Genomic DNA, 115,343 nt, shown 5'->3' on the forward strand with positions numbered 1-115,343 from the left:
GCGAGCCGAGTCCGACTCGATCCACTGCATCTGACCGCCTCGCTCAGTGATCCGGAGTCTGAGGCTATCCTGCAAGGCGCGAGTCGTCGGACCCAGCACAACCAGCGCGCCGCCCCCGGCGCGGACGTGATTCAGCAGCGCGTGCGTCTCGCCGACGCGGAGGGGCACCACCGGGTTGAGCACCGCGTGGATGGTGCGGTGGTCGGTGTCGAAGCTCGGCACGAGTCGTCGCTGCGTCTCCCAGCCCAGCCGTCCCGCGAGGTCGTACAGGAGCTTCGCGCCGAGCGGCCCTGCGGACGTCGTCGTCAGCCGGGGATCGCCGCTGCGCGGCCCGGGCCGCGATGGGGCAAACAGGACGCTGAGCGTCGTGAGCGCCAGCGCCAACGGCAGCACGAGTCGCGGTTGCGTCCACCACGGTGATTTCCGTGTTGCCGGCGTGGTCACGCGGCCAGCTCCCGGCCGATCAGCGGCTGGGCCGCGGCGCGGAGTGCGGCGAAGTCCTCAGCGGTGCAGGACTGAAGGTCGTACACCACGCGGTCGTAGCGTGCCCGAAATCCTTGGAAGGCGCGCGCTGCGGGCACCCCGCGGCGCTTCATCTCGCGTGCGTAGTCTCCAGTCGTCTTCGAAGGGTGGAGCGTGATCTCGCCCCGTCGCGAGCTCGCCACCAGGAGGGCGGCGCAGAGCTGTTGCGCCGCCTCGAGATACGCGCCCGCCGCCGCCAGACGCTCCGCCTCGCGCGAGGGGTCTGTGCGGGTCGTCCCACGCACGGTGCCGGGAGCGCTCACGCGGAACTCGCGCTCCGCCCGGAGATTCACCACGGAGCGAATCACGACGAGCACGATCAGCAGGATCACGAGGCCAATCAGCAGCCAGGGACCAAGCTTCACGTTCGGCAGGACGTCGAGCACGCGGAGCAGCTGCGCGATGCCCCAGTCGGCGAATCGACTGAACAGCGACTGGGTGACGTTGCGCTGATACCCGAGCCCCTCGACGATCGCCGCGGTGCTGTCGCGAATCGCGTCCGCTGTCCACGGGGGCACGGTCGTCAGCGCGTGCCGGCAGACCCGAGCGAGGACGCCAGGTGCTCAACGTCGAAGCCCTCGCCACGGATGCGCGCATCGTAGTAGAGCAGCATCGTCAGGAGCGCGATGGTCGGGTACGCCACCACCGTGAACACGGTCTGGGTGAGCGTAGTCACCACGTAGCCACCAAACATTGCGGCGATCGCAGCGATGCCGATCATCAGCAGGATGTAGATGCCGTAGCCGAGCAGCAGCGTACGGAAGATGTGCCACTTCCGACCCTCCGAGAGGTTGGTGCAGCGGGCGAACGCCTTGCTGGAGTCGGTATTCTCGAGAATACAGACCGCCTCCGGCGCGAACCAGCGCGAACCGGCGTAGAAGAAGCCGACGAGGAGGAGCAAGGCACCGAGGAAGAGCAGGATGGCCTTCATGATTGAGACGGCGATCAAGGTGCCGACCTTCGGCCACACCGCACGCAACGCACGTTGAATGTCGGCACTTCCGCCGAGGTACACGTCCGAACCGACGCGAATGATGACGCCGGTCATCAGGCTGTAGGTGACGACGGTGATGAGCGACGCGAAGAGTGCCGCAGTGAGGCTCTCGTATCCCGCTTCGTTGGACCAGAAGAGCTGCACGATCAATCCAGGCGTACCGGCGAGGGCGCCGACGGAGACGTATGCCGCCGTGTCCTTGCGGTACAGCGTGAACGTGGCGTCGACCAGTTCGCCGACAGAGCGAGAGCGCAGGGCCTGTGTGGTCATCGGTGCCGTCGTGGTTGGGGGTGGGAGATTCGGACGGGACCAACCTACCGCGTGGTACGGGGAGCTGGCCAGCCCAGCGGCGTGACAATCTCGCTCTCGGCGTGCCGTGCGCCTCTTGCGCCGCACGGCTAAGTTCGAGGAATGTCAATGCGCGAAAAACTCGACCTCCTCGCCCAGCGCCGCGCCGAGTCCGAACTCGGCGGCGGCGCCGATCGCCTCAAGGCCCAGCACGCCAAGGGCAAGCTCTCCGCCCGCGAGCGCCTCGAGGTGCTCCTCGACGAAGGCAGCTTCGTCGAACTCGACCGCTTCGTCACGCACCGGAGCAGCGACTTCGGGCTGGATAAACAGAAGCCCTACGGCGACGGCGTGGTCACCGGCTACGGCAAGGTCCACGGCCGCCTCGTATACGTGTTCTCGCAGGACTTCACGGTCTTCGGCGGCTCGCTCTCCGAGGCCCACGCGGGCAAAATCTGCAAGGTGATGGACCTGGCGGTGCAGAACGGCGCACCGGTGATCGGCCTCAACGACTCCGGCGGTGCGCGCATCCAGGAAGGCGTGGTCTCGCTCGGCGGCTATGCGGACATCTTCCTGCGCAACACGATGGCCTCGGGCGTGGTGCCGCAGATCTCGGCCATCCTCGGCCCCTGCGCCGGCGGGGCGGTGTACTCGCCGGCCATCACGGACTTCGTGTGGATGGTGCGCAACACCTCCTATATGTTCGTGACCGGCCCGAACGTGGTGAAGACGGTCACGCACGAAGACGTGACGATGGAGCAGCTCGGTGGCGCCGACACGCACGGCGGCACCAGCGGCGTCTCGCACTTCACCAGCGGCACGGAGTTGGAGTGCCTCGAAGGCATCCGCACGCTGATGCGCTTCATCCCGAGCAACAACGTGGACGCGGCCCCGCGAGGTGTCGGCGCGGATCCGCGCGACCGCAAGGACGAGGCCCTGCTCGACATCGTCCCGGACTCGGCAAACAAGCCGTATGACATCCACGAAGTGCTGCGGCGCGTCATCGACGACGGCGAGTTCCTCGAGGTGCAGAAGGACTTCGCCGCAAACATCGTCGTCGGCTTCGCGCACTTGGGCGGGCACTCGGTGGGCATCGTCGCCAACCAGCCGGCGGTGCTGGCCGGCGTGCTCGACATCAACGCCTCGATGAAGGCGGCGCGCTTCATCCGCTTCTGCGACGCCTTCAACATCCCGATCGTGACCTTCGAGGACGTGCCGGGATTCCTGCCAGGCGTCGCGCAGGAACACGGTGGCATCATCAAGCACGGCGCCAAGCTGCTCTACGCCTACTGCGAGGCCACGGTGCCCAAGCTCACGGTGATCACGCGCAAAGCCTACGGCGGCGCCTACGACGTGATGAGCTCCAAGCACATCCGCAGCGATGTCAATCTCGCCTGGCCGACGGCCGAGATCGCGGTGATGGGCCCCAAGGGCGCGGTGGAGATCCTGTTCAAGAAGGAGATCGCCGAGTCCAAGGACCCGCAGGCGGCGATGGACGCGCGCGTGGCCGAGTACACGGAGAAGTTCGCGAATCCGTACGTGGCGGCGGCGCGCGGCTACGTGGACGACATCATCGACCCGCGCGACACGCGTCCGCGCTTGATCGACGCGCTGGATATGCTGCAGGGCAAGCGCCAGTCGATGCCGCGGAAGAAGCACGGGAACATTCCGCTGTGAGCGCGGCGAAGAAGAAGTCCGGTGCGGCGCCGCGCGAGCTGCGCAAGGTCCTGATCGCCAACCGCGGCGAGATCGCGGTCCGCATCATCCGCGCCTGCCGCGAACTGGGCATCCAGTCGGTGGCCGTGTACTCCGATGCCGATGCCGGCGCCCCGCACGTGCGCGCCGCGGACGAAGCGGTACACATCGGCCCGGCGCCGGCCAGCGAGAGCTACCTGCGCGGTGACCATTTAATTGATGTGGCCAAGCAGGTCGGCGCCGATGCGATTCATCCGGGTTACGGCTTCCTCTCCGAGCGCGAGTGGTTCGCCAAGGCGGTGGAGGACGCCGGGCTGATCTGGATTGGCCCCCCGGCCAGCGCCATCGCCGCGATGGGCTCCAAGACGGCGGCGCGCACGCTGGCGATCTCGGCTGGCACGCCGGTGGTGCCGGGCACGACCGAAGCGCTGAAGGATGCCGCTGAGGCAAAGAAGCTCGCCAAGGAGTTCGGCCTGCCGGTGCTGCTCAAGGCCGCGGCTGGCGGTGGCGGGAAGGGAATGCGCGTGGTCCGCGACCTCGCCAAGATCGAGAACGCGCTCGCTTCCGCGCAGCGCGAGGCCAAGAACGCCTTCGGCGACGACGCCGTCTACATCGAGAAGTACGTCGAGGGGCCGCGACACGTCGAGATTCAGGTCCTCGCCGACCAGCACGGCAACTGCATCTCGCTCGGCGAACGCGAGTGCAGCATTCAGCGCCGGCATCAGAAGATGATCGAAGAGGCGCCGTCGGTCGCGGTCTCGCCCGAACTCCGCAAGCAGATGGGCGATGCGGCGGTTGCCGCCGCGAAGGCTGCAGGCTACGTGAACGCCGGCACCTGTGAGTTTCTGCTGGATGCACACGGCAAGTTCTACTTCCTCGAGATGAACACGCGCATCCAGGTGGAGCATCCGGTGACGGAGCTCGTGATGGGAATCGACCTGGTGCAGTGGCAACTGCGGATCGCGCGCGGCGAGACGCTGCCGTTCACGGAGACGCCGCAGCCCAACGGCTGGGCCATCGAGTGCCGCATCACGTCAGAAGATCCAGCGAACGGGTTTCTGCCGAGCACCGGGCGGATCACGCATCTGCAGTTGCCGGGCGGACCGGGCGTGCGCTGGGACGGCGGCATCACCACGGGCTCCGTGGTGGGGCTCAACTACGACCCGATGCTGGCCAAGCTCATCGTGCACGCGCGGACGCGCGAGCTCGCGATCGCCCGGATGGAGCGCGCCCTGCGCGAGTTGGTGATTCACGGCGTTGAGACGTCCCGGGAGTTCCATCTGCGGATGATGGCGGATCCGGAGTATCGGGCGGGCAACGTGACGATTCAGTGGCTCGAGGCCAAGCTGCCGGAGATCCTCTCTCGCCGACCCTCGGCGGAGACGCTGCGCGTGGCGGCGATTGCCGGTGCGCTGTTCGCGCAGAAGGATCGTGGTGGGCGGCCGGGCACCGGCGTCGCCGCCGTGAAGGCGGCAGGGGCGGCGGGCGATGCCGCGTCCGCGTCGAACACGCCGGCAGATCCGTCCCGTGAGAGCTGGGCAGGGTTGGCCCGACGCGAAGCCCTGCGCGGCGCGTGAGTCAGACGACGCTCGACATCGCGAGCATCTCGGCCGGCGGCGACGGCGTCGCTCGCCACGACGGGCTCGTGGTGTTCACGCCCCGCACGGCGCCGGGCGACCGCGTGGTCGCGGACGTCACCGTGCAAGGCCGCGTGGGCCGCGGGCGATTGCTGCGCGTCGAACGCGAGGGGCCGTCGCGCGTGGCGCCGAGTTGCGCGCACTACGAGGCGCCTGATCGTTGCGGTGGCTGCCAGTGGCAGCACGTGGACCTCACGGTGCAGCGCGATGCCAAGCGCGCGATGCTTCGTGACGCCTTCCAGCGCATCGCCAAGCGCGAGATTCCCTTGCCGCGCATCCACGCGGCGGAGCCCTGGCGGTATCGTCGCTCGCTCACACTCGCGATGCGCCGGCACGCGGACGGCTCGTGGTATGCGGGTCTGCGCGCCTTCGACGATCCCGAGGCGGTGTTCGAACTTGAGGACTGCCTGATTACAGCCGAGCCGGTGCTGGCCGCGTGGCGCGAGGTGCTCGCCGCCGCGGAACACCTGCCCGACGAGCCGCGGCTGCGCGGCACAATCCGCGTGATCGAGGGGCGCGCGCACTTCGTGCTGGAGGGCGGCCGCGAGTGGCCCGCGATCTCGGAGTTCCTTGATGGCGTGCCGGGGCTCGCGGCTGTGTGGTGGCAGGCCGAGGGCAAGCGGCGGCGCCTCGTGGCTGACCGTCGTCCCGCCGGCGAGCCGGGTGCGAGCTTCGCGCAGGTGAACCCGGAAATGGCGGCCCTGTTGCGCCGCGCCGTGGTGGACCGTGTGATGACGCAACAGCCACGGCGCGTGGTGGATGCGTTCAGCGGGTCTGGCGATGTGGCTGCCGCGCTCGACGCGCAGGGCGTCCAGGTTGTCGCGATCGAGGCGGACGAGGAGGCGTCGGAGTACGCGGCAACGCGACTGACGGCCGCGGGCCGCGGGGCGGCCGCTGCCGGCGCGCCGGGCTCGCGCGCCATCGCCGCGCGCGTCGAGGACGTGCTCGGTGCGCACCTGCCCGCTGACGTCGTCATCCTGAATCCCCCGCGCAGTGGCGTGGACGCCAAGGTCACCGCGGCGCTGGTGAAGTCTCCTCCCAAGGCCATCATCTACGTGAGCTGCGACCCCGCCACCCTTGCGCGCGACGTCGGCCGCCTGCCTGGCTGGGCTGTCCAGGACATCGAGTGCTACGACCTCTTCCCGCAGACGGCGCACGTCGAGACGCTCTGCGAGCTACGCCCGGAGTTGCAAGGATGAAGTACATCGTCGAGATCGACGGCGAACGCCACGAGGTGGACCTCGCCGACGGCCAGGCCACCTACGCCGGCAGTGCCGCCGCTGCCGCGCTGCTGGAGGTGCAGGGGTCTCCGGTGCACGTCGTGAACGTGGGCGGCAAGCAGTACCAGGCCGTCGTGAAGCGCGAGGTCCCCAAGGGCCGCTACGTGCTGTGGATCGACGGATGGCGCTTCGAGCTGGATGCCCTGGACGAGCGGGCCCGCGCCATCCGGGACCTGAGCGCGGCCGCTGCCGGAGCCCAAGGGCCGGCCCCCGTCGTCGCCCCGATGCCCGGGCTCATCGTCCGGCTGCACGTGCAGGTGGGCGACCAAGTCGAAGCGGGACAACCAGTTGTGGTGATGGAGGCGATGAAGATGGAGAACGAGCTGCGGGCCCAGGCGGCCGGAAGGGTGAAGGCGATCCACGCGCAGTCGGGGAAGGCGGTAGAGAAGGGGATGGTGTTGGTGGAGCTGGACGGATGACGGATGACGGATGCGGTAAGCCGAGGCAGCGCCCCGTCATCCGTCATCCGTCCTCCGTCCTCCGTCCTCCGTCATCCGTCAAATGCCCCCAGTTGACCTAACCCCCACTCATATCTATCTTTAGCGTCTGTCCCAAAAACCCTTAGCTGGGTGCCGAGACCCGGGTTGCATCCCGCACCGGTGAGGCGTTGTACCTCTCTAGTTGGTCTTCACAATGCGTAGCACGTTCACGGCCACCCCCGCCGACATTGAATCCAAGTGGTTCATTGTCGATGCCGATGGGATGGTCCTCGGTCGCCTCGCGACCGAAATCGCGCGGATCATCCGCGGCAAGCACAAGCCGATCTTCACGCCCCATATGGACACGGGCGACAACGTCATCGTCATCAACGCCAGCAAGATCAAGGTGACGGGACGCAAGGCGGAGCAGAAGAACTACTTCCGCCACACCGGCTATATGGGTCACGAGCTCTACACCAAGTTCTCCACGATGCTTGCCAAGCATCCGGAGCGCGTGATCGAGAAGGCGGTGTACGGGATGCTCCCGAAGACGGCCCTCGGCCGCCAGAAGCTCCGCCTCAAGCTCCGCGTGTACGCGGATGCCAAGCACCCGCACGCTGCCCAGCAGCCCGAGACGCTCACCTTCCCGAAGGCTGAGGCCAAGTAACAATGGCGACCAATACGACGCACACCATCGGCCGCCGTAAGGAAGCCGTCTGCCGCGTGTACCTGACCCCGGGCACCGGCAAGTGGGACCTCAACGGCCGTACGCTCGGCGATTACTTCCCGCGCCCGGCCCTCGTGACGGCGATCCAGCAGCCGTTCACGGCCACGGATACGCTCGGCGCGTTCGACGTGCAGGCCAACCTCACCGGCGGCGGCCAGACCGGCCAGGCCGGTGCGCTGCGCCTCGCCATCTCGCGCGCGCTGGTCAAGATCGACGAGGAGCACCGCAGCAAGCTCCGCAGCCTCGGCCTCCTCACGCGCGATGCGCGTGCGGTCGAGCGTAAGAAGCCGGGCCGTCCGAAGGCGCGCAAGAAGTTCCAGTTCAGCAAGCGGTAAACGAGACTTGAGACGTGAGACGGGGGACGTGAGAGTCCCCCTCTCAAGTCTCCCGTCTCACGTCTCAAGTCCCACCTCGCAGTTCATCTCTCAGCCAAGCAGAGACATCCCAAGGTGCCAAGCCATCCCGGCGAGGTCTGGTGATGTCGATGAAGCGCGGCGACGCCCTAACCACAGAGCACAATGTCCAGCCCCAGCATTAACGATCTCCTCCAGGCCGGTGTCCACTTCGGCCACCAGACCCGCCGTTGGAACCCCAAGATGCGCCGCTTCATCTTCGCGGAGCGCAACGGGATCCACATCATCGACCTCCAGAAGACGGTCACGCAGCTCGAGAAGGCCAAGGAGCTGGCGCGTGAAGTCGTGATGCGTGGCGAGCAGGTCCTCTTCGTCTGCACCAAGCAGCAGTTGGCTGCCCTCGTCGCCGAACAGGCCGAGAAGTCCGGCTCGATGCACGTCACCGAGCGTTGGCTCGGCGGCCTCCTGACCAACTTCGCGACGGTCAAGAAGCAGCTCCGCAAGCTCAAGGAGCTCGAGGCGGGTTCGGCCGAGGGTGGTTCCTTCGAGAACTACACGAAGAAGGAAGCGCTGATGATGACCCGTCAGCGCGACAAGCTGGCCAAGAACCTCTCCGGCATTAAGTCGCTGGGGCGCCTGCCCGGCCTGATGTTCGTCATCGATGCCAAGAAGGAGCGCATCGCGGTGGACGAGGCCAACAAGCTCGGCATCCCGATCATCGCCATCTGCGATACCAACTCCGATCCGGACCTCATCACCGTGCCGATCGCCGGCAACGACGATGCCATCCGCTCGGTGGAGCTCATCTCCGGCGCCATCGCCGAGGCCATCTCGGCAGCGCGCCGCGAGGCGCCGGTGCGTTCTGAGGCCGAGGAGCCGGGCGAGGCGACCACGTGGTCGTCCGAGCGCGGTACCGAGCGTGAGCGCGGCGGCGACCGTGGCGATCGCGGCGGCCGTGGCGGCGAGAAGGGCGGTCGTCCGCGCCGTCGCCGTGCCAAGCCGGAAGCCATCGCGGCCCGCCTCAAGGGCGGTGCCGAAGGCGGCGAGGCGACCGAGGCCGGGGACAGCCCCGCCGAGTAAGCGGTGAATCCGCGGCTCGGCTTGGTCCGACCCCGCGTCCAGCAGTACCTTTCGGTCGCCGCCGGTCGAGTAGCAGCTCGCTCCCGGCGGCGACGTCACGCCTGAGTATCCCTACCTGAGAATTCCGATGTCTGCCACGCAGATCAGTGCCAAGGATGTTGCCGAGCTCCGCGCCCGTACCGGGGCGGGGATGATGGATTGCAAGAAGGCCCTCGAGGAGGCCAACGGCGATATGAACGCCGCCGTGGACATCCTCCGCAAGAAGGGCATCGCCAAGGCCGACAAGCGCGCCGACCGCGCCGCGTCCGAGGGCCAGATCGTGATCTGGACCAACGCGGACGCGTCCGTCGCCGCGATGATCGAAGTCAATTGCGAGACCGACTTCGTGGGCCGCAACGACGAGTTCGTCGCACTGTCCAAGAAGCTCGCCGAGCACGTGGGCCAGGATGCCGCGGTGGACGGCCTCGTGGCCGTGGGCGCCGAGGGCGCCTACCTCGCGACCCCCTGGTACGCCGACAAGGCGCAGACCGTGGGCGACATCGTCAAGGCCGCCTCGGCCAAGACGGGCGAGAAGGTCGAGCTGCGCCGCATCGCGCGCTTCGCGACTAGCGGCGTCGCGGGCAGCTACCTGCACTTCAACGGCAAGGCCGGCGTGATCGTCGAAGTCGCCGGGGGCAATGGCGAGCAGGCCCTCGAGCTCGGCAAGCACGTGGCTGAGCACGTCGCGGCTGGCGTGCCGGTCGTCGCGATTGCCGTGGATAAGGACGGCGTCAGCCAGGAGTTCCTCGCCAAGGAGCGCGAGATCTTCGTGGCGCAGGCCGTCGAGAGCGGCAAGCCCGAGGCCATCGCGCAGAAGATGGTCGAGGGGCGCATCCAGAAGCTGCTGAGCGAGGTCACCCTCGTCGGCCAGCCCTGGGTCCGCGATGACAAGCAGACGGTGGGCGACCTCGTGGCCGCGACGGCCAAGGCCGCCGGTGCGCCGCTGGCCGTGAAGCGCTTCGTGCGCTTCAAGATGGGCGAGGCTTAATCCCAGGATCCCGAATGGCGCTCAAGTATCCCCGAGTCCTGCTCAAGCTCTCCGGCGAGGCCCTCGCCGGAGACAAGGGCTTCGGCTTCGATTTTGACACCATTCGGGAGTTCGCCCGGCAGGTGAAGGCCATCACCGAAATGGGCGCGCAGGTGGGGATGGTGATCGGCGGCGGCAACATCGTCCGTGGGTCGCAGATCTCCAAGATGGGGATGGACCGCGTCTCGGCGGACTATATGGGGATGCTGGGCACGGTCATCAACGCGCTGGCCTTCCAGGACGTGCTCGAGCGCGAAGGCCTCGACACGCGCGTGATGACGGCGATCCGGATGGAAGAGATCGCCGAGCCGTACATCCGGCGCCGCGCCATCCGCCACCTCGAGAAGGGCCGGGCCGTAATCTTCGCGGCCGGCACGGGCAATCCGTACTTCTCCACGGACACGGCAGCGGTGCTCCGCGCCATCCAGATGAAGGCCGACGTCATCATCAAGGCCACCAGCGTGGACGGCGTGTATAACGCTGACCCCAAGAAGGATCCCAAGGCAGAGAAGTTCGATGCGATTTCCTATATGGACGTTGTGAGCAAGGAGCTCAAGGTGATGGACCACACGGCCATCACGCTCAGCAAGGAGAACAACCTCCCGCTCATCGTCCTCAACATCCACACGAAGGGTGTCGTCGCCGCCGCGTTGCGGGGCGAGCCCGTGGGGACCCTCGTCTCATGATCCAGAACATCCTGAAGGACTGCCGCGCGGCGATGGACAAGGGCGTCGATGCCGCCAAGCGCGAGTTCGCCTCGGTGCGCTCGGGCAAGGCCTCGCCGGCGATGCTCGACACGGTGAAGGTCGAGATGTACGGCCAGCTGATGGCGATGAACCAGTGCGCCAACGTCTCGGCGCCGGAGCCCCGCCTGCTGCTGGTGACGCCCTTCGACAAAGGCCAGGTGAAGGCGGTGGAGAAGGCGATCCGCGAGTCGAATCTCGGTCTCGACCCGGCGGTGCAGGGCCATCAGATCCGCGTGCCGCTGCCGGCGATGAACGAGCAGCGTCGCAAGGAACTGGCCAAGCAACTGCACAAGTACGCCGAGGACGGCCGCATCGCGGTGCGTCACGCGCGCACGGCGGCCCGCGACGCGCTCAAGAAGCTCAGCGGCGTGTCCGAGGACGACGTGAAGCACGCCGAGAAGGACCTGCAGAAGTTGCACGACGAGGAGATCGTGAAGATCGACGCGGCCCTGAAGGCGAAGGAAGCCGAGATTATGGAGGTCTGAGCCACCGGCTCAGGCCCTCTGCGCTATGACCGCTCCCGAGCTGCTCGCGAAGATCCGCCTGCACGGCGTGGTGCCGCGGCACGTGGCCATCATTATGGATGGCAACGGACGCTGGGCACGGGAGCGTATGCTGCCGCGCCCCGTCGGCCACCGCAACGGGATGAAGGCCGTGCGCGAAGTGGTCGAGGGCGCGATCGAAGTCGGCCTCGAGGCGCTGTCGCTGTTCGCCTTCTCGCAGGAGAACTGGCAGCGGCCGGAAGGCGAAGTCACGGCGCTGATGTCGCTGCTCGAGGAGTACATCCAGAAGGAAGCGGACGAACTGCACGCCCAGGGCGTGAAGGTGCAGATGCTCGGCGACCTCACGCGCCTCGCGCCGGCGGCCAAGGCCGCGGTGGACCGCGTCGTCGCGCAGACGGCGCACAACGGCAAGTTGACGCTCAACCTGTTCATCTCGTACGGCTCGCGGGCGGAGCTCGTGCGCGCCACCCAGATGATCGCCGAGGACGTCGCGGCCGGGCGGCTGGCGCCGTCGCAGGTGGACGAAGCCGCGATCGCCGAGCGGCTCTACACCAATGGCTGCCCCGATCCCGACCTGCTGATCCGGACCTCGGGCGAACGGCGCATCAGCAACTTCCTGCTCTGGCAGGTGGCGTACGCGGAGCTGTTCATCTCGCCCGTGCTCTGGCCGGACTGGTCACGCACCAACCTGTACGAAGCCATCCTCGACTTCCAGCAACGCGACCGCCGGTTCGGAAAGGTCGCCGTCTGAGGCCCGCGTGAGCGAGCTCGCCAAGCGCATTGCGTTCGCGGTGGTCGCCATCCCGGTGGTGGCCGCCAGCGTGTACTTCGGGGACGCGCCGCTGGCCGTCCTGCTGTCAATCGCCTCCGCCTTGGCCGCCTGGGAGTATGCGCGGCTCGCCGAGGCGGCTGGCGCGCGGCCGATGGGCAAGTGGACCATCGTCCTCGCGGCGCTGATCCCGCTGGCGCTGCACGCGCTGCGGCTTGGGTATCGGATCCCGGGCATCGCCTGGATCGCGATGCTGATTCCGCTGCTGCTGTCCATCGCGCTGTTCACGCGCGGCAGCGCCGGCAAGCCGATCGAGAGCGTCGCGACCACGCTCTTCGGCGTGTGGTACACCGGCGGGATGCTCGCCTTCGTATATGCGCTGCGCTACCACCGCTTTGCCATCACGGCCGTCGCGGGCTCGCTCCTGGTCGCGCTGCCGGTGCTGCTCACCTGGCTCAATGACAGCGGCGCGTTCTTCTTCGGCAAGAAGTTCGGCAAGGCGAAGCTGATGCCGAGCGTGAGCCCGGGGAAGACCTGGGCTGGTGCCTGGGGAGCCTTGGGCACGACGATCGTCTGCACATACCTGATCTCGCAGTTCGTGCTGCGGCCCTATGCGGGCCTGGCGTTGACGTTGCCGGGCGTGGTGCTCTTCGGCGCCGCGATCAGCGTGGCGGCGCAGGTGGGAGACCTCGTGGAGTCGATGCTCAAGCGCGAGGCCGGCGTGAAGGACAGCTCGACGCTGATTCCCGGCCACGGCGGTGTGCTCGACCGCACGGATTCGCTGCTGTTCACGGTGCCGATCGCCTACGTCTTGCTCGAGCAATTGCTCGTGGTGGCGCGATGACTCCCACGGCGCCCGTCGGCATCGCGCTGCTCGGGGCCACGGGCAGCATCGGCGAGACGACGCAGCGAGTGGTGGCGCGGCATCCGGAGCGGTTTCGCTTCGCGGCGATGACGGCCAATGGCAACGTCGACGCGCTGCAGCAGGCCGTCGCGCAGTGGTCGCCCGCCTATGCCGGCGTCGTGGACGCGAAGGCGCGCGAAGTGCCAGCCGGCTGGGGCCGCGGGCCCGAGTGCCTCGTCGAGGCGGCGCAACATCCCGAGGCCGCAATCGTGCTCAATGCCGTGGTCGGCGCCGCCGGGCTCGACGCCACGCTGGCGGCGCTAGGCGCGGGAAAGCGCGTCGCCCTGGCCAACAAGGAAACGCTGGTGATCGGCGGCGCGCTGGTGCAGAGTGCCGCCAAGGCGCACGGCGGCAGCGTCATCCCCGTGGACTCCGAGCACTCGGCGTTGTTGCAGTGCCTCGCGGGGCGCGTGGGAACCAGCGGTGACGGCTTGCTGCCGGTGCAGGGCATCCGGCGCTTCGTCATCACGGCCAGCGGCGGCCCCTTCCGCACCTGGGACGCCGCGCGCATCCGCGAGGCCAGCATCAGCGAGGCGCTGAACCATCCGACCTGGGCGATGGGCAAGAAGATCACGATCGACTCGGCGTCCCTGGCCAACAAGGCGCTCGAGGTCATCGAGGCGCACGTGCTCTTCGGTGTACCCTACGAGAAGATCGAAGTGGTCGTGCACCCGCAGAGCATCGTCCATTCGATGGTCGAGTTCGAGGACGGGAGCGTGCTGGCGCAGATGGGGGTTCCTTCGATGGAGCTGCCGGTGCTCTATGCGCTGAGCTACCCCGAACGGCTGGAGGATGCGGGGGTACCACGCTTCGACCCGGTGGCGCAGTCGCCGCTGACCTTCGAGCCCGTGCGGCACGAGGTGTTCCCGACGCTCGGGCTGGGCGTCGCGGCGGGCAAGCAGGGTGGGGCAGCACCGGCGGTGTTCAACGCGGCCAACGAGGCTGCGGTGGCGCGGGTGCTGGAAGGGTCGCTCAAGTTCGCACGTATTCCCGTGGCCATCGAGCGTGCCTTGGCGCAGCTCGCGGGTGCCGCGGGTGTCGATCGGGATTCCTTGCTGGCCGCGGATGCCGCGGCCCGGCGCATCGTGCAGGAGATGGCGTAATGCTCAGCTGGCTCGCACCGCTGTTGGTCCTTGGGCTCGTGATCTTCGTGCACGAGCTGGGGCACTTCCTCGCCGCCAAGTGGGCGGGCGTCTACGCGCCGCGCTTCTCGCTGGGCTGGGGGTCGCCCATCTGGAGCTTCCGTCGCGGCGAGACGGAGTACGCCATCAGCGCGCTGCCGATCGGCGGTTACGTGCGGATGGCCTCGCAGGAGGACGAGCACGCGTCGGCGCTCGAAGGTGGTGGCGAGCTCAACAAGGACGGCAGCGCCGTCGAGCGCAGCAAGCATTGGGATGAGCACTCGATGATCCCGCACGGGCCGCTGCCGATCCCCAAGGATCGTTGGTTCGAGTCAAAGCCCCTCTACAAGCGTCTGGTGATTCTCTTCGCTGGCGTGGCGATGAACGTCCTGCTCGCGATCGTCGTGAGCACCGGCGTGTTCGCCTACTACGGCCAGGGCTACCTGCCGGCCGTGGTGGATAGCGTGGTCGCCGAGCGACCGGCCGCGTTGGCGGGGATGCAGCGCGGCGACAGCATCAGCGCCATCGATGGCGTGGCGATCCAGCGTTGGGACGAGGTGCTGGCGAAGGTGAGCGCGTCGCCGGACCGTGCGCTGGCCTTCGAGGTCTGGCGCGACGGGGCCGCACGGACGCTGGTCATCACGCCGGAAGCCACCGAGGTCGCCGGTGCGGCACAGCCGGTGGGGCGGGTGGGCGTGGGGCCGCGTGGTGAGCCGGCCCGCGAGCGCGTCGGCCTGGCGACGGCGGTGGTGGCCGGGACCAACGCGACCTGGAGTATGGGCGGCGCCGTGCTCGACGTGCTCGGCGGCCTGTTCAAGGGTCGCGTGTCGGTCAGTCAGCTCGGCGGGCCGGTGGAGATCGCCCGGGCAAGCGTAAGTGCGGCACAGACCGGCACTGGGCTGGAGAACCTCTGGGCGCTGGTCGCCTTCCTGAGCGTGAACCTGGCCATCCTGAACCTGTTGCCGATCCCGCTGCTTGACGGCGGGCAGATCGTCCTGAACGTGGTCGAGGGCGCGGTGCGGCGGCCGCTGCCGGTGATGGTCAAGGAGTGGTACGCGCGGATTGGGCTGGCGGCGATTCTGCTGCTCTTCGTGACCGTGACGTTCAACGACCTCAAGCGGCTGGTTCTGGGGTGGTTCGGGGGGAGTTGAGGCCCCTTTACAGGCCGTGGGGAACGGCCTAAGTTTCTGTGCTACCACGGATTAGGCATTCACAGCACTGCGCAGCGCAGGCAAGGAATTCTGATGGCGTTCGTCAAGACGGCGGTAATCGAGAAGAACCGTCAGCACGAGTCCGACACGGGCTCAACCCAGGTGCAGGTCGCGGTCCTCACTGAGCGTATCAACTACCTCACGGAGCACTTCCGCGCCCACCACAAGGACCACCACGGCCGCCGTGGGCTCCTCAAGATGGTCGGCCAGCGCAAGCGCCTGCTCAAGTACCTGCAGCGCTCCAACATCGACGCGTACCGCAAGATCATCGCGGACCTCGGCCTGCGCTACTAGGCGCTTCACCCTCACGAGCGCGCGACCGCACTGATGCGGATCGCGCGCTTCGTGTGTCATCGCCCATCCCGGGCACGCAGAGAACACAAAATATGATGCAACGCATTGAGCGGACCTTCGCTGGCCGCCCCCTCATCATCGAGACCGGGCGTATGGCCAAGCAGGCCGCCGGGTCCGCACTCATCACCTACGGCGAGACCGTCCTCCTGGCGGCCGTCACCGTGAGCGACAAGAAGAGCCCGCTGCCCTTCTTCCCGCTCACCGTCGAGTACAAGGAAAAGATGTACGCCTCGGGCAAGATCCCGGGCGGCTTCATCAAGCGCGAAGGGCGGCCCCGCGACGAGGAGATCCTCTCCTGCCGCATCATCGACCGCTCCATCCGTCCGCTGTTCCCGGAAGGCTTCCAGAACGAAGTCCAGGTCGTGATCTACGTCCTCTCCGCGGACCAGGAGAACGACCACGACGTGCTCGGCCTCGTCGCCACGTCCTATGCGCTCGCCTCGAGCAAGATCCCGTGGGCCGGCCCGATCGCCGGCGTCCGCGTCGGCCGCATCGAGGGCAAGTGGGTGCTCAACCCGACCTTCCAGGCCCTGGAGTTCTCGGACATCGATATGATCGTCGCCGGCTCGGCCGACTCGATTATGATGGTCGAGGGCGGCGCGCTCGAGGTCTCTGAAGAGGAGATCGTCGAGGCGCTCAAGGTGGCCCAGAAGGGCATCGGCGAGCTCGTCGGGATGCAGGACGAGCTGCTCAAGAAGTCCGGCAAGGTCGAGAAGATGGAGTGGAAGGGGACCGAGATCCCCGACGACGTGCGCAAGACGGTCACGAAGGCCGCCGAGAAGCGAATCGAGGCCGCGATCAACCAGAAGGACAAGGCCACGCGCATCCAGGCGGTCGAGAAGGTGAAGGAAGAGGTGAAGGCGGAGATGGCCGAGGTCCTCGACCCGGCACACCACGGCCTCGTCGGGATGATCGTCGGCGACATCGAGTACAACGCGCTGCGCGACCAGGTGCTCAGCACCGGCCTGCGCGTCGACGGCCGCAAGCCGAACGTCGTGCGCGACATCTCGATCGATACTTCGCTGCTCCCGCGCGCCCACGGCTCGGCGCTGTTCACGCGCGGCCAGACGCAGGCGCTGGTCGTCGCGACGCTGGGCACGGCCAATGACGTGCAGCGGATGGACAACATCGACGACGCGAAGGAAACGACGAAGTCGTTTATGCTGCACTACAACTTCCCGCCGTTCTCCACGGGCGAGGCCAAGCCGATGCGCGGCACCGGCCGCCGTGAGATCGGGCACGGCGCGCTCGCCGAACGCGCCATCCAGGCGGTGCTGCCGGCCTTCGAGGAGTTCCCGTACACGATCCGCATCGTCTCCGAGATCCTGGAGTCGAACGGCAGCTCGTCGATGGCCTCCATCTGCGGCGGCTCGCTGGCCTGCTTCGACGCGGGCATCCCGCTCAAGGCGCCGGTGGCCGGCGTGGCGATGGGCCTGATCAAGGAAGGCAAGAAGTACGCCATCCTCACGGACATCCTCGGCACCGAGGACCACCTCGGCGATATGGACTTCAAGGTGGCGGGCACGGAAGCCGGCATCACGTCCATCCAGATGGACATCAAGATCCAGGGCCTGGACCTCAAGATCATGACCGAGGCGTTGGCGCAGGCCAAGGAAGGCCGCCTGCACATCCTCGGCGAGATGAACAAGGCACTGCCGTCGGCGCGTGCGGACCTGTCGCCGTGGGCCCCGCGCATCGTGACGGTGAACATCAACCCCGAGAAGATCGGCGACCTGATCGGTCCGAAGGGGAAGACGATCCGCGGCATCCAGGACGAGACGGGTGCGGAAGTCACCGTGGACGACTCGGGGCTGGTCACGATCGCCGCCGTCGGCGGCGAGGCGATGGAGCGCGCGCGGCAGATGGTCGCCGCGATCACCGCCGAGCCGGTGGTGGGCGAGACCTACGAGGGCACGGTGAAGTCGGTGACGGCCTTTGGCGCCTTCATCGAGATTATGCCGGGCACCGAGGCGTTGCTGCACGTGTCCGAGATGCGGCACCACCGCGTCGAGAAGCCGGAAGACATCGTCAAGAAGGGCGAGACGGTGACGGTGAAGCTGGTTGAGCGCGACGAGCGCGGCCGCCTGCGCCTCTCGATGAAGGCGCTGCTGCCGAAGCCGGAGGGTGCCGAGGAGGCGCCGGCGGGCGAGAGCTCGAACGGCAGCGGCGAGTCCGGTGGCGAGCGGCGTGAGCGCCGTCCGCGCAGCGGCGACCGTGGCGGGCGCGGAGGCCGCGGCCGCGAGTGAGTGAGCCGTCCGTCGTGACCGCCCCCCAGCGGGGCGTCCAGCGGACCGTCCTCCCGAATGGACTGACCGTACTCTCGGAGCATATGCCGGGAGTGCGGTCGGTTGCTTTGGGGGCCTGGGTGCGCGCGGCCGCGCTGCACGAGTCGCGCGAGCAGATGGGCATCTCGCATTTCCTCGAGCATATGGTGTTCAAGGGCAGCGAGCGGCGCAGCGCGAAGGACATCGCCCTGGCCCTCGAGTCTCTCGGCGGCTCGCTCGATGCCTACACGGCTCGCGAGCACACGTCCTTCCAGGCGCGCGTGCTCGACGAGCACCTGCCGCAGGCAGCGGACGTGCTCTTCGACCTGATGTTCCGGCCGGCGCTGCGGGAGAGCGACCTCGAGCTCGAGCGCGGCGTGATCCTTGAGGAACTGGCGATGGTCGAGGACACGCCGGACGACATCGTCTTCGAGGTGCACGGGGAGACGCTGTGGGGCGACCACCCGCACGGCTACTCGATCCTCGGGACCAACGAGACGGTCGAGGCGCTGACGATCGCGGACCTGCGCGCACTGCACCGCCGGGCCTACCGCCCCGAGCGGGTGGTGGTGGCGGCGGCCGGCAACGTGTCGCACGAGCAGCTGCTGGCGACGCTGACGGCGGCCGGCTGGGCTGACTTCAGGGGCGAGGGCCCGCTGGAGCCGATGCCCGTGGCCGAGGCCGTGCCCGCGCCGCCGACCGAGAAGCACGTGGCGCGCGACATCCAGCAGACGCATCTGGTGATGGGCAACGCGACGGTGCCGCACGGCGACAAGCGACGGCACCCGCTGCTCCTGGTCAACGCGCTCTTCGGTGGCGGGATGAGCTCACGCCTCTTCCAGCGCGTGCGCGAGGAGCTCGGGCTCGCCTACAGCGTGCACAGCTTCCAGAGCTTCCACGCCACGGCGGGGAGCCAGGGCATTTATCTTGGATGCGCGCCGGAGCGCGTGGACGAAGCCGTGTCCGTGGTCCGCAGCGAGCTGGCGCTGCTGCAGATGACCGGCCTCACCGCCGACGAGCTCGCGATGGGCAAGCAGCAGCTGAAGGGCCAGATCACGCTGTCGATGGAGAGCGTGCCGGCGCGGATGTACCGTGCGGCGGCGGTGGAGCTGTTCGACGAACCCTACCGGCCGTTGGATGAGGTGCTTGCGCGGGTGGATGCGATCAGCACTGGTGACGTCGCCGATGTTTGCGGTGCGTTCTATGGGGTGGAGCAGCAGACGGTAGTGCGGCTGGGTCCGACATAGGACGGATGACGAATGACGGATGCGCATAGATGGGCGCAGCATCCGTCATCCGTCATCCGTCCCCAATCCAACAATCAGAGTGAGTAGCTGACAATGAAGATCGGCGTCCCGAAGGAAATCAAAACCAACGAAAACCGCATCGCCCTCGTCCCGGCCGGCGCCGAGGCGCTGGTGGCGGCGGGGCACACGGTGTACATCGAGCAGGGCGCTGGCCTGGGCTCGGGCTTCGACGACGCGCAGTACACGGCGGTCGGCGCCAAGATCCTGCCGACGGCGGACGAGGTCTGGGCGACGGCGGAGATGATCATCAAGGTGAAGGAGCCGATCAAGGTCGAGTGGCCGCGGATGCGCAAGGGCCAGACGATCTTCACGTACTTCCACTTCGCCGCGGACGAAGAGCTGACCAAGGCGCATCTGGAGTCCGGCGCGACCTGCATCGCGTACGAGACGGTGGAGCTGCCGAGCCGCGAGCTGCCGCTGCTGACGCCGATGTCGGAGGTCGCGGGGCGGATGGCGGTGCAGGAAGGCGCCAAGTACCTCGAGAAGCTCTATGGCGGCCGCGGCGTGCTGCTGGGCGGCGTGCCGGGCGTGGCGCCGGCGAAGGTCGTGATCCTCGGTGGCGGCGTGGTGGGCGTCAACTCGGCCAAGATGGCGGCGGGAATGGGCGCCAAGGTGATCATCCTCGACACCTCGTTGCCGCGCCTGCGCTACCTGAACGACGTGATGCCGGCCAACGTCCAGACCATCTTCTCCAACCGGCAGAACATCCTCGAGGCCATCTCGACGGCTGACCTGGTGGTCGGCGGCGTGCTCCTGCCGGGGGCCAAGGCCCCGAAGCTGATCCGCCGCGAGGACCTCAAGCTGATGCAGCCGGGCGCGGTGATCGTGGACGTGGCGATCGACCAGGGCGGCTGCGTGGAGACGATCAAGGCGACCACGCACGAGAACCCGGTCTACACCGTGGACGGCATCATTCACTACGGTGTCGCGAATATGCCGGGCGGGGTGCCGCGCACCTCGACGCTGGCCCTGACCAACGCGACCCTCCCGTACGCCCTCAAGTTGGCCAACAAGGGCTGGAAGCAGGCGCTGGCCGAGGATCCGGCGCTCCTGAAGGGCCTCAACGCCGTGGACGGGAAGGTGACGTACCAGGGGGTGGCTGAGGCGTTTGGGATGGAGTACCACGAGGCGTCGAAGTTCATCAAGTGAACTTCGGACGGATGACGCATCCGCCTTCCGTCCAGTAGTGCTCTCGCCTAACTTCAAGCACGCCAAGCTGTTCCGCCCTCGCCCCGCTCCCCCGCAATGTTCAAGCTCCCGTTCTTCCAAAACGGTGGATTCCTGCCCGCAAATGCCATTGCGGTGGATCTCGGAACGGCGAACACGCTGATCTACGTGAAGGGCGAAGGCATCGTGCTCAACGAGCCGAGCGTCGTCGCGATCGATCGCGAGACGAAGAAGATCAAGGGCGTTGGCCTCGAAGCGAAGCGGATGCTCGGCCGCACGCCTGATGGCGTGGTTGCGGTGCGTCCGATGAAGGACGGCGTGATCGCCGACTTCGAAGTCACCGAGAAGATGCTGCGCTTCTTCCTCGAGCTGATCATCAAGAATCACGTCTTCAAGGTGAAGCCGCGCGTGATCGTCTGCGTGCCGAGCGGCATCACGGAAGTCGAGAAGCGTGCAGTGCGCGACTCCGCGCTCGGCGCCGGCGCCAAGGAAGTGTTTATGGTCGCCGAGCCGATGGCGGCGGCGATCGGCGTGGGGCTGCCGGTGGAGACGCCGACGGGCAATATGGTGATCGACATCGGCGGTGGGACGACCGAGATCGCGGTCATCGCGCTCTCGGGCATCGTCAGCGATACGTCGATCCGCACCGGCGGCGACGAGCTCGACGCGAGCATCGTGCAGTTTATGCGGAAGAGCTACAACCTGCTGATCGGTGAGCCGACGGCGGAGCAGATCAAGATCCAGATCGGCAGCGCCGCGCCGCTGGGCGAGGAGCGCGAGATGGAAGTGAAGGGGCGCGACCTCGTCTCCGGCATCCCGAAGACGGTGCGCGTGCACTCGCAGGAGATCCGCGAGGCGGTGCAGGAGCCGATCCAGCAGATCGTCAACGCGGTGCGCCGCGCGCTGGAGATCACGCCGCCCGAGCTCGCCAGCGACATCGTGGATCGCGGCATCGTGATGACCGGCGGCGGTGCGCTGATCCGCGGCCTCGACGTGCTGCTGACGCAGGAGACGGGACTGCCGATCCACGTGGACGAGGATCCCCTGACCTGCGTGGTGCGCGGGACGGGACGGATCCTCGACGACGAGGCGAAGTACTGGTCGGTGCTGAGCACCTGAGGCGAGGGCCCACGTGCCGCGCGCCGCACGGGGAGATTCGCGTGTCGATACCGCGGTTGCCATCGTCTGCGCGATGGTCGCGCTGGTGCTGTTGGTGCTGCCGGACGCGCCACGCGACCGCGTCGCCGCGGTCATCCGCGGGAACCTGACGGGCCCGCTTGCCGTGTTGCAGACCCGTGCGCTGGAGACCGGGCGCGCGCTGGCCGCGCAGGACTCGCTGCGGGTGCTCCACGACAGCGTCGCGATGCGCAGCCAGCGCCTGACGGCGGTGGAGGCGGAGAATGCGCGTCTGCGCGAGCTGCTCGGCCTTGGACGTGCCTTGCGCTGGGGCTTTGTGCCGGCCGAGGCCTTGGTTACCCGCGGCGGCGTGGACGAGCACACGCTGCTGCTGTCGGCCGGTGCCACGCAGGGCGTACAGCGCTTGAGCGCGGTGGTGAGCGCCGAGGGACTGGTGGGAATGGTGCAGGACGTGGACGCTCGCACAAGCGTGGCGATCGTGTGGCCGCACCCGGACTTCCGCGTCAGCGCCACGACCCCCGACGGTGGCGCGTTCGGCATCGTCACGACGCACGAAGGGCAGGGCGCGGACCGCTGGATGCTTGAGTTGCACGGCGTGCCGTATCGCGCGGTGCTGCGCTCGGGGACGCCGGTCGTGAGTTCTGGGCTGGGCGGCGTGTTTCCGCGCGGCATCTTGATTGGCACCGTGGTGCGCGCGATGGGCGGCGCGGGCAGCGGCTGGGCACGCAGCTATCTGGTGCGGCCGGCGGTGCGGCCGAGCGAGCTGCTCTCGGTGATGGTCCTCGCGCCGGAGCGCAGCGCCGAGGGTGTGGAGAGCGTGTGGCGACCGCGGGTCGAGGTGCTGGAGCGCCGAGTGCGGGCCGCCGCTGACAGCCTCGCCGCCGACTCGCTGCGCCGCGCGGCAGCGGCGTCCGGTAGCGCGGCGGTGACGGGCACGGCGGGGGACAGCCTGCGATGAACCTTTCGCGCGCGATCCTCATCACGCTGGTGCTGGCGGCACTGGTGGCGCTGCACTTCACGCTGCGGCCGCTGCTGGACTGGCGCGCCGGCGTGGACTTTCTCGTCATCGGCATACTGATGGTGGCGGTGCGGGTGCGTCCCGGCACCGCCGCGGTGGTCGGCTTGCTGCTGGGCGCGGTGGTGGACGCAATGACACCCGAGGCCTTGGGATCCGGTGCGCTGGCGATGACGCTGATGGCCTTCGGCGCATCGCGCTTGAAGGCGGCGTTCTTCGCTGACGACCTCGGTATCAACGCGGTGTTCGTGTTTCTTGGGAAGTTGAGCTTCGATGTCGTGGCGACGCTGGCCGAGGGCCGACTGCGCGGGATGACCCTGGTCTGGCAGTTGCTCGCGTGGACACCGCTCTCGGCATTGGCGACGGCGGCGGCGGGCGTGCTGGTGCTGGCCGTGGTACGCCCGGCGCTTGAGGCGCGGAGGACGCGATGAGCTTTCAGCCGAATGCCGTGCAGGAGCGCGGGCGTATCGCGTCGGCGCTGCTCTTCCTGACGTTCCTGTTCTTGGCGGGATCGTTCTTCCGGATGCAGGTGTTGCTCGGCGCGCGCTTCGTGCTGCAGGCGGAGACGAACCGCCTGCGCGAGGTGCCGCTGCCGGCGCCGCGCGGGATGATCCTCGACCGCACGGGGCAGGTGATTGCCGAAGACCTTCCGGGCTACTCGATCTCGTTGCTGGCGCGCACCGAGGATTCGCTGCGCGTGATGATGCGGCACATCGGCGAGGTGGTGCCGGTGTCGCCGGAGCAGATCGGCGCGGCGGTGCGGCGCTTCCGGCGCGTGCCGTCGCGCCCGACGGTCCTGTTTCCCGACGCGAGCTTCGAACTGGTGTCGATCCTCGAGGAACGCCGCGTCGAGTTCCCGGGCTTGATCATCCAGTCGGCCCCGCGCCGGCACTATCCCGACGGACCGGCGGTGTCGGCGATCGTCGGCTACACGGGTGAGATCAGCGAGCAGGAGCTCGAGCAGGAGGGCTTTCGCGACTACAAGCCGGGCCAGCAGGTGGGCAAGGACGGGCTGGAGCGGCAGTACGAAGACCGGCTGCGCGGCCGGGAAGGCGCGCGGTTCATCGAGGTGGATGCCCGCGGCCGAGTGGTGCGCGAGCAGGCGCGTCCGGACCTCGCGCCGGAGCGTCCGGCGGCGCTATACACGAACATCGACCTCGACCTGCAGCGCTTCGTGCACCGGTTGTTCGCCGACACGCTGATGGGCGGCGTGGTGGCGATGGAGCCGCGCTCGGGCGAGGTGCTGGCGCTGCATTCGGCGCCGACCTTCGATCCCAACCGGTTCATCGGTGGCATTCCACGTGACTACTGGGAGCAGTTGCAGGAAGACGAGCGCCGTCCGCTGTACAACAAGGCAATCAAGGGCGCATATCCGCCGGGCTCGATCTGGAAGCTGCACACGGCCATCATCGCGATGGAGGCCGGCCAGGTCCGCATCGACGAGAAGATGCAGGTGCCCTGCACGGGCAGCTTCCAGTTCGGCAATCGGGCGTTCCGCTGCTGGAAGCGAGACGGACACGGCGACGTGACGCTGGCGGAGGCGATCGAACATTCCTGCGACACGTACTTCTATCAGCTCGGGTTGCGGATCGGGCTGCAGAATCTCGTGGCCGGCGGTCTGCGGCTTGGATCTCGCGACCGTTCCGGCATCGACCTGCCGGCCGAGACGCGCTCGGTGTTCCCGACCGATCCGGCGCGCGAGTACTACGATCGGCTCTTCGGGCCGCGCGGCTGGACGACGGCGGTGACGCTGAACCTGTCCATCGGGCAGGGGGAGAACTCGCAGACGGTGGCGAATATGGCGCGCTTCTACACGGCGCTGGCCACGGACGGTGAGGCGGCCCGTCCGGAAGTGGTGCGCGGACAATCGGAGCGCACGCGGATGTTCAACATCACGCCGCAGCAGTTGCGTCAGCTCCAGGACGCGATGACGGCGGTGGTGGGGCGGGGCACTGCAATCGGCTCTCGTCTCGAGGGCATCGCGGTGGCCGGCAAGACGGGCACCGCGCAGAATGCGCAGGACCAGAGCCGCGACCACGCCTGGTTCGTCGGGTACGCGCCGGCCGAGGATCCGAAGATCGTCGTCGCGGTCCTGCTGGAGTTCGGCGGCAGCGGCGGGCGCGCGGCGCGCGTGGCGACGCGCATCATCGAGCACTACCTGAAGCAGGCCGTGGCGGCGCTGCCGGCCACCGAGGGGCCCTGATGCCCGCACGCCTTGTGCCGACGGAGTGGCCGCTTGTGGCGCTGGCGCTGCTGCTCACGGCGCTCGGCGTGGCGATGGTGTACTCCGCGGGGCAGACGGACGTGCCGAACTTCGTGCTGACACTCTGGCGCACGCAGGTCGTCTGGGCCGTGCTCGGTCTCCTTGGCGCGTACGCGGTCACCCGGCTCTCGGTGCGCGTGCTGGAGTGGGGCGCGGTGCCGGCATACGCCATCGCGGTGTTCCTGCTCCTGCTGCTGGTGTTCATCGGACAGGGCGCGGGGACCGCGGCGAGCACCAAGAGCTGGCTGGCCATCGGCGGCGTACGCCTCGGCCAGCCTTCCGAACTCGCCAAGATCGCCGTGGTGCTGATGCTCGCGCGCGTGCTGAGCAGCCAGCGCGAAGCCGCGACGTCGCTGTTCGGCCTGGCGAGGCCGGCGCTGATCGTCGGCGTCCCCTGGCTGTTGATTATGGCCCAGCCCGACCTCGGCACGGGCTTGGTGTTCATCGGCATCTTCTTCGCGATGCTCTTCTGGAGTGGCGTCTCGTGGCCGCTGCTGCTGATGGCGGCCAGTCCGGGTATCTCCCTAGTGCTGGCATTCGGCCCGGGAGTTTGGGGCGCGTGGTTCCTGCTCCTGCTCGCGCTCGTGGCCTGGAAGCGCCCCACGTGGCTGGAGAGTACGGCCCTGGTGCTGGCCAATGTGGCGATGGGCGTCGTCGCCCCGATCCTCTGGGACAAGCTGAATCCGTACCAACAACGGCGCCTGTTGGTCTTTCTCGATCCCTCCAGCGACCCGCGTGCCTCGGGCTATCACCTGATCCAGTCGCAGGTGGCGATCGGCTCCGGCGGCTTTCTCGGCAAAGGCTTTACCGACGGATCCCAGAAGCGCCTCGCCTTCCTCCCGGAGCAGCAAACCGACTTCATCTTCTCCGTGCTTGGCGAGGAGTTCGGGTTCGTCGGCGTCGCCGTGGTGCTGGCGCTGTTCTGCGTGCTGCTGCTGCGCACGACCCGCATCGCGGCGCGCTCGGGCAACCAGTTCGCCTCGCTGGCGGCCTTCGGGCTCACGGCGGCCCTCTTCACGCACATCCTCATCAACGTAGGGATGACCATCGGCTTGATGCCGATTACGGGCATCCCCCTGCCATTCTTCTCCTACGGCGGCTCCTTTATGCTGGCCTGTTGGCTCAGCGTGGGGATCCTGGCGCTGATTTCGGCGGAAGGCCGAGGAAAGGCCGACGGGCTAGTGATTTAGGTCACGGGGCCCCATTTTCCGCCTATGGCTTGGTTCCGTAAGGATAAGAAGCCCCGCCCCCCGCGCGCCCAACGCCTGGAGATTCCTCCGGACGCCTGGGAGAAGTGCGAGGCCTGCGGGCACACCGATATCCGCGAGAAGTTCGTCCGCAACCACAACGTGTGCCCGTCCTGCGACTACCATCGCCGGATCCGGGCCCACGAGTACGCGGCGTTGCTGCTGGACGAGGGCTCGCTGGACGAGAAGGACGTAGACCTCGCGTCCGTGGATCCGCTGGAATTCCCGGAGTACAAGGGGCGCCTGAAGAAGGCGCTCGAGAAGGCCGGCGAACACGACGCCATTCTCACCGTCGGCGGCACGATGGACGGGATGCCGGTGAATCTCGGCGTGATGGACTTCGCGTTTATGGGCGGCTCGATGGGCTCGGTGGTCGGTGAGAAGATCGCGCGGCTCGGCCAGCGCTCGCTCGAGCGCAAGTGGCCGCTGATCGTGATGTCGGCGTCGGGCGGTGCACGAATGCAGGAAGGCGTGCTGTCGCTGATGCAGATGGCCAAGACCTCGGCGATGCTCGCGCAGCTGGCGGACCGCCGCATTCCGTATGTGTCGATCCTCACGAACCCGACCACCGGCGGCGTGAGCGCGAGCTATGCGATGCTGGGTGACGCCATCATCGCCGAGCCGGGCGCCGTCATTGGCTTTGCCGGACCGCGCGTGATCAAGCAGACGCTGGGCCAGGACCTGCCAGAGGGTTTCCAGACGGCGGAGTTCCTGCTCACGCACGGGATGGTGGACCGCGTGGTGCACCGGCACCAGCTCAAGCGCGTCGTGGGCGCCCTGCTGCGCCATATGAGCGGCAAGCCGGCGGCGATGGGCTGGGCCTCCAGCTGAGCGACGCCGCCTACCGGGCGGCGCTGGACGCGCTGTTCGCGCGCACGACCGGACAATGGAAGCTGGGGCTCGAGCGGGTGACGGGGTTCCTCGCTGAGCTCGGCGACCCGCATCGCGCCCTGCGTGTGCTCCACGTGGCCGGGACGAACGGCAAGGGGAGCGTCTGCGCGATGCTCGAGGCGGCGCTGCGGGCCCGCGGCCTCCGCGTGGGCAAGTACACCTCGCCGCACCTCGTGGACTTCCGCGAGCGCTTCGTCGTGGACGGCCAGCCGCTTGACGACGCCGACATCGCGGCCTGGCTCGAGCGCTGGACGCCGGCGGTGGAGCGCCACGGGGCGACGTTCTTCGAAGCCACCACGGCGATGGGCTTCCAGCTCTTTCTCGACGCCGGCGTCGATGTGGCGGTGATCGAGACGGGGCTGGGCGGTCGCCTGGATGCCACCAACGTCGTGCAGCCCCTCGTGGCGGGCGTGACCGGCATCGGCATCGACCACACGGAGTGGCTCGGCACGACGCGCGAGAGCATCGCGCCGGAGAAGGCTGGCATCTACAAGGCCGGCGTGCCGGCGGTGGTCGGGGAGCCGGACGAGGACGTGCGGCAGTTGCTTGCGGCCGAGGCGCACCGCCGCGGCGCCGTGCCGGTGCGGGTGGTGGCGGAAGAGGGCCGTGCCGACGACATCCGCGTGAGCGCGGCGGGTACGGCGTTCACCTGGCTGCGCGGTGGGGATCGGCTGGAGGTCTCGACGGCGCTGGCCGGTCGCCACCAAGCCCAGAACGCCCTCACGGCGCTGACGATGTTGGACTCCCTGCCGCCTGACCTGCGGCGGCCGGCGGAGGACGACCTGCCCGCATTGCGGAGCGTCCGACTGCCGGGGCGGTTCTCGCGGCACGGGAACTGGATCTTCGATGTGGCCCACAATCCGGACGGATCGGCCGTGACGGCCCTGACGCTGGAGGGCAGCGCCCCGGCGCGGCCGGTGGTGGCGCTGGTGAGCATCTTGGGGGACAAGGACTGGCGGGGGATGCTCTCGGCCCTGAGCGGGGTGGTGGACCACTTCGTGCTCACCGATACGCCCTCGGCCCCGGCCAGCCGCGCTTGGCAGAGCGGCGAGGTGCTCGACTACGCCAGGTCCCGGGGCTGGAGTGCCGAACGGGAGGTGGATTTCGAGCGTGCGCTGGCCCTCGCCACGCAGCGCGGCGCGACCGTGCTGGTGACCGGGAGTTTCCACACCGTGGGCGATGCGATGGCGCGGTTGCAGGTGTCTCCGACGGGCGGCTAAATTGCGGAATGGCAAGCAGTTCGACTGCACTTCCCGGTTTCCGCGACTTCTATCCTGACGAGCTGGCCCGCCGCACGCACATCTTCCGTGCCTGGCGGGCCGTCGCGCGCAAGTATGCGTTCGTGGAGTACGACGGTCCGCCGCTGGAGCCGCTGGACCTGTACACGAAGAAGTCGGGCGACGAGATCGTCGGCCAGCTCTACAACTTCACCGACAAGGGCGGGCGCGAGGTGTCGCTGCGCCCCGAGATGACGCCGACCTTCGCGCGGATGGTCGGGGCCAAGGCAAGCGCGCTGCGCAAGCCGCTGCGTTGGTTCTCGATCCCGCAGCTCTTCCGCTACGAGCGGGCACAGCGCGGGCGCCTGCGCGAGCACTTCCAGCTCAACGTGGACATCGTCGGCGAGGCCAGCGAGGTCGCGGACGCCGAGCTGCTCTGCGTGGCGGTGGACATTATGCGCGAGCTCGGGCTCACGCACGAGGACGTGCGGGCGCGGGTCAGCGACCGGCGGCTGCTGACCGGGGTGCTCGATGCGCTGGGCGTGTCAGCCGAGCAGCGGCCGACGGTGTTCGGGGTGTTCGACAAGGTCGCGCGGCAGCCGCGTGAGGTGAGCGCGGAGAAGCTGGCGGCGGCGGGACTGGCGTCCGCGCTCGTGGACCGCGTGCTGGCGCTGGCCAGCGGGACGACGTTTGAAGAGCTGTGGCGGGAGCTTGGCGAGACGGTCGCGCCGACGCCCGCGACCGAGCCGCTGGTGCGGTTCAAGCGATATCTCGAGCACTGCAGTGCACTGGGCATCGGCGACTGGGTCACGCTGGACCTCTCGATCGTCCGCGGACTTGCCTACTACACCGGCGTGGTCTTCGAACTCTTCGACGCCAAAGGCGAGCTGCGCGCCATCTGCGGCGGCGGACGTTATGACGATTTGCTCAAGGCCATCGGCGGCGCGGACCTGCCGGCGCTGGGCTTCGGGATGGGCGACGTGGTGCTCGGCGAGCTGCTCACGGAGCGCGGCCTCTGGCCCGAGCCGCAGCAGGATGCGGTGGACTTCGTGATCGTCGCCGGCAACGGCGCCATCGACACGCCGTACGCGCACGTGCTCAAGCTGGCCCGCGCGCTGCGCGACGCCGGGTTCAGCGCCGCGCACGGGATGAACGAGGAACGATACAAGAGCCAGGCGACGCGTAACCAGGTGGACGGCGCGCGCAAGGCGGGAGCGAGCGCGGTGGTGTACTTCCGCGAAGACGGGGCCGTGGAGGCAATGAGCCTGCTCGGCAAGCTGACGGGGGCCGCGACGCACGCGGTGGATGCGGGCGCGGCGCTCAGCGGCGACGCGCAGGCGATGCACGGGCTGCGTCATTGGCTGCAGACGCAGCGTGGACGCTAGGACTGACGATGGCTGACGACAAGAAGCTGACGACGCGGGCGGAGAACTTCTCCGACTGGTACAACGAACTGGTGCTGCGCTCCGAGCTGGCGGACTACTCGCCGGTGAAGGGTTCGATGGTGATCCGTCCCAATGGCTACGGCATCTGGGAGCGGATGCAGCGCGCCCTCGACGATATGTTCAAGGCCACCGGCCACGAGAACGCCTACTTCCCGCTGTTCATCCCGCAGAGCTTCCTGAGCAAGGAAGCCGAGCACGTGGAGGGCTTCGCGCCGGAGACGGCGGTGGTCACGCACGGCGGCGGCAAGCTGCTCGAGGAGCCGCTGGTGGTCCGGCCGACGTCGGAGACCATCATCTACCATATGTTCGCGAAGTGGACGCAGAGCTATCGCGACCTGCCCATCCTCATCAACCAGTGGGCCAACGTGGTGCGCTGGGAGTTGCGCACGCGGCTGTTCCTGCGCACGCTGGAGTTCCTGTGGCAGGAAGGGCACACGGCGCACGCCACGCACGACGAGGCCGAGGAAGAAGCGCGCCGGATGCTCGGCATCTACCGCGAGTTTATGGAAGGCTGGATCGCGATGCCGGTGGTGACCGGCCTCAAGACCGAGAGCGAGAAGTTCGCCGGCGCACTGCGCACCTACTCCTGCGAAGCGATGATGCAGGACAACAAGGCGCTGCAGGCCGGCACCTCGCACAACCTGGGGCAGAACTTCGCCAAGGCCTTCGAGCTGCAGTTCCAGGACCAGAATGGCGAGATGGCCTTCGCGTGGAATACCTCCTGGGGCGTGAGCACGCGGATGGTCGGCGGGCTGGTGATGACGCACTCCGATGACAACGGCCTCGTGACGCCGCCCAAGCTGGCGCCCGTCGAGGTGGTGATCGTGCCCGTGTACAAGAGCGACGAGGAGCGCGCGCGGATCGTCGAGGCGGCGCATCGCGTGAAGCAGGAGCTCGGCGCGTGGACTGGCCGTGGCGCCACCGATCGGCTGCGCGTGAAGGTGGACGATCGCGACGGCATCAAGCCCGGCGCCAAGTACTACGAGTGGGAGATGCGGGGCGTCCCGCTGCGGCTGGAGATCGGCCCCAAGGACCTCGAGAAGCAGTCCGTGTTCTCGGCGCGCCGCGACACGCGGGCCAAGGCGGCCATCCCGATGGCCGGGTTGCCGGAGTCCGTGGCCAAGTTGCTCGATCAGATCCAGACGGACCTGCTGGCGGCCGCCAGGGCGCGGCGCGAGGCCAATTCGCAGCGCGCGGTGAAGAGCTACGACGAGTTCAAGCAGATTATGGAAGGCTCCGGGGGCTTCGTGTATGCCGGCTGGAACGGCGACCCGGCCATCGAGGCGAAGGTGAAGGAAGAGACCAAGGCGACCATCCGCGTCATTCCTGACGAGGAGTTCCGCACGCCGGGCGGGCAGGCGACCTGCCTCGTCACCGGTGAACCCGCCAAGCACGAGGTGTTGTGGGCCAAGGCGTACTGATGGCCCAAGGTTTCACCCGGCGCGAGGGTGCGCTTCACGCGGACGGCGTGCCGCTGGCGACGATTGCCAAGCACGTCGGCACGCCGGCATACGTCTATTCGGCATCGGTGATCCGCGACCGCGCGGCGCGGCTGACGCAGGCGCTGGCTGGCATCCCGCACCGCGTGCACTTCGCCGTGAAGTCCAACGGCAGCGGCGCCGTGCTGCGCCTGCTGCGCGAGGCCGGCATTGGCGCCGACGTGGTGAGCGGCGGAGAGCTGTTCCGCGCGCTGCGCGCCGGTTTCCGCCCCGAAGACATCGTCTTCGACGGGGTGGGCAAGACGGCGCGCGATATGGCGGAGGCGGTCGGGGTGGGCGTGAAGCTGCTCAACGTCGAAAGCGAAGCCGAGCTCCGGCAGCTCTCGGCGTTGGCGGTGGAACTCGGCAAGCGCGTCACCGTCGGGCTGCGCGTGAACCCAGACGTGGAGATCGAGAACGCGCACGAGTACATCGCCACCGGCGACAAGGAGCACAAGTTCGGCGTGCCGCTGGATGACGCCCTGCGTGTGGCGCGCATCGGGATGACGCTGCCAGGTTTGGATTTCAGCGGCCTGCATATGCACGTCGGCTCGCAGTTGTTCTCGTACGGCGCCTACGAGCACGGGGCACGCAAGCTGATCCAACTGGCGCACACGCTGCGCGCCGAGGGCGCACCAATCCGATACCTCGATCTGGGCGGCGGATTGCCCGTGCCCTACCGCCCGGAGGAGCCCGAGCCCGACCTCGAGGCCTACGCGGCGTTGATGCGCCGTGCCGTCGAGTCGCTGGGTGACGTGGAGCTGGTGATGGAGCACGGGCGCTACCTGGTGGCGGCGTCGGCGGTGCTGCTCACCGAGGTGCTCTATCGCAAGCATAATGGCGGAGTGGAGTTCTTGGTCTGCGACGCCGGGATGACGGAGCTCATCCGTGTGTCGCACTACGACGCCTACCATCACATTGAGCCGGTGGCGACGCACGGCGGTGAGATCATCGCGGATGTGGTCGGGCCGGTCTGTGAGAGCGGCGACTTTCTCGGCGTGGACCGCACCTTGCCGGACGTGCCGCCGGGCGCCCTGATGGTAGTGCACACGGTCGGTGCCTACGGCTCGGCGATGGCCACGCGCTACAACGGCCGGCCCTTCGCCGCGGAGGTGCTGGTGGACGGCACGCGCTGGGCGGTGGTGACGGAACGCGAGGAGTACACGGACCTGGTCCGGATGGAAGTGCAGTCCCCCCAATGGCAGGAGGCTTGATGCGGATCGGCTTGATGTCGGACACGCACGACCGAGTACCGGCGATTGACGCGCTGCTGCGCGAGATGCTCAAGCGCGAGGTGACGTTCGTGCTGCACGCGGGAGACTTCTGCTCGCCGTTCTCGCTGAAGCCGTTTCAGGACCACGGCATCGCGATGGCGGGCGTGTTCGGGCGCAACGACGGCGATATGGAAGGCCTGCGCGCCACGGCGGCGCAGGCGATGGGGCAGGAGCTGTTCGAGTCGCCGCACGGAATGAAGGTCGGCGACCACAAGGTGCTGGTGGTGCACGATATCGGCGAGGTGGTGGAGCGCTCGGTGCTCGCCCACGCGGTCGTGGTGCACGGGCACACGCACCTACAGGAGATGAAGACGCGCAACGATACGCTGATCGTGAACCCCGGCGAGGCCTGCGGCTGGCTCTACGGGGCGCCGTCGGCGGCCATCCTCGACCTACAGACCAAGCACGTCGAGTTCATCAAGCTCGACGGGGCGGAGTGGAAGACGTGACGCATCCCGGTTCCCGGATCCTGATCCTCGACTGCGGTTCGCAGTTCACCCAGCTCATCGCGCGACGGGTGCGCGAAGCGCGCGTGTACTCGGAGATCCATCCGCCCACGCGCAGCCTGGAGTGGATCCGGGACTGGAAGCCCAGCGGCATCATCCTCTCCGGTGGGCCGAGCTCGGTGAGCGATGACGGTGCGCCGGACTTCGATCCGGGCATTCTCGACGTCGCGCCGGTGCTCGGCGTGTGCTACGGGATGCAGTGGATCGCCAAGCAGGCCGGCGCCGAGGTGAAGGGCGGGGGACGCCGCGAGTACGGGCGCGCCGAGCTGGAAGTCGTCGAGAACGACGGGATCTTCGCGGGCTTCGATGCGGGCGAGCGCAGCGTGGTGTGGATGTCGCACGGCGACCACGTGGAGACGGTGCCCAAGGGCTACGTCCTCACGGCCCGCAGCGACGGCAACCCCGTGGTGGGCTTCCGCCACGCGACCAAGCCGATCCACACGATGCAGTTCCACGCCGAGGTGGCGCACTCGGTGCGTGGCGCCGAGATGATCCAGAACTTCCTCTTCCGCATCGCCAAGTGCACGCCCGACTGGACGCCGGGGCACTTCATCGACCAGGAAGTCGCCAAGATCCGCCAGCGGGTGGGCAATGCGCAGGTAATCTGCGGCCTGTCGGGCGGCGTGGACTCCTCGGTGGCGGCGGCGCTGGTGCATAAGGCCATCGGCGACCAGCTCACCTGCATCTTCGTGGACACGGGCCTGCTGCGTCTGCACGAGCGCGAGCAGGTGGAGCGCACGATGGGCCAGCACCTGGGCATCAAGCTGGTGACGGTGCGGGCGGAGCAGCGCTTCCTCGATGCACTCAGCGGACTGGACGATCCCGAGAAGAAGCGCAAGGCGATCGGGCACACCTTCATCGATGTCTTCGAGGACGCGTCCGCGGCGGAAGGCAAGGACGCCAAGTTCCTCGTGCAGGGGACGCTGTACCCCGACGTGATCGAGTCGGTGAGCGCCAAGGGCGGCCCCAGCGCGACGATCAAGACGCACCACAACGTGGGCGGGCTCAAGCCGGATATGAAGTTCGAGCTGATCGAGCCGCTGCGCGAGTTGTTCAAGGACGAGGTGCGCAACGTGGGCCGCGAGCTCGGGCTGCCCGAGGAGATGGTCGGACGGCATCCGTTCCCGGGGCCTGGCCTCGCGATTCGCGTGCTGGGCGCAGTGGACCCGGTGAACGTCGAGACGCTGCGGCGTGCCGATGCGATCTACCTCGAGGAGATCCGCGCGGCCGGGCTATATCAGGAAATCTGGCAGGCCTTCGCGGTGTTCCTGCCCGTGCGCTCGGTGGGTGTGATGGGCGACGGCCGCACCTACGAGCACGTCATCGCGCTGCGCGCCGTGACCAGCACCGACGGGATGACCGCTGACTGGTACGCGTTCCCGCACGAGGTGCTCGGGCGGATCTCGAACCGCATCATCCGCGAGGTGAAGGGCGTGAACCGGGTCGTGTACGATATCAGTTCCAAGCCGCCGGCGACGATCGAGTGGGAGTGAGCTGAGGACTGCGGTTCACCACAGAGGGCACAGAGGGCACAGAGAACTGCAGACTGCCAACTCCCTACTTCCAACTCCCTACTGCTGTTAACGCAGAGACGCAGAGATCGCAGAGCACCACAACGGAAACTGCTTGGGGGGTCCGCACCGACGATTCGGCGCGGACCCCCAAAGCCTTTGTTGTGGCAGTTCTCTGCGCCCTCTGCGTTGAACGCCGTTGCTGTTGCCGTTCCAATTGCTGTCGCCGTTGTTCTCGCCGTTCCCCTCGCCGTTGTAGTTCTCTGTGCCCTCTGTGCCCTCTGTGGTGAACGCAGTTAGCTTCCCTCTCCCCTATGCGACTCGCCGCCCTCCGCCCAACCAAGTCCGAGCTGACCGAGATGGCGCGCCTGGCGGCGCCCATCGTGCTCGTGAACGTCGGGATGCAGGGAATGGGCCTCGTGGACGCGATAATGCTCGGGCGCGTCTCGTCGGTGGACCTCGCCGCCGGCGGCCTCGGCAACTTCTACTTCTTCGGCGTTTCCATCATCGGGATCGGCATCCTGATGGCGTTGGACCCCGTCATCGCGCAGGGCATCGGCGCGGGCGACGAGCGGCAGATCGCGCGCGGGATCCAGCGCGGCATCTTGATGACCGTGATCGTCGCGGTGGTGGTGTCGAGCACCTTCCTGTTCGCCACGCCGGTGCTGGCCTTGCTGCGGCAGCCACCCGAAGTCGTGCCGCTCGCGGCTGCCTACGTGCACTGGAGCATCCCGGGGATGTTGCCGTTCTTCGCGTTCAATATGCTGCGGCAGGTGCTGCAGGCCTTCCACCGGGTGTGGCCGGTGGTGCTCGGAGTGGTCGTCGGCAACGTGCTGAACGGCTTCCTGAATTGGGTGCTCATCTACGGCAATCTCGGCTTTGCCCCAGGCGGCGTGATCGGCTCGTCCAAGGCCACCGCCATTTCGCGCTGGGTGATGGCGCTGGTGGTCTTGGCCGGGGCCTGGCCGAGCATTCGCGAATACCTGCGCCGCTGGGACCCGCAGAGCTCGACGTTGGCACCGTTGCTCCGGATGTTCCGCTTGGGGCTGCCAGTGGGATTGCAGTTCCTCGCCGAGGCAGGTGCCTTCGGGCTGACCACCGTGATGACCGGCTGGATGGGGACGACCGTGCTGGCCGGGCACGAGATCGCGCTGAGCCTCGCGTCGATGACGTTTATGGTGCCGATGGGCGTGGCCGGCGCCGCCGCGGTGATGGTGGGCCGCGCCATCGGCCGCGGCGACGTGGCGGCGTCGCGGCGCGATGCGGTGGCGGCGCTGGCGGTGGGGGTCGGGTTTATGGCGCTCTGCGCGGTACTGTTCGCGCTGGTGCCGGAGACGCTCGCGGGCGTCTATACGCGCGATGCCGCGACGTTCACGCTGGCGGCGTCACTCATTCCCATCGCCGCGGTGTTCCAGGTGTTCGACGGCACGCAGGTCATCAGCGCGAGCATCCTGCGCGGGGCGGGGGACACGCGCATCCCGGCGCTGCTGCACGCGCTGTCGTTCTGGGCGGTGGGCATCCCGCTCGGCGCGTGGCTGGCCTTCGGCTTCGATCTAGGCGCGGCGGGACTCTGGTGGGGCCTGACGGCCGGGCTCGCGGCTGCGGCCGTGTTGCAGGTGCTGCGCGTGAAGGACAAGCTGGGGCGGGACGTTCGGCGCGTGACGATCGACCGCCACTGAGCAGCCGCCCTAGACGCCCTTCGCCGCCAGCAACTCCATAAACTGCTTGGGCTCCGTCAAGCCCATCAGCTTCTCCGGCACCTCGGCGTCCTTGGAGAACTGGGCAATCTTGCCCAGCACCGGGAGGTACTGGTTGGAGACCTCCAGCGGCGGCGCGACGATGAGGAAGAAGAAGTGCACTGGCTTGTCGTCGAGGGCCTTGAAGTCGACGCCGGCCTTCTTGCGGCCGAAGGCCACGCGCAGGTTGCTCACGACCATCGAGCGGCAGTGGGGGATGGCGATGCCGCGCCCCATCCCGGTGGAGCCAAGCTGCTCGCGCCGCTTGAGCATCTTGAAGAGCGTCGCCTCGTCCTTCTCGTTGAGGCGCAGGAGCCCGATGAGCTCCTTGAGGATGTCGTCCTTGCTGCTGCTTGCGAGATCCAGTTGGATCGCGTCTTCGGCGAAGAATTCCCTGAGTTCCATCCCGCTATTCTAACGGGGGGCCGGAAGGGCGTCAAATCGTGATATTGCAAGCGTTTGGGGCGCCTCCTACCTTTCCCTAGATGCGCTTCCCGTACCCCACAGGCCCCTCGGCCGTCCCCGTCTTCCTGGCCCCGATGGCAGGCGTCTCGGAATCTCCGTTCCGACGCCTCTGCCGGGCCTGGGGCGCGGACGTGGTGGTGACGGAGTTCCTCTCGGCCGAAGGCATCCGCCGGGAGAACGAGGCGACCCTCTCCAAGCTGCGCTTCACGCCCGACGAGCATCCCATCGGCGTGCAGATCTTCGGCGCCGAGCCGGACGCGATGCGCGAGGCGGCCGCGCTGGTCACGGACGTCTTCCAGCCGGACTACATCGACATCAACTTCGGCTGCCCGGTGAAGAAGGTCGTCAAGCGCAACGGCGGCTCGGGTTGCCTTCGCGACCTCGACCTCGTGCAGCGGGTGATCCGTGCGGTGATCTCCGGGACCACGCTCCCGGTGACGGTGAAGATCCGCAGCGGCTGGAACGAAGAGATGCGGGACCCGGTGCGTATCGCCCTCAAGTGCCAAGAGGCCGGCGCCCGGGCGATCGCCTTGCACCCGCGTACGCGCACGCAGATGTACACGGGGCAGGCCCGCTGGGAAGAGATCGCGCGGGTGAAGGAGGCGGTGGACGTGCCGGTCATCGGCAACGGCGACATCAAGACCGCCGCCGACGCGTACCGGATGCATCGCGAGACGGGCTGCGACGCGGTGATGATCGCGCGCGGTTCGTTCGGGCAGCCGTGGATCTTCCGTCAGGCGCGCGCGCTGCTGGACGGCCGGCCGATGCCGGCGGCGCCGGGCGTGGAGGAGCGATTCAAGATTGCGCTCGACCACGCGCGGATGGTCCAGTCCTACGAGGCAGACCCGATCGGCGCGGCGCTGGAGTTCCGCAAGCACCTCGGCTGGTACGTGAAGGGTCTGCCCAACTCGGCCGACCTCCGCAAGAAGCTGCACGCGGTGAACTCCTTCGACGAAGTCGAGGGCATCTTCGCCGAGTATCTCGCCAGCGACTGGATGCGTTCGGCGGAGGCGGCGTGAGGCGCGACCGCGTGCGGGAGATGCTGGCGGCGGTGGCGGACGGGCGGCTTCCAGTGGAGGCCGCCCTCTCGCAACTGGACGATGCGCCGGTGGACGAACTCGGGTTCGCGACGCTCGATCGGCACCGCGCGCTGCGGCAGGGCTTTCCCGAGGTGGTGTTCGGGCAGGGTAAGCTCGCGGAGCAGATCGTGGCGATCTGCGAGCGGCTCGCAGCACACGGCGACGGCTTCCTCGTGACGCGCACGGAGGCTGCCGCCCGCGCGGCGCTGCAGCGGCGCTGGCCGGGCGTCGAGGTGAACGAGGCCGGACGCACCGTGCTGCTGCGCGGTGGCACGCCGCCGGCAAAGGGGACGCGGCCGGTGGTCATCGTGACGGCGGGGACCAGCGATCTCCCGGTGGCGGAGGAGGCAGCGGCGACGCTGGATGCGTTCGGGCATCCGGTGCTGCGCGTGACCGATGTTGGCGTGGCCGGCATCCATCGCATTCTCTCGCAGCGGGACACGTTGCACGGCGCAGCGGTGGTGATTGTCGTCGCGGGAATGGACGGCGCGCTTCCGTCGGTGGTCGGCGGGCTGGTGCGCGTGCCGGTGATCGCGGTGCCGACGAGTGTCGGCTATGGCGCGGCCTTCGACGGGCTGGCGCCGTTGCTCACGATGCTCAACTCCTGCGCCGCTGGCGTCACCGTGTGCAACATCGACAATGGCTTCGGCGCGGCGGTGGCGGCGTCGCGGATTCTCGCGGGCTGAGTGATGGCCTGGGTCTTCGTCCTGGCGGCGGCGGCGGCGGCCGGCGTGGCGTGGTGGTGGCTGCGCCAGCGCCGAGCGCTGCGGGCCCCGGTTGCGCCACCGCACGTGAGCGGCGGGGCGCGCCCGCTGGCACGCAGCAGCGGCGGGCACGGCGTGGACACCCGTCTGCTGCTCGACGCGTTCCGGTCGGACGAACAGCCCGTCCCGGCGGACGCTGAGCGCGAAGACCGCACGATGCTGATTCGCCTGTTGCAGCTGGTGGCGCATCAGGCGGGCGCGGATGAGGCCGTCCTGTGGGAGCCGCACGAGGAAGACGGGGGTCACCTGCTGGCCTCGGCGTGGTCGCGGGGCGTTGAGCCACCGGCGCTCGACTCCTCGGCGCGTCTGCTGATGGAGCTCGCGGCCTCGGAGCAGCGGACGACGTTCAATCCCGACGGTGCAGCCCTGCGCATCGCCGCGGTGGGCGTGACGGTGAATCAGGGCCGAGGGGCGGTGACGCTGCACTTCCGCGAGGCACCGGCCTTGCCGCGCACGACGATTCTCGACGCGCTCGAGCGCTGCGCCCTGGAAGTCGCGTCGCGGCACGAACTCCTGCGGACGCGCGCCTCGCTCGCCAGATCCAACAAGCGACTGCGCTCGATGATTCGCGCCGCGACGACGTTCCAAGCCAGCCGTGACAGCCTCGGCTTGGAGGCGATGCTCGTAGACCACGCCGGGGCGGTCACGGGCGCCACGTGGTGCGCGCTCGTGCGGGGGAACCGTGAACGCGAGGTCCCGACGGTGGTCCGCACCAGCTCAACGGTCGATGGGGAGTTTCATCCCTTCCCCCAGCACAGCACCGCCCGGCGCGGCACGGTGGTGGGGGACGTCTTCGCGACCGGTGACGCAAAGATCATCGGTGACACGCGCCCCCTCATCAGCGCGAAGGATTCCGTCTTCGACGACACGACGCTGTCGAATCGGGTCCGTGCGTTTGCGGCGGTGCCGATTCGCCGCTCGGCGAACGACCAGGTCATCGGCGTGCTTGTCTTGGGTCACGAGGAGCGCAACGGCATTGGACAGGCCGATGCCTACGCGGCCAACGACCTGAGCACCATCGCCGCGGGTGCGCTGGACACCGCCTGGGCCTACGCCGACGCGAACGAGCGGGCCAAGACCGACCAGCTCACGGGCCTGCCGAACCGCCGCGCCTTCGATGAGGAGTTCGCGCGAATGATCAGCGAGACCGACCGCTACGGCGGGTCGGCGGCGCTCGTGATCGTGGACGTCGATCACTTCAAGAAGGTGAACGACACTTACGGCCACGACGCGGGTGACCACGTGTTGAAGCGGGTGGGCGCGGCACTCAGCGCTGAGCGTCGCGGCACTGACCGCTTGTCGCGGCTCGGGGGCGAGGAGCTGGCGCTCCTGCTGTTCCAGACCGACCGCGAGGGCGCGATCGGGGTGGCGGAGCGCTGCCGCCAAGCGATTGCGGATATGGCCGTGCGCACGTCGATCGGTGTGATCCAAGTGACCGCGAGCTTCGGCGTCGCGATGTACACCGCGCGCTCCGGTGGGGCGGGGGCGCTCTTCGACCGCGCGGACCAGGCGCTGTACCAGGCCAAGCACGGGGGAAGGAACCTCGTCGTGGTCGCCGAGCCGTAGGGCGGGCGGGGACAAATCGGGGCCGCTAGGTGTATATTCCCCGTGTAGCACAGGGGGCGACTGGTTTCGATTGTGTAGGTGGCTCTATGGCTGCGCGCCGAGGTCCTCGGGTCCCTCGCAAAACCCTCGGGAAATTCCAACTGCGAACAACAACTTCGCTCTCGCTGCGTAAAGCCTAGCTTTACCGTAGCAGTGCCTGAGAGGAAGCCCTGCCCGGGGCGTCACTCAGGTATCGCAATTCCGGGCTGGTCAAACGGCGTGCCCACCGCCGGCTGACGAGATTCAGATGGGATCATCCGTGCGACGGCGGCCACTCGGCCAGCGCCCGGAAACATCAATTGAGTGGCTACGCGCGTAGACGCTGTGGAAGATCTTATGCAAGACGAGGGTTCGAATCCCTCCGCCTCCACTGTGGTGAGTTAGGACGGATGACGGATGACGGATGATGGAAGGGGTGCTGAGCAATGCTCGGTACCCCTTTCGTCTTAAGTGCTCCGCTTTCTTTCTCTAGCTCAGCGTCTTGGTCACGGCATCCACCACGGCCTTTGCCGCGCGGCCGGCACCGACGAGGGTCGCGCTGGCGAAGCCGGTCCAGTTACCGTAGCCGAGCGGAAAGAGTCTGGGATGCGCCGCCGCGTGCAGGCCGTCCATCTCCAGCCGGCCGCGCTCGTTTGGCGTCGCGAGCGGGGCGAGGTGGTCCAATGCCGGACGGAAGCCGGTCGCGAGGATGATTGCGTCCACGGCGCTCGACGAGCCGTCCGGCCACTGCACGCCGTTCGCCGTGAGCTGCGTGAAGAGCGGACGTGCCTCCAGCAGGCCGCGCTCGCGGATCGCACGGACGCTTTCGACCATCACGATGTCGCCGAGGGAACGGGGCGGCGGCGGGGTGCGTCCTTCCTTGATGGCTTGGTATCGCACGGTCGCCTGATCAAAGAGTACCTGCCCATCAACGTCATCCGGCAGGAAGACCGGGGGCTCCTGCGTCACCCACTGCACGTCGGCGTGGTCCACGAGGTCCGCGAAGATCTGCGCCCCGGAATTGCCAGCGCCCACCACGAGGACGCGCTGGCCGGAGAAGGATGCGGGACCCGCGTGCTCCGCCGAGTGCACGATGCGGCCGGCGAACTGCTCCTGGCCGGTGAACTGCGGGCGATGCGGTCTCGACCAGGTGCCAGTGGCCGAGATGACGGCACGCGCGACAAGCTCGCCGCCGTCCGCAAGCAACAGCCGCAGGTCCTCACCAGCGCGCTCGACGCTCCGCACCCGAACGGGCCGCCGCACCGGGAGTTCATATCGCTGCTCGTATGCGGCCAGATACGCCAAGGCTTCGTCGCGCGTGGGGTAGGTGGCGGACGTCGGCGGCATCAGCCAACCCGGCAACGAGCTCCAGCGCGCCGGCGAGAAGAGTCGCAGCGAGGGCCAGGTGTGCCGCCACGCGCCGCCTGGCTCCGGTTCAGCATCGAGCAGCTGGAAGCTGAGACCGCTGCGCCGCAGGAAGTAGCCGGCGGCGAGTGCCGCTTGCCCTCCGCCGATGACGGCGACGTCCAGGTCGCTCACAGGGCGCGCAACATCACCGTGGCCGAGGCAGGGCAGGCACCCTGGAACTCGGCGGATGCGTGTACCGCCGAGGGCACCTCGTCACGCGTGACGGTGGCGAAGCCGAAGCGCGGGAACCACGCCGCGGCCGTGGTCGTGAGCAAGGTCAGGTCCACGAGTCCGCTGCGCCGTGCGTGCGCGAGCAACTCCGTCACCAACGCGTCGCCGATGCCGCTGCCGCGTAGCGACGGGTGCACGACGGCACTGCGCAGCAGGCCGTGCCTGCCGTAGCGCTCAAGGCCGATCGCGGCGACGACCGCGCCATCGCGCTCCGCGACGAGGAAGTCGGCAAGGTCGTTCGGCACGCCATCAAGCGGCAGCGCCGCCTCGCGCAGCAAGGCTTGCACCGCGACGACGTCGTGCGCGGTGGCGGGGCGAACCTGGTCGGTGGCCTTCGGGAGTGGAGCGCTCACGCAGCGGTTCCCGGCTTGATGGCCCGCACGAACGCGCTGCAAAACGTGCCGTCGATGTCATCGGCGACGCGGTCGGCGTCCAAGCCAGACGCCTGCAGGAAGGCGCGGGCATCCTCAGCGCGATAGATGCGCGTGGGCTCCACGCTCGGCGAGACGAATCCCGCGGCATCGAGCAGCGAGACGAACTCGCGCTCTTCGAGCGCACCGGCGATGCAGCCGACCCATAGTTCCATCGAGCGACGCACGTCCGCCGGCACGTCGCCGCGCACGACGACGTCGGAGACCGCGAAGCGACCGCCGGGCCGGAGCACGCGGAAGGCCTCGCGGATCACCTGCGGCTTGTCCACGGCGAGGTTGATGACGCAGTTGGAGATGATCACGTCGACCGAGTTGTCCGGCAGGGGAATCTGCTCGATCTGGCCCTTGAGGAAGGTCACGTTGCCGACGCCAGCAGCCTCGGCGTTCCGGCGCGCGAGGTCGAGCATTTCGTCGGTCATATCCAAGCCATAGACGTGGCCCGTGGGGCCGACGCGCTGGGCCGAGAGGAGGACGTCGATGCCGCCGCCCGAGCCGAGATCGAGTACGGTCTCGCCGGCCCGCAGTTCGGCGAGCGCCGTCGGGTTGCCGCAACCGAGGGAGGCGAGCACGGCCGTGGCCGGGATGCCCTGGACTTCGGCGGCCTCGTAGAGGTCCGAGGTGATGGGGTCCTTGGTGTCGGAGCTGCAGCAGCTACCGCCGCCGCAGCAGGAGGAGGTCTGACCGGCGGCGACCGCTTTGGCGGTGGCGCCGTAGCGGCTGCGGACGAGGGTGTGGATGTCGGAATCAGGAGTCGTGGACATTGTGCGAGGTGTGCAGGAGTGAAGTGCAAGAATGTCAGGACTAGGCGCAGCAGCTGATCTCGAGTCGTCGGCTGCTGGCGACCGGCGCACGGTACGCGGCGACCGCGTGCTCCGCGTGGACGAAGGCGTCCGGCGCGAGCGTGTAATGGGACCAGCGGCCTTCCTTGCGCATCGTGACGAGCCCGGCATCGCGGAGCGTCTTGAGATGGAAGGAGAGCAGGGATTGCCCGCAGTCGAGTGCGGTCTGGAGGTCACAGACACACTGCTCACCGAGCCGGAGCAGCTCGAGGATGCGGAGGCGGCGCGGGTCTGAGAGGGCGCGGAAGAGCGTGGCGTGACGCTCGAGGGCGCTGTCAGCTGCCGTGAAGGTCTTGGTCATATATCAACGTATCAAGATACGTTGATGAATGTCAAGGGCGGCTGCTTCGCGGTGGATCTGGAGCTCAGGCCGCAAGCGCGGCAGCCACGACGCACCAGGCCACGACGACCAGCGTCGGCCGCTTGAGACTCGCGTGGAGCAGCAGTCCGATGCCCGCGATGGCGGCATCGGTCCACGAGACCACTCCGCTGCGTAGGACGGGGTCGTACAGTGCCGCGGCAAGCAATCCGACGACCGCCGCATTCGTGCCGGCGATGGCGTTGAGGGCTCCCGGGCGGGCGGCGAGTCGGCCCCAGACAGGAAGGATTCCGTAGTAGAGCAAGAACCCCGGCGCGAAGACCGCCAGCGTGGCGACCAGTGCGCCCAGCAGTGGTCCGGCGGCCCCGGTAAGCCCGGAAGGAACAAGGGCGCCGAGATACGCCGCCAGCGAGAACATTGGTCCCGGGACCGCCTGTGCGGCGCCGTAGCCCGCCAGGAACGCCTCGTTGGTCACCCAGCCGGGGGCGACCACGGACGACTCGAGCAGGGGGAGCACGACGTGTCCCCCACCAAAGACCAGCGATCCCGCCCGCCAGAATGCCGACGGAATGGCGAGAAGGCTTGGGACGTCGGGGGTCCACGCCAGCGCGGCCGCGAGCATCGCGGCGAAGATCGCAATCGCGACGCTGCCGTCGCGCACGCTATGCCGCACGGGCAGCGCAGCGGGCTGCGCGCTCGTGGGCAGTCGCACAATGAGAGCGCCAAGCACCATCCCCAGTGCAATCACAACGAGTTGCATCCAGGCGACGGGCAGTAGGAGCATCCCGGCGAGGGCGAGTGCCGCAATGGCCAAACGCTGTGCGTCGGGAGTCAGTTGGCGCGCCATACGCCACACGCCGTCCGTCACGACGATAGCCGCGACGAGCTTGAGCCCGTGCAGGATGCTGCCGCTTCCGCCGACGATGCCGAAGACGGCGATGGCCACCATCATCAGGGCCGAGGGCAGCGTGAACGCCACGAAGGCCGCGATGCCGCCGGGCAGGCCCCCTCGGAGCATCCCGATGCCGAATCCGAGCTGGCTCGACGCCGGGCCCGGCAGGAACTGCGCGATGGTCAGCAGTTGCCCGAAGCTGGCTTCGTCGAGCCACCGCCGGCGCTCCACGAATTCCTTGCGAAAGTAGCCGAGGTGCGCGACCGGACCGCCGAACGACGTCAGCCCGAGGCGCAGGAAGGCTCCGAAGATCTCGCGCATCGGCGGAAGGTGGGCGCCGAACCGCGACGGGTCAATCGCCGCCGTCGGTCCGTTACCCCTCGCCGTGCGCTCGCCCGAGCGCAATATTCCCGCAATGACCCCGACCAAGCATTCGTGGCGCTTCTTCCGCGCCGGCGGCTCCGATCAAGTCTCGTTCGAGACCGCCGAGGACCTTCGCCATCTCCGCACGTTGGATCCGACGCTCTGGGTGGCGCTGGCCTGCCCGGTGAAGGGACTGGAGATCGACGAGCGCACGTTGGCGCTGATGGACACGGACGGCGACAAGCGCATCCGCGTGCCGGAAGTCTTGGAAGCGGTCGAGTGGACCTGTGCCCAACTCAAGGACCCCGCCGTGGTCTTGCAGGGCGGCGATCTCGCCATCGCGGCCATCAACGATGCGACGGAGGATGGCCGCCGCATCCTGGCCGCGGCCCGCGAGATCTTGGTCCACCTGGAGAAGCCGGAGCACGCGACAATCTCGGTGGACGATACGATGCAGCTCGCGCGTGTCTTCGCCCACACGACCTTCAATGGGGACGGCGTCGTCCCGATGGAGGTGGCTGCTGAAGGCGCGGACCGCGAGCTCGCCGAGGCCATCGTCGCGACGATGGGTGCCGTGAACGATCGCAGCGGCCGGCCTGGCTTCTCGCAGGAGACGCTGGACGGATTCGTCGCGGAGTGCGAGGCTTACGTGGGCTGGTGGGCGCAATCGGAAGCGGACGCGAAGACGCTGCTGCCCTTCGGTGACGGGACGGTGGCCGCCGTCGGTGCGCTGCAGGGCATCCGCGCCAAAGTCGACGACTACTTCGCGCGCTGCCGCGTGGCGGCATTCGACGACCGTGCCACCGCGGCGCTGAATCGCGATGCGGCCGAGTTCGCGGCGCTCGGTGCGCAGGCGCTGGGGCCGAAGGTCGAGGCGGCGGCAGAGTTTCCGCTCGCGCGGATCGAAGCCGGACGTCCGCTTCCGCTGGCCGACGGCGTCAACCCGGCGTGGGCGACCGCGATGCGGGCGTTCCGCGAGCTGGTCGTCACGCCGCTGCTCGGTGCGCGCGAGGCGCTCAGCGAAGCCGAGTGGGATACGCTCACGGCAACCGTCGCGCCGCACGTGGCTTGGTCGGCGAACAAGGCCGGCACGCGCGTCGAGCCCCTAGGCATCGCGCGCGTGCGGGCGCTGCTCGCCTCGCCGAGCCGGGCGAAGCTCTCGGCGTTGATCGCCGAGGATTTGAAGCTCGCCCCGGCAATGGACGCGATGGACAAGGTCGAGCGCTTGGCGCGCTATCACCGTGACCTCGCGCAGTTGCTCAACAACTTCGTGTCCTTCCGCGACTTCTACGGCCGCGAGCGCCCGGCCGTGTTCCAGGTGGGCACGCTGTACCTCGACGGCCGCCGCGCCGACCTCTGCGTGCGCGTGGACGACGCCGGCAAGCACGCCGCGCTGGCGGGACTCGCCAAGAGCTATCTGGCGTACTGCGACTGCTCGCGCCCGAACGGCGAGAAGATGACGATTGCCGCCGCCTTCACCGGCGGTGACTCCGACAACCTGATGGTCGGCCGCAACGGCGTCTTCTACGACCGCAAGGGGCGCGACTGGGACGCGACGATCACCAAGATCGTCGAGAACCCGATCAGCATCCAACAGGCGTTCTGGGCGCCGTACAAGAAGCTCGTGCGGCTCATCGAGGAGCAGGTGGCCAAGCGCGCCGCCGCGGGCGCAGCGGCCTCAGACGAGAAGGTGACAGCGGCGGCCACGACCGTGGGCACGCTCGACAGCCAGCAGCCCACGCCAGAGCCCGCCAAGAAGGTGGACGTCGGCACCGTCGCAGCACTGGGCGTGGCGTTCGGCGCGTTGGCGACGGCCTTTGCGGCAATCGCCGGCTACGCGACCAGGACGCTCACGCTCCCGTTCTGGCAGGTGATCCTGGTGCTGGCGGGCTTGGTCTTCCTGATCTCGCTGCCGTCGATGGCCATCGCGTGGCTCAAGCTGCGACAGCGCAACTTGGGTCCGATCCTCGATGCGAACGGATGGGCGGTGAACGGCCGCGTCAAGATGAACGTGCCGTTCGGCGCGACGCTCACGCGCGTCGGACACGTGCCGCTGGATGCCCAGAGCTCCTTTGCTGTGAAGTACCCGGAGCCGCCGACGGCGTTGCCCAAGTTGATCTTTGTGGTCATCGGGCTCGCTTTCCTCGTGAGCCTGCTGCGGCACTACGGCGTGTCTATCCCGCTCGGCGGGCCATAAGCTCGATCTCGACGCGGGCGCCGAGCGGCAGGCCGGCAGCGGCCACCGTCGTGCGAGCCGGATACGGGGCGGTGAAGCGCTGCTGGTACGCGGCGTTCATCGCCCCGAAGTCGTTCATATCGGTGAGGTACACGTTGCACTTGATCGCATCGGCCAAGGAGAGGCCGGCGGCGGCGAGGACCGCGGCGAGGTTGTCGAAGACGCGATGCGTCTGCGCCGTCACGTCGCCGTCAATGAGCTTACCGGTGGCGGGGTCGATCGGCGTCTGGCCGGAGCAGAAGAGCTCGTGGCCGCTCCAGATGGCCTGCGAGTACGGGCCGATGGCCTTGGGGGCGTCGGCGGCGGAGATTGGCTGGCGCTGCGTCACGGGTACTCTCGGGGGAGGGGTGGGGAGGCGCGCAGGAATCAGGCACCCACGGCTTGGGCCGCGGCCAGTCGCGCGATAGGCACGCGGTACGGCGAACAGCTTACGTAGTCGAGGCCCGCATCGTGGCAGAAGGACACCGACTTGGGTTCGCCGCCGTGCTCGCCGCAGATGCCGACCTTGAGGCCGGCACGAGATGAGCGCCCCTGCGCGGTCGCGAGCGAAATCAGCTGGCCCACGCCATCTACGTCGAGCACCTGGAACGGATCCTCGGGGTAGATGCCCTTCTCCACATAGTACGGCAGGAAGCGGCCGGCATCGTCTCGGCTGAGTCCGAGCGTGGTCTGCGTGAGGTCGTTGGTGCCGAAGGAGAAGAACTCGGCCTCCTTCGCAATCGCGGCAGCGGTCAGCGCGGCGCGCGGGAGTTCGATCATCGTGCCCACGAGGTAGGCCACGGTGACGCCGGTCTCCTGCCGCACCAGTTCGGCCATCCGGTCCACGAGCTTGCGTTGGTGCCGGAATTCCTCGACGGTGCTCACGAGCGGGATCATCACCTCGGGGTGCACGGCGATGCCGCGACGCTGGCAGGCGCTGGCCGCCTCGAAGATCGCGCGGGCCTGCATCTCGGTGATCTCGGGGTAGGTGATGCCGAGGCGGCACCCGCGATGGCCAAGCATCGGATTCGTCTCGCGCAGTCCCTCCACCACGCGCATCAACTCGCGGCGTGTGACCCCGACGCGGCGCGCGAGCAGCTTGGCCTCTTCGCCGCCGTGTGGAAGAAACTCGTGTAGCGGCGGGTCGAGCAGGCGGATGGTGACGGGGAAGCCTGCCATCGCCGTGAAGATGCCCTCGAAGTCCCCGCGCTGCATCGGCAGCAGCTTGGCCAGCGCGCGGCGTCGTCCGCCCTCGTCGTTGGAGACGATCATCTCGCGCATCGCGTGGATGCGGTCGCCGTCGAAGAACATATGCTCAGTGCGGCAGAGCCCGATGCCCTCGGCGCCGAACGCGCGCGCGACCTCGGCGTCCTTCGGTGTGTCGGCGTTGGTGCGCACACGCAAGCGGCGTCGCTCGTCGGCCCAGCCCAGCAACTCGGCGAAGCCCTGGTACACCGGCGAGTCCTCTGGGCGCATCGTACCGGCGTTCACCTGCATCACCTGCGAGGGCATCGTGGGCAGGTCGCCAAGGAACACCTCGCCGGTGGCGCCGTCGAGCGTAATCCAGTCGCCCTCGCTGACCTCGACTTCGCCGACGGTGAAGCGCCGCTGCGCCGCGTGCACGCGGATCGTGTCGCAGCCTACGACGGCGCACTTGCCCATCCCACGCGCGACGACTGCGGCGTGCGAGGTCATCCCGCCACGCGCCGTGAGCACGGCGCGGGCGGCGACGATGCCGTGGAAGTCCTCAGGCGTGGTCTCGTCGCGGACCAAGATGACGCTCTCGCCACGGCTACCACGCTCCTCCGCCACATCGGCGTCGAAGACCGCGATGCCACTGGCCGCGCCTGGCGACGCCGGCAGTCCCTTGCAGAGCGTCGTGTGTATGACGGACGAGTCGATCACGGGATGCAGCAACTGGTCGAGCTGGCGCGCGGGGACACGTTGCAGGGCCTCGGCCTTGGTGATCAGCCCTTCGTGCACGAGGTCGCGGGCGATGCGCACAGCCGCCGCGGCCGTGCGCTTGCCGGTGCGAGTCTGCAGCAGGTACAGCTTGCCACGTTCGACGGTGAACTCGAGGTCCTGCATATCGCGGAAGTGCGCCTCGATCAGCGCCTGCGTCCGCAGCAGGTCCTCGTAGGCCTTGGGCAAGCGCGTGGCCATCTGGTCGATGGGCTCTGGCGTGCGGATGCCGGCGACGACGTCTTCGCCCTGCGCGTTCACGAGGAACTCGCCGTAGAATCGCTTCTCGCCGGTGCTCGGGTCACGGGTGAAGGCCACGCCGGTGCCGGAGTCGTCGCCGAGATTGCCGAAGACCATCGCGACGATGTTGACGGCCGTGCCTGGCGCCTCGGCGATGTGGTTCACTCGCCGGTAGTCCACCGCCTTCTTGAGCGTCCACGAGCGCCACACGGCCTCGATGGCACCCCAGAGCTGCTCGCGCGGGTCTGCGGGAAACGCCTTGCCCGTGGCTGAGCGAATAAGCGCCTGATACTCCTGCACCAGCAGGACCAGCGCCTCGGCCGGCAGCTCGGCGTCGCTGCGCACGCCGCTGGTGAGCCGCTTGGCGGCCAGCAGGTGCTCGAAGTCGGCGAAGGGCACGCCGAGCACCACGTCGCCGTACATCTGGAGCAGTCTTCGGTAGGAGTCGTAGGCGAAGCGCGGCGAGCCGCTCTGGGCGGCCAGGCCACGCACCGTCTCGTCGTTCAGGCCGAGGTTGAGGATCGTCTCCATCATCCCAGGCATCGACACGCGCGCGCCTGAACGCACCGACACGAGCAAGGGGTTGGACGCATCGCCGAGGCGCCTGCCGGCCGCTTCCTCCAGCCGCGTGATTGCGCGCTCGACCTCGGCCGAGAGGCCGTCCGGCGCCTTGCCGTGCGCCAGGAAGTGGTCGCAGAGGTTGCAGGCGATGGTGAATCCGGGGGGCACCGGCACGCCCAGGTTCGTCATCTCGGCGAGATTCGCGCCCTTGCCGCCGAGCAGGTCGCGGTCCTCGCGCCCTGCCTCTGCCTTGCCGCTACCGAAGAAGAAGACTGCTTTGTCCACTACGAGCACTCCCCGCCGTGAGGCGGTGACGCCGCTACGCGCGCCGGAGCCTCACGGGTCCGACGCTGGGCGGCTGGGTGGGATACTGGCCCGAGAAGCACGCGTGGCAGAAGCCGTCGGGCCCTCCCGGAACCGCCCCGAGCATCCCCTCCAAGGAGAGGTAGCCTAGCGAGTCCACCCCGATCTGCCGCGCGATCTCTTCGGTACTGTGCTGGGCCGCGATGAGCTGGTCGCGGTCCGGTGTGTCGATGCCGTACCAGCAGGGTCCCGTGATCGGGGGAGACGAGACCCGCATATGCACTTCTGTGGCGCCCGCGCCGCGAATCAGCGCCACGAGCCCGCGTGTGGTGGTGCCACGGACGATCGAGTCGTCCACCATCACGACCTTCTTGCCCGCGAGGATCTCGCGGACCGGGTTGTACTTCACCTTCACCTTCGCATCGCGACCGGACTGCGTCGGTTGGATGAACGTGCGGCCCACGTAGTGGTTCCGGATCAGCGCCAATTCCAGCGGTAGCCCGCTGACCTCGGCGAAGCCCAGGGCCGCCGAGTTGGAGGAGTCCGGCACGCTGAAGACGAGGTCCGCGCCCGGGGCCGGATGCTCCGTAGCGAGCTGGCGACCCAGTGCGCGCCGCGCCCGGTCCACCGAGCCACCGAAGACGCTGGAGTCCGGCCGCGCGAAGTACACGTACTCGAACACGCAGCGGTGCAGCTTGGTGGCCGCGCCGCGCTCCAGCGAGCGCATCGTGCCGTCGGGCGCGATGGCGATGATCTCGCCGGGCTTCACCTCGCGCTCCACCGTGGCGCCGACGATGTCGAGTGCGCAGGTCTCGGAGGCGAACACGTACGCGCCATTGAGGCGTCCCATCACCAGCGGCCGCCAGCCGAGCGGGTCACGTGCGGCCACCAGCGTGTCGCCGATGATGATGAGCAGCGAGTACGCCCCTTCGACACCGCGCAGGGCTTCGGCCAGCTTCTCCTCCGGGCGCTCGGCCTTGGCCTTGGCCAAGCGATGCACGATGACCTCGGAGTCGGCCGAGGAGGAGAAGATGGAACCTTCGTCCTCGAGCTCGCCGCGGATGTCGAGCGCGTTGGTCAGGTTGCCATTGTGCGCGAGGGCGATGTGGCCGCCCTTGAAGCGCACGAGCGCCGGCTGCGCGTTCTCGATGCTGGACGAGCCCGCCGTGGAGTAGCGCGTATGGCCCATTGCGACCGGCCCCGCGAGCGTCGCCATCCGCTCGGACGAGAACTGGTCGGAGACCAGGCCCATCGCGCGGATCGCGCTGACCTCACCGTCGTGGACGGCGACGATGCCGGCGGACTCTTGGCCACGGTGCTGCAGGGAGTAGAGCCCGAGGTGCGTGAGTGCCGCGGCCTCGTGGTGCCCGCTGATGCCGAAGATGCCACACATCCTAGTGTCCCCCACCGGCCAACGCGGGGTCGGCAGTGACGGCTTCGGCGGCGGCGCGCTGCATCGCGCGCGGCAGGGCTTCGTGGTAGGCGTCGATCATCTTGGCGGTCGAGAGTGCAAGCGCTGCGCCGGCGTGCGCGATGCGCAGGCCGTCACCTGGGTCCGTCACCGTGCCGATGATGCGCGCGGGAACGCCGTGCCGTGCGGCCACGGCGAGGACGGCCTCCGCGCTGGCGGTGGAAACGACGATGCGTCCCTGGGCCTCGCCGAAGAGCAAGGCACGGGCAGGAATTGTCGGCCAGGCCGTGAGGTCCACCTTCGCTCCCATCGGGCGGTCGCGGTCGGCGACGCAGCATTCGGCGAGTGCGACGGCGAGGCCTCCTTCCGAGCAGTCGTGCGCGGAGTGCAGCAGCCCGCTGCGAATGCTCTCGAGGATGGCGTCGATCAGCTTCTTCTCGCCTTCAAGGTTCACCGCGGGTGGTGCACCGGCGACGACGCCGTGGATCCAGGCGAGATACTCCGAGCCGCCGAGCTCAGCGGTGTTCTCGCCCAGCAGGACGATGGCATCGCCAGCCTGCCGGAAGCGCATCGCGGTGGCGTGCGAGGCGTCGTCGAGCACGCCGACCATCCCGATCGTCGGGGTGGGGTACACCGCCCCCTGCGGGTTCTCGTTGTACAGCGAGACGTTGCCGCCGGTCACGGGCGTCTCGAGAGCGCGGCAGGCATCACCCATCCCGTACACGGCCTCGCGGAACTGGAAGAACACCTCGGGCTTCTTGGGATTGCCGAAGTTGAGGCAGTTGGTGATGGCGCGCGGCGTGGCGCCGACGCAGGCCACGTTGCGCGCGGCCTCGGCCACGGCGATGCGGCCGCCGACACGCGGATCGAGGAACACATAGCGGCCGTTGCAATCCGTCTTCACCGCCAGCGCCTTCTTGCTGCCGCGGATGCGCAGGACGGCGGCGTCGCCGTGGCCCGGGCCCATCACGGTGCTGGTGCGTACGGTGGAGTCGTACTGCCGGTGGATCCAGTGCTTGCTGGCGACCGTCGGCGCCTGCAGCAGGCGCTCCAGCGTCCAGGCGGGATCCTTCTCGCTGGGGAGTTCGGCGATGGCGTGCACGTCGCGGGTGCGGCGCGCGACGGCTTCGTCGCTCTCCTTCGCCTCGGGATGGTACTGCGGGCAGTCGGTGACGAGGCGCGTGCCAGGGAACTCCGCGACGACGCGGTCGCCCTCGGTGACGCGATACACCGGCTCGGCGATGACTTCGCCGATCACCTCGGCGGCGAGGTCCCACTTGGCGAGGATCTGCTTGACCTGTGCCTCGTGCCCCTTCTTGGCGACGACGAGCATCCGCTCCTGCGATTCCGAGAGCAGGGTCTCGTAGGGCGTCATCCCTTCTTCGCGCACCGGCACCTTGGTGGTGTCGATGGTCACGCCGACGTCGCCACGCTCGGCCATCTCGGCGCTGGAGCTGGTGAGGCCCGCGGCCCCCATATCCTGGATCGCGACGATGTGGCCGCTGCGGATGAGTTCGAGCGAGGCCTCGAGCAGCAGCTTCTCGGTGAACGGATCGCCGACCTGCACGCGCGGCCGCTTGGCTTCGTTCTCCTCGGAGAGATCCTCGGAGGCGAAGGACGCGCCGTGGATGCCGTCGCGACCGGTGCGGGCGCCGACGGCGATGATCGGGTTGCCGATGCCCTGCGCCTTGGCGGTGATGAGCTCCTCGACCTTCATCAGGCCGACGCACATCGCGTTGACCAGCGGGTTGCCCTCGTAGGCCGCGTCGAACATCACGTCGCCGGCCACCGTCGGGATGCCGACACAGTTGCCGTAGTCGCCGATGCCCTTGACCACGCCGCCGACGAGGTAGCGGACGCGGGGCGTCTCGAGCGAGCCGAAGCGCAGCGAGTTCAGCATCGCGATCGGCCGGGCGCCCATCGTGAACACGTCACGCAGGATGCCGCCCACGCCGGTGGCCGCTCCCTGGTAGGGCTCGACGGCCGAGGGGTGGTTGTGCGATTCGATTTTGAAGGCCACGGCGAGTCCGTCGCCGATGCCGATGACGCCGGCGTTCTCGCCGGGCCCCTGCAGGACCCACGGAGCCTGGGTGGGGAGCGTCTTGAGCACGGGGCGTGAGTGCTTGTAGGAGCAGTGCTCGCTCCACAGCGCGGAGATCACGCCAAGCTCGGTGAAGGTCGGCGTGCGGCCGAGCATCGCCTCGAGCTTCTCGTACTCGTAGGGCGTCAGCCCGTGCTCGGCGACGAGCGCGGGCGTGATGGCGGGATCGCCGGGGCGGGGAGTGGCGCTCACGAGCCGGGCAGTCCCTTGAGAAGGTCGCGGAGAAAACCGCCCATCGACGACTCCTTCACCTTGCCGATGAGTTCCAGCTCGCCGGCGTCGAGCCAGAGGCCCTTGCAGTCGGGGCAGACGTCCACGTGGACCTGCTTGAGCTCAGTCTCCTTGAGGTCGGCGCCGCACTTGGGGCACTTCATATAGTGCTTGCTGCGCTCGGCCGCCTTGCGCTCGGCGTCGAGCTTGGCGCGGTGGGCGGCGATGAGTTCCTGGTCCTTGAGGAGGAAGTACTCGTCCTCGTTGCGGCTGGGATTGAAGTCAGACATTTGTAGGGACGGATGACGGAAGACGGATGACGGAAGGAGCGCGAGGTTAGGCGTTCACGGCGGCGAGGAGGCTCTCGAAGAGCACCAGGCCGTCGGTGGAGCCGAGCAGGGGTTCGAGGGCGCGTTCGGGGTGAGGCATCATCCCGACGACGCTGCCGGAGGCGTTGCTGACGCCGGCGATGTTGTTCGTGGCGCCGTTGGGATTGGCGTCGGCGGTGGGCTCGCCCGCCGCGTTCACGTAGCGGAACACCACCTGCCCGTCGCCTTCGAGGCGAGCGATCGTCTCCGCATCGGCGGTGTAGCGGCCGTCGCCGTGGGCGATGGGCATCGTCAGGAGCTGGCCCTTGCGGGCCTTGCCCGTGAAGACCGTCTCGGTGTTCTCGACGCGCAGCGTCACCGGCATCGAACGGAACTGCAGCGAGGTGTTGCGCATCAGGCCGCCCGGCAGCAGACCCGCCTCGCAGGCGATCTGAAAGCCGTTGCAAATGCCGACCACCGGGCCGCCGCGCTTCGCGTGCGCCACGACTTCCTGCATTATCGGCGAGAAGCGCGCGATCGCGCCCGAGCGCAGGTAGTCGCCGTACGAGAAGCCGCCCGGCAGGATGATGACGTCGGCGCCCTGCAGGTCGTGGTCCTTGTGCCAGAGCATCACCGCCTGCTCGTGCAGGCGCTCGACAATGGCGAGCAGCGCGTCTTCGTCGCAGTTGGAGCCGGGGAAGGAGACGACGCCGACCTTCATCGGGCCGTCACCGCGGCGATCTCGTAATCTTCGGTCACCGGGTTGGCGAGCAGGCGGGTGCACATCTCGCGCACGGCCTGCTCCGCGGCGGCGGCGTCCTTCGCGGACGTCTCGATGACCAGGTGCCGGCCGACGTGCACGTCGCTCACCGCGGCGAAGCCGAGGGTGTGCAGTGCGTCGGTGACGGCCTTGCCCTGCGGATCGAGCAGGCCCTTGCGCGGGACGATATGGACGGTGACTCGGAACGACTTCACTTCGGGGATTCCTCTGCGAATGGCACGCCGTCCGCATCGAGCTCATCCGGCTCGTCGAAGGGCGAGGGGAGTTCGAGCACACCGCGCACGATCGCGAGGACAAGGCCGGTGAGCACGTAGAGCACGCCGAGGGGGAAGAAGAACTCCTTCGGCAGGAAGAACAGCGCGAAGATGCTGGAGACGAAGACGAGGATCGCGGCCGTGCCGTGGATGGTCCGGAAGGTGAAGCGCGGCCAGCCCGGGTAGGGCACGTTGGAGATCATCAGGAACGCGAGCCCGGCCATCAGGAAGCGCAGGATCGTCTCCCAGGGCCAGTTGCCGATGAAGGTCTCGTTGTAGAGCGAGGTCTGGCTGAACCAGTAGTAGGTGGCCAGCGTACCGCCGGCGGCGGGTGTCGGGAGGCCCTTGAAGTACGACTTGGCCTTGCCCGCCGACTCGACGTTGAACCGCGCCAGGCGCATCACCGCGCAGGCAGCGTAGAGAAAGACGAGGATCCAGTCCCAGCCGCCGTGGCGCAGCACGGCGAAGTACATCATCAGGGCCGGCGCGAGCCCGAACGAGATGGCGTCGACCAGCGAGTCGAGCTCCTCGCCGAAGGCCGAGCCGGTGTTGGTCGCGCGGGCGATGCGGCCGTCGAGCATATCGCAGAAGCCGCCGAAGACGATGTACCAGCCGGCCTGCACGTGCTGGCCGCGCGAGGCCGCGACGATCGCGAAGATACCGAAGAAGAGGTTCGCCAGCGTGAAGCCGTTCGGCAGCATCACCAACGACGGGCGTGGGAACCGGCGACGGGGGGCGGTCATCGGGACACTCCTGTGGCGGCGGCGACACTGCCACGCGGTTGGTTGACGTAGGCGACGCCGAGCGCGCCCAGCGTGACGGCGAAGGCAAGCAGCCACAGCGTCCACGAGCGGCGCAGCAGCGCCGTCGCGAAGCCCGCCCCGGCGACGGCCAGCAGCACCAGGACCAGCATCAAGGCGTCGCGAGAGAGTTGCACGCAGTCAGGGCAGCTGGGTGAGGTCGAGCGGCGCGCCGGTGAGGCGCTCGAAGGCTTCGAGGTAGCGACGGCTGGTCGCCGAGACGACCTCGTCCGGCAACGTCGGCGGCGGAGCCTCGCCGTTCCAGCGGCGGGCCGAGCGTTCCGCGGCGAGCCAGTCACGCAGCGGCTGCTTGTCGAAGCTCGGCGGCGCGCTGCCTTCCGCCCACTGCTCGGCCGGCCAGAAGCGCGAACTGTCGGGCGTGAGCACTTCGTCAATCAGCAGGATACGGCCGTCGGCAGCTCGCCCGAACTCGAACTTGGTATCAGCGATGATGATGCCGCGCGTGGCGGCAAGCTCGCGGCCCCGCGTGTATACGAGGCGCGCCAGCCGCTCGAGTTCGCTGGCGACGTCGGCGCCGAGTTGCTTGGCCATCCGAGTGACCGTGATGTTCTCGTCGTGGCCAGACTCGGCCTTCGTCGCCGGCGAGAAGATCGGTGGCTCGAAGCGCGCGCTCTCCTTGAGGTCGCTCGGCAGACGCTCGCCTGCCAGCGTGCCCGACTCGCGATACTCCTTGTAGGCCGACCCAGCGAGATAACCGCGCACCACGCACTCCACCGGAAACACATCGGTGCGCTCGCAGAGCATCGCGCGGCCGGCCAGCTCGTCGCGGTGCAGGGCGATGCCCGGGGCGCGCCGGACAATCTCCTCCACGTCGCAGGTGACGAGGTGGTTTTCCACCTCGCCGGCGAACTGCTGCAGCCACCAGGCCGTGAGCTGCGTCAGCACCGCGCCCTTGTACGGGACGAGTTCGCGCATCACGACGTCGAAGGCGCTGACCCGGTCGCTCGCGACGAGCAGCACGTGCTCGTCGCCCAGCGCATACACGTCGCGGACCTTGCCGCGCCGCACCAGCGGCAGAGGCAGGGAGGTCTGGCCGACGAGCAGTGACGTCATACGCGGATCTCGGCCTTCGCCGGCGCGGCTTCACCCGCGGCGACGAGGATCGGCTGCACCACTTCGGCGAGGAACTCCTCGACTTGCTGCGGCGCACGCCCGACGAAGCGTGTCGCGTCCGTGACGGCGGCCAGGTCCTCGCTCGGCACGGGGAAGGCGGGGTCCTTGGCCAGGCGCTCGAGCATATCGTTGGGCTTGCCCTCGTCCTTCATCGCGCGGGCGGCGGCGATGCTGTGCACGCGGATGACCTCGTGGACCGCCTGCCGATCGCCGCCGGCGTTCACGGCGCGCACGATCAGCGCTTCGGTTGCCATAAATGGCAGCTCCTCGGCGATGCGCGCCCGGATGCGCGCCGGATGCACCTCGAGCCCGCTCACGATGTTCTCGAGCAGGATGACGATGGCGTCCGTCGCGAGGAAGGCTTCGGGAATCGTGATGCGGCGGATCGCCGAGTCGTCGAGCGTGCGCTCGAAGTACTGCACGCTGTGCGTGTCGTTGGCCGTGCCGGCGATGCTGAGCACGAAGCGCGCGAGCGAGTTGATGCGCTCGGAGCGCATCGGGTTGCGCTTGTAGGCCATCGCCGAGGACCCGATCTGGTCCTTGCCGAAGGGCTCTTCGATCTCGCCGAAGCTCTGCAGCATCCGCAGGTCGCTGGCGAACTTCGCCGCGCTGGCGGCGATGCCGGCGAGCACGTCGAGTACCTGCTGGTCGAGCTTGCGCGAATACGTCTGGCCGCTGACCGGAATCGAGCCCGGGAAGCCCATCGCCTTGCAGACACGGGCGTCGAGCTCGCGCACCTTGGCGTGGTCACCACCGAAAAGCTCGAGGAAGCTGGCCTGCGTGCCGGTGGTGCCCTTCACGCCGCGCATCGGGATGCTGGCGAGCCGGTGGTCGAGATCGGCGAGGTCGAGCACCAGGTCCTGCAGCCAGAGCGTGGCGCGCTTGCCGACGGTGGTGAGCTGCGCCGGCTGCAGGTGCGTGTAGCCGAGTGCCGGCTCGTCCTTCCATTGCGCGGCGAAGCCGGCCAGCGCGCGGATGACCGAGACCAGGCGTCCGCGCAGCAACTCCAAGCCGCGCTTCATCTGGATGAGGTCGCCGTTGTCGGTGACGAAGCAGCTCGTGGCCCCGAGGTGGATGACGCCCTTCGCCGCGGGTGCCACGTCACCGAAGGCGTGGATGTGCGCCATCACGTCGTGCCGGAAGCGGGCCTCGTACTCGGCGACCTTGTTGAAGTCGATGTCGTCGAGGTGCGCGCGCATCTGCGTGACGGCGTCGGCGGGGATGGCCACGCCGAGGTCGCGCTCGGCCTCGGCCAGCGCAAGCCAGAGGCGGCGCCACAGCCCGTGGCGGGTCTGCAGGCTCCAGAGTTCCAGCATCGCCGGCGAGGCGTAGCGGTCAGCGAGCGGGGAGCGGTAGGTCGCGTGGCTCATCGGATGCGGAAGTCGGTCGAATAGATGGTGCCGTTGCGCTCGAAGAACATCCGGATCGGCCCACGGCCGATGTAGTACTCGAGCACGCGCGCGGCCTGCTGGGCATCCGTCACCGGCGTGCGGTTGACCTGGATGATCAAGTCCCCCGTGCGGATGCCGAGGTCCTGGGAGACGCGCTCCGTCACCTTCGCGACCATCGCGCCGCGTTCGGCGCGGAAGCCGCGTTCGGCGCGGATTGCCGCGGTCAGCGAGATGAGCTCGAGTTCGCGCAGCACGGCCACGCGCTCGGCCCCCACCTCCGGGAGGTCGCGCACGCGCACCGTGACGCGCTGGTCACGCGAACCTCGGCGCAGCGTCAGGTCCACGGTCTCGCCCACGCGCAGCTCGAGGAGCTCGGCTTCCCAGTCGTACGGATTGCGGATGGTGCGGTCGCGCGACTGGATGATGACGTCGCCGGCGCGCAGGTCGGCGTCAGCCGCGGGGCTTCCGGGGACGATGGTCTCGATGACCGCGCCCGAGTTGAGCGATCCGCGGGCGGCCGAGGCACCGGATTGCTGCACCTTCACGCCGATCCACGGGCGACGGACGCTCCCGTGGGCGAGGAGGTCCTCGGCCACGCGGCGTGCGCGGTCGATCGGGATGGCGAAGCCGAGCCCGATGCTGCCGCCCGAGGGCGTGTAGATCGAACTGTTGACGCCGACGACCTCGCCCATCGCATTGATCAACGGACCGCCCGAGTTCCCCGGGTTGATCGACGCGTCGGTCTGGATCATATCCACGTAGACGCCGGGGCCGTCGCCGCGTCCGGTGAGATTGCGGCCCACGCCGCTCACCACGCCGGCCGTCACCGACGGCTCCGAGTTACCGAGCAGGAAGCCATACGGGTTGCCGATGGCCACCACCCACTCGCCGATCAGCATCCCGCGGGAGCTGCCCAGCGGGGCCGTCGGGAGGCCCCTGGCATCGATGCGCAGGACGGCGAGGTCGTTGAGTTCGTCCTCGCCCACGACGGTGGCGGGGTGGGTGGTGCCGTCGCGCATCGCCACCTGCACACGCGAGGCGCCGCTGACGACGTGCGCGTTGGTGACGATGATGCCGTCTTCGCGCACGATGAAGCCGGAGCCGATGCCCGGGACCACCTGGTTGCCGGAGCGCACGCCGAAGAAGGCGTCGAACGGCGTCACCGCGGTGCGCTCGACGCGCTCCGTCTGGACGGTCACCACCGCTGGTGCGACGCGCGCGACGGCTTCGGTGATGGCCGTGCGCCGCGAAGTGTTGATGGCCTCCGGTGACGGATTCGGCGCCGGCAGCGCCGAAGAGCTCGGCGGGAGGCCCTGCGCGACCGAGGTCTCGGGCGAGGCGCCTTGGCAGGCGAGCGCGGCCGCGGCCAGGCCCGCCAGGGTAAGCAGTCGCATCGCGCGGCTCACTTGCTGCGGCGCGGTCGCGCGCGCCGGCTGACGTCCACCAAGAAGCGATCGATCCCGCGATCGGTGAGCGGATGCTGCAGGAAGGATCGCAGCGCGGCAGGGCTCACGACGGCCGCGTCGGCGCCGGCGCCCGCCAACTCGGCGAAGCGTGCCGCGTTCGCCGGGCCGGCCACGACCACGTCGCAGTCCACCGCGGAGCGGGCGAAGGCATCGTGGAGGGCGGCGACCGTCGCGTCGGCGCGCTCGCCGACCGCCTCCATCGCGTCCACCGGCACGACGACCATCGCCGCGCCGGCCTTGGCCGCGAGCAGACCCTGTGCGACGGAGTGCACCAGCGTCGCCGCCACGCGCACGCCGTCGGTGGCGAGGCGGCGGATGGCGGGCAGCGCGTCTTCGACGAACGGGACAGCGACGATCACGTGCTCGTTGAGGCGGCGCAGGTCCTTGCCGCCGCGGACGATGGCGTCCGCCTCGAGCGAGCCCACGGAAGCGAAGACCGGCCGCGTCGTCTGCTCGGCCAGTTCGGCGAGGATCTCGCGCGGGTCCGCCTGCGGGAGTTCGGCCGACACCACGGCCGGCGTGGCGACGATGCCGTCGAGCAGTCCGGCCGCTTCGGCCCAACTGATCTCCGTGTGGTTCACGCTGGCGAGATAGAGACGCATCTACGCGGGCTGCGGGTCGAGGTAGAGGTGCGGCGGATACTCCACGTGCTCGAGGCAGAGCCCCGCCGGCGGCGCGGGCGGGGAGACCTCGTCGTTCACCGTGGCCTGCAGGAGCGCCGCAAACTCCTCGCGCGGGCGCGCCCCGCTGGCCACGGCCAGCATCGTCCCCACGAGAAACCGCACCATATGGTGCAGGAAGCGGTTGGCGGCGACGTCGAACACCAGCTGCCGGACGTCGTCGCGCGAAACCGCGCGCCAACGGGCCAGCCGGACCTCGCAGACGTGATCGTCGGTCTCCGGCGCCGTCCCGCGCACCGCGAAGCCGAAGAACGCGTACCGTCCCACGAGTCGCTCCGCACACCAGTCGAGTGCGGCACGGTCGAGGTCCCGATCCCAGGGAAGCTCCCAGCGCCGCCGAAACGGCGAGCCGGCTTCCGCATCGAGTCCCACCGTGTAGCTGTAGCGCCGACCGGTCGCATCGAAGCGGGCGTGGAATCCGGCGTGCATCTCGTGCGCCGCAGCGACCCAGACATCGCCGTCGAGCTGCTCGTTCAGCACCCGGCGCAACTTCGGGGCCGTCCAGTGCGCCGGGACCGTGATCCCCGCTGCCTGTCCCCGCGCGTGCACGCCTGCATCGGTCCGCCCCGCTCCGGTCACCCGCACCGGTCCCGCGCACAGCCGCTCCAACACTCGTTCCAGCTCTCCCTGCACGGTCCGCTGCCCGGGTTGCACCTGCCAGCCGGCGAAGGCCGCGCCGTCGTAGTGCAGGACCAACTGCAGGGTGCGTTCCGCCATCGGGAGAAAGCTAACCCGTAGCAGGTAGCTCCTTCAAGGAACGCACGTGCGCGCGATTGACACGGTTTCGCCGTCCGGCGAAGCTTCGCCTCTCCGATGCTCGCCCGCACACTCCCCGCACTCGCGCACGCCCTTGGCGCCGCCGCCAACGCCGACGACGCGCTGGTGCGGTTGGCCGAGGCCCTGGCCGAGTCCGACCGCGAGACGGCCCTGGCCGCGTTGCGTGTCGATGCCCGCAGCGGCCTGATCCGGGAGCGGCTGCGGGCCGTGGACGGGCGAGTCGAGCGCGTGCCGATGGAGACCAACGTCGAGCAACTGCCCGCGAGCGTGCTCCGCGCGGTCCAGGAGGGCGGTGCATTCGTCGAAGTGGCTGAAGACGAAGCCGCCTACGCTCGCCTGCTCAAACTGCCCGAGCCGGAAGCCGGCGGCTCGCTGTTGCTGCGAGGGGTGCGCCACGAGCGCCAACTGATCGGCATTCTGGCGGTGGTCGAGCCGAAGCGGGTGTTCGGCACGAAGGTCACGGAACGCCTGGGGCCCCTGGCGGCGCTCTATGATCTCGCCGTGGCGCGTTTCGCCGAGCACGACGCCCGCGCCGAGGCCGTCCGGACGCTCGAGGCAGTGACGCAGCGCGTCCACCAGGACTATATGCAGCGCCTCGGCGAACTCGAGGAGCGTCTGGAGCGCCAGACCAGCGAGTTCGAGGCGGAGAGCGCCTCCGCGCGGCTCGCGCGGGAGCGCGAGGAGGCCAGACGCGCCGAGGAGCAGCGACGCTCGGCCCGCCAGTTGACCGTGCTCGAGCAGCAACTGACGGCGAGCATCGGCCAGTTGGAGCAGGCGCACGTGGAACTGCACCGGCGGTCGGAGGCGTTACGGCAACGGACGCGCACCCTGTTCCTGCTCGACAAGGTGCTGAGCCTGGCCAGCGCGACGGCTGCTCCCCGTCCGCTCGTCGACGGTCTCCTGACGCTGCTCGGTGACGATATGCAGGCGCTGCGTTGCTCGATCTTCCTTCGCGTGCCCGGCGCCGCGACGCTGTATCTGGCGGCGGCGCGCGGGCTCGCGCCCCACGTGCGGCTTGGCCACACCATCAAGGTCGGAGAGGGCATCGCCGGGCGCGTGGCGCAGTCGCGCGAGCCGATGCTGGTCGTGGACGTGCAGGAGGCTGCCGGCCACCCGCTGCTCAAGGACGAATACCTGACGACCGGCTCGTTCATCTCCTTCCCGCTCGTGCGGCACGACGAACTGATCGGCGTGGTGAATCTCACGAATCGCGCCCAACGCGGGCTGTTCGTCGAAGAAGACGTCGAGCGCGTCCGCCTGCTCGGCCTCGTGATTTCGCTCGTGGCCACGGAGGCGCAGTTGTCGCAGCGCCTCGCGGGTGCCGCGTGACCAGTCCTGTGCTGCAGCAGGTGCTCCGGCAGCTCGTCGCGGGGGAGACGCTCAGTGCCGCCGCCGCCGCAGCCGCCTTCGATGCCGTGATGAGCGGCGAGGGGTCGGCTGCCCAGATGGCTGCGCTGCTGATGGGCCTTCGGGTGCGTGGCGAGCGCGCGAGCGAGGTCGCCGGTGCGGCGCGTGCGCTGCGCACGGCGATGACGAAGCTCGTCGCGGATGCTCCGGACTCGCTCGTGGACACCTGCGGCACTGGCGGTGGCAGCGTGACGACGTTCAACATCTCGACGGCGGCGGCGATTCTCGCCGCCGGCGCCGGTGTGCGCGTGGCGAAGCACGGCAACCGCTCCTTCACGTCGAAGTCCGGCAGCGCCGACGTGCTAGAGGCGCTGGGCGTGCCGATCGACCTGCCCGTGAACCGGATGGGAGAGGTGCTCGAGGAAGCTGGCATCGTCTTTATGTTTGCGCCTACGATGCACCCCGCGATGCGCCACGTCGGTCCGGTGCGGCGCGAAATGGGCATCCAGACGGTGATGAACCTCGTCGGGCCGTTGGCGAACCCGGCGATGGCGGGCCGGCAGGTGATCGGCGTAGCAGATCCGGCGCGTCTCGAGCTCATCGCCGGTGCGCTGCTCGAACTGGGGACGGTCCACTCGTTGGTCGTGCACGGCGCGCCCGGAATCGATGAGGTCTCGCCGCTCGGGCCCACCACCATCCTTGAGATTCGTGACGGTGCGGTGCGACGCTCCGAGTTCTCGCTCGAGCAGGTCGGGCTCGCGCCGGCTGGCCAGGCGGACCTGGCAGGCGGCGAACCGGCACAGAACGCCGCGGTCGTCGAGCGAGTCCTGCTCGGCAAGGGTCCGCCGGGTGCAGAGGCGGCAGTGGTCCTCAACGCCGGCGCGGCCATCTACGTGGCCGGAAAGGCCGAGGGCCTCGCGGCCGGCGTGACGCTGGCGCGCGAAGCCCTCAAGGCTGGGGCGGGGTGGGACGCGCTCGGCCGCCTGCGTCGCGCGACAGCGTCCCGGCGCTGAGGCGCCGCCTAGTAGCGCCGCATCACGCCGACGACGATCCCCTTCACCTGGACGTCTTCCTGCCGCACGTAAATCGGCTCCATCGTGGCGTTTGCCGGCTGCAGTCGCACGCGGCCGTCCTTTTCCCGATAGAAGCGTTTCACGGTGGCGCCGGCATCCTCGAGCATCGCGATGACCATCTCGCCGTTGTCGGCGGTGGGGCGGTCGTGGACCACGACGTAGTCGCCGTCGCTGATCTGGTCCTCGATCATCGAGTCACCGCGGACCCGCAGCACATAGTGGTCGCCGGCGCGGCGGACGAAGGCGTCCGGCACCGCGATCGTCTCGCTGGACTCGAACGCCTCGAGCGGCAACCCGGCGGCGACGCTACCGCGGATCGGCAGTTCGATGGCCTTGGGGAAGACCTCGCTCGGCAGGATCTCGATTGCCCGGGACTCGTTGAACGATTTTCGGATGTAGCCCTTGCGATCCAAGTTGGACAGGTGCTCGTGCACCGTGGCCAACGAGTTATAGTTGAACGCCTCGGCGATTTCCTCGAAGCTCGGCGCAAAACCGTGTTCCGAGGTGTAGCTCTGGAGATAGTCGAGAATCCGACGTTGGACCTTGGTGAGCGCCATCGCAATCGCCCCTGTGCGGGTGGGTGGGAAGTCGCGGGCCGGGAACCCGTCGTGGGAAAGACGCCCGAATACGACCCGAAGTAACGGTATCCGAACATTGCCCGAAGCACAAGCCGCCCGTCCGTGGGTGCCTCCTCGGGGGCCCCTGGGAGAACTCACGGCCCAGTCGCGCCTTCGCGCCCGGGAGAGTGCGCTGGCTCGCGCGGAGCTGGAGATGCTGCTGCAGGGCACGCCGCCGGCCCCCGACTTCGCTGCTGCGCTCCGACGGCCGACGGTCACGGTCATCGCCGAGCTGAAGCGCAGTTCGCCATCGAAGGGAACGCTCGATGCCACCCTCGACGCGTCAGCCCGTGTGCGCGCGTACGCCGACGGCGGCGCGGCGGCGCTTTCCGTCCTCACGGAGCCGAGCCGCTTCGGCGGCAGCTTGAGCGACCTGCGCGATGCCCGCGCGGCAGTGTCGGTTCCGCTGCTGCGAAAGGACTTCATCACCGCGGTCGTCCAGTTGATGGAGGCGCGTGCGTACGGGGCGTCGGCGGCGCTGTTGATTGCGCGTGCCCTCGCGCCGGAGGAATTGGCCGAGCTGGCTGCGGCGGCCACGGCGTACGGCCTGACGCCGCTGATCGAGGTGCGTGATGAGGCCGAGCTGGCGCGCGCCGTCGCCGTCGAGGGTGCGGTCATCGGCGTCAACAACCGCGACCTCGAGACGCTGGTCATCGAGCCCGAGGTCGGGGCGCGGCTCATTCCGCAGGTGCCGCCGGGCCGAATCGCCGTGTACGAGAGCGGCGTCACCGACCGTGCCGGCGTCGACCGTGCGGCGGCGCTCGGAGCGGACGCGGTGTTGGTCGGTTCGGTGCTGTCTGTGTCCACGGATGCGACGGCAGCGGTGGCGGCCCTGGCGTCGGTGCCGCGGCAGGCACGTGATTGACATCAAGTTCTGCGGCCTCACGCGGCCCGAGGATACCGAACTGGCCGTGGCGTTGGGTGCGGCCTACGTCGGAGTAATCTTCGCCGGTGGTCCCCGCGAACTGACGCCCGCCCGCGCCGCCGAAGTCCTCGCACCGACATCCGGAGCGCCGACGAAACGCGTCGGCGTGGTGGCGGCGCAGCCGGTGGATGAGTTGCTCGCGATTGCCGAGCGGGCGCAGTTGGACGTCCTGCAACTATCCTATGGCGCAGACACAGCACAGCGGATAGGATTGCGGAGTCGGTTCGGCGGGGCGCTGTGGGGCGTGACTCACGTGCGTCCTGATGCCGCGCGTCCGGACACCGATCCGGCGTTGTGGGTGGCCGACGGATTGACTGGAATCGTGCTGGACACTGCGGTCGCTGGCAGGTTGGGCGGCACCGGTGTGGCACTCGACTGGGCGGCGGTGGCGCCCGAGGTGCAGCGGTTGCGGGGGCTGGGGCAGGTCGTGCTGGCCGGTGGACTGAAGCCGGAGAACGTCGAGCAGGCGGTGCGCGCGGCGGCACCGGATGTGGTGGATGTCTCGTCGGGCGTCGAACGTGCGCCCGGAATCAAGGACCCTGACCGTATGCGCGCCTTCGTGGCGGCGGTGCGCAGAACCGAGGTGCGATGACGCCGGTGACGACGGATCGGTTTGGCGCTTTCGGGGGACGGTATGTTCCCGAGACGCTCGTGCCGGCCCTCGACCAGCTCGAGCAGGCGCTGTCCGAGGCCTTGGCCGATCCGTCTTTCACGCGCGAACTCACGCACCTGCTGGAGACCTACGTCGGGCGCCCGTCGATTCTTACCGAGGCGCCGCGCTTCAGTGAACGCATCGGGGTGCCGGTCTGGCTGAAGCGCGAAGACCTGAACCACACCGGTGCGCACAAGATCAACAACGCGCTTGCCCAGGCCCTGCTCGCGCAACGGATGGGCAAGCGGCGCATCATCGCCGAGACCGGGGCGGGGCAACACGGCGTCGCCACGGCCACCGTCTGCGCGCGCCTCGGCCTCGAGTGCGTCGTGTATATGGGCGAAGAGGATATGCGGCGCCAGCAGCTGAACGTGTTCCGGATGCGGCTGATGGGCGCGACGGTCGTGCCCGTCACGGCCGGCACGCGCACGCTGAAGGACGCGACCAGCGAGGCCATCCGCGACTGGGTCGCCACCTGCGAGGACTCGCACTACATCATCGGCTCCGTCGTAGGTCCGGCGCCGTACCCGCGGATGGTTCGGGACTTCCAGGCGATCATCGGTCGCGAGGCCCGCGCGCAGATGCTGCAGCGGGCCGGCCGGCTCCCGAGCCACGTCGTGGCCTGCGTCGGCGGCGGCTCCAACGCGATGGGCATCTTCCACACCTTTGTCGACGACGCGTCCGTGCGCCTCATCGGCGTGGAGGCGGCCGGCGAGGGCCTTGGGACTGAGCGCCATTCGGCGTCGCTCACCAAGGGCGTGCCGGGCGTACTGCACGGCACCTTGAGCTACTTGCTGCAGGACGCGGACGGGCAGGTGCATCCGGCGCATTCGATTTCCGCCGGGCTCGATTACCCCGGCGTCGGTCCTGAGCATTCGTTCCTGCGCGACAGCGGGCGTGCCGAGTATGTCGCCGTCACCGATGACGCCGCGCTGCGGGGCTTCGAAATGCTCGGCCGGCTCGAAGGCATCATCCCCGCGCTGGAGACCTCGCACGCGGTGGCGTGGCTGGCCGAGCAGGCCGGACGCTTCGACGCGGACGACTGCGTGCTGCTTTGCGTGAGCGGGCGCGGGGATAAGGATGTCGCCCAGGTCGCGGAGTTGTTGGCCGGGCGCGACGGAGGGCAGGCGTGACGCAAGCCAGCGCCCCCGAGGAAGCCCTCGAGGCCCCGCCCATCGCTCCGGCGGTTGTCGAGGACGCATTCCGAATCTTCGACAAAGCCATCAAGGCACACCAACTGTACCTGCCGAACAACCCGACCCACCAGAAGGCGATGGCGGCTGCGAAAGCAGCCATCGCGCCGCTCTGGCAGCATATGGGCGCGTTGGTGTTGCAGGTGACGGACACCGACCTCAAATGGTACGGTGTCGCGGTCAACTCGCATCCGGAGAAGGGCGGCGACTCCCTCCCGTGGCTGCTCTTCAAGGATGGGTTGCGCGAACTGATGCTGCTCCCGGGCTTCGAGGACGAGGAGATGGAGCGCTTCCTCGCTATCATCCCGAAGGTGCGTCACGCACAGGCCCACCAGGATGACCTGCTCACGCTGCTGTGGGAGCAGGACTTCCAGTGCCTGAAGTACCGCTACATCGAGCTTGCCGACCCGTCGGCGCCGCTGGATCCGGATGCCGCGCCGGGGCGCTGGCCGGCGCCTGCCGGCAGAGCTTTCGAACCCCCGACGCGGGCCATCGCCGAGGTCAGGGCGGGGATTGACGAAGGGCAGGAGGAGGCAGGGCCCGGAGAAGCCGGCGACGGTGCCAAGCCACCGCGGCCCGCCGGCATCGTGTCGATGGACGACTTCGACTCAACGCTGTACTTCCTCGACCCGAACGAAGTTGAGTACCTGCGACAGGAGACCGAACGCGAGTACGCGCTCGACCTGCGCAAGCTCGTGCTGCAGGCGCTTCTCGACATCTTCGAGTTGCAGGTGGATCCACTCGTGCGCGAAGAGGTCGCCGGCGACCTCGAAGCGCTGGTGATCCATATGCTGGCCGCCGGCCAGTTCTCGAACGTGGCCTACCTGCTCAAGGAACTCGAAGGCGCGATGCAGCGCGCTCGTGAGGTGCGTCCGCAGGAACGTGAGCGCTTGGGCAAGTTGGCGGACCGACTCAGCCACCCCGATGCGCTGAATCAAATGATCCAGGCGCTGGAGGAGTCCAGCCGCTTGCCGGCCAAGGAAGATCTCGCACAGCTCTTTGCGCAACTGAAGCCGACGGCGCTGGGCACCATCCTTGATCATATTGACCGTTCGCAGAACGTCGAGTTGCGTCCGCTACTCGAGTCCAGCGCCGAGCGACTCGCGCAGTCCAACACGACCGAACTCGTGCGCCTCGTGAAGGACGCCAAGACCTCGGTGGCCCGCGAAGCCATCCGGCGTGCCGGCGCGATGCGCACCGCCGCAGCGGTCCCGTCGCTTGGCGAGGTCCTGGAGAGCGGGGCGGAGCGTCCGATTCGTACCGCCTGCGTCACCGCGTTGATGGATATCGGGACGCCCGGCGCACTCTCGGCGCTCGAGGCCGCGCTGACGGATCCCGAACGCGAGATCCGCCTCACCGTTATCCGCGCCCTGACGGCGCGCACGCATCGGCCGGCGTTGCAGAAGGTGCAAGCCATCGTCACGTCGGGCGCGACCAAGGATATGGACCGCACCGAGCGCATCGCACTGTTTGAGTACTACGGGACCATCGCCGGCGACGGCGCCATCCCGACGTTGGATCCGATCCTCAATCCGAAGACGGGCATCTTCGCCAAGAAAGAGGAGCCGGAGTTGCGCGCGTGTGCCGCCATCGCGCTGGGGCGCATTAACTCCGACGCCAGCCGCACCACGCTGCAGAAGGCCGCGAACGACAAGGATGTGGTGGTGCGCAACGCCGTCGCCCGCGCACTGCGCGGGCCCTCGCCCGGAGGTGCCGCGTGACCGAGACGCCATCCGGCGGACGGCAAGGCGTCGTCGCACGCAATACCCAGGCCCTGACGGCCACCGGCCTCGGCGAGGGTACGGTCCGCCGCATCGGGCGCACCTGGGTGACCGCGTTCTATGTGGCGCTACGCAACCTCAAGATGTACCCGATCGAGAACGCGGTGGTGCAGAAGGGGCTCGAAGACCTCACCAAGCTCTCGGCCGAGCTCATCGACGGCGATGGCGAGTGCGAATTTCGGCTGGCCGGGGAATTCCTGTTCCTCAACGCCACGCGGATGAAGCTCGACCTCGACAACTACACGAGCTTCTCGTTCCTGCTCAATCGTTGCCGTGATGCCGGTGTCGGTGTGCTGCGCTTCTCGGATCGCCCGACCGTGCGCGACTGGACGGTGCTGCTGTCCTTCCTGATCAACCCGCAGGGCAAGGGCGCGGGTGAGCGCTTCGAGCTCCTCAACGCACGGCTCACCGAGACCAAGGTCACCGTCTTCGAGCTCGGCCCCCCGCCGGACAGCGACGACAACCCCGCCGACGAGGGCGAGTCGAAGGAGCGTGCCAAGCGCACCTACCAGCAGTCAGTGACGACGACGAAGGAAGTGCTGAATTCGGTGCGGATGGGGCAGAGCCCCAACGTCAAGAAGATCAAGCGCGTGGTGCAGGGCATCGTCGACCAGATTCTCAGTGACGAGTCCTCGCTGGTGGGCCTGACGACCATCCGCGACTACGACGACTATACGTTCACCCACTGCGTGAACGTGGCGATCTTCTCGATTGCGCTCGGGCGTCGTCTCGGCCTCACGCGCCTGCAGCTCTACGACCTCGGCTTCACGGCGCTGTTCCACGACATCGGCAAGTCCCGTGTCCCGATCGACGTCATCCAGAAGCCCGACGCGCTCGACGAAGAAGAGTGGCGCCTCGTGATGGCCCATCCTTGGCTCGGCGTGTTGGCGCTGTTCCAGTTGCGCGAGCATTCGGAGTTCCCATACCGCTCGATGCTCGTCGCGTACCAGCACCATATGAAGCGCGATCTCACCGGGTATCCGCGGTCGCTGCGCATCGCTGAGATGAGTTTCTATAGCAAGATCGTCGCGGTAGCGGACGGCTTCGATGCCGCGACGTCGCGCCGCGTGTACACCACGCAGCCGTTGAGTCCGGCAGAGGTCCTGCGGGAGATGCGCGATAACCCGCGGCGCGGGATGGATCCCGTCGTCGTGAAGGCCTTCGTCGCCTTGCTCGGCATCTATCCGGTGGGCTCGCTCGTGGTGCTCGACTCCTTCGAACTCGCCATCGTGCACGCCGTCAACCCGATTCCCGAAATGGTCTCGCGGCCCATCGTGCGCGTCATCAGCGACGACCTCGGCAACGTTGAGCATCCGGGGCGGCTGGTGGACCTCGCCGAGAAGAACGAGGCTGGCACGTTCGCGAAGTCCATCATCAAGACGGCGGATCCCGACCGGTACGGCATCCGTGTCGGCGACTACTTCGTCTGAGCCCGTGCTGACCGAACGCTTCCAGGCGCTGCGCGCCGATGGGCGCCGTGCGCTCGTCTGCTACGTGACGGCCGGCCATCCCAATCCGGACGAGTCGGTGCGGTTCATCCGTGAACTGCCGGCCGCTGGCGCCGACGTCATCGAAGTCGGCGTCCCGTTTTCCGACCCACTGGCGGATGGTCCCGTCATCCAGGGTAGCTCGCAGAAGGCGCTCGTCCAAGGCGTCACTTTTGAGGGGACATTGGCCATCATCGCCGAGGCCAAGCCCGCTGTGCCGGTGGTGCTCTTCAGCTATCTCAACCCGCTGATTGCAGCCGGGCCGGACGCGCTCACGCGCGCGGCGGCTGCGGGCGTCAGTGGCGTGCTCGTCACCGACCTGCCGGTCGGGGCCGATCCCGAGCGCGAGGCCTGGCTCGGGGGCGGGCCGCTCGAGTTCGTGCGCCTCGCCGCGCCCACGACGCCCCGCGAGCGGATGGCCGAAGTCGCGACGCACGGCCGCGGCTTCGTGTATCTCATCAGCCGACTCGGCGTGACCGGGATGCACCAGGGGGTGGCCAGTTCGCTGCCGGAGAGCGTGGCTCGCCTACGTGCGGTGTGCGACCTGCCCATCTGCGTGGGCTTCGGTATCTCGACGCCGGCACAAGCACGCGCGGTGGCCGCGCTCGCTGACGGCGTCGTGGTAGGCTCCGCGTTGGTGAAGACCGCCGACGAACGCGGCGTCGAGGCCGCGCTCGCGTTGGTGCGCGCGATGCGCGCGGCGATGGACGGGGACGACGGCTGATGCGGGCCATCGGCGTCTACCGCGCGATAACGCCGCCGCTCGGCACGGCAGCCGTCGTGCTCGCGTGCCTGCTCGACGACGGGTGGCTTCGCCACCCGTGGGTGACCGTGGGGTTGGTGCTCGCGGCTGCGGGGGCACGTCGCTTCCACTTGCCGATCACCAAGTTCACGTTCGTCGGCGTCCTCGGGATGGTCGCGGTGGGCGGCAGCCTGCTGGTGGGCCCAGCCGCGGCCGCACTCGGTGTCGCGCTGGGAGTTGCGCTGGCCGACGGCGTCTGGCTGGGGCGCGGCGCGTTGCCGGCGTGGATCAATGCGTCGCGCGAGGCGTTGGCGCTCGGCTCAGCCTACGGCTGGTTCGCGTGGGTACGGGGGGCGATGCATACGGGCGGCGAAGGCCTGCTCGCCGATGCGCCCGCCATCGGCGTGTTCGTCGTCGTGCACTTCGCCCTGAGCCGCACCCTGCAGTACCTATCGCTCATCGTGCGCAACAAACTTTCCGCCGACGAGGCCAGCCTCATCCTGCGCTACGAAGTCATCGGGCTCGGCGCGAGTAGCTTCGTGCTGGCGGTGATGCTCGCGGCCATTATGTCGCTCGAGCCGATGGGCGTGGTCGTCGTGGCGGTGATGCTGGGCTTCGCGGGTCTGCTCCTCAAGCGGATCCTCGAGGAAAGCATCGCGGCCGAGGAGCTCAATACCGTGCTCGCGATGGAGGCGGCGGTGTCCGCCGACGCGTCGCTGGGCACGGCGATTGAGCGCCTTGAGCGGATGGCGCATCGCCTGCTCGAATGGAAGGAACTGCGGTTGCTGCGTTGGGACGGACGCGAGGCCAGGGTGCTGTACCGTACCGGGAGGGGCGTGCTCGACCCTACGGAGCCGGCGCCGCGAGATGGCGCCACGTTGCGCAGCGAGGCATTGACCACCGGTGTGCTGCTCTTGCTGCCCGACGCCAATCGCGATCCGCGCGTCGAGCGACCGCTTGCGGGCGCCGCCTCGCGTGCCGTCGCGCCACTGACTTTCGGTGACCGCTTGATCGGTCTGCTGGAGCTCGACACACCGAAACGTGGCGCCTACGGCAACAAGGAGGGCCTGCTGCTGAAGCGCGTCGCGCAGCAGATGGCGACCACGATCCATCTGATGGACCTGCGCGCTCCGCTGGTGGCCACCGTCGAGCGCCTGGCCGACGAGGTGACGCGCCTAACGGAATCGGCACGTACCCTGCGCGGTGGCGGCGATGCCGTGGTGCGCGCAGTTGCAGAGATCGAACACGGCCTGGTGGAAGAGTCGGAGCAGTTGCGGCACGGACTGGACGCAATGCGCGCACTGGGCGACCGCACGCGGGCCGTCGCGTCGGACGCGACAGCCGCGCACACCGGTACCAAGGACGCGAGCGCCGCAGCGGCCGAGAACCGAGCGGCCGTGGAGGGGGCGTTGCAGCAACTCCTCGACGCCAAGGGCTTCACCGCCGAAAGTACGGCGCGCGTCGGCACGCTCGCGCAGACGATGCGCGAGGTCACGGGCTTCATCGCGGTGATCCGCGAGCTTGCGGTGCAGACCAACCTGCTCGCACTCAACGCGGCAATCGAGGCGGCCCGGGCCGGACACGAGGGCAGGGGGTTCGCTGTCGTGGCCGACGAGGTACGCGCGTTGGCCGACGAGAGTGGCCAGGCCGCCGACGCGGCGCAACGCGCGCTGCAGGACTTCGAGGCGCAAATGCGCCAGACGGCGGAACTGATGGGCCGTGGCGAGCATCTCGTCGGGGACGCCGAAGCGCGTAGCGCCGGCTCGCGCGAGGCGCTCGGGCGCATCGTGGACGGTACCGCTGAGGCGGCCGTGCACGCAGCGCGCATCGCCAGTTCGGCCGAGGACCAGCGCCGCGAGGTAGAGCGGATGCGCGAACGGCTCACGCGGCTCGAAGGCATCGTCGCGCGCAACCGCAGCGGGCTGCACAGCGTGAGTGGGGCGGCGGCCGAACAAGCCGAGGCGCTACGTGACCTTGAACAGGCAACGACTGCCTTGCGCGATGTGGTCGGCGGCCTCACGGTGTTGACACAGCGCGTGACGAGGACGGGATGAGCGCGGGCATAATGCCGCCGTGGGCGGAAGTCGGCGAGAAGCGCCTGGCGCACATCGCGCGAGTGACGGCCTTGCTGGATCGCTGGGCGGCACAGTTGCATCTCGACGCCGCCGAGGCGCAGGCCTGGCACGACGCAGGGCGCTGGCACGATGCCCTGCGCGATGCGTCACCCGAGACGCTGCGCGCGCTGGCGGACGATCCGACGCGTCCGGTGGAGACGCTGCACGGCCCGGCCGCCGCGACGCGCCTCGAGCGGGACGGCGAGCAGCGCAGCGAAGTGCTTGAGGCCATCCGCTGGCATACCGTCGGCTACGCGGGCTGGAGAAGGGTGGGACGCGCGTTGTATATGGCGGACTTCCTCGAACCGGGCCGGCAGTTCGCGCGCGCGGACCGTGCCTTCCTTGCGGACCATCTGGTGCACGACTTCGATGGCGTGTTCCGCCAAGTGCTGCGAATGCGCATCGAGTGGATCGTGCGCGAGGGGAAGTCACTGTTCCCCGAGACGGTCACCCTCTGGAACCAGGTTCGCTGATGCGCGTGCGCGGCCGCTGGGTGCTCGTGGTCGTCGCGTTAGCGGTCAGCGGGTATGTCGCGTGGACGCAGATTCGCAGGCCGGGCGGATCGGCGGGGGCGCTCCCTCGGGTGGCGGCGCTCGAGCGCATCGTGCCCGACAGTGTGCGCATCAAGATCGAAGTCCTGAATGCCAGCGACATCCGCGGTCTCGCGCGGCGGGGCACCGCGATGCTGCGCGACCTCGGCTTCGATGTGGTCAGCAGCGGCAACGCCCCCGAACAGCTCGACTCGACAGTCGTGTGGGTTCGCTCGGGTCGGATGGACTGGGGCGAGCTCGCCGCCGAGGCCTTGGGCGGGGCGCGCGTCGAGGCGCGCCCGGACTCCTCACGCTACCTCGATCTCACGATCCTGCTCGGGCGTTCCTGGCGGCCGCCGGCGGAGGCGTTCTACCCGTAGCTGTCCGCAGGCCGCCGCGATGTCCATTCCGCGGCTCTTCCGGATGGCCACTTCGACCCCGCGCTCGCGGATGCGCCGCGCGAACTTGGCGATGGCTTCCGGCGTCGTCGGCGTGAAGCCCATCGCCCCGCCGGGATGCAGCGGAATCAGGTTCACGAACGCGCCGCAGTCGCGCGCCAGCTTCGCCAGTTGGTCGGCGTGTTCGGGGCGGTCATTCACGCCCCCGAGCATCACGTACTCGAAGGTCACGCGCCGGTCGAACTCCGCTGCCGCGCGGATGACGTCGGCGAGCGGATACTTGATGTTCACCGGCATCAGTTCGCCGCGCAGCGCATCGCTCGGCGCGTGGATCGACAGCGCCAGCCGGAACTGTTCCTTGCGCTGACTGAGGGCGACGATGCCCGGCAACACGCCCACCGTGGAGACGGTGATATGCCGTGCCCCGATGCCGAAGCCCTTCGGGTCGTTGAGGATGGTGAGCACGTGCTCGACCGCCTTCCAGTTCATCAGCGGTTCGCCCATCCCCATAAAGACGATGTTCGTGGCCCGGAGCGGGGGATCGAGCAGCGCCAGCTCACGCACCTGTCCGGCGATCTCGCTCACGCTGAGGTGGCGGGCGAAGCCCATCGCGCCGGTGGCGCAGAACGCGCATTGGAGGGCGCAGCCGACCTGCGACGAGATGCAAAACGTCATCCGGTCGCCGTCCGGGATGGCGACGGTCTCGACGCTTTGGCCGTCGGCGAGCTGGAAGAGGAACTTCCGCGTGCCATCCACGGACGTCTGCTGCGTCGCCAAGGCGAGGCGCGGCAGCGTGAAGTGCTGGGCGAGCAGTTCCCGGAAGGCCTTGGGCAGGTCGGTCATCTGGTCGAAGCCCGCGACCGGCTTCTGCCAGAGGTGCGGTACGACCTGGCTCCCGCGGAAAGGCTTCTCGCCGTGGGCCGTGGCGAACTCCCGGAGGGTGCGTTCGGCGTCGGCAGGGGCCAAGTCAAGCAAATTCAGCATCTTGCAGAGTACCGGGAACGAGGGGGTCGCGCAACGGGCCTCGGCTTCCACCAAGTGACGGCGCCAGTTAGATTTACGGCCTCAATGCCTGATGCCAGTAGCCCCGCCGCGGCGCCCTCCGCCGCGGCCCGTTGGACCCCGCCTGCGCTGTGGGTCGCGATTATCCTGGTCGGCACGTCGTGGCCCCGGATTCACTTGGGCCCGCCGGACCTCGCCCTCGACAAAGTCGCGCACTTTGGCGCCTACGCCGTCCTCGCCGGCCTGATGCTGCGCGCCACGATGCGCCCCCGCCACCTCGGTACGATGGTTGCTGTGGTGCTCGCGGTCTCCGCCTTCGGTGCCGTGGACGAATGGCACCAGTCGTTCATCCCCAGCCGCTCGATGAGCTTGCTCGACTGGGTCGCCGACACCGCCGGCGCCATCGTCGGTGTGCTCAGCGTCCGCTTCGTCCCGCTCTTCTCGCCACGCCGTCCGCAACTCACGTGACCCACCGCGCCGATCCGCTCGCCACTTCGCTCCGCACCCACCTCGGCGGCGCCCTGCGCCTCGCCAATGAGGGCCAGCGCGTCACGCTCGGCGGTTGGGTCCACAAATCGCGCGATCTCGGCGGCCAGTTGTTCATCGACTTGCGCGATCGCGAAGGGCTCGTGCAACTCGCGTTCAACCCGCATTGGACGCCTGTTGACGTCATCACGCAGGCCACGGGCATTGGCCTCGAGTGCGCCGTGCTCGTCGAAGGTGTCGTCGCGCCCCGGCCTGAAGGCCTGCGCAACCCAGAGATGGCCACGGGCGAGATCGAGGTGCGCGTGGCCTCCATCCGCGTCGTGGGGCCGGCGGCGACGCCGCCGATTCCCGTCGCACTGGACAAGGAAGCCAAGCGCCCTGCCGAGGACCTCAGGCTGCGCCACCGCGTCCTCGACCTGCGTCGGCCGGAGCTGCAGCGCAGCCTCGTGCTGCGGCACCGCCTGCTGCAGGCCACGCGTCGCTACCTCAGCGAGCTAGGCTACCTCGAGCTCGAGACGCCCATCCTGACAAAGCCGACGCCCGAGGGCGCGCGCGACTTCCTCGTCCCCAGCCGGATGCACGTGGGAGAGTTCTTCGCGCTGCCGCAGTCGCCGCAGATCTACAAGCAGCTGTTTATGTGCGCGGGCTTCGACCGCTACTTCCAGGTGGCGCGCTGCTTCCGCGACGAGGACCTGCGCGCCGACCGTCAGCTCGAGTTCACGCAGATCGACATCGAGGCGTCGTTCATCACGCGCGAGGACATCATCACGATGTCCGAGGGCCTGATGCAGGCGCTCTGGGCGGAGGCTGGCATCGCGGTGACGACGCCGTTTCCGCGGATGAGCTACGCCGATGCAATGGAGCGCTACGGCTGCGACAGGCCGGATCTGCGCTATGGACTTGAGCTACGGGACGTGTCGGCGGCGTTCGCCGGCAGCGAGTCGGGCATCATCCAGTCGGCGCTCGCCGCGGGCGGCCGCGTGCGCGGCCTCGTCGTGCCGGGCGCGGCAACCTGGAGCCGCAAGCAGGTGGATGAACTCGAGGCGATCGCCAAGAGCGCCGGCGCGGGCGGACTGCTGCGTCTCAAGTTGGCCGACGGCAAGCTCGAAGGCCCCCTCGCCAAGTTCCTCCCGGCAGATGCCGCCTCCGCCCTCGGGCTCGCCGACGGGGACTTGTTCCTCGGCGTGGCCGGCGCGGACCGCTTCTCCAGCCCGGCGCTCGACCGCGTGCGGCAGGAGTGCGCCGCGCGCCTCGGCCTCGCCGACCCCGCCAAGCGTGAGTTCCTCTGGGTGCTCGACTTCCCGATGTTCGACCGCGATCCGGACACGGGCGCGCTGGCGGCGGTGCACCACCCGTTCACCTCGCCCAACACCGACGATATGACCGCGCGGCCAGGCGAGCCGCACAGATGGCGCGCCTTCGCCTACGACTGCGTGCTCAATGGCACCGAGCTCGGCGGCGGCTCCATCCGCACCAGCGATCCGGCGGTGCAGGCGCGGATGTTCGAGCTGCTCGGCATCGCTGACCCGGCCGATCAGGAGCGTCGCTTCGGCTTCCTGCTCGAGGGGCTGCGCGCCGGCGCGCCGCCGCACGGGGGCATCGCGTTCGGCTTCGACCGCATCGCGATGATCCTCGCCGGTGCCGATTCGCTGCGCGACGTGATCGCCTTCCCGAAGACCACTGCGGCACGGGCGCTTTTCGAAGGCGCCCCGTCGCCGGTGCCAGCACAGGACCTCGACGAACTCCACATCCGCATCGCGGAGGCTGAATGACCGACGGCACGCTCAGTGGCGAGTCGATCACGACCAAGCTGCCGACCGAAGGCGCCGACCTGTTGACGTTGGCCGGCGTGGCCGACGGCAACCTGTCCGAACTGCAGCGCCTCTTTCCCGTGCGCGTGACGCTGCGCGGCGAGCAGATGACCATCACCGGCAGCGCCGAGGCGGTTGAGAAGGCGGCGGCCGTCGCGCAGCGGATGATCGATCACGCCAAGCAGCGGCAGCCGCTGGATCCGGACGACGTGCTGCGCTTCTCGATGGAAGGACCGGCCCGCGACGGCGGCGCGCCGGGGCGCATCGTGCTGCCGGGCGTGCGCAAGATCATCCAGCCCAAGACCAACGGGCAAGCCGAGTATATGCAGCAGATGCTCGACAACGAGATCGTAGTCGGCATCGGCCCGGCGGGAACCGGCAAGACGTACCTGGCCGTGGCGGCCGCCGTCGATGCGCTGGCCCGCAAGCGCGTGCGCCGCATCGTGCTCGCGCGACCGGCCGTCGAGGCCGGCGAGTCCTTGGGCTTCCTTCCCGGCGATATGCAGGCCAAGGTGGATCCCTACCTGCGGCCGCTCTACGACGCGCTCGACGACCTGATGCCCCCGGAGCGTGTCGCGCGCGCGCTCGAGACGCGCGTCATCGAGATCGCGCCGCTCGCGTATATGCGCGGCCGCACGCTGGGCGACGCCTTCGTCATCCTCGACGAGGCGCAGAACGCCACGAACGCGCAGATGAAGATGTTCCTCACGCGCCTCGGCCTGAACTCCCGCGCCGTCATCACCGGCGACAAGACGCAGATCGACCTGCCGAAGCGCGAGGAGAGCGGCCTGCTGCAGGTGGAGCGCATCCTGCAGAACATCGACGGCATCGCGTTCCATTACTTCACCGAGACCGACGTGGTGCGCCACCGGCTGGTGCGCGAGATCGTGAAGGCCTACGCGCAGGACGCCGGCACGTGAGCGGACGCGCGCAGGGCGGCGTCCGCGTCGGCGTGAGCCTGGAGGGCATTCGGATCCCTGTCTCGGCCACTCGCCTGCGGGCGGCGGTCGAGCACGTGCTGCAGGCGCGTAAGGTGCGCCGCGCGATGGTCAGCCTGACGCTGCTCACGCCGCGGCGGATGGCCGCGCTCAACGCCAAGCACCTCGGGCACGCCGGGCCCACGGACATCATCACCTTCGGCTTCCGAGATCCGTCGGGTGCCGTAGTCGGCGACATCTACCTCTGCCCGGCGGTCGCCACGGCAAACGCCAAGCGTTTCGGCGTGCCCGTGCGCGAGGAGTTCCTGCGCCTCGCCGTCCACGGCGCGTTGCACGTGCTGGGCTACGAGCATCCGGAGGGCGACGAGCGCACGCGCTCGCCGATGTGGCGCCTGCAGGAGCGGCTGCTGCGGACGGTCGTGGCCGCGTGACCCTCCTCGCGGTCTTGGTGGCGATTGGCGCAGGCGTGATCGCCGCGCTCTGTGCCTTTGCTGACGGCGCGCTGCTCGGGCTCGACAGCGACGAGCCTCCGAGCGAGGCGCGTACGCGCGCCATCCTCGAGCGACGCGAGCGCGCGCACCGCGCGCTGGCCTTCGGCCGCATCGTCGCGCAGTTGGCCAGCGGCGCCGCCACCACGGTGGCATTGCTCGCCACGCAGTGGCTACCGGCAGCGTGGTTCACGCCCGGCGTCGTGCTCGCGGGCGTGGCAATCGTCGGCATCACCGAGGTCGGCGCACGCGCGGCGGGAGATGCCGCCGGCGCGCGGGGGCTGGCCGCCGTCGGCGGCGTGGTCGAAGCCGTCGAGTGGATCTGCGCACCCGTGGTGGCGTTCGGCCAATGGGCAGATGACGCCCTGATGGCCCTGCTGCCGCCGCCTGCGCCGGATGATGAGGACCACGATGATGCGGTCGAACGCTTCCGTGAGGTGGTCGCCGCCGAGGCTGAGGTCACCCCGCAGGAAGAGGTGCTGCTGCACGGCGTCTTTTCGCTCGGCGACACCAAAGTCTCGGCCATTATGGTGCCGCGCGTCGACATCGTGGGGCTCGAGCGCGACACGCCCTGGAGCGAGGTCGTGGACCGTGTGCGCAGCGCACAGCACGCCCGCCTCGTGGTCTACGACGGCACGCTCGACGAAGTGGTCGGCATCCTCTACGCCAAGGACCTGCTGCCGGCGTTGCTGGCGGACGAGGAGCCGGCGGGCGGATGGCAGGCGCTGGTGAAGCCGGCGCTGTTCATCCCGGAGCCCAAGACCGTCGAGTCGCAGCTGCGTGATTTCCGCGCGTCACGGCGACACCTCGCGATCGTCGCCGACGAGTTCGGGGGCACCGCTGGTCTCGTCACGCTCGAGGACGCGCTGGAACTCATCATCGGCGACATCCAGGACGAAGGTGACGCCGAGCTGCCGGACGTCGAGCGTGAGGACGGTGGGCGGCTCTGGGTCGCGGCGGCGGTGACGCTCGATGCGCTCTCGGAGCTCACGGCGCAGGACTGGACCCGTGGCGACGTGTCGACCATCGGCGGTCTGGTGATGGAAGTGCTCGGCCGTCCGCCCAAGGCTGGCGAGACGCTACGGCTGAACGGCTACAAGCTCGTCGTCGAGCGCGTGGTGCGCCGACGCATCCAGCGCGTGTATCTCGAGCCCCTGACGGCGCCCCTGCCGGGGGAGGCCGCGTGAGCAGCTTCACTCCGCTCCTCATTCTCGTCGGCATCGTGGGCGTGCTGACCACCGCCGCCACCGCGCTGCGCACGGTGAGCCGCATCTGGCTTCGCCACTGGGCGGAGCGCCGCCTCGCCGGGGCAGGCACGGCGTCGTTGTACCTCGATCGGCCACAGCGATTGCTGATCGCCGCCGGCACCGGCATTGCCGGCACCGTCTTCACGCTCGGGGCCATCATCGGATTGCAACACGGCGACGAGCCTTTGCGCCTGATGCAGCACTTGCTCATCGGGATTGCGCTGCTGCTCGTGATGGGACAGCTGCTCCCGCGCGCCATCGCTCGGCGCTGGCCCGCAGAGTCGCTTCCGTTGGTGCTGCCGCTGCTGCGGATCGTCGAGGGCTTGACGCTGCCGCTGGCGGCCGTCGCGCGCCGCCTCGTCGGCCGCGCGGTGGGACCGGCCGCCGCCGAGGCCGAATCGCCTGGGGACGTCCTCGACGACCTGCTGCGCGAGGGCGAACTCGAGGGCGTCGGTGCCGCCGAGGAACGGGAGATCATCTCCGGCGTGCTGGAGTTCAGCGATACGCGTGTCGGCGACGTGATGACGCCGCGCGCGGATATCGTCGCGCTCGAGCGCACGGCGCGGGCGGACGAGGTCGCCCAGCTGGTGGCGCAGTCCAAGTACACCCGGCTGCCCGTGTATGACGGAACGCTGGACCACATCGTCGGGATGGTGACGAGCTGGGACGTCATCGCGCGGCCGGAGGAGCCGCTGCGCACGCCGCGGCCGGTGGCCGTCGCCAGTGCGGACGAAGCCTGCCACGCCCTGATGACGCGGATGCTGCGCGAGCGACGGCACCTCGCGATTGTGCGTGGGGCGGGTGGCGAGACGCTAGGGCTGCTGACGCTCGAGGACTTGGTGGAGGAACTGGTGGGCGAGATCCAGGACGAGCACGACGATCCCCTGAGCGACCGATGACGACGGCCCTGACCGAGGGACTCTTCGCGGGACGCAAGGCGTCCGTCGCCCGCGCCGTCAGCATCATCGAGGACCGCCGCAAGGGTTGGGAGGAGCTGTTGGCCGCCTGCCATCCGCGCGTCGGTGGCGCGCGGCGCATTGGGATCACGGGGCCGCCGGGCGCAGGCAAGAGCACGCTGACGACGCTGCTGGCCGAGCACTACCTGGCGCAGGGCCTGCGCGTGGGCGTGGTCGCGGTCGATCCAACCTCGCCGTTCACGGGCGGAGCCCTGCTCGGAGACCGCGTGCGGATGGAACGCGTGGCGTTGCACGAGAACGTCTTCATTCGATCGATGGCGACGCGCGGCTCGCTCGGCGGCCTCGCAGTGGCGACCCGCGAGGTCTGCGACGTGCTCGACGCCGCCGGCATCGAACGGATCCTTGTCGAGACCGTTGGCGTGGGGCAGAGCGAACTCGACATCGCCCGCCTCGCGGACACCAGCGCCGTGGTACTCGTGCCGGAGAGCGGCGACTCCATCCAGACGCTCAAGGCGGGCGTGATGGAGATTGCCGACCTGTTCGTCGTGAACAAGGCCGACCGTCCGGGCGCCGACCGCCTGCGCAATGACATCGAGCTGATGTTGGGCCTGCGCAGCGGCGCCACGATGCGCGACGTGCCCGCCCACCACGGCGTCGACCTCAAGCGCCTGAATCCGGCGAAGCTGGCACGCGACGCGGCTGCGGCGGCGAATCCCGAGAGCTGGACACCTCCGGTCCTGCGCACGGTCGGCTCCACCGGGGAGGGCGTCCCGGAGTTCGTTGAGGCCCTGGAGCGGCATTTCGGGTATCTTGAGACCAGCGGCACGCTCCAGCGCCGCCGGCGGTCCCGGTTGCGCGAGCGCGTCATCGATGCCGTGGAACAGCGCCTGCGCTCGCGCCTGTGGCGCGACGCGGCGACGAACGAGTGGTTGGATGGTCGCCTCGCTGCGCTGGAAGCGGGCGAGACGACTCCGCTGGCCGAAGCCGAGGCGCTCATCGCACGGGCGGTCTCGGCCGGAACCCTGACTGGGAAGGACTGATGACCTCGATTCCCAACCTCGATCCCACGCTCGCCGCGATGCAGGCGGAGCTCGACACGCTGCGCAAGGAAGTCGAGCAGTGGAAGGCACGCTACGCCAAGGGCGACGTGCGCGACATCGCCTACACGAACTCGGCCAAGGAAGTCGCGCCGCTGTATACGGCATTGGACCTGGAGGGCTCGGCCGGCACGGCCTTCGAGGTGCCCGGCGCGTATCCGTATACGCGCGGCATCCACCCGACGGGCTACCGCGGCAAGCTCTGGACGATGCGCCAGTTCGCCGGCTTCGGCTCGGCCCGCGAGACCAACGAGCGCTACAAGTTCCTGCTCAAGAACGGCACCACCGGCCTGTCCGTAGCGTTCGACTTCCCGACGCTGATGGGCTACGACTCCGACCATCCGCGCTCGGAGGGCGAGGTCGGCAAGTGCGGCGTCGCCATCTCGTCGTTGGCGGATATGGAGCAGCTCTTCGACGGCATCCCGCTGGACCAGGTGTCCACGTCGATGACCATCAACGGGCCGGCCATCATCCTGTGGTGCTTCTACATCGCGGCGGCCGAGAAGCAGGGCGTGAAGCCCGAGCAGCTCCGGGGGACGATCCAGAACGACATCCTCAAGGAGTATATGGCGCAGCACGCCTGGTGCTTCCCGATCGAGCCGGCGCTGCGCCTGATCGTCGATATGTTCGAGTACGGCTCGAAGCACGTGCCGCAGTGGAACACCATCTCGATCTCCGGCTACCACATCCGCGAGGCGGGCAGCACGGCGGCGCAGGAGTTGGCCTTCACGCTGGCCGACGGCTTCACCTACGTGGAACGCGGCATCGCGCGCGGGCTGGACGTGGACGACTTCGCGCCGCGGCTGTCGTTCTTCTGGGACATCCACAACGACTTTTTCGAGGAGATCGCCAAGCTCCGCGCTGCGCGCCGCATCTGGGCCCGGCATATGAAGGAGCGCTACGGCGCCAAGAGCCCGCGCTCCTGGGTGATGCGCTTCCATTCACAGACGGCGGGCGTCACGCTCACGGCGCAGCAGCCGATGAACAACATCGTCCGCGTCGCCTACCAGGCGATGGCGGCCGTGCTCGGCGGCACCCAGTCGCTGCACACCAACTCGATGGACGAGACCTTGGCCCTGCCGACGGAGCACGCCGTCGAGGTCGCGCTGCGCACGCAGCAGGTCTTGGCGTATGAGACCGGCGTCCCGAACGTCGTCGATCCGCTCGGCGGCTCGTACTACGTGGAGCGCCTCACCGACGAGCTCGAAGCCGAGGCGGAAGCGTTGTTCCAGCAGATCGAGGAGCAGGGTGGGGTGGTGCCCGGACTCGAGACGGGCTGGTTCCAGCGCAAGATTGCCGAGAGCGCGGCGCGCCAGCAGTGGGAGATCGAGCAGCACCGGCGCGTGATCGTCGGCGTGAACTCGTTCGAGAGCGACGAGAGCGCCCTGACGATCCCGCTGCTCAAGATTGACGAGCAGGCGGCGCGCGAGCAGGCCGAGGCGCTGGCCCGGCTCCGGCAGACCCGCGACAACGCCGGTTGCGAGGCCAAGCTCGCGCGACTCCGCGAAGCGGCGCGCGGCAGCGAGAACGTGGTGCCGTTCATCCTCGACTGCGCGCGGAGCTACTGCACGCTGTACGAGATCCGGGCGGCGCTGGAGGCTGAGTTCGGCGCGTATCGAGAGCCCGTGTTCTTTTGAATCGGAAGACGGAAGACGACAGCGGCAACGGAGCGCCACCGAGAGATTGGTGGCGCTCGTACTTCGATGAGGGCTACCTCACCGAGTACTCGCCGGTGTTCGATCTCGTCGAGGAACGGCTGCAGGTGGCGCGTCTGATTGAGTTGCTGGCCTTGCCGGACGCTTCGCGGGTCCTCGACCTCGCCTGCGGGCAGGGCCGTCACGCCCACTTGCTCGCCGAAGCCGGCTTCAACGTCGACGGCTACGATCTCTCGCGTGAGCTCCTGCGCGAAGCTAAGCGCCGCGGCACGGGCAAGACGCTCCGGTACACCCACGGCGATATGCGCCGCTTGCCGCTGCGCTGGACGCGACGCTTCGATGCCGTCGTCAACCTGTTCACGTCGTTCGGCTTCTTCGACGACCCGGCCGACGATGTCCGCACCCTCAAGCAGGTCGCGCGTGTCCTGAAGCCCGGTGGCGTGTTCGTCTGGCAGGGTGGCAACCGGGACGGCCTCAGCGACCGGTTCCTGCGCGGCGACGCTTGGGTCACGCAGGACGGCACCTCCGTCGAGCAGCGGCGCGAGTTCGACCCGCTGTCGGGGTGTCTCACGATCCACTCCACGTGGACGACAAAGCGACGCGTCGAACGCCGCGTGCACCGGATCCGCTTGTACAGCCCCTCGCACCTGGCCAGCCTGCTCGCCGATGTGGGGATCGAGGTCCACGCCGCCTTCGATGGTTTCACCGAGCGGCCGCTGACGCGGCGCTCGCACGAGATGCTGCTGGTGGGGACGAAGCGGAAGTAGCGGCCGGCACCGTGCGCCTACTCCTCGCTCGCCGGCGGCCCGCCGCTGCGCGCGACCTGATCCGCCTTCACGTTCGACGCATTGAAGCGCCGTGCCGCGCCGAGGATCTTGTCGATCGTGCTGTCGAAGTCGGGGTGCTTGTCCTTCACGAAGCGCAGGTGGTTGATGCGCGCTACCACGAACGCCTTGAGGTACGGGCTCTCCAACCCGCGCGCCTTGAGCGCGGCCACGGCTTCGTTCACGTAGCCATTGAGCTCGAGCAACTTCTCGGCGCGTCGCCGCCGCTCCACGAGCGCTGCCGGGAGCTTGCTCCCGAGGAACTGGTCGCAGCGCTTCAGGATGGGATGGTACGCGCCGCCTGAGAACCGCCCGTTCGCTTGGTAGCAGAGCCCGAGCGTGACGAGCGGCGCCTCCTCGAACACTTCGGCGAACGACTTCTCCGGCGCATCGTCCACTGCGGCGAGCGCCTCGGCCAGCCGGGACACTTCCAGGGCGCGCTCACGCAGGTTATGTGCCTTTTCCGTGTTCAAGGCGAGGATGCGGTGCGCGACATTTTCTTCCGGCACCACCAGCGCCGTGATGGCCTTGGCGCCGAGCTGCCGCATCGCGCCGAGCCGATGGTTGCCGTTGGGTGTCCAATAGCCGCCGTCAGGGGCGGGCACGGTCACCAGCGGATCGAGGAAGCGGTCGAGCTTGTCGATGGCGTCGCCGAGTCGCGCCACGTGCGTGTCCGAGAGGTCGCGTTGGTACGGCGTCGGTTCCACGCGACCGATGGGCAGCGCCGCGAGGATCTGCCACCGCCCGCCGAGCGGGTCGCGGTACGCGGCGAGGACCTGGCCACCGTCTTGCTCGATGCGTTCACCGAGCGCGGCGACGGCGGCAGGCGGGGAGGCCGAGGCGAGTCGGCGGGCGTCAAGGCCGCGCGTCTGTGCGGCGGCGGCCTTCTTGGACTTCTTGGCGGGGCGCTTCTTCTTTGCGGTGGCCATACCAGAGTCTGGCACGCGAACGCCCGCAGGGCCAGTCGCCCCCGCTAGGCGATTGCCGCCCGCCGATCCAGCACCCCGCGCAACCGCGACGTCAGCTCCGCCAGCGTGAACGGCTTCCCGATGAACTCGATATCTGGGTCCAGCCGCCCTTGCCGCGCGATGAGATCCGCGCTGAAACCTGACATATACACGATGCTCACCGCCGGATGGCGCTCCCGCACCAGTCGGGCCAGATCCGGCCCGCTCATCTGCGGCATCATCACGTCGGTGAGCAGCAGGTCCACCGGATCCTCGGCAAGAATCTCCAGCGCGCGGGCCGCCGTGTTCGCCCCCTGTACCTGGTATCCTGCGGCGCGCAGCGCGCGGCAAGTGAGGTCGAGGATGGCCACTTCGTCTTCGACGACCAAGACGGATTCGGAGCCGCCGGGCAAAGAGGCGACGGTCGCGACACCGCCGGGCGGCGATTGCACGAACGCGGGCTGCCGCGGGAAGTACAAATCGAACGTCGTGCCCGCGCCGACGCCACTGCGCACGGTCAGCAAGCCGTGGTTCTGTCGCATAATGCCAAAGACCGTCGAGAGCCCGAGCCCCGTACCTTGACCGACCGGCTTCGTCGTGAAGAACGGCTCGAAGATCCGCTCTTCGACCTCCGGCGGCATCCCGCGGCCGCTGTCGGTCACGGAGAGCACCACGTAATCGCCAGGCTGGCCCTCTGGAATGGCGCGGGCGGCCGCCGCCGAGAGCCGGTGGTTGCGCGTAGTGATCGTCAGCGTGCCCACGTCCTCGATGGCGTCACGGGCGTTGGCGCAGAGGTTCGTGAGGATCTGGTCCAGCTGCGAGGGGTCGAGCGTGACGGGCCAGACGCCTGCCTCCGGTTCCCACGTCAACGCGATGCTCTCGCCGATTAGGGGCCGCACCATCCGCAGCGTGTCGCTTACGGCGGCGTTGAGGTCCAGCGGGCGCGGCGCGATGGTCTGCTTGCGCGCGTAGGTGAGGAGCTGCCGCGTAAGACTGGCTGAGTGCCGTGCGGCTCGCAGGATCACGTTGATATCCTCACTGTGCTCGTGCGTCGGCCCGAGCGCATCCCGCACGAACTCGGCGTGCCCGAGGATGATGGCCAGCGTGTTGTTGAAGTCGTGCGCCACGCCGCCGGCCAGCCGCCCGACCGCCTCGAGCTTCTGCGCCTCGCGTACCTGCTCCTCAAGGCGCTTGCGGGCCGAGATGTCGCGGGCGGCGGCGTAGGTCGCGGGCCCGCCGTTGAACTCGATTCGCGTGGCCTGCACCTCGACCTCGAAAATGCGGCCATCCACGCCGAGGAATCGCATCTCGACCAGCGGTGCCGGCTGGCCGAGTTCCAGCACCTGCCGCCGGCGCGCGAGGGCGAGGGCGTGGTCATCGGGGTGGATGCGGTCGAGCACGTCCTGCCCGAGCAGGGACTCAGCATTCGGCGCGCCGAAGAGTAGCACTGCAGCCGGATTCACGTAGGCGATGCGGCCCTCGCGCACGACATATGCCGCCTCGGGCGAGAACTCGACGAGGTCGCGGTACCAGTGCGCGGTCGGCGTTGCCGGCGTCAGGGGCTGAGAATCAGGCATCCTGAAAGTATCGACCGTTGCACAGGTCTGCGTGCGGTTTGGCGCGCGCAACACTCCGCAACATATCGACCCCTCCCCGCGTAGTCTCCGAGTCGCGGCACCGCCTCTTCCCCCAGAGCCAACCGAACTCGTGCGATTCCGCTCCACCGCACTCGCTGTCGCCGTTCTCGTCCCAACCCTCGCCGCAGCCCAGCCCGCGGACCCCAACACCGCCCAGTTGCGGGCCGTCCGCACGGACGAACTGATTGCGCTCGACGGTCGCGCACGCGAGGCCATTTGGGCGCAGGCGCCGGTCGCGGACGACTTCTACCAGTTCACCCCCGCGGAGGCGGGGCCCGCCCGCTTCCGCACCACCGTGCAGGTGGCCTACGACGACCGCACGCTGTACGTGTTCGTGCGGGCCTACGATCCCCAGCCGGACTCCATCGTGGCGTTCCTCAGCCGCCGCGACGTGCGCACGCCCTCCGACTGGATCAAGGTGGTCATCGACGGATTCCACGACCGACGTAGCGCGCTGCAGTTTATGGTCAACCCGCTGGGCGTGAAGCGCGACGCCACGGTGTACGGCGACGTCAGCGAGGACATCGCCTGGGACGGGGTCTGGGACGCTGCCGTCCACGTCGACACCGAGGGCTGGAGCGCCGAGTTCGCAATTCCGTTCAGCCAACTGCGCTTCACGCCCAAGGAAGAGCACGTCTTCGGTTTCGGCGTCTGGCGTGACATCGCACGCTTCGGCGAACGCGATGCCTGGCCGGTGTACCGGCCCTCGCGCCAAACCTTCGCCTCGCAGCTGGGCGATCTCGTCGGCATCAATGGCATCGGGCGCAACCGCCGCCTCGAGGTGATGCCGTATGCGGTGACGAAGAATGTCACTGAACGCTCGCCGACGGGTTGGCGGCATCCGCAGGAACAGGCGCTAGGACTCGACCTGAAGGCCGGGCTCACGACCAACATCACGGTCGACGCCACCATCAACCCGGACTTCGGTCAGGTCGAGATGGATCCGGCGGTGCTGAACCTCAGCGCCTTCGAGATTCGCTTCGAGGAGCGGCGTCCGTTCTTTCAGGAAGGCGTGAACCTCTTTCGCTGCGCCGGACCTTGCGAAGGCATCTTCTATACCAGACGGGTGGGCCGCACGCCGCAGTTGCGCGCAGCCGCGACCGATCCGCGCTTCTCCCGCATCCAAGCGGCGGCCAAGGTGACCGGTCGCTTCGAGGGCGGCGCCCAGTTCGGCCTCGTCGCCGTCTCCTCGGCCCGCGAGGCGGGGAGCCTCGGCCAGACGATCGAGCCGCAGACCACCACCGTCGTCGGGCGGCTCGTGCAGGACTTCCGCGGCGGTCGCTCGCAGTTCGGCACGATGGTCACCGGGCTCGTGCGCGATCTCGACGCGTCCACGGAGCCGTTGCTGCGCCGCGAGGCCTATACGCTGCTGCTGCAGGGCTACCATCGCTTCGCAGACCGATGGGAAGTCTCGGGGTACGCGGGGCGGTCCACCGCCCGCGGCAGCGCGGACGCGATTGCCCGCACGCAGCTCAGCAGCGTGCATTTCCATCAGCGTCCTGACCACGAGGTGGCCTACGACCCCTCGCGCACCTCGCTCGACGGCGGCGTCACGTCGCTGCAACTGCGGCGCTACGCCGGCCGCGTACGCTGGGAGACGACCACACGCTACGCCGAGCCGATGACGGAACTGAACGACCTCGGCTTCGTCACCCTCGTGAACGATGTGATGCTGCGGAACGTGCTCACCGTGGCGGCGCTACGCCCGGGCGGCTGGCACCGGCGGGTGAACGCGGCGGTCTCCAGCGAACAGCATTGGACCACCGGCGGACTCCCCGCCGCCTCCACCGTGCAACTCCGTGGTTTCGCCGAGTTCGTGAACTTCTGGACCAGCAACTTCACGCTCACGGGGAGCCAGCTCGGCAGCACGCACTGCGTCTCCTGCGCCCGTGGCGGCCCCGCGCTGCGAATGTCGCCGCAAGGCACCGCCGCCGTCACGCTCAACGGGGACGCGCGGCGACCGTTGATTCCGGGCGTCGCGCTGATCGGCAGTGTCGGGGATGAGGGGCGCAGCTGGGCGCGGCGAGTCGAGGCCGGGCTCGAGGCACGCTTCGGTACACGCACGTCCGTCTCGCTTGCCGGCGGCGCCGAGCATCGTGTCATCGACGCACAGTGGGTCTCCAACCACGGCGCGACCCTGAGCGACACCACGCACTTCACCTTCGCACGGCTCGACCAGGACCTGCTCGACCTCACCGCGCGCGCCAACGTCACGCTCAGTCCGACGCTCAGCATCCAGCTCTACGCGCAGCCCTTCCTGGCCAGCGGCGACTACAGCAATTGGCGTGAGCTGGATGACCCGCGTGCCGAGGCGTACGATGCGCGCTTCCGCCCGTACGGCGGCGGGGCCGATCCCGGCGGGTTCAATGGCAAGCAGTTCAACTCCAACGCCGTCGTGCGCTGGGAGTATCGCCCGGGGTCTGTGCTCTTCGTCGTGTGGCAGCAGGGGCGGCAGGACAACCGGGATCCGGGCAGCTTCGAGCTCGGACGTGACCTGCGCAACCTGTTCGGGACGCATCCGGACAACACGATTCTGGTGAAGCTGTCCTACTGGTTCAACCCCTAGCCCCGCGTTGTACCGCGCCCGCGCCCGCGGTAACTTTCCCGTATGTCACGCCCCATTCGTGTGCTCGTCGCCAAGCCCGGTCTCGATGGTCACGACCGCGGTGCCAAGGTCGTCGCCGCCGCTCTCCGCGACGCCGGGATGGAAGTCATCTACACCGGCCTCCACCAGACCCCCGAGATGATCGCCTCGGCCGCCGTCCAAGAAGACGTCGACGTCGTCGGGCTCAGCATCCTCTCCGGCGCCCATATGACGCTCTTCCCCCGCGTGCACGCGCTGCTGCGCGAGCAGGGCCGCGACGACGTGCTCATCACCGGCGGCGGCATCATCCCAAAGGAGGATATGGCCGCCCTCGAAGCGCAGGGCATCGGCAAGCTCTTCGGCCCCGGCACCTCGACGGCGGACCTGGTCGAGTACATCAAGGGATGGTTCGCCGAGCGGCAGTCGCAGGAAGCGTGACCGCCTCGCGAAAGGAGGCACCCGCAGGCACCTCGCGTCCACGGCTCCGCGAACTCGCCGAGGCCTGCCGCGAACTGGAGAGCCGCCTGCGTCTCGGCGGCGGCCCCGACCGCATCGCCAAGCAGCACGCGCAGGGCAAGCTCACGGCCCGTGAGCGCGTCGCCGGCTTGAAGGACCCGCGAAGCGCCTTCCTCGAGTTCGGTCTGCTCGTCGCGCACGACCAGTACGACGGCGAGGCGCCCGGCGCCGGCGTCGTCACCGGCATCATCCAGGTGCAGGGCCGCGAGTGCGTCGTCGTCGCCAACGATGCGACGGTGAAGGCGGGCTCCTGGTGGCCGGAGACGATTCCCAAGATCCTGCGCGCGCAGGAATGCGCGATGCGCTGCCGCATCCCGATCATCTACCTCGTGGATTCGGCGGGCGTGAACCTGCCGTACCAAGGCGGCGTCTTTCCCGGCCAGTATGGGGCGGCCCGCATCTTCTATTACAACTCGTTGATGCGGCGCTTCCTGCGGATTCCGCAGCTCGCGGCGGTGATGGGGCAGTGCGTGGCGGGCGGCGCGTATCTCCCGGCGCTCAGCGACGTCATCCTGATGGTGAAAGGCAGCTCCTTTATGGGGCTCGGTGGCCCGAACTTGGTGAAGGGCGCCACCGGCCAGTCCGTGGACGGCGAGACGCTCGGCGGCGCGACGATGCACACCACCGTCAGTGGCGTGGCGCACTACGAGGCCGCCGACGACGCCAGCTGCCTGCAGATGCTGCGCGACCAGGTGGCGCGGCTCGCGCCGCCGCCGCGCGTGGCTCCGCACGATCCGACGGCCACGCCGCGCACGGACCCGCAGGCGCTCTACGACATCCTGCCCAGCGACCACCGGATGTCCTACGACGTCCACGAGGCGTTGGCGGCGCTTCTCGACGACGGCGCACTGGACGAGTTCCAGCCGAACCTCGCGCGCGAGATGATCTGCGGCGACGCGCGCGTCGAAGGCATTCCGGTCGGCGTCATCGCGAACGCGCGCGGACTCATCAAGGGGCGCGCCGGTGAGCAGCCCCGCTTCGGCGGCATCATCTACGCGGAGAGCGCCGAGAAGGTCGCGTTCTTCATCGAGCGATGCGACCGCCAGGGCATCCCGCTGCTCTTCGTGCAGGACGTTTCCGGCTTTATGGTCGGCAAGGAGGCCGAGCACGAAGGCATCATCCGTGCGGGCGCCCGCTGGGTGGAGGCGATGGCCACGGCGACGGTGCCCAAGCTCGTCCTCACGGTCAACCACGCGAGCGGCGCGGGCTACTACGCGATGGCGGGGCAGGGCTTCGACCCCGACTTCATCTTCTCCTGGCCCACCGGCCGGATGGCGGTGATGGAAGGCGAGTCGGCCGTGGCTGCCGTGCACGGACCCGCACTCGCGGCGGCAAAGGCGTCGGGCAAGGATCCGTCGCCGGCGGTGCAGGCGGCCATCGACGAGATGCGCGATGACTACGAGCAGCAACTCGATGCGCGTTACGCTGGAGCGCGCGGCTACATCGATGCGATCGTCTACCCTGAAGACACTCGGGCGACTTTGGCGATGGCCCTCCGCGCTGCCTGGCAGAATCCCGGTCCGCACCTCGGCCCGTATGTGATTCCGCCGCTCGTCGGTCCGACGCGCTGACGCGCGGCCGCGTGTGATGTCCACAAGCGCGTTCGTCATTTACGGGGCCACCGGCTACACCGGGCGGCTGATCGTCGCGGAAGCGCTGGCCCAGGGGCTGCGGCCGGTGATTTCCGGTCGCGATGCCGCATCGCTCGCGGTGTTCGCTGCCGAGACGAGGCTGGAGTCGCGCCCTGCTTCCCTCGACGATCCGGTGGCGCTCGACCGCGCCCTCTCCGGAATGCGCGCGGTCCTCCATTGCGCCGGCCCGTTCCACCGGATGGCTGGCCCGATGCTCGAGGCCTGCCTGCGCAATCGCGTGCACTATCTGGATATCACCGGCGAGATCGCAGTCTTCGAGCGGATGGCGGCGGCAGACGCAGAGGCGCGCGAGGCTGGCATCGTCGTGCTCCCGGGCGTCGGCTTCGACGTCGTCCCCAGCGACTGCTTGGCCGCGCACCTGAGTCGCCGCCTGCCGGATGCCGCCTCGCTGACGCTCGCGTTCACCGGAGGCACGGGCCTCTCCCGCGGCACCGCGACGACGATGGTCGAGGGGATCGCGCAGGGCGGCGCGCTGCGTCGGGGTGGACGCCTCGTGAGGGTGCCAGCCGCGTACGCTACGCGCGAGATCGACTTCGGTGACCGCACGCGCCACTGCGTGACGATCCCGTGGGGCGATGTCTCCACGGCGTTCCACTCGACCGGGATCCCCGACATCGCGGTCTATACCGCCGTGCCGCGGAAGACGGTTCGGTTGATGCGCCTCGCGCGCCCCCTGCTGCCCTTGCTGGGTATGGCGCCGATGCAGCGGCTGCTCAAGGCGCGAATCGCGGCGCGGACGCCCGGGCCGAGTGCGGAACGGCGTGCGGGCGCGCAAAGCCGTCTCTGGGGTGAGGCGACCGCGCCGGATGGTCGTTCGGCGCAGGCCCGAGTCGTCGCGCCGGACGGCTATACACTCACGGCACTGACGGCGGTCGCGGCGGCTGTCCGCGTGGCGGAGGGCACAGTGGCCGCGGGATTCCAAACGCCCTCACGCGCCTTCGGCGCGGACTTCATCCTGACGATACCTGGCACCGCGCGAGAGGACCTCCCGTGATCCCGGTGCACACGGCCAAGCTCGTGCTCGCGCTCGCGGGGGTGTTGGTGTTCTTCGTCGGGGCCAAGCTCGGCCTCGAGTGGTTGCGGTGGGCGGGCATCGCGCTCGTGGCCATCGCTTGGTTTCTGCGCTTCTACCGTTCGCGCAGGGCGCCGGACCAGCCGCCCGCAGCGCAGTCGCCTTAGCCCTTGAGCCGGTAGGGATCCTTCACGTCGCTGGCGCCGGCGCGGGCGCCGAGCCCCACCGACAGGCCAAAGGCAATCGCCGTCGGCGCTCCGACAAACGGCAGGAGCCAGACGACAGGCCAGGCGAGGACCATCGCAGCGACTCCGGCGACGATGGCGGCACCGCCCGTCAGGGCGGCATCGACGTAGCGCAGACGCTCGCGGACGAATCGGCGAGCGGTCGCGTAGCCAAACCACGCCACGCCCAGGGCAATCAGGGTTCCAATCATTGGTATAGCCTCCGTGTGGGGCCCTACGCCGCCGTCCGGAGGGCGGTTTCGCCCCGTCACCGTCCGCCCTTGTTCGCAGGCAGTCAGGGGCTGAGATTCCTGCCTATGAGCATCGGTGACCGGCGCGTCCAAGTACTCGAGCAGGAACTCGCGGCGGTGCGTCGTGAATTCGAGGCGGCGCTCGCGGCGGTGCCCGAGCACCAGCGGCACGCGGCGCCGCCGGGGCAGTGGACGCCGGCCCAGATCGTGTGGCACCTCGCCAAGGTCGAGCGCGGCGTCGCCCGCCTGCTCGAGCGCAAGAACGCCGAGATCGGCCCGATGGCGACGGTGCCGCCGGGGCCGTCGGTGCACGGCGTCCTGAAGCTGCTGGACAAGTTCACGTTTGCCGATCGGTCGCGGAAGCTCACTGCTCCGGAGGGGCTGGCGCCGCCCGGTGAGGTTGACCTGATTGCGGAGCGTGGGCGTTGGGCGGATGGGCGCGTGCAACTCTTGGCCATCGCCTACGAGGCGGGACCGCGGCTCTCGCTGATTCGCCACGACCATCCGTTCTTCGGGCCCTTCGATGGCTGGCAGTGGGTCCTGATGATCGCGCGGCACGAACAGCGGCACCTGCTCCAGATGCTCGAAGTCGTCGCCGCCACCAAGTAGCGCGCGGCACGCTTCGGCCCCCGCCGGCGCGGTTAGATTGCCGGGGTGACCCGTCGTCCGATTCCTGAACTGCTCGCGCCTGCTGGCTCGCTCGACGCCGTGCGCGCGGCCGTGGCCAACGGCGCCAACGCCGTGTACTGCGGGGCGTCCAAGTTCAATGCCCGCGACGATGGCGCCCAGCTCAGCCTCGACGAGCTTGAGCAGGCCTGCCTGATCGCGCACGAGCGCGGGGCGCGCATCTACCTCACGCTCAACATCCTGATCAAGCCGCAGGAGATGGCGGACGCGCTCGCCTACCTCGGCGAGTGCATCGACCGCGGCGTCGACGCCGCCATCGTCCAGGACATCGGCCTCATCCGGATGATCCAGCGGGTGTACCCGAGCTTCGAGATTCACGGATCCACTCAACTCACGGTCCACGACGAGAGCGCGGCGCGGGTGATGGAGCGCCTGGGGATCGATCGCGTGGTGCTCGCGCGCGAGAACACGCTGGACGACATCCGGGCCATCCGCCAAGCAGTACCGAACCTCGGGCTCGAGACTTTCGTGCACGGGGCGCTCTGCATCGCGTACAGCGGACAGTGCTATATGTCCGGGATGATCTCCGAGCGCAGCGCAAACCGGGGCTCCTGCGCGCAATCCTGCCGCAAGGACTACGTGCTTCGCGACGCCGCGACGGGCGCCGAACTGGACCGTGGCTATCTCATCTCCGCGAAGGACTTGGGCGCGTGGGAGCACCTAGCCGAGCTTGCCGAGGCGGGCGTCGGCTGCCTGAAGATCGAAGGCCGCAAGAAGAAGCCCGAGTTCGTCGCGACGGTCACGAAGGGCTACCGCGAGTTCCTCGGGCGGGTTGAGCAGGGGCGCTTCGCGGCACCGAGCTTCGAGGAAGTGCAGCCGCTGGTGCAGATCTTCTCACGCGGCTTCACCGGAGGGATGTACGGCGGGCGCGAGGGACGCGGCTACATCACGCGCACGCAGCCGGACAACCGCGGGCTCGAACTCGGCACCGTCGTCGGCTTCGAGCACGGCGAAGTCATCGTCGACGTCCGGGCGCCGATCGCCGAGCGCGATGGGCTCGGCTTCGAGCCGCCGGCCGGCGGGCATCTCGAGAGCGTCGGCTTCGCGGCGGGTCCGGTGCGCACCGTGCAGCACAGGGACGGCATCTGGCGGCAGGCGATCAAGGCGCGCAAGACAGTCCCGCTCGGCTGGACGGTGGTGCGCAACGCGCAGGTGTCGCTGCTCGAATCCGCGCGGTCCACCTACGAAGGGCTGGGTGTGGGCAAGCGCCGTCGCGTGGGGCTCAGCATCAGGTGCTTCGGGTCAGCCGGGGGACCGCTCAAAGCGGTCTTCGTCGCAGGGGAGGATCGCGTGGAGGTCCGCAGCGACGTCCCGCTGGCCCCGGCGCAGAAGCGCGCATTGGACGTCGCGCAGTTGCGGGAGCAGTTCAGCCGGCTCGGAGAGTCGCCCTTCGTGCTCGGCGAACTCGACGCCGGAGGCGTGGCGGCCGGGCTCTTCCTGCCCGTGTCGGAGTTGAATCGGATGCGCCAGGACGCCGTCGCGGCGCTCACGGAGCGGCGCGGCTGGGAACTCGGGACTGCGCTGGCCGAGCGGCAGGCGGCGATCGGCGCGGCGTTGCAGGTAGCGGCCGCGTCGGTGCACGAACCAGCCCAGGCGCCGCAGTTGGTCGCTGAAGTCTGGCGCACGGCGGACGCCGATGCGGCGCTTGCGGCAGGTGCCGATGTGATTGTCTTCGACCCCTTCCTGCGCCACCCGTTCTCGAGCGTGCGCAGCGTCGAGGCGCTGGCCGATCGCGTGGCCGTGGCGGGCGCACAGTTCCGTCTACGGCTCCCGACCATCGTGCGCCCCGAGGACCGCAAGAAGCTGGACAAGTGGCTGGCGATGGGCACTGCGTTGGTGACCGGACATCTCGGTCACCTGGCGGAGTTCGCTGCGGCGGGGCGCGAGGTCTATGCCGACTATGCGGTGAACTGCTTCAACGTGCAGGCCGCGCAGGAGCTGTTCGCGCTCGGTGCGAAGGGTATCACGGCGTCGGTCGAGCTCACCGCCGACGAGATCGGGCAGCTGGTCGCGCCTTGGGGCGGAGCGGGTTTCGAGGTGTTCCTCCACGGCCGCCCCGAGGGGATGACGCTGGAACACTGCGTGCTCAGCGCCGCCTTCGATCGTACGCCGACGCATTGCCGCGACCTCTGCACCAAGCAGCACGTCGATACCCGCCTGACCGACCCGGCCGGTTACGAGTTCCCTGTCGCAACAGACTACGCCTGCCGCAACCGGCTGTTGCATTCGCGTTCGATCGAAGGCAGTGAGTTCCTTCCACAGTTACTGGCGATGGGAATCCGGTCGTATCGGCTGGTCTTTAACGTGCCAGACGATGCGGTCGCGGCGCGCGTGGCGGCGTACCGCGATGCGCTCGATGGTGCGGTGTCGGGCGCGAAGCCCTCGCGGAAGCCGCGCGCGGTGCTCGGTGACGCCGTGACCCGCGGGCACTTCGCGCGCGCAGTCTAGGCCGTCGGTTCCCGCGCCGGCGCCGAGCCCAGCACCGCGCGCACCGAGGTCGCGAGGTCATCGAGCGAGAACGGCTTCGGCAACAGGCGCGCACCGGAGGGAGTGCCGTTGGTCCAACGCAGGGCCTCCTGGCTGAAGCCCGAGATGAACAGCGCGGGCAGCCCGGGCCGCTCGGTTCGGATGCGCGCCACAGCGACGTCGCCGTGGATGCCTGGCATCATCAGGTCGCTGACGATGGCATCGATGCGCTGCGTCGGATCCGACGCGATCTCCACGCCGGTCTCGCCATCTTCAGCCACGAGCACGGTGTATCCCAGCTTGGTGAGCAGCTTCATCGTCACGTCGCGCACCGGAGCTTCGTCTTCCATCAGCAGCACCGTCTCACCGGCGAGCGCACGGGGCAGGGGCGGTTTCGCCGGGGGCGGGGAGGCTTCGTGCGGTGCCACGATGCGCGGGAGGAACAGTGAGAAGGTCGTGCCGCGGCCGGGAACTGAGCTTACCCGGACTTGACCGCCCATCTGCGAGACGGCCCCGTAGACGGTGGCGAGTCCGAGACCGGTTCCGCCGCTGCTGCCCTTCGTCGTGAAGAACGGTTCGAAGATGCGCTCGAGGTGCTCGGCCGCGATGCCGACGCCGGTATCCTCGACGTCCACGCGCAGCCACTCGCCCTGGTCGAGGCCGTGCGAATCACGGCTGTCGAGGCTGACGCCGTAGTTCGTCCCTTTCACGCGCAGTGTGCCGCCTTGGGGCATCGCGTCCCGGGCGTTCACGGCGAGGTTGACCATCACCTGCTCGAACGCCGTGGGGTCGGCGCGGATGGACCACAGCGTCGAGGGGAGGTCGACGTCGAGGTGAATCGTCGGGCCGAGGAGCCGTCGCAGCAAGGGTTCGAGCTCGGCCACGCGAGCGGGGACGTCGAGCAGCCGCGGTTCGATGAGCTGCTGCCGAGCGAACGCCAGCAGGCGGCGCGTCAACTCGGATCCGCGCTTCACGGACTGCCCGATCTCGTCCAAATGGGCCGCCACCTCCTCGTCCTCGAGCCCGCGCTCACGCAGGAGCGTGACGTTGCCCACGATGGCCATCAACAGGTTGTTGAAGTCGTGGGCCACCCCACCGGCCAGACGGCCGATGGCTTCGAGGCGGCGCGCCGAGACCAGTTCGTCTTCGAGGCGCCGCCGCTCGCGCACGTCGCGCAGCGAGACGATGAGCCGTTCGCTCCCGTCCGCTTCGGTGTACGGCCGCGAGACGCCTTCCAGCGGCACGTACTCGCCGCTGGCGTTGCGGACGCGCAGCGGGACCACGGTCGGCACGGTCGGGTCGTGTGCCAGCGAGCGCTGAAGGGAGTCCGCTACGGTGGGGACGTCCTCCGGATGGATGAACTCTAAACCGTTGCGGCCGACCAACTCATTGTGGTCGTAGCCGAGGATGCGGCCCACTGACGGGCTGGCGTACTCCACGAGCACGTCGCCGCGAATCTGGAAGATCATATCGCTCGCGTTCTCGATCAGCGAGCGGAACCATTCCTCGCGCCGGTCGAGCTCGTGCCGTAGGCGTTCTTCCTCCGTGGCATCGTGCGAGAGCACCAGCACGCCGATGATCCGGCCACCTTCGCGCACCGGCGAGAATCGCACGGCGTAGGTGCGGGGGGCCTGACCCCGAACGAACGTGAACTTGGCACGGCGGACCAGCGCGTCGCCTTGCAGCACGCGCGTGAATGCCTCGTTCCAGAACGCCGCTGTCCACTCGTCCATATGCGGCACGATCGGCAGTCCCGGGGCCAGGCGCACGCCTCGACCGAGCTCGACGAGCTCGAGGAAGCGCGAGTTCGCGCTCAAGAGCTTGCCGTCCGTATCCACGATGAAGACCGGGTCGGGACTCGTGGCCAAGGCCGTCGCGAGCGCAGCCTCGCTGGCCGTCGCCGTGCGCTCGGCGGTGCTTCGCGCCTCAGCTTCTTGAACGGCGGTCTCGCGCTCCACTTCCAGCAGCGTGATGAGCATCCCGCTGCCCATTCCCACGAGCAGCAGCGGCAGGCCGCCGAAGGTGAGGAATTGGGCGAGGATCGGACTGGGGCCGAGGAAGTGCGTCAGCGGTTCCAGGAGCCGCAGTGCGGCGTAGGCCAGGAGGCTGCCGGCTAGCAGCGTGCGGGCCAGGCCGGTGGTTTCCGTGCGGAAGCGCAGCAGTTGCAGGCCCACCGCCGCATAGCAACTGCCCCAGGCGAGCGCGAGCAGCGACACGCGGACGAGGTACAGCCGCATCGAGGCATCGGATCGCGGTTCCACGGGCACGAAGAGCAGTACCGCCGCCGCGCCGAGCACGACCGTGAGCGCGAAGACCCTCCACGACGGTCGCGGAGTGCCGGGGGCACAGAGCGTGCGCATTCCCGCCTCGAGCCGCGTGAGATGCCACCACGCCGCACCGATGGACAGCACCGAGAAGCCGATTCGCCAAGGCGCGAGTGCAGTCGCGTTGACGGCGATCAGTGCGAGACCTGCGGCCAGTGCGTAGAGGCCTAGTGCCACCCAGGTCCACATCCACTCGCGCACGTACGGGCGATCGTGCCGCGCGGCCAAGTCGCGGAACGCCAGCGCGAACCCGATCGCCACCGCGACCAGGAGCCCCGACGCTGAGACGAACAGCGGGATGCGCACGAATGGAAGATAGCGCCGGCCCGCCGGCAATGAAGCGATGCCACGGCCACGTGCCCAGCGACTATCCTTCGGCGTGCCCGCAACGAGCCCGCCTCCCACCATCGCCGACGCCCGCGCCGCCCTGCGTGACCGCTTCGGCTTTCCCGACTTCCGGGCGGGGCAGACACAGGCCGTCGAATCCGTGCTCGCGGGGCGTGACACGCTGGTCATCCTGCCCACGGGCGGAGGCAAGTCCCTCTGCTACCAGGTACCGGCGCTGGTCCTCGACGGGCTGACGGTGGTCATCTCGCCGCTCATCTCGTTGATGAAGGACCAGGTCGACGCCCTCGTCGCCCGTGGACTCGCGGCCACCTACATCAACAGCACGCTCTCGGCCGCCGAGGTCAGCGCCCGGATGGCGCGCGTGCAGCAGGGTGAGGTCAAGCTGCTGTACGTGGCGCCGGAGCGCTTCGACCTCGGCCGCGCCGCCGAGCGCCTGCGCGATATCGGGGTGACGCTGCTCGCGGTGGATGAGGCGCACTGCATCAGCGAGTGGGGGCACGACTTCCGGCCCAGCTACCTGCGCGTGAAGGAGGTGCGCAAGCGGCTCGGCAATCCGCCCACCGTCGCCCTCACCGCCACGGCAACGCCCGAGGTACGCGAGGACATCGCGCGGCAGCTCGAGTTGGCCGATCCGACGGTGGTCATCACCGGCTTCGACCGCACCAACCTCGCCTATCACGTCATCCCGGCCAAGAACGATGCGGCCAAGGACGAGGCGCTCGTCGAGCTGCTCCGCGAGCATCTCACCGCACACGCAGAGGGTGTGGCGATCGTGTACGCGTCGACGCGCAAGACCGTCGAGCGCATCGCCGGCGTGCTGACGAAGGCCAAGCTGCCGGCCCTCGCCTATCACGCCGGGCTCGACGACGCGCATCGCGCCGACGTCCAGGACGCGTTTATGAGCGAGCGCGTGCGCGTCATCGTGGCGACGAATGCCTTCGGGATGGGAATCGACAAGCCCAATGTGCGACTGGTCGTGCACCACGCGATGCCCGGAACGCTCGAGGCCTACTATCAGGAAGCCGGACGCGCCGGCCGCGACCGCCTGCCCGCCACGGCGATCCTCTTGCACGCATTCCCCGACCGCTTCACGCACGAATTCTTCATCAAGGGAGCGCTCCCGGAGCGTGAGACCGTCGCCAACGTCTATCGCGCGCTGGTGAAGGCCAGCGGCCGGGATGGCATCGTCACGGCGAGTCCGGCCGAGATTGCCGCAACGGCCACGGGGAAGGTGAGCGACCGCGAGGTCGAGTCCGCGATGCGCATCCTCGGGCGCGCGGGCGCGCTGGCGGTCGCAGATGCCTCGCGCACGATGGCGAACGTGCGCCTGCTCGCGACGCCCGAACGGATCAAGGCCGAGTTGTCGGAAGCGCAGGATGGGCTCGCGCTGGCGCTGCTGCGTTCGCTCTGGAAGCGCGCGAAGGGTGGCTTGCATCGCGGCCTTGTGGCCGACCTCGACGCCCTGCCGCCCGGCGTTGGCGGCGCGATGGGCGCGATGCCGTTGCTCGACGCACTGCAAGCCAAGCAGATGCTCGTCTGGAACCGACTCGGCGAGGGCATCACGCTCACCGATGCGAGCCGGCCGCTCGAGGACTGGCCGGTGGATTGGGCAGGGCTCGATCGCCGCCGCGGCGCCGAGCTGCGCAAGCTGGAGATGGTGCAACAGTACGCGTACACGAAGTATTGCCGCCGCGCCTTCGTGCTCCGCTACTTCGGCGATCCGGCCGCGAAGCCGCGTTGCGACAACTGTGACCGCTGCCTCGGCTTGGTGCACGAGCAACGCGTCAGCGCGACGCCCACGCAGCGAACGCGTGCGCCGCGCGAGCGTGGGCGCGACGGCAAGGCGACGGCCGGGCGCGGTGGCGCGACCGAAGCGCCGCTGACCCGTGAGGAAATCGCGCGCTTCGACGCCCTGAAGTCGCTGCGTACGCGCTTGGCGAAGGAGGAGGAGGTGCCAGCCTACGTCATCTTCCCGGACCGAGCGCTACGCGGCATCGCCAAAGCCAACCCCGCATCCATCGCCCAGCTCGGGGCGGTGTCCGGCGTCGGGCCGGCGCGGCTGGACCGCTACGGCCGCGCCGTCCTCGAGGTGCTGCAGGCGACCTGACTAGTTCCCGTGCCGCTGGCAGACGTCGATGATTTCGCGTTTGAAGCGGCGCGGGTCTTCGAGAATCGGCCAGAGCTGATCGAGATACGCCTTGGCCTCCGCGAGGCGTCGCGGGTCCTGTCCCGGCAGTGGGGTGTTCCAGAGACTGTCCAGCGCCGGCCGCCGCGACTGGAAGTATGCGATCGTCGGCGCCCACTGCTCGGCCGTGCGGCAGGGGCCGCGGTGCAGCCGCTGCCGCACCGTCCGGATGCCGAGCGTCGGGTTCGGCGACGCGTAGCGCGGATTCACCAGCCCCGTCCAATCGAAGTCGTACGCGACCGGTCGGTAGGCTGCCGACTCCGGCGAGCGGAACATCACGATGTTGTGCAGCCCGGAGACCGACCAGTCGGTGTTGCCGATGGCGTACTCCCAGAGCGAGATGCGGTCGATGTAGGGTCCGTCGAAGACGTCCCAGAGCGCCCCCTTCTGCTCGAAGACTTCGAGCTTGTGCTCGTCGGCGACTTCTTCGTCCGTCTCCATAAAGAAGGCCGTCACGGCAATCGGGCGACCGCGACCCGCAGAGTCCACGTAGGTGACGTTCGCCAGCCGCACCCGATGGTGCACGCTGTCGATCAGCGCGTAGCTGCGGTACGCGAGGTACTCCGTATAGATGTACTGCTGATAGTCCGCATTGGCCGGTCGGCAGGGCGTGACGATCTTGAGGCGCGGATTGCCCTGGAGGATCGTCCCCTCGCGGACGTCGCGCGCCGCACGGATGAACAGCGGGGGGAACGTGCAGTTGTTGGTCTGGCGGCGGAAATGTCCGCGGGCGCGCAACTCCACCGGCATCGTCCGGACGTTACCGTCCGCCTCCACCCACGTGAGCTCCGCACCGAACCAGCGCAAGCGTGTCGAGTCGCGCTCGCGCGTCAGGTCGCGCAGGTTGGTCGTGAGCGTGACGGTGATGGGCGCCTCCTCGCGAAACATCGGCTGCGAGGCGAGCGGTGCCGCAGAGAGCAGGCCAAGAACGAGAAGCGCAGCAAGACGGGGCATCAGCGGATTTCCACGCCGCGCAGCGGCGAATCGGGGAGACGGCTCAGGTCGTCGGAGACGACCCCGGGCGTGACGGTGGGCGCGAGCGTGACGCCGTACTCGAGGACCCGGACGTCGTTCTCGCGCACGCTCCCGAGGAATTTCCACTCGGCGAACAGTGCAGGGAAGAGCGGCTCGCAGCGCGCGCGGGCCGCGTCGGCGTCTACCGCGCGGAGGCGCAGCAGCTTGTCGTAGCGCGGCGCGCGTTCCGAGACCGAGTCCTCCTCGGCGAGGTCGGGGTCGTTGCGCTTGCGGCGCCGCCAGGCGCGGTCGGCCAGTGCCTCGAGTTGCTCCGGCGACATCGACTTCAGCACCTCGTCGTCCATCTTGGCGATGAAGGTGCCGGTGCGACTCGCGATAGCGAGCGCCTTCTCGAGCCGCTTTTCGGCCGCCTTGCCCTCCAGCGCCATCGGGCGACCGAAATCAGACCACCAGAGGATGAGCATCAGGACGTTGAACCCAATCGAGATGGCCCAGGCCACCGATGGTGCGACGGCCGCGGCCATCCCGACGCCGATGACCACGAAGATGCCGGCCGCGTCCTTGGAGTCGTCAAGCGAGGTGCGGAAACGCACTGCGGCGACGATGCCACCCAGCGAGAAGGCCAGTGCCAAGGAATGCTTGACCAACACGACGATTCCCGCCGCGACCACCGGCAGGATCAAGTACGTCTGCACCACCGATTGTTGGAAGCCCTTCTTCCGCCGCGTCAGGGTGTAGATCCACGCGACCGGCAGTGCGCTGGCGAAGGCCGTGATCATCGCGATGCTGGCGGCCAGCGCCGTCGGGATGCTCGCCGGAGCCCGCTCGCCGACCGGCGGGGCGCCTCCGACGAGTTCGGCCAGCGTCTCGCCGCCGAGGACGCCCCAGCCTGCCGCCGAGGTGCCGCGCAGCACCCACGCGACGCCGCCGCAGAGCGCGTAGTACAGCAGCGTGCGCGCGTACACATTGCGCCAGACGAAGGATCGCGTGATGTCGGCCATTGGGTGGGGACGGAGGAATCGCCACGAAACTGTGACGCCGGCGCGTGCGGGGCAACTGCCACAGACCGGCGACAGGGGGTAGAATACGAGCGTCCCCCCACAGAATCTCGCAATGCGCCTCTCCCGCCTCGCGCCGCTCCTGCCGCTCCTCCTCGTTTCCGCCGTCCCCGCCTGCGCGCAGGGGCGCGGTCAGCCGACGGCGGTGGCCGCGCCGGCGGAGGTGGCCCCGACGCCGCAGGGTCCGCGCCCTCGCCTCGTGATTTTGGTGACGGTGGACCAACTGCGTCCTGACTATCTCACCCATTGGCGTGAGCAGCTCACCGGTGGCTACAAGATGCTGGTGGACCAGGGCCGCTTCTTCAGCGAGGCCGTGCACGACCACGCGGTGACCGAGACGGCGCCGGGCCACGCATCCACGCTTTCTGGGCGTTTCCCGTACAGCACCGGCATCGCCAGCAACTCGGCGGGCGTCAACACACAGGCGGCGCCACTCATCGAGAGCGACGGCGTCGGCGCCTCGCCCTTCCGCTTCAAGGGCAGCACGCTGGCTGACTGGCTCGCCGCGGCTGATCCGCAGACGCGCGTGCTCTCGGTGGCGCGGAAGGATCGCGGCGCCATTCTCCCCATCGGGACGGCGCGGCGCGACGTGTACTGGTACGCGCAGCGCTCCGGGAAGTTCACCACCAGCACCTACTATCGCGATACGCTGCCCACCTGGGTGCGCGCCTTCAACGACGAGGATCACGCCGGCACGCGCTACGCGGGGCAGACGTGGAACCTCCTGCTGCCCGAGGCGGCGTACCCAGAGCCTGACTCCGTGCCCTTTGAGAGTCGCGGGCAAGGTTTCCTGTTCCCGCACCAGCTTCCCGACGACCCCGAGCTCGCGCGCAACCAGATCCTGTCGTTCCCGTGGATGGACCAGATGACGCTGGACTTCGCGTGGCGCGGCATCCGCGAGATGGACCTCGGTGGTCAGGCGAACCGAACCGATCTCTTGGCAGTCTCGTTGTCCACGACCGACGCCGTCGGCCACCGCTGGGGGCCGGACTCCCGCGAGTTGCACGACCAGGTGCTGCGCGTGGATCGGATGCTCGGCGCGTTCCTCGATTCAGTCTTCGCCCTGCGCGGGCGTGACAACGTCGTCATTGCACTCACGGCCGACCACGGCGTCGCGCCGATCCCCGAGGTGCGCTCGCGCTGGGGAGACAATTCCAAGGCTGGCCGCTTGAACACGGGCTCGTTCGAACGAGTCATCCAGGCCGTCGCACCAATGGTTCAGCGCGCCGGAATCCCCGGCGACGCGGTCCAGCTTGATTGGGGCGTGCTCGAGGTGGACCGGAGCCGCACGCAAGGCAAGGAGCGGGAGTTGCTGGCCATCGCCCGCGCCTTCGCGCGCGAGGCGCGTCGCATTCCGGGCGTGATGCGCGTGGACGTCATCGACGACCTCGCTCGTGTCGACACCGTGCGCGACACCTACGCGCGGCGCTGGTTGCATATGTTCCGCCCGGGCGGCGAGGCGCTTGCCGTCGTCACGCTCGAGCCGTACTGGCTGGCGGGCACCGGTTCGATTGCAACCCACGGGTCACCACACGACTACGATGCGAAGGTGCCGGTCATCTTCTGGGGCGCTGCCTTCGCCGCCGGCCTCGACACCGGCTCCGCCCGCGTCGTGGACATCGCCCCCACGCTGGCGCAGCTCCTCGGCATCACCCCGTCTGAAACGCTTGACGGTGTGGTGCTCAGTCGAGCCTTCAAGCGCTAAGTCCTCCTCGCAGTCAGGACGGAAGCGTGAGCCTCCCGTCTTGTCGCTTCCGTCTTCCGTCCTCCGTCCTCAATGCACGACAGCATCTACTTTGAAGATCACCATCTCGCGACGCGCGAGATGGTCCGCGCCTTCGCCCGGGAAGAAGTCGCCCCGGTCGCGCGACAGTTCGACGAGTCCCAGGAGTTCCCCTGGGACAACGTCAAGAAGATGGCGGACCTCGGCCTGCTCGGAATTCCCTGGAGCGAAGAGCTCGGCGGGGCGGGGCTGGACACCATCTCGTTCATCATCGCCATCGAGGAGTTGGCTCGCGTCTGCGCCTCGCACTCCATCACCATCTCGGCGCATACGACGCTAGGCACCTCGCCGATCGTGAACTTCGGGAGCCGCGCCCAGGTCGAGCGTTTCGTACCGACGCTTGCGTCGGGCTCTGTACTCGGCGGCTTCGGCCTCACCGAGCCCAGTGCCGGCTCCGACGCCGGCGGCACGCAGTCGCGGGCGGTCAAGAAGGGCGGCAAGTACGTCCTCAACGGGACGAAGCGCTTCATCACCCACGGCGGCGTCGGTGAGGTGTTCGTCGTCACGGCGGTGACTGACCCCGCGGCCGGGACCAAGGGCATCTCCAGCTTCATCCTCACCAAGGACACCTGCGACCTCGAGGCGGCGGCCCGCGTGGGGATGGGGCACGACCCCAGCTTCGGCGCGATGCCCGGATTCCGCGCCGGTAAGAAGGAAGACAAGCTCGGCTGGCGCGCTTCGGACACCCGCGAGCTGATCTTCGAGGACGTCGAGGTCCCGGCCGAGAACCTGCTCGGCGAGGAGGGGCGCGGCTTCATCAATTTTATGAAGACGCTCGATGCCGGGCGCATCGGCATCGCGGCGCTGTCGCTGGGCGTGGCACAGGGCGCCTTTGAGCAGGCGCTGGAGTACACCGGCGTGCGGAAGCAGTTCGGCAAGCGCATCGCCGAGTTCCAGGGCGTGCACTTTCAGCTCTCCGATATGGCGACGGAAATAGAGGCGGCGCGCCACCTCGTCTACCACGCTGCCTGGCTCAGCCAGCACGGACACCCGTACTCGAAGGAAGCCGCGATGGCCAAGCTCTTCGCCTCGGAGTTGGCGATGCGCACGACCATCAAGGCCATCCAGCTCCACGGCGGCTACGGCTACACCAAGGACTATCCCGTCGAGCGGATGATGCGTGATGCCAAGATCGGGGAGATCGGGGAGGGCACGTCCGAGGTACAGCGGATGGTGATTGCCCGGCAGCTGATCAGCGACCTAGGTCGCTAGGGCGCAGCGGGTTTCGTCCTTGCGAAACCTGACGCGAATGCCTACCAATAGAGGGTCAATCGTCACTTCCAGCGCCCCGCTCCGGCGGGGCGCGTTCCGTACCGGGCGGATTCGCCCGGCCCTCCCGAGGTCCGTTCCCCTGATGCTGGATCGTACGCAGCGCCGACTCCAACTCTCGGTCGTCCCGACCGCCCTGCGTGGGCGGCTCGTTGGGACGCGCCGGGCGGTGGCTGCGTGGCCGATCCTGAACGGCTCCGGGAGCTCTCTCTCCCAGAACATCGATGAAGCGCGAGATCCTGATCAGCGCGACCCAGCGGGAAATCCGGGTTGCGATCCTCGAGGACGAACAGCTCGTTGAGTTGCAGGTCGACCGTCCCGAGAACAAGCGGATGGTCGGAGACATCTATCTCGGCAAGGTGGAGGCGGTGCAGCCCGGGCTGCAGGCGGCCTTCGTCGGTATTGGCACCGAGAAGAGCGCCTTCCTCCATAACTCCGACCTCGCGTACGACGAGGACGGGGACGAGGATGACGACGAGGATGAAGACGAGGACGACGCCCCCGGCGCGGATGGCGCGGAGCCGGACGCTGGCGCGGACGCCGACTCCTCACCCGCGGAAAGCGAATCCGGCAACGGCAAGGACGGCGGCAAGGGCCGGGGTGGCCGTCGCGGTCGTGGTCGCCGGCGTCGCAAGGAGCCGCCGCAGATCCAGGACGTCCTGAAGCGCGGCCAGTCGCTCATCGTCCAGGTCAGCAAGGAACCGATCTCCACCAAGGGCCCCCGCGTCACCGCTCAGGTGTCGTTGGCCGGGCGCTTCCTGGTGTATATGCCGTTCGCGCCCCGCCGCGTGGGCGTCAGCCGCAAGATCGGCGAGCGCGCCCAGCGCCAGAAGCTCCGCGAGCTGGTGGAGGCCGTGCTGCCGAAGGACGCCGGCGGCGTCATCGTGCGCACCGTGTCCGAGGGCGTCACGCAGGAGACGTTCAAGCGCGAGCTGGACACGCTCATCGGGCAGTGGACCCGCATCAACAAGAAGCAGAAGTTCGTCGGGAACCCGCCCAAGCTGCTGCACCGCGAGACGTCGCTGACGCGCGGCATCATCCGCGACCTCTTCTCGGCCAAGGTCGATCGCCTGACCGTGGACTCGAAGCAGGTCTACAACGAGATCATCGAGTACCTGACGGGGATCGCGCCGGAGCTCGTGGAGCGCGTGCAGCTCTACGAAGACAAGATCCCGCTCTTCGACAAGGAAGAGATCGAGCCGGAGATCCGCGACCTCTTCAAGCGCCGCTGCGACCTGCCGAGCGGCGGGTACCTCATCATCGAGCCCACCGAGGCGTTGGTCTCGATCGACGTGAACTCCGGCCGCTTCACCGGCAAGAAGGATCCGGAGAAGACGGTCACGCGCACCAACATCGAGGCGGCGCGCGAGATCGCGCGGCAACTGCGGCTGCGCGACGTAGGCGGCATCATCGTCTGCGACTTCATCGATATGGAGACCAAGGCCAACCGCGACCGGGTGCTGCAGGAGCTGCGTACGCACCTTGGGCGGGACCGCGCCCGGACGAAGGCCTACGCCGTCAGCGACCTCGGGCTCATCGAGATGACCCGGCAGCGGGTGCGGCAGAGCCACTTCCACGCGATGACCGAGACCTGCCCGATCTGTAACGGGTCAGGCCGCGTGTTCACGGCCGAGACCATCGTGCGGCGGATGGAGCGGGCTGTGCGCCGCCTGGCCAGCGAGGGCCGGCGCGAGAGCATCATCGTCAAGCTGTATCCGGAGACCGCGATCTACCTGCTCGAGGAGGAGAAGGATCTCATCAAGCGGCTGGAGAAGCAGGTGGGGTTCGGCGTGGAGATGCGGGATGATCCGTTGCTGAAGCCGGATGAGTTCAAGCTGCTGGTGAAGGGGGCGGGGCGGGACATTACTTCCCAGTACGCGGTTGCTTGATTGCGCGGCAGGTTGAGAGACGGGAGAGGGGGAGGAGGGTGACGGTAGGGAGATGGGAGAGGGGAGACGGTTGGGAGAGGGGAGACGGTTGGGAGAGGGGAGACGGCTGGGAGAGGGGAGACGGCTGGGAGAGGGGAGATGGCACTCCTAAACGCCCTTACCGCAAGCACTTGACCCAAGCCTTTCGCTCTACTATTCTTCGAGGCTCGCTCCAATCCTTACCAGCAGAGTCTCCTCTATGTCGTACGCCATCTTCCGCTCCGGCGGTAAGCAGTTCCGTGCCGAGAAGGGCACCACCTTGCGTCTGCCGACCCTGCCGGGTGAGGCGGGAGCGACGGTCGAGTTCAACGACGTGCTGCTCGGCTCCGACGGCAACAACGTCAAGGTCGGCGTGCCGACGCTGAAGGGCGCGACGGTCACGGCCGAAATCGTCAAGCACGGTCTCGGCGAGAAGATCGTCGTCTTCAAGTTCAAGCGCCGCAAGAACTACTCCAAGAAGCAGGGCCATCGGCAGGGCTTCACCGAAGTTCGCATCCGCGACATCACCCTCGGCTGACCGGGGAGAGAGGATACAATGGCACATAAGAAGGGCGTCGGCTCCTCCCGTAACGGGCGCGACTCCAACCCGCAGTACCGCGGCGTGAAGAAGTTCGGGGGTGAGAAGGTGATTCCCGGCAACATCATCATCCGCCAGTGCGGGACGAAGTACCACCCGGGCAACAACGTCGGGCTGGGCACGGACTACACGATCTACTCCCTCATCGAGGGCGTGGTGAAGTTCGAGCACAAGTCCAAGGACCGCTTCAAGGTCTCGGTTTACCCGGCCGCGTAGATTCGGTCGCAGGGTTCGCGGGTACGAGGGGGCCGCTCAATCGAGCGGCCCTCTCGTCTTGTGGAGATGCGATTCCAACCTGCGGATGCGTGCGGGTGATGATCGGTGTGCCGCGAGGGTATGGTCACTCGGGAGGAAGGACTATGTCGTGGACACGCCTAGGGTTCGTATTCAGCATCTGCGCATTGTTGATGTCGCTGGTACGCAGCGCGGGTGCTCAGGTGCGGGAGCCGCGGTGGCAAGTCGGCGTGTCGCTGGGTGCGGAGGTGCCGCATCGCGGGCAAGAAACCGTGTGGACAGGGGAAGGCGCCGCGTTCGACGGCATTCTCGGGTATCGGTACGCTCGGGAGGCGGACCGCTGGATTTCGGCGTCGATTTCGCGAGGCGAGAAGTATTGCCCGGATTCTGGGGTTTGCGTCGTCTCGAGCCTGGTCGGTGTCGGTGTGTTGCACGGCTGGCGGCGTCAGCTGTCCTCCCGGTTGGATGCCGTGCTGGCCGTTGGCCCATCCTACGTGCTCCAAGGCGATCAGGAGGTCGGCCCCTCATCTGCTCCGCTGACCCGCTGGGCCCTGACGGCGCGCGGCGAACTTGGGGTGCGGGTGGTCGGCCCACTGCACGTGAGTCTCGTGCCGCGCGCCTCCGTGCACTTTCCGGAAGGGAGCACGGTGCGCCGTGCCTTCTCGATGGGGGTTGGTCTCCGCTACCAATGACGCTGCGGTAGCTGAGTGCCGGCGCCTGGTGTTCTCCGCGCCAGTCAGCCGTCAGTCGGCGGCGCGGGGTCCTGTGGGACGTCGCGGTGCAGGGCCTTGGCCAACTGCTCCTCGAGCGCCTTCGCCTCAGCTTCGTGCTTCGCGAGGCCGCCGTGCAGGTGCTCCAAGGTCTCTGCGGCGAGCTCGGATCCGTCACGCTTTGCCCGATGCACTGCGTAGCCTAGGGCTTGGGCGGCCTTGTCGGCCTGCTGCCGCACGCGGAAGAGCTCGATCCGCAGCTTGCCCTCGTCAAGCGCGCCCTTGGCGGCGGCGCCGGCCTTGTCCACCTCGGCCTGAATCTTGTCCCAGAGTCCCATAGCCAGTGGTACGCGCGGGGACGGGGCCGGGTTTCCGCGGCGCTAGGCCCCGAGGACCCGGCGGGACAGCGCCACGTCGTCGGTGCAGATGGCATCCACGCCGATCCGGCCGAGGCGCTCCATCACCTCGGGGTCATTCACGGTCCACGCCACGATCCGGCAGCCGGCTGCGTGGGCGACGTCGACGAGTGCCTCGTCCACAAAGGGCCACTGCCGCCAGAGATCCCTTCCGCCGACCGCCTTCAGGGCGTGCAGCGCATCCACCGGATACGAGACCTCCAGCACGCCGCGTGGGATATCAGGGGCCAGACGCCGCGCCTCGGCCACCTGGCGGTGGTCGAAGGCGTGGACGGCGGCGCGGACGCCGCTGGCCGTGATGGCAGCGAGAGTGCCTGGGGCGCACCCGGGGCCCTTCAGCTCGGCGTAGGCCGTGAGGCCACGGTCCCGGTGCAGCGCGAGCACTTCGTCCAGGGTCGGCGGAGCGGCCGGGCCGGTCGGGAGGGCGGCACCCGACGGCAGCGGGTCGTGGTGGATTCGCAAGACGCCATCCCCGTGCAGGTGGACGTCGAACTCGCAGCCGTCGGCACCGAGCTCGGCGGCGCGCTCGAATGCGGCGAGAGTGTTCTCGGGGCGCTCGCGGGAGGCCCCTCGGTGGGCGATGATTTCCGGTGTCGGCACGCGACTAGTTTAACGCAGGCGCCGCGCCGGCGTCCGACCTAGCGAGGATGACATTGCCCGTCCCCAGCCACCCAGCGACCGACGCGGAGTTGATCGCCCGATGGCAATCGGGGGACCAGCGGGCCGCGGCATCCTTGGTGGAGCGGCACAGCCAGCCGCTGGCGCGCTTCGCGGCCAGTCTGGGCGTGCGGGACGAAGTGGACGAGTTGGTGCAGGACACGTTCGTGCGGGCCTTCCAGGCATTGGAGAGCTTCCGGGCGGACAGCCAGTTCCGGACGTGGCTGTTCACGATCTGCAAGCGCCTGTTGTTGGATCGCCGGCGGGCGGAGCGGCGACGACGGGACGTGGCGGAGGTGGACGAGCGCGACGCCGCGACCGAGTACGACGCGCTCGATGCGCTGGTGGGAGATGAGCTGGCGGAGCGAGTGCGGGATGCCGTGAATGGATTGACAGCGCTGCAGCGCGAGGTGTTCACGCTGCGGGTGAACGAAGGGATGGCCTACGCCGAGATTGCGGCGGCGGTAGGGAGTACGGAAGGCGCGTGCCGAGTGCATTACCACAACGCCCTGCGGGCGATCAAGGAGCAACTGCGTGACGACTGACTGCACGAACGAGACGATGCGAGACCTGCTGCCGATGCTGGCGGCCGGGACGCTCGGCGCGTCCGAGGCCGCGGCGCTGCGGGCGCATCTTGCCGCCTGCGCCGCTTGCCGTGAGGAACTCGCGATCGTCGAGACGGCCGGGCGGCTCTTTGACGCGGCGACGCCGGTGATCGACACGGCGGCCGTGCTGGCGAAGTTGCCTGCGGCTCCCGGGACCCGGCCAGCCCTGCGGGTGCTGCCGTCGACGCGTCGGGTGTTCGGCCTGCCGCGCTACGTCCTCGCAGCCGCGGCGTCGCTGACACTCGTGGTGACGCTGTCGTTCGCCGCGTTGCAGCATCGCAGCAGCATCGGTGTTGACGGCGACGTGGTGTCAGATAGCGGCGTGCCCGCGGTGCCGGTGGCAATGCTGGGGGGCGGTGACCTTGGTGACCTGAGCGCCGCCGAACTGCGTGCGCTGCTGGCAGAGCTCGACGTCATCGAGGCGACGGTGTCGGCCGAGCCGTCGCGTGTGCAGGTGCCGCTGGTCGCGGCGCCGGAGGAACTGTGATGCGCTGGATGCGGAGTGTTGGGGTCCTCGTGCTGTTGCTCCTGTCGACGGCGTCGGCCGGGGCACAGCGTGCGACGGACGCCGAGCGGGATTCGCTGGAGTCGCGGGTGCGCGCACGGATGGCGCAGATGATGCGGACCCAGCTCGGCCTCAACGACGACCAAGTACGCCAGTTGCAGGCGACCAACCGGCGCTTTGAAGGGCAGCGGCGGGCGCTCTTCGAACAGGAGCGCCGCGTTCGAGCGGAACTGCGCACGGCGCTGGACGCCGCCACGCCGGACCAGGAAGCACGCGTGGGGACCTTGCTCGACCGTACGCTCGCGCTGCAGCGGCAGCGGCTGGAACTGACGGAGGCGGAGCAAAAGGAGCTCGCCACGTTCCTGACGCCGACGCAGCGAGCTCGACTCTACGGGATCGAGGAGCAGATGCGCCGCCGAATGGACGAGATGCGTGACAACCGTCCCCGTCCGGGTCAGCCCCCGGGCGGGCGGCGACCGTTTGCAGACGGGCCGCCGGCGACGCGGCGTCCCCCGCAACTGTAAGGCCTAGCGCGCGCGCTTCACGAGACTGGCGACGGCCTCACGCAGCGCCGTGAGTTCGTAGGGCTTCTGGAGGAAACGCGTGCGGCTGTCGGGTTGGGCGGAGCCGAGTTCGTCGGGTCGGTCGTAGCCGCTGGCGATGATCGCCGGCATCTCCGGATGCGTCCGGCGGATCTCGTGCAGCAATTCGATGCCGTTCAGGCCGGGCATCGTGATGTCGAGCATCACGAGGCTGAGCATCGACTGGTATTGTCGGAAGCGCGCGAGCCCGTCCGGACCATCGACGGCCTCGACGACCTTGAGACCTTGGCGCTCCAGCGCACGGCGGGCGACTGACCGCAGCGCCTCCTCGTCATCGACGACCAGCACCACGCCGCTGCGGCTGCCGGTGGGCGTCGTGGACGGCACTTCTTCGTGGGTCTCGGTATGCTCGGCGGCGGGGAGGTACACATCGAAGCGCGTGCCGGCCTCGGGGGCCGATGTCACCCGCAGGATGCCACCGAACGACTGCACGATGCCGCGGACGGCACTGAGTCCGAGCCCGCGTCCATCACGCTTGGTGGTGAAGAAGGGATCGAAGATCCTCGCTTGGACATCTGGATCCATCCCTTGGCCGGAGTCGCGCACCGAGAGATGGATCCAGCCCGCAACCGGAGGCGGTCCCTCCCACGATTCCTCGGGCGGCAGTGTGCTGAGGCGTTCCGCGAACAGAATCACGTGGCCGGGGAGGTCGCCGATGGCCTCGGCCGCATTCGTGAGGAGGTTGAGCGCGACCTGTGAGAGCTGCGACGGATCGGCTTCGATCCACAGCGGCTCCGCGAAGCCCTCGATGTCGAACTCGATCTTCTTGCTTTGGGCGGCGCGCACCAGCGGCACGATCTCGGTCAGCACCTTGCGCGCGTCGAGGGCTTCCCGGCGCAGGCTGGCGCGGCCGGCGTAGGCGAGCATTTGCCGCGTGAGGTCGGCGGCGCGGCGGGCGGCGGTCGCGACCTGTTCGAGCGCCTCGCGCGTCTCGTCCTCGTTCGCGGCCCCGGCGCGCAGCAATTCCACGTTGCCGAGGATGGCGCCGAGGAGGTTGTTGAAATCGTGCGCGATGCCGCCGGCCATAATGCCGAGACTCTCGAGGCGCTGTTGCTGCTGGACGCCGGCGTCGCGCTCGCGGCGCTCGACCTCGAGGCGCGTACGCTCCGTGAGGTCGGTGGCGACGGCGCCGGTGGCGTAGTGCAGGCCCTCGCCGTCGCGCAGCGAGAAGGCGACCACCTGCCAGGTGTGCATTTCGCCGTCCAGGTCGAGTGCGACTTCCTGCGTGACCGGAATGCGGGCATCGCGCGCGGCGTCGAGCAGCGGGAGGATCGCATCGCAGAAGACACCGCCGACGTCGGCGAGCGGCCGGCCGATCAGCGCCCCAGCCGTCGTGCGTGCCAAGGCGGCGAGGCGCGCATTCGCGAGGCGCAGGCGTCCGTCCAATCCGACGACGAGCACGACGGTGGTGCTGTTGTCGACGACATCCTGGAGCAAGGCGCGGCTCTCGTCCGCGTCAGCGAGGGCACGGCGTGTCACGGCGACTTGCTCCTCGATCTCGCCATAGAGGCCACGTAGCCGCGCGGTCATCCCATTGAATGCGGCTGCGAGGCGGCCGATCTCGTCTTCGCTCGTGACGCGGGCGACGGCGTTGAAGTCGCCGGCCGCCACGCGGTCGGCGGCGTCGGCCAGTTCCAAGACGGGCTCGGTGAGCCGCCGGGCAATGGCCACGACGCCGAACGTGAGCAGTGCCGCCACGAGCAGGCCCACGAAGAGTGACCGCGCGAGCAGGGCCCGCGCTGGCGCGAAGGCACGATCCTGCGGCGACTCGAGGATCAGCGCGAGCCGATGTTCCGGTAGGTAGCGCCACGCCCCGATGACGGGGCGGCCGGCGTGGTCGAGATAGAGCCCTGAGCCAGTGCCGCCGATGCGGCCGCTGTCGATGGCGATGCTGTGCGCCCCCCGCCGGGCCTCTGGCCGCCCGAAGCGGTCTGCCGAGACGAAGTCGGCCAACGGGCTCACGAGATAGGCGTCGATAGGAACCCCATCCTGCGGCTTGGCGATGACGCGCTCCATCTCATCCAGCGACAGGTGGGCGGCAAGCACCGCGCGCGCGATCCCGTCGGCGCCGCGTATGGGAGTGGAGACCGTAAGCGTCGGCCGGCCGTCGCGCGGGCTCGGGTAGATGGGCTGCGTGAACGGGCGGTTGCGGCCCTCGAGATAGAACTGCTGGTTGACGGCGTAGCTCCCGATGCGCGCCGGATCGCTCGAGTAGGCGACGCGTCCGCCGGGCACGCTGAGGATCATCAACTCGTCCACGGCAAACGCGCTCCGGCTGATGCGCCGGGTGAACGGTGCGAAGTTTACCGTGTCGCCGGCCGCGGCCCGCTGTGTGCCTGGGAGCGACGCCAGGAGGGCGAGCGTCTCGCGATGGCGGGTTAGCCACTCAGTGAGTTCAGCGGCGTCTTCGCGGGCAGACTCCTCGAGCTGGTCGAGCAGGCGGTCGCGTAGCGCCGATTCCGCCGACCGGTACGAAACCACCGACGCCAGCGACAGTGTGCCAAGGCTGAGCGCCAGGAAGGCGACGCTGAGCCGGACGCCGAGACGCCGCCGAAGCACCGACGCAATCATCGGGAGGGCGGGGGGACCGAACTGCGGACGCCGAGGCCGTCGGCGCGCAGTTCAAGCAGGGCGGCGCCGCGCACGGGATCGTTGCTGCCGCGGAAGTCATACGTGGTGACCGCTCCTTCGTGGCGGCCGAACCACCGCAGCGAGTCGGCCAGCACGGTCCCGTCGCGGCTGCCGGCACGCGCCATCGCTTGCGTGACGAGATGG

At 68.7% G+C, this 115,343-nt stretch carries 107 protein-coding genes and 1 other RNA gene (2 of these 108 running past the window's edge); 73 read left to right on the plus strand and 35 right to left on the minus strand.

Going from position 1 to position 115,343, the window contains the following annotated elements; translation table 11 throughout:
* The 3 genes in view from KF689_05775 to KF689_05785 are tightly spaced (at most 5 nt apart) and all read right to left on the minus strand, a layout consistent with a single transcriptional unit that may run on beyond the window.
* Positions 1-444, minus strand: the beginning of a protein-coding gene (locus tag KF689_05775) for a hypothetical protein (GenBank protein ID MBX3132878.1). Its footprint begins 822 nt before the window's first position; the window shows 444 of its 1,266 coding nt (coding positions 1-444); it begins with the start codon at positions 442-444; its stop codon lies beyond the left edge, outside the window.
* Positions 441-1,040, minus strand: a complete 600-nt coding sequence (locus KF689_05780) for a DUF4129 domain-containing protein (GenBank protein ID MBX3132879.1) — start codon at positions 1,038-1,040, stop codon at positions 441-443. The genes KF689_05775 and KF689_05780 overlap by 4 nt, the downstream gene beginning before the upstream one ends.
* 5 nt (positions 1,041-1,045) lie before the next feature.
* Positions 1,046-1,786 (minus strand): hypothetical protein, encoded by a 741-nt coding sequence (locus KF689_05785; GenBank protein MBX3132880.1) that lies wholly within the window; start codon positions 1,784-1,786, stop codon positions 1,046-1,048.
* A gap of 147 nt (positions 1,787-1,933) precedes the next feature.
* On the opposite strand from KF689_05785, the gene KF689_05790 reads away from it, so the two are divergent.
* From KF689_05790 to KF689_05940, 31 genes are all read left to right on the plus strand, one after another.
* A complete protein-coding gene (locus tag KF689_05790; protein ID MBX3132881.1) occupies positions 1,934-3,478 on the plus strand; it encodes an acyl-CoA carboxylase subunit beta in 1,545 nt (514 codons plus the stop codon).
* A 38-nt stretch (positions 3,479-3,516) separates the two neighbouring features.
* Positions 3,517-5,073, plus strand: coding sequence for an acetyl-CoA carboxylase biotin carboxylase subunit (locus KF689_05795; GenBank protein ID MBX3132882.1), 1,557 nt, complete (start codon positions 3,517-3,519; stop codon positions 5,071-5,073).
* Positions 5,070-6,332, plus strand: a complete 1,263-nt coding sequence (locus KF689_05800; protein MBX3132883.1) for a class I SAM-dependent RNA methyltransferase — start codon at positions 5,070-5,072, stop codon at positions 6,330-6,332. The genes KF689_05795 and KF689_05800 overlap by 4 nt, the downstream gene beginning before the upstream one ends.
* Positions 6,329-6,832 (plus strand): acetyl-CoA carboxylase biotin carboxyl carrier protein subunit, encoded by a 504-nt coding sequence (locus tag KF689_05805; GenBank protein MBX3132884.1) that lies wholly within the window; start codon positions 6,329-6,331, stop codon positions 6,830-6,832. The genes KF689_05800 and KF689_05805 overlap by 4 nt, the downstream gene beginning before the upstream one ends.
* A 214-nt stretch (positions 6,833-7,046) precedes the next feature.
* Entirely contained in the window at positions 7,047-7,499 is a 453-nt protein-coding gene (gene rplM / locus KF689_05810) for a 50S ribosomal protein L13 (protein ID MBX3132885.1), read from the plus strand.
* Positions 7,500-7,501: 2 nt separating this feature from the next.
* Positions 7,502-7,894 (plus strand): 30S ribosomal protein S9, encoded by a 393-nt coding sequence (rpsI, locus tag KF689_05815; protein MBX3132886.1) that lies wholly within the window; start codon positions 7,502-7,504, stop codon positions 7,892-7,894.
* Positions 7,895-8,077: 183 nt separating this feature from the next.
* Positions 8,078-8,992: a 30S ribosomal protein S2 gene (gene rpsB, locus KF689_05820; GenBank protein ID MBX3132887.1), complete on the plus strand. Its 915-nt coding sequence runs from the start codon at positions 8,078-8,080 to the stop codon at positions 8,990-8,992.
* Positions 8,993-9,119: 127 nt separating this feature from the next.
* On the plus strand, positions 9,120-10,019 hold the full coding sequence (gene tsf, locus KF689_05825) for a translation elongation factor Ts (GenBank protein ID MBX3132888.1): 900 nt from the start codon (positions 9,120-9,122) through the stop codon (positions 10,017-10,019).
* Between the two features lie 14 nt (positions 10,020-10,033).
* A complete protein-coding gene (pyrH, locus tag KF689_05830) occupies positions 10,034-10,744 on the plus strand; it encodes a UMP kinase (GenBank protein MBX3132889.1) in 711 nt (236 codons plus the stop codon).
* Positions 10,741-11,289 carry a ribosome recycling factor gene (gene frr, locus KF689_05835; GenBank protein ID MBX3132890.1) on the plus strand — a complete coding sequence of 183 codons (549 nt, stop codon included), beginning with the start codon at positions 10,741-10,743 and terminating at the stop codon, positions 11,287-11,289. The genes pyrH and frr overlap by 4 nt, the downstream gene beginning before the upstream one ends.
* Positions 11,290-11,314: 25 nt before the next feature.
* Positions 11,315-12,058: an isoprenyl transferase gene (locus KF689_05840; GenBank protein MBX3132891.1), complete on the plus strand. Its 744-nt coding sequence runs from the start codon at positions 11,315-11,317 to the stop codon at positions 12,056-12,058.
* Between the two features lie 7 nt (positions 12,059-12,065).
* Entirely contained in the window at positions 12,066-12,920 is an 855-nt protein-coding gene (locus KF689_05845; GenBank protein ID MBX3132892.1) for a phosphatidate cytidylyltransferase, read from the plus strand.
* Positions 12,917-14,083, plus strand: coding sequence for a 1-deoxy-D-xylulose-5-phosphate reductoisomerase (dxr, locus tag KF689_05850; GenBank protein ID MBX3132893.1), 1,167 nt, complete (start codon positions 12,917-12,919; stop codon positions 14,081-14,083). Before KF689_05845 ends, dxr begins: the two co-directional genes overlap by 4 nt.
* Positions 14,083-15,252, plus strand: a complete 1,170-nt coding sequence (gene rseP / locus KF689_05855; protein ID MBX3132894.1) for an RIP metalloprotease RseP — start codon at positions 14,083-14,085, stop codon at positions 15,250-15,252. The genes dxr and rseP overlap by 1 nt, the downstream gene beginning before the upstream one ends.
* A gap of 93 nt (positions 15,253-15,345) precedes the next feature.
* Positions 15,346-15,606 (plus strand): 30S ribosomal protein S15, encoded by a 261-nt coding sequence (gene rpsO / locus KF689_05860; protein ID MBX3132895.1) that lies wholly within the window; start codon positions 15,346-15,348, stop codon positions 15,604-15,606.
* 95 nt (positions 15,607-15,701) lie between these two features.
* Positions 15,702-17,912: a polyribonucleotide nucleotidyltransferase gene (locus KF689_05865; GenBank protein MBX3132896.1), complete on the plus strand. Its 2,211-nt coding sequence runs from the start codon at positions 15,702-15,704 to the stop codon at positions 17,910-17,912.
* A gap of 92 nt (positions 17,913-18,004) precedes the next feature.
* Positions 18,005-19,177, plus strand: a complete 1,173-nt coding sequence (locus KF689_05870; GenBank protein ID MBX3132897.1) for an insulinase family protein — start codon at positions 18,005-18,007, stop codon at positions 19,175-19,177.
* Positions 19,178-19,270: 93 nt separating this feature from the next.
* Positions 19,271-20,386: an alanine dehydrogenase gene (gene ald / locus KF689_05875; GenBank protein MBX3132898.1), complete on the plus strand. Its 1,116-nt coding sequence runs from the start codon at positions 19,271-19,273 to the stop codon at positions 20,384-20,386.
* A 96-nt stretch (positions 20,387-20,482) separates the two neighbouring features.
* Positions 20,483-21,523, plus strand: coding sequence for a rod shape-determining protein (locus tag KF689_05880; protein ID MBX3132899.1), 1,041 nt, complete (start codon positions 20,483-20,485; stop codon positions 21,521-21,523).
* 13 nt (positions 21,524-21,536) lie between these two features.
* Positions 21,537-22,499, plus strand: coding sequence for a rod shape-determining protein MreC (locus KF689_05885; protein MBX3132900.1), 963 nt, complete (start codon positions 21,537-21,539; stop codon positions 22,497-22,499).
* A complete protein-coding gene (mreD, locus tag KF689_05890) occupies positions 22,496-22,987 on the plus strand; it encodes a rod shape-determining protein MreD (GenBank protein MBX3132901.1) in 492 nt (163 codons plus the stop codon). Before KF689_05885 ends, mreD begins: the two co-directional genes overlap by 4 nt.
* Positions 22,984-24,759 carry a penicillin-binding protein 2 gene (mrdA, locus tag KF689_05895; GenBank protein ID MBX3132902.1) on the plus strand — a complete coding sequence of 592 codons (1,776 nt, stop codon included), beginning with the start codon at positions 22,984-22,986 and terminating at the stop codon, positions 24,757-24,759. The genes mreD and mrdA overlap by 4 nt, the downstream gene beginning before the upstream one ends.
* Positions 24,759-26,009: a rod shape-determining protein RodA gene (gene rodA, locus KF689_05900; protein ID MBX3132903.1), complete on the plus strand. Its 1,251-nt coding sequence runs from the start codon at positions 24,759-24,761 to the stop codon at positions 26,007-26,009. The genes mrdA and rodA overlap by 1 nt, the downstream gene beginning before the upstream one ends.
* A gap of 24 nt (positions 26,010-26,033) precedes the next feature.
* A complete protein-coding gene (gene accD, locus KF689_05905; GenBank protein MBX3132904.1) occupies positions 26,034-26,897 on the plus strand; it encodes an acetyl-CoA carboxylase, carboxyltransferase subunit beta in 864 nt (287 codons plus the stop codon).
* Between the two features lie 77 nt (positions 26,898-26,974).
* Entirely contained in the window at positions 26,975-28,177 is a 1,203-nt protein-coding gene (locus tag KF689_05910; GenBank protein MBX3132905.1) for a bifunctional folylpolyglutamate synthase/dihydrofolate synthase, read from the plus strand.
* 8 nt (positions 28,178-28,185) lie between these two features.
* Complete coding sequence (gene hisS, locus KF689_05915) at positions 28,186-29,559, plus strand: histidine--tRNA ligase (GenBank protein MBX3132906.1); 1,374 nt, start codon at positions 28,186-28,188, stop codon at positions 29,557-29,559.
* A gap of 8 nt (positions 29,560-29,567) precedes the next feature.
* The gene (gene proS / locus KF689_05920) at positions 29,568-31,040 is read left to right on the plus strand and encodes a proline--tRNA ligase (protein ID MBX3132907.1); all 1,473 of its coding nucleotides are present in this window, start codon (positions 29,568-29,570) and stop codon (positions 31,038-31,040) included.
* Positions 31,040-32,311, plus strand: a complete 1,272-nt coding sequence (gene lysA / locus KF689_05925; protein ID MBX3132908.1) for a diaminopimelate decarboxylase — start codon at positions 31,040-31,042, stop codon at positions 32,309-32,311. The genes proS and lysA overlap by 1 nt, the downstream gene beginning before the upstream one ends.
* Positions 32,311-32,820: a metallophosphoesterase gene (locus tag KF689_05930; GenBank protein MBX3132909.1), complete on the plus strand. Its 510-nt coding sequence runs from the start codon at positions 32,311-32,313 to the stop codon at positions 32,818-32,820. The genes lysA and KF689_05930 overlap by 1 nt, the downstream gene beginning before the upstream one ends.
* Entirely contained in the window at positions 32,817-34,370 is a 1,554-nt protein-coding gene (guaA, locus tag KF689_05935; protein MBX3132910.1) for a glutamine-hydrolyzing GMP synthase, read from the plus strand. Before KF689_05930 ends, guaA begins: the two co-directional genes overlap by 4 nt.
* 332 nt (positions 34,371-34,702) lie before the next feature.
* Entirely contained in the window at positions 34,703-36,067 is a 1,365-nt protein-coding gene (locus KF689_05940; protein MBX3132911.1) for an MATE family efflux transporter, read from the plus strand.
* A gap of 9 nt (positions 36,068-36,076) precedes the next feature.
* On the opposite strand, the gene KF689_05945 is transcribed toward KF689_05940, so the two are convergent.
* The gene (locus KF689_05945; protein ID MBX3132912.1) at positions 36,077-36,529 is read right to left on the minus strand and encodes a PTS sugar transporter subunit IIA; all 453 of its coding nucleotides are present in this window, start codon (positions 36,527-36,529) and stop codon (positions 36,077-36,079) included.
* A gap of 80 nt (positions 36,530-36,609) precedes the next feature.
* Here KF689_05945 and dusB point away from each other — a divergent pair, with 80 nt between their 5' ends.
* From dusB to ssrA, 4 genes are all read left to right on the plus strand, one after another.
* Positions 36,610-37,608, plus strand: a complete 999-nt coding sequence (dusB, locus tag KF689_05950) for a tRNA dihydrouridine synthase DusB (GenBank protein ID MBX3132913.1) — start codon at positions 36,610-36,612, stop codon at positions 37,606-37,608.
* On the plus strand, positions 37,605-38,354 hold the full coding sequence (gene larB / locus KF689_05955; protein MBX3132914.1) for a nickel pincer cofactor biosynthesis protein LarB: 750 nt from the start codon (positions 37,605-37,607) through the stop codon (positions 38,352-38,354). The genes dusB and larB overlap by 4 nt, the downstream gene beginning before the upstream one ends.
* 3 nt (positions 38,355-38,357) lie before the next feature.
* Positions 38,358-39,998 (plus strand): GGDEF domain-containing protein, encoded by a 1,641-nt coding sequence (locus tag KF689_05960; protein MBX3132915.1) that lies wholly within the window; start codon positions 38,358-38,360, stop codon positions 39,996-39,998.
* Between the two features lie 52 nt (positions 39,999-40,050).
* Positions 40,051-40,410: a transfer-messenger RNA gene (gene ssrA, locus KF689_05965) on the plus strand.
* A gap of 95 nt (positions 40,411-40,505) precedes the next feature.
* Here the strand turns inward: ssrA and KF689_05970 are convergent.
* From KF689_05970 to chrA, 5 genes are all read right to left on the minus strand, one after another.
* Positions 40,506-41,555, minus strand: a complete 1,050-nt coding sequence (locus KF689_05970) for an NAD(P)-binding domain-containing protein (GenBank protein MBX3132916.1) — start codon at positions 41,553-41,555, stop codon at positions 40,506-40,508.
* Positions 41,552-42,007 (minus strand): GNAT family N-acetyltransferase, encoded by a 456-nt coding sequence (locus tag KF689_05975; protein ID MBX3132917.1) that lies wholly within the window; start codon positions 42,005-42,007, stop codon positions 41,552-41,554. Before KF689_05975 ends, KF689_05970 begins: the two co-directional genes overlap by 4 nt.
* Positions 42,004-42,846: an arsenite methyltransferase gene (locus tag KF689_05980; protein MBX3132918.1), complete on the minus strand. Its 843-nt coding sequence runs from the start codon at positions 42,844-42,846 to the stop codon at positions 42,004-42,006. Before KF689_05980 ends, KF689_05975 begins: the two co-directional genes overlap by 4 nt.
* A 40-nt stretch (positions 42,847-42,886) precedes the next feature.
* The gene (locus KF689_05985) at positions 42,887-43,225 is read right to left on the minus strand and encodes a helix-turn-helix transcriptional regulator (GenBank protein ID MBX3132919.1); all 339 of its coding nucleotides are present in this window, start codon (positions 43,223-43,225) and stop codon (positions 42,887-42,889) included.
* A 64-nt stretch (positions 43,226-43,289) separates the two neighbouring features.
* Positions 43,290-44,456: a chromate efflux transporter gene (gene chrA, locus KF689_05990; GenBank protein MBX3132920.1), complete on the minus strand. Its 1,167-nt coding sequence runs from the start codon at positions 44,454-44,456 to the stop codon at positions 43,290-43,292.
* 94 nt (positions 44,457-44,550) lie between these two features.
* Between chrA and KF689_05995 the strand changes: the two genes are divergently transcribed.
* On the plus strand, positions 44,551-46,695 hold the full coding sequence (locus tag KF689_05995; GenBank protein MBX3132921.1) for a hypothetical protein: 2,145 nt from the start codon (positions 44,551-44,553) through the stop codon (positions 46,693-46,695).
* On the opposite strand, the gene KF689_06000 is transcribed toward KF689_05995, so the two are convergent.
* The 14 genes from KF689_06000 to truA all read right to left on the minus strand — a co-directional run bounded on the left by KF689_06000 (position 46,673) and on the right by truA (position 61,032).
* Positions 46,673-47,062, minus strand: a complete 390-nt coding sequence (locus tag KF689_06000) for a Rid family detoxifying hydrolase (GenBank protein ID MBX3132922.1) — start codon at positions 47,060-47,062, stop codon at positions 46,673-46,675. The genes KF689_05995 and KF689_06000 overlap by 23 nt on opposite strands.
* Before the next feature lie 38 nt (positions 47,063-47,100).
* Positions 47,101-49,761: a pyruvate, phosphate dikinase gene (gene ppdK / locus KF689_06005; GenBank protein ID MBX3132923.1), complete on the minus strand. Its 2,661-nt coding sequence runs from the start codon at positions 49,759-49,761 to the stop codon at positions 47,101-47,103.
* 34 nt (positions 49,762-49,795) lie between these two features.
* Entirely contained in the window at positions 49,796-51,172 is a 1,377-nt protein-coding gene (locus tag KF689_06010; GenBank protein ID MBX3132924.1) for an amidophosphoribosyltransferase, read from the minus strand.
* Position 51,173: 1 nt separating this feature from the next.
* The gene (gene purL / locus KF689_06015) at positions 51,174-53,387 is read right to left on the minus strand and encodes a phosphoribosylformylglycinamidine synthase subunit PurL (GenBank protein ID MBX3132925.1); all 2,214 of its coding nucleotides are present in this window, start codon (positions 53,385-53,387) and stop codon (positions 51,174-51,176) included.
* A gap of 92 nt (positions 53,388-53,479) precedes the next feature.
* Positions 53,480-53,791, minus strand: a complete 312-nt coding sequence (locus KF689_06020) for a zf-TFIIB domain-containing protein (GenBank protein ID MBX3132926.1) — start codon at positions 53,789-53,791, stop codon at positions 53,480-53,482.
* A gap of 46 nt (positions 53,792-53,837) precedes the next feature.
* Positions 53,838-54,530 carry a phosphoribosylformylglycinamidine synthase subunit PurQ gene (purQ, locus tag KF689_06025; protein MBX3132927.1) on the minus strand — a complete coding sequence of 231 codons (693 nt, stop codon included), beginning with the start codon at positions 54,528-54,530 and terminating at the stop codon, positions 53,838-53,840.
* Positions 54,527-54,784, minus strand: a complete 258-nt coding sequence (gene purS, locus KF689_06030) for a phosphoribosylformylglycinamidine synthase subunit PurS (protein ID MBX3132928.1) — start codon at positions 54,782-54,784, stop codon at positions 54,527-54,529. Before purS ends, purQ begins: the two co-directional genes overlap by 4 nt.
* Positions 54,781-55,587 (minus strand): CDP-diacylglycerol--serine O-phosphatidyltransferase, encoded by an 807-nt coding sequence (pssA, locus tag KF689_06035; GenBank protein ID MBX3132929.1) that lies wholly within the window; start codon positions 55,585-55,587, stop codon positions 54,781-54,783. Before pssA ends, purS begins: the two co-directional genes overlap by 4 nt.
* Positions 55,584-55,781: a hypothetical protein gene (locus KF689_06040; protein ID MBX3132930.1), complete on the minus strand. Its 198-nt coding sequence runs from the start codon at positions 55,779-55,781 to the stop codon at positions 55,584-55,586. The genes pssA and KF689_06040 overlap by 4 nt, the downstream gene beginning before the upstream one ends.
* 4 nt (positions 55,782-55,785) lie before the next feature.
* Positions 55,786-56,718: a phosphoribosylaminoimidazolesuccinocarboxamide synthase gene (locus tag KF689_06045; GenBank protein ID MBX3132931.1), complete on the minus strand. Its 933-nt coding sequence runs from the start codon at positions 56,716-56,718 to the stop codon at positions 55,786-55,788.
* On the minus strand, positions 56,715-58,148 hold the full coding sequence (locus tag KF689_06050) for an adenylosuccinate lyase (protein MBX3132932.1): 1,434 nt from the start codon (positions 58,146-58,148) through the stop codon (positions 56,715-56,717). Before KF689_06050 ends, KF689_06045 begins: the two co-directional genes overlap by 4 nt.
* Positions 58,145-59,563 carry a trypsin-like peptidase domain-containing protein gene (locus KF689_06055; protein MBX3132933.1) on the minus strand — a complete coding sequence of 473 codons (1,419 nt, stop codon included), beginning with the start codon at positions 59,561-59,563 and terminating at the stop codon, positions 58,145-58,147. Before KF689_06055 ends, KF689_06050 begins: the two co-directional genes overlap by 4 nt.
* Positions 59,564-59,571: 8 nt before the next feature.
* Positions 59,572-60,237, minus strand: a complete 666-nt coding sequence (locus KF689_06060) for a hypothetical protein (GenBank protein ID MBX3132934.1) — start codon at positions 60,235-60,237, stop codon at positions 59,572-59,574.
* The gene (gene truA / locus KF689_06065; GenBank protein MBX3132935.1) at positions 60,238-61,032 is read right to left on the minus strand and encodes a tRNA pseudouridine(38-40) synthase TruA; all 795 of its coding nucleotides are present in this window, start codon (positions 61,030-61,032) and stop codon (positions 60,238-60,240) included.
* Between the two features lie 96 nt (positions 61,033-61,128).
* Between truA and KF689_06070 the strand changes: the two genes are divergently transcribed.
* Positions 61,129-62,421, plus strand: a complete 1,293-nt coding sequence (locus KF689_06070; protein MBX3132936.1) for a GAF domain-containing protein — start codon at positions 61,129-61,131, stop codon at positions 62,419-62,421.
* Positions 62,418-63,452 (plus strand): anthranilate phosphoribosyltransferase, encoded by a 1,035-nt coding sequence (trpD, locus tag KF689_06075; protein ID MBX3132937.1) that lies wholly within the window; start codon positions 62,418-62,420, stop codon positions 63,450-63,452. Before KF689_06070 ends, trpD begins: the two co-directional genes overlap by 4 nt.
* Before the next feature lie 8 nt (positions 63,453-63,460).
* Here trpD and lexA read toward each other — a convergent pair whose 3' ends face one another.
* Positions 63,461-64,069: a transcriptional repressor LexA gene (lexA, locus tag KF689_06080; GenBank protein MBX3132938.1), complete on the minus strand. Its 609-nt coding sequence runs from the start codon at positions 64,067-64,069 to the stop codon at positions 63,461-63,463.
* Between the two features lie 127 nt (positions 64,070-64,196).
* Between lexA and KF689_06085 the strand changes: the two genes are divergently transcribed.
* From KF689_06085 to KF689_06125, 9 genes are read left to right on the plus strand one after another with little or no spacing between them, the layout of a single operon-like run.
* Positions 64,197-64,994, plus strand: a complete 798-nt coding sequence (locus KF689_06085; protein ID MBX3132939.1) for an indole-3-glycerol-phosphate synthase — start codon at positions 64,197-64,199, stop codon at positions 64,992-64,994.
* Positions 64,987-65,646, plus strand: a complete 660-nt coding sequence (locus tag KF689_06090; GenBank protein MBX3132940.1) for a phosphoribosylanthranilate isomerase — start codon at positions 64,987-64,989, stop codon at positions 65,644-65,646. Before KF689_06085 ends, KF689_06090 begins: the two co-directional genes overlap by 8 nt.
* Positions 65,643-66,839: a tryptophan synthase subunit beta gene (gene trpB / locus KF689_06095; protein MBX3132941.1), complete on the plus strand. Its 1,197-nt coding sequence runs from the start codon at positions 65,643-65,645 to the stop codon at positions 66,837-66,839. The genes KF689_06090 and trpB overlap by 4 nt, the downstream gene beginning before the upstream one ends.
* On the plus strand, positions 66,836-68,620 hold the full coding sequence (locus tag KF689_06100) for a HEAT repeat domain-containing protein (protein ID MBX3132942.1): 1,785 nt from the start codon (positions 66,836-66,838) through the stop codon (positions 68,618-68,620). The genes trpB and KF689_06100 overlap by 4 nt, the downstream gene beginning before the upstream one ends.
* A complete protein-coding gene (locus tag KF689_06105; GenBank protein ID MBX3132943.1) occupies positions 68,617-70,110 on the plus strand; it encodes an HD-GYP domain-containing protein in 1,494 nt (497 codons plus the stop codon). The genes KF689_06100 and KF689_06105 overlap by 4 nt, the downstream gene beginning before the upstream one ends.
* 4 nt (positions 70,111-70,114) lie before the next feature.
* The gene (gene trpA / locus KF689_06110) at positions 70,115-70,891 is read left to right on the plus strand and encodes a tryptophan synthase subunit alpha (protein ID MBX3132944.1); all 777 of its coding nucleotides are present in this window, start codon (positions 70,115-70,117) and stop codon (positions 70,889-70,891) included.
* Positions 70,891-72,963: a hypothetical protein gene (locus KF689_06115; GenBank protein ID MBX3132945.1), complete on the plus strand. Its 2,073-nt coding sequence runs from the start codon at positions 70,891-70,893 to the stop codon at positions 72,961-72,963. The genes trpA and KF689_06115 overlap by 1 nt, the downstream gene beginning before the upstream one ends.
* Positions 72,960-73,496 carry a hypothetical protein gene (locus tag KF689_06120; GenBank protein MBX3132946.1) on the plus strand — a complete coding sequence of 179 codons (537 nt, stop codon included), beginning with the start codon at positions 72,960-72,962 and terminating at the stop codon, positions 73,494-73,496. Before KF689_06115 ends, KF689_06120 begins: the two co-directional genes overlap by 4 nt.
* Positions 73,496-73,933 carry a LytR C-terminal domain-containing protein gene (locus KF689_06125; protein MBX3132947.1) on the plus strand — a complete coding sequence of 146 codons (438 nt, stop codon included), beginning with the start codon at positions 73,496-73,498 and terminating at the stop codon, positions 73,931-73,933. Before KF689_06120 ends, KF689_06125 begins: the two co-directional genes overlap by 1 nt.
* Here KF689_06125 and rlmN read toward each other — a convergent pair.
* On the minus strand, positions 73,862-74,935 hold the full coding sequence (rlmN, locus tag KF689_06130; GenBank protein MBX3132948.1) for a 23S rRNA (adenine(2503)-C(2))-methyltransferase RlmN: 1,074 nt from the start codon (positions 74,933-74,935) through the stop codon (positions 73,862-73,864). The genes KF689_06125 and rlmN overlap by 72 nt on opposite strands.
* 84 nt (positions 74,936-75,019) lie before the next feature.
* On the opposite strand from rlmN, the gene KF689_06135 reads away from it, so the two are divergent.
* The 9 genes from KF689_06135 to KF689_06175 are packed head-to-tail and all read left to right on the plus strand — an operon-like array spanning position 75,020 to position 84,359.
* Positions 75,020-75,421 (plus strand): VanZ family protein, encoded by a 402-nt coding sequence (locus KF689_06135; protein ID MBX3132949.1) that lies wholly within the window; start codon positions 75,020-75,022, stop codon positions 75,419-75,421.
* Positions 75,418-77,211, plus strand: coding sequence for an aspartate--tRNA ligase (aspS, locus tag KF689_06140; GenBank protein MBX3132950.1), 1,794 nt, complete (start codon positions 75,418-75,420; stop codon positions 77,209-77,211). The genes KF689_06135 and aspS overlap by 4 nt, the downstream gene beginning before the upstream one ends.
* The gene (locus KF689_06145) at positions 77,208-78,170 is read left to right on the plus strand and encodes a PhoH family protein (GenBank protein MBX3132951.1); all 963 of its coding nucleotides are present in this window, start codon (positions 77,208-77,210) and stop codon (positions 78,168-78,170) included. The genes aspS and KF689_06145 overlap by 4 nt, the downstream gene beginning before the upstream one ends.
* Complete coding sequence (gene ybeY, locus KF689_06150; GenBank protein MBX3132952.1) at positions 78,167-78,619, plus strand: rRNA maturation RNase YbeY; 453 nt, start codon at positions 78,167-78,169, stop codon at positions 78,617-78,619. Before KF689_06145 ends, ybeY begins: the two co-directional genes overlap by 4 nt.
* Positions 78,616-79,863 carry an HlyC/CorC family transporter gene (locus KF689_06155; protein ID MBX3132953.1) on the plus strand — a complete coding sequence of 416 codons (1,248 nt, stop codon included), beginning with the start codon at positions 78,616-78,618 and terminating at the stop codon, positions 79,861-79,863. Before ybeY ends, KF689_06155 begins: the two co-directional genes overlap by 4 nt.
* Positions 79,860-80,822 (plus strand): CBS domain-containing protein, encoded by a 963-nt coding sequence (locus KF689_06160; protein MBX3132954.1) that lies wholly within the window; start codon positions 79,860-79,862, stop codon positions 80,820-80,822. The genes KF689_06155 and KF689_06160 overlap by 4 nt, the downstream gene beginning before the upstream one ends.
* Positions 80,819-81,880, plus strand: a complete 1,062-nt coding sequence (gene meaB / locus KF689_06165) for a methylmalonyl Co-A mutase-associated GTPase MeaB (protein ID MBX3132955.1) — start codon at positions 80,819-80,821, stop codon at positions 81,878-81,880. The genes KF689_06160 and meaB overlap by 4 nt, the downstream gene beginning before the upstream one ends.
* On the plus strand, positions 81,880-83,574 hold the full coding sequence (locus KF689_06170) for a methylmalonyl-CoA mutase (GenBank protein ID MBX3132956.1): 1,695 nt from the start codon (positions 81,880-81,882) through the stop codon (positions 83,572-83,574). The genes meaB and KF689_06170 overlap by 1 nt, the downstream gene beginning before the upstream one ends.
* The gene (locus KF689_06175) at positions 83,571-84,359 is read left to right on the plus strand and encodes a methyltransferase domain-containing protein (protein MBX3132957.1); all 789 of its coding nucleotides are present in this window, start codon (positions 83,571-83,573) and stop codon (positions 84,357-84,359) included. The genes KF689_06170 and KF689_06175 overlap by 4 nt, the downstream gene beginning before the upstream one ends.
* A gap of 17 nt (positions 84,360-84,376) precedes the next feature.
* Here KF689_06175 and KF689_06180 read toward each other — a convergent pair whose 3' ends face one another.
* Together KF689_06180 and KF689_06185 are read right to left on the minus strand one after the other, a co-directional pair.
* Positions 84,377-85,345 (minus strand): ParB N-terminal domain-containing protein, encoded by a 969-nt coding sequence (locus KF689_06180; GenBank protein MBX3132958.1) that lies wholly within the window; start codon positions 85,343-85,345, stop codon positions 84,377-84,379.
* A gap of 44 nt (positions 85,346-85,389) precedes the next feature.
* Positions 85,390-86,940 carry a response regulator gene (locus tag KF689_06185; GenBank protein MBX3132959.1) on the minus strand — a complete coding sequence of 517 codons (1,551 nt, stop codon included), beginning with the start codon at positions 86,938-86,940 and terminating at the stop codon, positions 85,390-85,392.
* 130 nt (positions 86,941-87,070) lie between these two features.
* Here KF689_06185 and KF689_06190 point away from each other — a divergent pair, with 130 nt between their 5' ends.
* The 5 genes from KF689_06190 to KF689_06210 are packed head-to-tail and all read left to right on the plus strand — an operon-like array spanning position 87,071 to position 92,931.
* Complete coding sequence (locus tag KF689_06190) at positions 87,071-89,566, plus strand: carbohydrate binding family 9 domain-containing protein (protein ID MBX3132960.1); 2,496 nt, start codon at positions 87,071-87,073, stop codon at positions 89,564-89,566.
* A gap of 42 nt (positions 89,567-89,608) precedes the next feature.
* Complete coding sequence (locus KF689_06195; GenBank protein ID MBX3132961.1) at positions 89,609-90,022, plus strand: cobalamin B12-binding domain-containing protein; 414 nt, start codon at positions 89,609-89,611, stop codon at positions 90,020-90,022.
* The gene (locus KF689_06200) at positions 89,989-91,671 is read left to right on the plus strand and encodes an acyl-CoA carboxylase subunit beta (GenBank protein MBX3132962.1); all 1,683 of its coding nucleotides are present in this window, start codon (positions 89,989-89,991) and stop codon (positions 91,669-91,671) included. Before KF689_06195 ends, KF689_06200 begins: the two co-directional genes overlap by 34 nt.
* Before the next feature lie 16 nt (positions 91,672-91,687).
* Positions 91,688-92,746: a saccharopine dehydrogenase NADP-binding domain-containing protein gene (locus tag KF689_06205; protein ID MBX3132963.1), complete on the plus strand. Its 1,059-nt coding sequence runs from the start codon at positions 91,688-91,690 to the stop codon at positions 92,744-92,746.
* A 5-nt stretch (positions 92,747-92,751) separates the two neighbouring features.
* Positions 92,752-92,931 (plus strand): hypothetical protein, encoded by a 180-nt coding sequence (locus tag KF689_06210; GenBank protein MBX3132964.1) that lies wholly within the window; start codon positions 92,752-92,754, stop codon positions 92,929-92,931.
* Here KF689_06210 and KF689_06215 read toward each other — a convergent pair.
* Complete coding sequence (locus KF689_06215; GenBank protein MBX3132965.1) at positions 92,928-93,200, minus strand: hypothetical protein; 273 nt, start codon at positions 93,198-93,200, stop codon at positions 92,928-92,930. The two genes, KF689_06210 and KF689_06215, sit on opposite strands and share 4 nt — an antisense overlap.
* A 105-nt stretch (positions 93,201-93,305) precedes the next feature.
* On the opposite strand from KF689_06215, the gene KF689_06220 reads away from it, so the two are divergent.
* Complete coding sequence (locus tag KF689_06220) at positions 93,306-93,848, plus strand: DinB family protein (GenBank protein MBX3132966.1); 543 nt, start codon at positions 93,306-93,308, stop codon at positions 93,846-93,848.
* 45 nt (positions 93,849-93,893) lie between these two features.
* Positions 93,894-96,374 carry a U32 family peptidase gene (locus KF689_06225; protein MBX3132967.1) on the plus strand — a complete coding sequence of 827 codons (2,481 nt, stop codon included), beginning with the start codon at positions 93,894-93,896 and terminating at the stop codon, positions 96,372-96,374.
* Here KF689_06225 and KF689_06230 read toward each other — a convergent pair.
* Positions 96,371-99,022, minus strand: coding sequence for a PAS domain S-box protein (locus KF689_06230; GenBank protein ID MBX3132968.1), 2,652 nt, complete (start codon positions 99,020-99,022; stop codon positions 96,371-96,373). The genes KF689_06225 and KF689_06230 overlap by 4 nt on opposite strands.
* A gap of 73 nt (positions 99,023-99,095) precedes the next feature.
* Between KF689_06230 and KF689_06235 the strand changes: the two genes are divergently transcribed.
* The gene (locus tag KF689_06235; GenBank protein ID MBX3132969.1) at positions 99,096-101,171 is read left to right on the plus strand and encodes an ATP-dependent DNA helicase RecQ; all 2,076 of its coding nucleotides are present in this window, start codon (positions 99,096-99,098) and stop codon (positions 101,169-101,171) included.
* Here the strand turns inward: KF689_06235 and KF689_06240 are convergent, their stop codons facing one another.
* Together KF689_06240 and KF689_06245 are read right to left on the minus strand one after the other, a co-directional pair.
* Positions 101,172-102,203, minus strand: a complete 1,032-nt coding sequence (locus tag KF689_06240; protein ID MBX3132970.1) for a hypothetical protein — start codon at positions 102,201-102,203, stop codon at positions 101,172-101,174.
* A complete protein-coding gene (locus KF689_06245; GenBank protein ID MBX3132971.1) occupies positions 102,203-103,225 on the minus strand; it encodes a DUF4956 domain-containing protein in 1,023 nt (340 codons plus the stop codon). The genes KF689_06240 and KF689_06245 overlap by 1 nt, the downstream gene beginning before the upstream one ends.
* Before the next feature lie 112 nt (positions 103,226-103,337).
* Here KF689_06245 and KF689_06250 point away from each other — a divergent pair, with 112 nt between their 5' ends.
* The 6 genes from KF689_06250 to KF689_06275 all read left to right on the plus strand — a co-directional run bounded on the left by KF689_06250 (position 103,338) and on the right by KF689_06275 (position 109,765).
* Positions 103,338-104,987 carry an alkaline phosphatase family protein gene (locus KF689_06250; GenBank protein ID MBX3132972.1) on the plus strand — a complete coding sequence of 550 codons (1,650 nt, stop codon included), beginning with the start codon at positions 103,338-103,340 and terminating at the stop codon, positions 104,985-104,987.
* A gap of 72 nt (positions 104,988-105,059) precedes the next feature.
* A complete protein-coding gene (locus KF689_06255) occupies positions 105,060-106,277 on the plus strand; it encodes an acyl-CoA dehydrogenase (GenBank protein ID MBX3132973.1) in 1,218 nt (405 codons plus the stop codon).
* Between the two features lie 281 nt (positions 106,278-106,558).
* Positions 106,559-108,223 carry an Rne/Rng family ribonuclease gene (locus KF689_06260; protein MBX3132974.1) on the plus strand — a complete coding sequence of 555 codons (1,665 nt, stop codon included), beginning with the start codon at positions 106,559-106,561 and terminating at the stop codon, positions 108,221-108,223.
* Between the two features lie 238 nt (positions 108,224-108,461).
* Positions 108,462-108,779, plus strand: coding sequence for a 50S ribosomal protein L21 (rplU, locus tag KF689_06265; protein ID MBX3132975.1), 318 nt, complete (start codon positions 108,462-108,464; stop codon positions 108,777-108,779).
* 18 nt (positions 108,780-108,797) lie between these two features.
* The gene (gene rpmA, locus KF689_06270; GenBank protein ID MBX3132976.1) at positions 108,798-109,055 is read left to right on the plus strand and encodes a 50S ribosomal protein L27; all 258 of its coding nucleotides are present in this window, start codon (positions 108,798-108,800) and stop codon (positions 109,053-109,055) included.
* Between the two features lie 143 nt (positions 109,056-109,198).
* A complete protein-coding gene (locus tag KF689_06275; GenBank protein ID MBX3132977.1) occupies positions 109,199-109,765 on the plus strand; it encodes a hypothetical protein in 567 nt (188 codons plus the stop codon).
* Between the two features lie 44 nt (positions 109,766-109,809).
* Here KF689_06275 and KF689_06280 read toward each other — a convergent pair whose 3' ends face one another.
* Both KF689_06280 and KF689_06285 read right to left on the minus strand, forming a co-directional pair.
* Positions 109,810-110,121 (minus strand): hypothetical protein, encoded by a 312-nt coding sequence (locus tag KF689_06280; GenBank protein ID MBX3132978.1) that lies wholly within the window; start codon positions 110,119-110,121, stop codon positions 109,810-109,812.
* A gap of 42 nt (positions 110,122-110,163) precedes the next feature.
* On the minus strand, positions 110,164-110,799 hold the full coding sequence (locus KF689_06285; GenBank protein ID MBX3132979.1) for a glycerophosphodiester phosphodiesterase: 636 nt from the start codon (positions 110,797-110,799) through the stop codon (positions 110,164-110,166).
* 47 nt (positions 110,800-110,846) lie between these two features.
* Between KF689_06285 and KF689_06290 the strand changes: the two genes are divergently transcribed.
* The 3 genes from KF689_06290 to KF689_06300 are packed head-to-tail and all read left to right on the plus strand — an operon-like array spanning position 110,847 to position 112,490.
* Positions 110,847-111,401 carry a sigma-70 family RNA polymerase sigma factor gene (locus KF689_06290; protein MBX3132980.1) on the plus strand — a complete coding sequence of 185 codons (555 nt, stop codon included), beginning with the start codon at positions 110,847-110,849 and terminating at the stop codon, positions 111,399-111,401.
* Entirely contained in the window at positions 111,391-111,948 is a 558-nt protein-coding gene (locus tag KF689_06295) for a zf-HC2 domain-containing protein (GenBank protein ID MBX3132981.1), read from the plus strand. The genes KF689_06290 and KF689_06295 overlap by 11 nt, the downstream gene beginning before the upstream one ends.
* Positions 111,948-112,490, plus strand: coding sequence for a hypothetical protein (locus tag KF689_06300; GenBank protein ID MBX3132982.1), 543 nt, complete (start codon positions 111,948-111,950; stop codon positions 112,488-112,490). Before KF689_06295 ends, KF689_06300 begins: the two co-directional genes overlap by 1 nt.
* Before the next feature lie 3 nt (positions 112,491-112,493).
* Here KF689_06300 and KF689_06305 read toward each other — a convergent pair whose 3' ends face one another.
* Both KF689_06305 and KF689_06310 read right to left on the minus strand, forming a co-directional pair.
* The gene (locus KF689_06305; protein MBX3132983.1) at positions 112,494-115,127 is read right to left on the minus strand and encodes a response regulator; all 2,634 of its coding nucleotides are present in this window, start codon (positions 115,125-115,127) and stop codon (positions 112,494-112,496) included.
* An 8-nt stretch (positions 115,128-115,135) separates the two neighbouring features.
* A protein-coding gene (locus KF689_06310) for an ABC transporter substrate-binding protein (protein ID MBX3132984.1) crosses the window boundary here: on the minus strand, positions 115,136-115,343 show its final stretch. The gene runs 971 nt beyond the window's last position; 208 of the gene's 1,179 nt are visible here — the last part of the coding sequence; its start codon lies beyond the right edge, outside the window — the gene reads right to left on this strand; it ends in the stop codon at positions 115,136-115,138.

The sequence above is a fragment of the Gemmatimonadaceae bacterium genome (genome assembly GCA_019637355.1).
Taxonomy (GTDB): Bacteria; Gemmatimonadota; Gemmatimonadetes; order Gemmatimonadales; family Gemmatimonadaceae; genus Pseudogemmatithrix.

Excerpts from the sequence above, each read along its gene's own strand:
- KF689_05785 (MBX3132880.1), bottom strand. The coding sequence starts at position 1,786 with ATGACCACACAGGCCCTGCGCTCTCGCTCTGTCGGCGAACTGGTCGAC.
- KF689_05790 (MBX3132881.1), top strand. The coding sequence starts at position 1,934 with ATGCGCGAAAAACTCGACCTCCTCGCCCAGCGCCGCGCCGAGTCCGAA.
- KF689_05805 (MBX3132884.1), top strand. The coding sequence starts at position 6,329 with ATGAAGTACATCGTCGAGATCGACGGCGAACGCCACGAGGTGGACCTC.
- rplM (MBX3132885.1), top strand. The coding sequence starts at position 7,047 with ATGCGTAGCACGTTCACGGCCACCCCCGCCGACATTGAATCCAAGTGG.
- rpsI (MBX3132886.1), top strand. The coding sequence starts at position 7,502 with ATGGCGACCAATACGACGCACACCATCGGCCGCCGTAAGGAAGCCGTC.
- rpsB (MBX3132887.1), top strand. The coding sequence starts at position 8,078 with ATGTCCAGCCCCAGCATTAACGATCTCCTCCAGGCCGGTGTCCACTTC.
- tsf (MBX3132888.1), top strand. The coding sequence starts at position 9,120 with ATGTCTGCCACGCAGATCAGTGCCAAGGATGTTGCCGAGCTCCGCGCC.
- pyrH (MBX3132889.1), top strand. The coding sequence starts at position 10,034 with ATGGCGCTCAAGTATCCCCGAGTCCTGCTCAAGCTCTCCGGCGAGGCC.
- frr (MBX3132890.1), top strand. The coding sequence starts at position 10,741 with ATGATCCAGAACATCCTGAAGGACTGCCGCGCGGCGATGGACAAGGGC.
- KF689_05840 (MBX3132891.1), top strand. The coding sequence starts at position 11,315 with ATGACCGCTCCCGAGCTGCTCGCGAAGATCCGCCTGCACGGCGTGGTG.
- dxr (MBX3132893.1), top strand. The coding sequence starts at position 12,917 with ATGACTCCCACGGCGCCCGTCGGCATCGCGCTGCTCGGGGCCACGGGC.
- rseP (MBX3132894.1), top strand. The coding sequence starts at position 14,083 with ATGCTCAGCTGGCTCGCACCGCTGTTGGTCCTTGGGCTCGTGATCTTC.
- rpsO (MBX3132895.1), top strand. The coding sequence starts at position 15,346 with ATGGCGTTCGTCAAGACGGCGGTAATCGAGAAGAACCGTCAGCACGAG.
- KF689_05865 (MBX3132896.1), top strand. The coding sequence starts at position 15,702 with ATGCAACGCATTGAGCGGACCTTCGCTGGCCGCCCCCTCATCATCGAG.
- ald (MBX3132898.1), top strand. The coding sequence starts at position 19,271 with ATGAAGATCGGCGTCCCGAAGGAAATCAAAACCAACGAAAACCGCATC.
- KF689_05880 (MBX3132899.1), top strand. The coding sequence starts at position 20,483 with ATGTTCAAGCTCCCGTTCTTCCAAAACGGTGGATTCCTGCCCGCAAAT.
- mreD (MBX3132901.1), top strand. The coding sequence starts at position 22,496 with ATGAACCTTTCGCGCGCGATCCTCATCACGCTGGTGCTGGCGGCACTG.
- mrdA (MBX3132902.1), top strand. The coding sequence starts at position 22,984 with ATGAGCTTTCAGCCGAATGCCGTGCAGGAGCGCGGGCGTATCGCGTCG.
- rodA (MBX3132903.1), top strand. The coding sequence starts at position 24,759 with ATGCCCGCACGCCTTGTGCCGACGGAGTGGCCGCTTGTGGCGCTGGCG.
- accD (MBX3132904.1), top strand. The coding sequence starts at position 26,034 with ATGGCTTGGTTCCGTAAGGATAAGAAGCCCCGCCCCCCGCGCGCCCAA.
- hisS (MBX3132906.1), top strand. The coding sequence starts at position 28,186 with ATGGCAAGCAGTTCGACTGCACTTCCCGGTTTCCGCGACTTCTATCCT.
- proS (MBX3132907.1), top strand. The coding sequence starts at position 29,568 with ATGGCTGACGACAAGAAGCTGACGACGCGGGCGGAGAACTTCTCCGAC.
- lysA (MBX3132908.1), top strand. The coding sequence starts at position 31,040 with ATGGCCCAAGGTTTCACCCGGCGCGAGGGTGCGCTTCACGCGGACGGC.
- KF689_05930 (MBX3132909.1), top strand. The coding sequence starts at position 32,311 with ATGCGGATCGGCTTGATGTCGGACACGCACGACCGAGTACCGGCGATT.
- KF689_05940 (MBX3132911.1), top strand. The coding sequence starts at position 34,703 with ATGCGACTCGCCGCCCTCCGCCCAACCAAGTCCGAGCTGACCGAGATG.
- KF689_05945 (MBX3132912.1), bottom strand. The coding sequence starts at position 36,529 with ATGGAACTCAGGGAATTCTTCGCCGAAGACGCGATCCAACTGGATCTC.
- dusB (MBX3132913.1), top strand. The coding sequence starts at position 36,610 with ATGCGCTTCCCGTACCCCACAGGCCCCTCGGCCGTCCCCGTCTTCCTG.
- KF689_05960 (MBX3132915.1), top strand. The coding sequence starts at position 38,358 with ATGGCCTGGGTCTTCGTCCTGGCGGCGGCGGCGGCGGCCGGCGTGGCG.
- KF689_05980 (MBX3132918.1), bottom strand. The coding sequence starts at position 42,846 with ATGTCCACGACTCCTGATTCCGACATCCACACCCTCGTCCGCAGCCGC.
- KF689_05985 (MBX3132919.1), bottom strand. The coding sequence starts at position 43,225 with ATGACCAAGACCTTCACGGCAGCTGACAGCGCCCTCGAGCGTCACGCC.
- chrA (MBX3132920.1), bottom strand. The coding sequence starts at position 44,456 with ATGCGCGAGATCTTCGGAGCCTTCCTGCGCCTCGGGCTGACGTCGTTC.
- KF689_05995 (MBX3132921.1), top strand. The coding sequence starts at position 44,551 with ATGACCCCGACCAAGCATTCGTGGCGCTTCTTCCGCGCCGGCGGCTCC.
- KF689_06010 (MBX3132924.1), bottom strand. The coding sequence starts at position 51,172 with ATGTGTGGCATCTTCGGCATCAGCGGGCACCACGAGGCCGCGGCACTC.
- purL (MBX3132925.1), bottom strand. The coding sequence starts at position 53,387 with ATGCTCGGCCGCACGCCGACCTTCACCGAGCTTGGCGTGATCTCCGCG.
- KF689_06020 (MBX3132926.1), bottom strand. The coding sequence starts at position 53,791 with ATGTCTGACTTCAATCCCAGCCGCAACGAGGACGAGTACTTCCTCCTC.
- purQ (MBX3132927.1), bottom strand. The coding sequence starts at position 54,530 with ATGAAGGTCGGCGTCGTCTCCTTCCCCGGCTCCAACTGCGACGAAGAC.
- pssA (MBX3132929.1), bottom strand. The coding sequence starts at position 55,587 with ATGACCGCCCCCCGTCGCCGGTTCCCACGCCCGTCGTTGGTGATGCTG.
- KF689_06045 (MBX3132931.1), bottom strand. The coding sequence starts at position 56,718 with ATGACGTCACTGCTCGTCGGCCAGACCTCCCTGCCTCTGCCGCTGGTG.
- KF689_06050 (MBX3132932.1), bottom strand. The coding sequence starts at position 58,148 with ATGAGCCACGCGACCTACCGCTCCCCGCTCGCTGACCGCTACGCCTCG.
- KF689_06055 (MBX3132933.1), bottom strand. The coding sequence starts at position 59,563 with ATGCGACTGCTTACCCTGGCGGGCCTGGCCGCGGCCGCGCTCGCCTGC.
- KF689_06060 (MBX3132934.1), bottom strand. The coding sequence starts at position 60,237 with ATGCGTCTCTATCTCGCCAGCGTGAACCACACGGAGATCAGTTGGGCC.
- truA (MBX3132935.1), bottom strand. The coding sequence starts at position 61,032 with ATGGCGGAACGCACCCTGCAGTTGGTCCTGCACTACGACGGCGCGGCC.
- KF689_06070 (MBX3132936.1), top strand. The coding sequence starts at position 61,129 with ATGCTCGCCCGCACACTCCCCGCACTCGCGCACGCCCTTGGCGCCGCC.
- lexA (MBX3132938.1), bottom strand. The coding sequence starts at position 64,069 with ATGGCGCTCACCAAGGTCCAACGTCGGATTCTCGACTATCTCCAGAGC.
- trpB (MBX3132941.1), top strand. The coding sequence starts at position 65,643 with ATGACGCCGGTGACGACGGATCGGTTTGGCGCTTTCGGGGGACGGTAT.
- KF689_06115 (MBX3132945.1), top strand. The coding sequence starts at position 70,891 with ATGCGGGCCATCGGCGTCTACCGCGCGATAACGCCGCCGCTCGGCACG.
- KF689_06120 (MBX3132946.1), top strand. The coding sequence starts at position 72,960 with ATGAGCGCGGGCATAATGCCGCCGTGGGCGGAAGTCGGCGAGAAGCGC.
- KF689_06125 (MBX3132947.1), top strand. The coding sequence starts at position 73,496 with ATGCGCGTGCGCGGCCGCTGGGTGCTCGTGGTCGTCGCGTTAGCGGTC.
- rlmN (MBX3132948.1), bottom strand. The coding sequence starts at position 74,935 with ATGCTGAATTTGCTTGACTTGGCCCCTGCCGACGCCGAACGCACCCTC.
- KF689_06135 (MBX3132949.1), top strand. The coding sequence starts at position 75,020 with ATGCCTGATGCCAGTAGCCCCGCCGCGGCGCCCTCCGCCGCGGCCCGT.
- KF689_06145 (MBX3132951.1), top strand. The coding sequence starts at position 77,208 with ATGACCGACGGCACGCTCAGTGGCGAGTCGATCACGACCAAGCTGCCG.
- meaB (MBX3132955.1), top strand. The coding sequence starts at position 80,819 with ATGACGACGGCCCTGACCGAGGGACTCTTCGCGGGACGCAAGGCGTCC.
- KF689_06170 (MBX3132956.1), top strand. The coding sequence starts at position 81,880 with ATGACCTCGATTCCCAACCTCGATCCCACGCTCGCCGCGATGCAGGCG.
- KF689_06180 (MBX3132958.1), bottom strand. The coding sequence starts at position 85,345 with ATGGCCACCGCAAAGAAGAAGCGCCCCGCCAAGAAGTCCAAGAAGGCC.
- KF689_06185 (MBX3132959.1), bottom strand. The coding sequence starts at position 86,940 with ATGCCTGATTCTCAGCCCCTGACGCCGGCAACGCCGACCGCGCACTGG.
- KF689_06195 (MBX3132961.1), top strand. The coding sequence starts at position 89,609 with ATGTCACGCCCCATTCGTGTGCTCGTCGCCAAGCCCGGTCTCGATGGT.
- KF689_06200 (MBX3132962.1), top strand. The coding sequence starts at position 89,989 with ATGGTTCGCCGAGCGGCAGTCGCAGGAAGCGTGACCGCCTCGCGAAAG.
- KF689_06205 (MBX3132963.1), top strand. The coding sequence starts at position 91,688 with ATGTCCACAAGCGCGTTCGTCATTTACGGGGCCACCGGCTACACCGGG.
- KF689_06215 (MBX3132965.1), bottom strand. The coding sequence starts at position 93,200 with ATGATTGGAACCCTGATTGCCCTGGGCGTGGCGTGGTTTGGCTACGCG.
- KF689_06220 (MBX3132966.1), top strand. The coding sequence starts at position 93,306 with ATGAGCATCGGTGACCGGCGCGTCCAAGTACTCGAGCAGGAACTCGCG.
- KF689_06240 (MBX3132970.1), bottom strand. The coding sequence starts at position 102,203 with ATGCCCCGTCTTGCTGCGCTTCTCGTTCTTGGCCTGCTCTCTGCGGCA.
- KF689_06245 (MBX3132971.1), bottom strand. The coding sequence starts at position 103,225 with ATGGCCGACATCACGCGATCCTTCGTCTGGCGCAATGTGTACGCGCGC.
- KF689_06250 (MBX3132972.1), top strand. The coding sequence starts at position 103,338 with ATGCGCCTCTCCCGCCTCGCGCCGCTCCTGCCGCTCCTCCTCGTTTCC.
- KF689_06255 (MBX3132973.1), top strand. The coding sequence starts at position 105,060 with ATGCACGACAGCATCTACTTTGAAGATCACCATCTCGCGACGCGCGAG.
- KF689_06260 (MBX3132974.1), top strand. The coding sequence starts at position 106,559 with ATGAAGCGCGAGATCCTGATCAGCGCGACCCAGCGGGAAATCCGGGTT.
- rplU (MBX3132975.1), top strand. The coding sequence starts at position 108,462 with ATGTCGTACGCCATCTTCCGCTCCGGCGGTAAGCAGTTCCGTGCCGAG.
- rpmA (MBX3132976.1), top strand. The coding sequence starts at position 108,798 with ATGGCACATAAGAAGGGCGTCGGCTCCTCCCGTAACGGGCGCGACTCC.
- KF689_06275 (MBX3132977.1), top strand. The coding sequence starts at position 109,199 with ATGTCGTGGACACGCCTAGGGTTCGTATTCAGCATCTGCGCATTGTTG.
- KF689_06280 (MBX3132978.1), bottom strand. The coding sequence starts at position 110,121 with ATGGGACTCTGGGACAAGATTCAGGCCGAGGTGGACAAGGCCGGCGCC.
- KF689_06290 (MBX3132980.1), top strand. The coding sequence starts at position 110,847 with ATGACATTGCCCGTCCCCAGCCACCCAGCGACCGACGCGGAGTTGATC.
- KF689_06300 (MBX3132982.1), top strand. The coding sequence starts at position 111,948 with ATGCGCTGGATGCGGAGTGTTGGGGTCCTCGTGCTGTTGCTCCTGTCG.